General features: G+C 71.8%; 104 protein-coding genes and 1 pseudogene (2 of these 105 cut by a window edge). 57 read left to right on the top strand and 48 right to left on the bottom strand.

Annotated elements, in window-relative coordinates; genetic code table 11:
• The 12 genes and pseudogenes from ACQUQD_RS15755 to ACQUQD_RS15700 form a co-directional block, all read left to right on the top strand.
• A protein-coding gene (locus ACQUQD_RS15755) for an N-acetylneuraminate synthase family protein (RefSeq protein WP_428952709.1) crosses the window boundary here: on the top strand, positions 1-615 show its 3' portion. 354 nt of this gene lie to the left of the window's left edge; the window shows 615 of its 969 coding nt (coding positions 355-969); its start codon lies off the left edge, out of view; it ends in the stop codon at positions 613-615.
• A gap of 70 nt (positions 616-685) precedes the next feature.
• Positions 686-1714 (top strand): hypothetical protein, encoded by a 1029-nt coding sequence (locus ACQUQD_RS15750; RefSeq protein ID WP_428952708.1) that lies wholly within the window; start codon positions 686-688, stop codon positions 1712-1714.
• Positions 1715-2003: 289 nt separating this feature from the next.
• A complete protein-coding gene (locus tag ACQUQD_RS15745) occupies positions 2004-3167 on the top strand; it encodes a Cmx/CmrA family chloramphenicol efflux MFS transporter (RefSeq protein WP_428952707.1) in 1164 nt (387 codons plus the stop codon).
• A gap of 195 nt (positions 3168-3362) precedes the next feature.
• Positions 3363-4622, top strand: coding sequence for a M20 family metallopeptidase (locus ACQUQD_RS15740; protein WP_428952706.1), 1260 nt, complete (start codon positions 3363-3365; stop codon positions 4620-4622).
• Between the two features lie 192 nt (positions 4623-4814).
• Positions 4815-5867 (top strand): BMP family lipoprotein, encoded by a 1053-nt coding sequence (locus ACQUQD_RS15735; RefSeq protein WP_428952705.1) that lies wholly within the window; start codon positions 4815-4817, stop codon positions 5865-5867.
• Between the two features lie 264 nt (positions 5868-6131).
• Positions 6132-7175 carry a BMP family lipoprotein gene (locus ACQUQD_RS15730; protein ID WP_428952704.1) on the top strand — a complete coding sequence of 348 codons (1044 nt, stop codon included), beginning with the start codon at positions 6132-6134 and terminating at the stop codon, positions 7173-7175.
• A gap of 228 nt (positions 7176-7403) precedes the next feature.
• Positions 7404-8960 carry an ABC transporter ATP-binding protein gene (locus ACQUQD_RS15725; protein ID WP_428957569.1) on the top strand — a complete coding sequence of 519 codons (1557 nt, stop codon included), beginning with the start codon at positions 7404-7406 and terminating at the stop codon, positions 8958-8960.
• 2 nt (positions 8961-8962) lie between these two features.
• Positions 8963-10102, top strand: coding sequence for an ABC transporter permease (locus ACQUQD_RS15720; protein ID WP_428952703.1), 1140 nt, complete (start codon positions 8963-8965; stop codon positions 10100-10102).
• Positions 10102-11361, top strand: coding sequence for an ABC transporter permease (locus tag ACQUQD_RS15715; RefSeq protein WP_428952702.1), 1260 nt, complete (start codon positions 10102-10104; stop codon positions 11359-11361). The genes ACQUQD_RS15720 and ACQUQD_RS15715 overlap by 1 nt, the downstream gene beginning before the upstream one ends.
• The gene (locus ACQUQD_RS15710; RefSeq protein WP_428952701.1) at positions 11358-11747 is read left to right on the top strand and encodes a cytidine deaminase; all 390 of its coding nucleotides are present in this window, start codon (positions 11358-11360) and stop codon (positions 11745-11747) included. The genes ACQUQD_RS15715 and ACQUQD_RS15710 overlap by 4 nt, the downstream gene beginning before the upstream one ends.
• Positions 11748-11909: 162 nt before the next feature.
• A complete protein-coding gene (locus ACQUQD_RS15705) occupies positions 11910-13187 on the top strand; it encodes a thymidine phosphorylase (protein ID WP_428952700.1) in 1278 nt (425 codons plus the stop codon).
• A gap of 95 nt (positions 13188-13282) precedes the next feature.
• Positions 13283-13746, top strand: a pseudogene (locus tag ACQUQD_RS15700) (Uma2 family endonuclease).
• Between the two features lie 2 nt (positions 13747-13748).
• Here the strand turns inward: ACQUQD_RS15700 and ACQUQD_RS15695 are convergent.
• A complete protein-coding gene (locus ACQUQD_RS15695; protein WP_428952699.1) occupies positions 13749-14675 on the bottom strand; it encodes an AEC family transporter in 927 nt (308 codons plus the stop codon).
• 154 nt (positions 14676-14829) lie between these two features.
• On the opposite strand from ACQUQD_RS15695, the gene ACQUQD_RS15690 reads away from it, so the two are divergent.
• A complete protein-coding gene (locus tag ACQUQD_RS15690) occupies positions 14830-15192 on the top strand; it encodes an STAS domain-containing protein (RefSeq protein ID WP_428957568.1) in 363 nt (120 codons plus the stop codon).
• Here ACQUQD_RS15690 and ACQUQD_RS15685 read toward each other — a convergent pair.
• A complete protein-coding gene (locus ACQUQD_RS15685; RefSeq protein ID WP_428952698.1) occupies positions 15103-16080 on the bottom strand; it encodes a sigma-70 family RNA polymerase sigma factor in 978 nt (325 codons plus the stop codon). The genes ACQUQD_RS15690 and ACQUQD_RS15685 overlap by 90 nt on opposite strands.
• A gap of 184 nt (positions 16081-16264) precedes the next feature.
• Positions 16265-17560: an MFS transporter gene (locus ACQUQD_RS15680; RefSeq protein WP_428952697.1), complete on the bottom strand. Its 1296-nt coding sequence runs from the start codon at positions 17558-17560 to the stop codon at positions 16265-16267.
• Between the two features lie 62 nt (positions 17561-17622).
• Here ACQUQD_RS15680 and ACQUQD_RS15675 point away from each other — a divergent pair, with 62 nt between their 5' ends.
• Positions 17623-18603: a LysR family transcriptional regulator gene (locus tag ACQUQD_RS15675; RefSeq protein WP_428952696.1), complete on the top strand. Its 981-nt coding sequence runs from the start codon at positions 17623-17625 to the stop codon at positions 18601-18603.
• 9 nt (positions 18604-18612) lie between these two features.
• On the opposite strand, the gene ACQUQD_RS15670 is transcribed toward ACQUQD_RS15675, so the two are convergent.
• Positions 18613-19368: an alpha/beta hydrolase family protein gene (locus tag ACQUQD_RS15670; RefSeq protein WP_428952695.1), complete on the bottom strand. Its 756-nt coding sequence runs from the start codon at positions 19366-19368 to the stop codon at positions 18613-18615.
• A 113-nt stretch (positions 19369-19481) separates the two neighbouring features.
• Here ACQUQD_RS15670 and ACQUQD_RS15665 point away from each other — a divergent pair, with 113 nt between their 5' ends.
• Entirely contained in the window at positions 19482-20615 is a 1134-nt protein-coding gene (locus ACQUQD_RS15665) for an adenosine deaminase (protein ID WP_428952694.1), read from the top strand.
• A gap of 210 nt (positions 20616-20825) precedes the next feature.
• On the top strand, positions 20826-21167 hold the full coding sequence (locus ACQUQD_RS15660; protein WP_428952693.1) for an ATP-binding protein: 342 nt from the start codon (positions 20826-20828) through the stop codon (positions 21165-21167).
• A 90-nt stretch (positions 21168-21257) separates the two neighbouring features.
• Here ACQUQD_RS15660 and ACQUQD_RS15655 read toward each other — a convergent pair whose 3' ends face one another.
• The 5 genes from ACQUQD_RS15655 to afsQ1 form a co-directional block, all read right to left on the bottom strand.
• Positions 21258-21458 carry a PspC domain-containing protein gene (locus ACQUQD_RS15655; RefSeq protein ID WP_428952692.1) on the bottom strand — a complete coding sequence of 67 codons (201 nt, stop codon included), beginning with the start codon at positions 21456-21458 and terminating at the stop codon, positions 21258-21260.
• A gap of 79 nt (positions 21459-21537) precedes the next feature.
• Entirely contained in the window at positions 21538-22080 is a 543-nt protein-coding gene (locus ACQUQD_RS15650; protein ID WP_428952691.1) for a VanZ family protein, read from the bottom strand.
• A gap of 76 nt (positions 22081-22156) precedes the next feature.
• Positions 22157-22732 carry a hypothetical protein gene (locus tag ACQUQD_RS15645; protein WP_428957567.1) on the bottom strand — a complete coding sequence of 192 codons (576 nt, stop codon included), beginning with the start codon at positions 22730-22732 and terminating at the stop codon, positions 22157-22159.
• 23 nt (positions 22733-22755) lie between these two features.
• A complete protein-coding gene (locus tag ACQUQD_RS15640) occupies positions 22756-24333 on the bottom strand; it encodes an ATP-binding protein (RefSeq protein WP_428952690.1) in 1578 nt (525 codons plus the stop codon).
• Complete coding sequence (afsQ1, locus tag ACQUQD_RS15635; RefSeq protein WP_161300939.1) at positions 24330-25007, bottom strand: two-component system response regulator AfsQ1; 678 nt, start codon at positions 25005-25007, stop codon at positions 24330-24332. The genes ACQUQD_RS15640 and afsQ1 overlap by 4 nt, the downstream gene beginning before the upstream one ends.
• A 194-nt stretch (positions 25008-25201) precedes the next feature.
• On the opposite strand from afsQ1, the gene ACQUQD_RS15630 reads away from it, so the two are divergent.
• Positions 25202-25957 carry a SigE family RNA polymerase sigma factor gene (locus ACQUQD_RS15630; protein ID WP_428952689.1) on the top strand — a complete coding sequence of 252 codons (756 nt, stop codon included), beginning with the start codon at positions 25202-25204 and terminating at the stop codon, positions 25955-25957.
• A gap of 167 nt (positions 25958-26124) precedes the next feature.
• Here the strand turns inward: ACQUQD_RS15630 and ACQUQD_RS15625 are convergent, their stop codons facing one another.
• A complete protein-coding gene (locus tag ACQUQD_RS15625; RefSeq protein ID WP_428952688.1) occupies positions 26125-26760 on the bottom strand; it encodes an ATP-binding protein in 636 nt (211 codons plus the stop codon).
• Positions 26761-26887: 127 nt separating this feature from the next.
• Here ACQUQD_RS15625 and ACQUQD_RS15620 point away from each other — a divergent pair, with 127 nt between their 5' ends.
• Positions 26888-27289 (top strand): hypothetical protein, encoded by a 402-nt coding sequence (locus ACQUQD_RS15620; RefSeq protein ID WP_428952687.1) that lies wholly within the window; start codon positions 26888-26890, stop codon positions 27287-27289.
• Here the strand turns inward: ACQUQD_RS15620 and ACQUQD_RS15615 are convergent.
• Both ACQUQD_RS15615 and ACQUQD_RS15610 read right to left on the bottom strand, forming a co-directional pair.
• Positions 27236-28753: a DHA2 family efflux MFS transporter permease subunit gene (locus ACQUQD_RS15615; protein ID WP_428952686.1), complete on the bottom strand. Its 1518-nt coding sequence runs from the start codon at positions 28751-28753 to the stop codon at positions 27236-27238. The two genes, ACQUQD_RS15620 and ACQUQD_RS15615, sit on opposite strands and share 54 nt — an antisense overlap.
• 29 nt (positions 28754-28782) lie before the next feature.
• Positions 28783-29376, bottom strand: a complete 594-nt coding sequence (locus ACQUQD_RS15610) for an NADPH-dependent FMN reductase (protein WP_428952685.1) — start codon at positions 29374-29376, stop codon at positions 28783-28785.
• Between the two features lie 114 nt (positions 29377-29490).
• Between ACQUQD_RS15610 and ACQUQD_RS15605 the strand changes: the two genes are divergently transcribed.
• The gene (locus tag ACQUQD_RS15605) at positions 29491-30240 is read left to right on the top strand and encodes a TetR/AcrR family transcriptional regulator (protein WP_428952684.1); all 750 of its coding nucleotides are present in this window, start codon (positions 29491-29493) and stop codon (positions 30238-30240) included.
• Between the two features lie 72 nt (positions 30241-30312).
• Here the strand turns inward: ACQUQD_RS15605 and ACQUQD_RS15600 are convergent, their stop codons facing one another.
• Genes ACQUQD_RS15600 through deoC form a run of 3 tightly spaced genes read right to left on the bottom strand, consistent with a single transcriptional unit; the run spans position 30313 to position 33607 of the window.
• Positions 30313-31203, bottom strand: coding sequence for an aldehyde dehydrogenase family protein (locus tag ACQUQD_RS15600; protein ID WP_428952683.1), 891 nt, complete (start codon positions 31201-31203; stop codon positions 30313-30315).
• Positions 31196-32632: an aldehyde dehydrogenase family protein gene (locus ACQUQD_RS15595; protein WP_428952682.1), complete on the bottom strand. Its 1437-nt coding sequence runs from the start codon at positions 32630-32632 to the stop codon at positions 31196-31198. The genes ACQUQD_RS15600 and ACQUQD_RS15595 overlap by 8 nt, the downstream gene beginning before the upstream one ends.
• Before the next feature lie 6 nt (positions 32633-32638).
• Complete coding sequence (gene deoC / locus ACQUQD_RS15590; protein WP_428952681.1) at positions 32639-33607, bottom strand: deoxyribose-phosphate aldolase; 969 nt, start codon at positions 33605-33607, stop codon at positions 32639-32641.
• A gap of 264 nt (positions 33608-33871) precedes the next feature.
• Between deoC and ACQUQD_RS15585 the strand changes: the two genes are divergently transcribed.
• Positions 33872-34480, top strand: coding sequence for a PH domain-containing protein (locus ACQUQD_RS15585; protein ID WP_428952680.1), 609 nt, complete (start codon positions 33872-33874; stop codon positions 34478-34480).
• Between the two features lie 12 nt (positions 34481-34492).
• Here ACQUQD_RS15585 and ACQUQD_RS15580 read toward each other — a convergent pair whose 3' ends face one another.
• The 4 genes from ACQUQD_RS15580 to ACQUQD_RS15565 all read right to left on the bottom strand — a co-directional run bounded on the left by ACQUQD_RS15580 (position 34493) and on the right by ACQUQD_RS15565 (position 38902).
• Complete coding sequence (locus ACQUQD_RS15580; RefSeq protein WP_428952679.1) at positions 34493-35689, bottom strand: glycosyltransferase family 39 protein; 1197 nt, start codon at positions 35687-35689, stop codon at positions 34493-34495.
• A gap of 128 nt (positions 35690-35817) precedes the next feature.
• Positions 35818-37473, bottom strand: a complete 1656-nt coding sequence (locus ACQUQD_RS15575; RefSeq protein ID WP_428952678.1) for a phospho-sugar mutase — start codon at positions 37471-37473, stop codon at positions 35818-35820.
• A gap of 38 nt (positions 37474-37511) precedes the next feature.
• Positions 37512-38336, bottom strand: coding sequence for a purine-nucleoside phosphorylase (locus tag ACQUQD_RS15570; RefSeq protein ID WP_428952677.1), 825 nt, complete (start codon positions 38334-38336; stop codon positions 37512-37514).
• A gap of 128 nt (positions 38337-38464) precedes the next feature.
• Entirely contained in the window at positions 38465-38902 is a 438-nt protein-coding gene (locus ACQUQD_RS15565; RefSeq protein WP_428952676.1) for a gamma-glutamylcyclotransferase, read from the bottom strand.
• An 87-nt stretch (positions 38903-38989) separates the two neighbouring features.
• Between ACQUQD_RS15565 and ACQUQD_RS15560 the strand changes: the two genes are divergently transcribed.
• Both ACQUQD_RS15560 and ACQUQD_RS15555 read left to right on the top strand, forming a co-directional pair.
• Positions 38990-40438: an NAD(P)H-quinone dehydrogenase gene (locus ACQUQD_RS15560; protein WP_428952675.1), complete on the top strand. Its 1449-nt coding sequence runs from the start codon at positions 38990-38992 to the stop codon at positions 40436-40438.
• A 197-nt stretch (positions 40439-40635) separates the two neighbouring features.
• Positions 40636-41598: a DeoR/GlpR family DNA-binding transcription regulator gene (locus ACQUQD_RS15555; RefSeq protein WP_428952674.1), complete on the top strand. Its 963-nt coding sequence runs from the start codon at positions 40636-40638 to the stop codon at positions 41596-41598.
• 48 nt (positions 41599-41646) lie between these two features.
• Here ACQUQD_RS15555 and ACQUQD_RS15550 read toward each other — a convergent pair whose 3' ends face one another.
• Both ACQUQD_RS15550 and ACQUQD_RS15545 read right to left on the bottom strand, forming a co-directional pair.
• Complete coding sequence (locus tag ACQUQD_RS15550) at positions 41647-42279, bottom strand: TetR/AcrR family transcriptional regulator (RefSeq protein WP_428952673.1); 633 nt, start codon at positions 42277-42279, stop codon at positions 41647-41649.
• Between the two features lie 259 nt (positions 42280-42538).
• Entirely contained in the window at positions 42539-44311 is a 1773-nt protein-coding gene (locus tag ACQUQD_RS15545; RefSeq protein ID WP_428952672.1) for a biotin carboxylase N-terminal domain-containing protein, read from the bottom strand.
• Between the two features lie 352 nt (positions 44312-44663).
• Here ACQUQD_RS15545 and ACQUQD_RS15540 point away from each other — a divergent pair, with 352 nt between their 5' ends.
• Positions 44664-45146, top strand: coding sequence for a hypothetical protein (locus tag ACQUQD_RS15540; protein WP_428952671.1), 483 nt, complete (start codon positions 44664-44666; stop codon positions 45144-45146).
• On the opposite strand, the gene ACQUQD_RS15535 is transcribed toward ACQUQD_RS15540, so the two are convergent.
• Both ACQUQD_RS15535 and ACQUQD_RS15530 read right to left on the bottom strand, forming a co-directional pair.
• Positions 45118-45729 (bottom strand): Maf family protein, encoded by a 612-nt coding sequence (locus tag ACQUQD_RS15535; protein ID WP_428952670.1) that lies wholly within the window; start codon positions 45727-45729, stop codon positions 45118-45120. The two genes, ACQUQD_RS15540 and ACQUQD_RS15535, sit on opposite strands and share 29 nt — an antisense overlap.
• 58 nt (positions 45730-45787) lie before the next feature.
• Positions 45788-47377, bottom strand: a complete 1590-nt coding sequence (locus tag ACQUQD_RS15530; RefSeq protein ID WP_428952669.1) for an acyl-CoA carboxylase subunit beta — start codon at positions 47375-47377, stop codon at positions 45788-45790.
• Positions 47378-47605: 228 nt separating this feature from the next.
• Between ACQUQD_RS15530 and ACQUQD_RS15525 the strand changes: the two genes are divergently transcribed.
• The 4 genes from ACQUQD_RS15525 to hutH all read left to right on the top strand — a co-directional run bounded on the left by ACQUQD_RS15525 (position 47606) and on the right by hutH (position 52421).
• On the top strand, positions 47606-48736 hold the full coding sequence (locus ACQUQD_RS15525) for an adenylate/guanylate cyclase domain-containing protein (RefSeq protein ID WP_428952668.1): 1131 nt from the start codon (positions 47606-47608) through the stop codon (positions 48734-48736).
• Between the two features lie 41 nt (positions 48737-48777).
• Entirely contained in the window at positions 48778-49581 is an 804-nt protein-coding gene (locus tag ACQUQD_RS15520; protein WP_428952667.1) for an enoyl-CoA hydratase/isomerase family protein, read from the top strand.
• A gap of 76 nt (positions 49582-49657) precedes the next feature.
• Entirely contained in the window at positions 49658-50818 is a 1161-nt protein-coding gene (locus tag ACQUQD_RS15515) for a diguanylate cyclase domain-containing protein (RefSeq protein WP_428952666.1), read from the top strand.
• Positions 50819-50882: 64 nt separating this feature from the next.
• The gene (gene hutH / locus ACQUQD_RS15510; protein WP_428957566.1) at positions 50883-52421 is read left to right on the top strand and encodes a histidine ammonia-lyase; all 1539 of its coding nucleotides are present in this window, start codon (positions 50883-50885) and stop codon (positions 52419-52421) included.
• A 151-nt stretch (positions 52422-52572) separates the two neighbouring features.
• Here hutH and ACQUQD_RS15505 read toward each other — a convergent pair whose 3' ends face one another.
• Positions 52573-52860: a hypothetical protein gene (locus ACQUQD_RS15505; RefSeq protein WP_428952665.1), complete on the bottom strand. Its 288-nt coding sequence runs from the start codon at positions 52858-52860 to the stop codon at positions 52573-52575.
• Positions 52861-52969: 109 nt separating this feature from the next.
• Here ACQUQD_RS15505 and ACQUQD_RS15500 point away from each other — a divergent pair, with 109 nt between their 5' ends.
• From ACQUQD_RS15500 to ACQUQD_RS15465, 8 genes are all read left to right on the top strand, one after another.
• Positions 52970-53308, top strand: a complete 339-nt coding sequence (locus tag ACQUQD_RS15500; protein ID WP_428952664.1) for a hypothetical protein — start codon at positions 52970-52972, stop codon at positions 53306-53308.
• 284 nt (positions 53309-53592) lie between these two features.
• Positions 53593-54861 (top strand): L,D-transpeptidase, encoded by a 1269-nt coding sequence (locus tag ACQUQD_RS15495; RefSeq protein WP_428952663.1) that lies wholly within the window; start codon positions 53593-53595, stop codon positions 54859-54861.
• Positions 54862-54989: 128 nt separating this feature from the next.
• Complete coding sequence (locus ACQUQD_RS15490; RefSeq protein ID WP_428952662.1) at positions 54990-56471, top strand: ABC transporter permease; 1482 nt, start codon at positions 54990-54992, stop codon at positions 56469-56471.
• Between the two features lie 32 nt (positions 56472-56503).
• Complete coding sequence (locus ACQUQD_RS15485; RefSeq protein WP_428952661.1) at positions 56504-57187, top strand: ABC transporter ATP-binding protein; 684 nt, start codon at positions 56504-56506, stop codon at positions 57185-57187.
• Positions 57188-57350: 163 nt separating this feature from the next.
• The gene (locus ACQUQD_RS15480; RefSeq protein ID WP_428952660.1) at positions 57351-58841 is read left to right on the top strand and encodes an ABC transporter permease; all 1491 of its coding nucleotides are present in this window, start codon (positions 57351-57353) and stop codon (positions 58839-58841) included.
• Between the two features lie 52 nt (positions 58842-58893).
• Positions 58894-59580 (top strand): ABC transporter ATP-binding protein, encoded by a 687-nt coding sequence (locus ACQUQD_RS15475; protein ID WP_428952659.1) that lies wholly within the window; start codon positions 58894-58896, stop codon positions 59578-59580.
• A gap of 103 nt (positions 59581-59683) precedes the next feature.
• A complete protein-coding gene (locus ACQUQD_RS15470) occupies positions 59684-63010 on the top strand; it encodes a S8 family peptidase (RefSeq protein ID WP_428952658.1) in 3327 nt (1108 codons plus the stop codon).
• 111 nt (positions 63011-63121) lie between these two features.
• Positions 63122-63892, top strand: a complete 771-nt coding sequence (locus ACQUQD_RS15465) for a group II truncated hemoglobin (protein ID WP_428952657.1) — start codon at positions 63122-63124, stop codon at positions 63890-63892.
• 18 nt (positions 63893-63910) lie between these two features.
• On the opposite strand, the gene ACQUQD_RS15460 is transcribed toward ACQUQD_RS15465, so the two are convergent.
• Positions 63911-64810: a helix-turn-helix domain-containing protein gene (locus ACQUQD_RS15460; protein ID WP_428952656.1), complete on the bottom strand. Its 900-nt coding sequence runs from the start codon at positions 64808-64810 to the stop codon at positions 63911-63913.
• Between the two features lie 118 nt (positions 64811-64928).
• Here ACQUQD_RS15460 and ACQUQD_RS15455 point away from each other — a divergent pair, with 118 nt between their 5' ends.
• Entirely contained in the window at positions 64929-65972 is a 1044-nt protein-coding gene (locus ACQUQD_RS15455) for an NAD(P)-dependent alcohol dehydrogenase (protein ID WP_428952655.1), read from the top strand.
• 87 nt (positions 65973-66059) lie between these two features.
• On the top strand, positions 66060-66428 hold the full coding sequence (locus ACQUQD_RS15450) for a DUF1330 domain-containing protein (RefSeq protein WP_428952654.1): 369 nt from the start codon (positions 66060-66062) through the stop codon (positions 66426-66428).
• Positions 66429-66671: 243 nt separating this feature from the next.
• On the opposite strand, the gene ACQUQD_RS15445 is transcribed toward ACQUQD_RS15450, so the two are convergent.
• The 3 genes from ACQUQD_RS15445 to ACQUQD_RS15435 form a co-directional block, all read right to left on the bottom strand.
• Positions 66672-67784 carry a hypothetical protein gene (locus ACQUQD_RS15445; RefSeq protein ID WP_428952653.1) on the bottom strand — a complete coding sequence of 371 codons (1113 nt, stop codon included), beginning with the start codon at positions 67782-67784 and terminating at the stop codon, positions 66672-66674.
• A 58-nt stretch (positions 67785-67842) separates the two neighbouring features.
• On the bottom strand, positions 67843-69423 hold the full coding sequence (locus ACQUQD_RS15440) for a M48 family metalloprotease (RefSeq protein WP_428952652.1): 1581 nt from the start codon (positions 69421-69423) through the stop codon (positions 67843-67845).
• Between the two features lie 123 nt (positions 69424-69546).
• Positions 69547-70638, bottom strand: coding sequence for a hypothetical protein (locus tag ACQUQD_RS15435; RefSeq protein WP_428952651.1), 1092 nt, complete (start codon positions 70636-70638; stop codon positions 69547-69549).
• Positions 70639-70694: 56 nt separating this feature from the next.
• Here ACQUQD_RS15435 and ACQUQD_RS15430 point away from each other — a divergent pair, with 56 nt between their 5' ends.
• Positions 70695-71867 (top strand): cystathionine gamma-synthase, encoded by a 1173-nt coding sequence (locus tag ACQUQD_RS15430; protein ID WP_428952650.1) that lies wholly within the window; start codon positions 70695-70697, stop codon positions 71865-71867.
• Between the two features lie 14 nt (positions 71868-71881).
• On the opposite strand, the gene ACQUQD_RS15425 is transcribed toward ACQUQD_RS15430, so the two are convergent.
• From ACQUQD_RS15425 to ACQUQD_RS15415, 3 genes are all read right to left on the bottom strand, one after another.
• Entirely contained in the window at positions 71882-72136 is a 255-nt protein-coding gene (locus ACQUQD_RS15425) for a hypothetical protein (protein ID WP_428952649.1), read from the bottom strand.
• Positions 72133-72612: a sigma factor-like helix-turn-helix DNA-binding protein gene (locus ACQUQD_RS15420; RefSeq protein WP_428952648.1), complete on the bottom strand. Its 480-nt coding sequence runs from the start codon at positions 72610-72612 to the stop codon at positions 72133-72135. Before ACQUQD_RS15420 ends, ACQUQD_RS15425 begins: the two co-directional genes overlap by 4 nt.
• Positions 72613-72687: 75 nt before the next feature.
• Positions 72688-73176, bottom strand: a complete 489-nt coding sequence (locus ACQUQD_RS15415; protein WP_428957565.1) for a MarR family winged helix-turn-helix transcriptional regulator — start codon at positions 73174-73176, stop codon at positions 72688-72690.
• A 175-nt stretch (positions 73177-73351) separates the two neighbouring features.
• Between ACQUQD_RS15415 and ilvA the strand changes: the two genes are divergently transcribed.
• The 3 genes from ilvA to ACQUQD_RS15400 all read left to right on the top strand — a co-directional run bounded on the left by ilvA (position 73352) and on the right by ACQUQD_RS15400 (position 76656).
• Positions 73352-74593 carry a threonine ammonia-lyase gene (gene ilvA / locus ACQUQD_RS15410; protein ID WP_428952647.1) on the top strand — a complete coding sequence of 414 codons (1242 nt, stop codon included), beginning with the start codon at positions 73352-73354 and terminating at the stop codon, positions 74591-74593.
• A gap of 228 nt (positions 74594-74821) precedes the next feature.
• A complete protein-coding gene (locus tag ACQUQD_RS15405) occupies positions 74822-75802 on the top strand; it encodes an ATP-binding cassette domain-containing protein (protein WP_428952646.1) in 981 nt (326 codons plus the stop codon).
• Positions 75799-76656: an ABC transporter permease gene (locus tag ACQUQD_RS15400; RefSeq protein WP_428952645.1), complete on the top strand. Its 858-nt coding sequence runs from the start codon at positions 75799-75801 to the stop codon at positions 76654-76656. Before ACQUQD_RS15405 ends, ACQUQD_RS15400 begins: the two co-directional genes overlap by 4 nt.
• Positions 76657-76731: 75 nt before the next feature.
• On the opposite strand, the gene greA is transcribed toward ACQUQD_RS15400, so the two are convergent.
• Positions 76732-77229, bottom strand: a complete 498-nt coding sequence (greA, locus tag ACQUQD_RS15395) for a transcription elongation factor GreA (protein ID WP_428952644.1) — start codon at positions 77227-77229, stop codon at positions 76732-76734.
• Between the two features lie 178 nt (positions 77230-77407).
• On the bottom strand, positions 77408-77809 hold the full coding sequence (locus ACQUQD_RS15390) for a DUF4307 domain-containing protein (RefSeq protein ID WP_428952643.1): 402 nt from the start codon (positions 77807-77809) through the stop codon (positions 77408-77410).
• Between the two features lie 130 nt (positions 77810-77939).
• Between ACQUQD_RS15390 and mca the strand changes: the two genes are divergently transcribed.
• The 3 genes from mca (at position 77940) to ACQUQD_RS15375 (ending at position 79703) form a co-directional block, all read left to right on the top strand.
• A complete protein-coding gene (gene mca, locus ACQUQD_RS15385; RefSeq protein ID WP_428952642.1) occupies positions 77940-78821 on the top strand; it encodes a mycothiol conjugate amidase Mca in 882 nt (293 codons plus the stop codon).
• Between the two features lie 19 nt (positions 78822-78840).
• On the top strand, positions 78841-79053 hold the full coding sequence (locus ACQUQD_RS15380; RefSeq protein WP_428952641.1) for a hypothetical protein: 213 nt from the start codon (positions 78841-78843) through the stop codon (positions 79051-79053).
• Positions 79054-79118: 65 nt separating this feature from the next.
• Positions 79119-79703 (top strand): dihydrofolate reductase family protein, encoded by a 585-nt coding sequence (locus ACQUQD_RS15375; RefSeq protein WP_428952640.1) that lies wholly within the window; start codon positions 79119-79121, stop codon positions 79701-79703.
• Positions 79704-79742: 39 nt separating this feature from the next.
• Here the strand turns inward: ACQUQD_RS15375 and ACQUQD_RS15370 are convergent, their stop codons facing one another.
• Positions 79743-82952: a tetratricopeptide repeat protein gene (locus ACQUQD_RS15370; RefSeq protein ID WP_428952639.1), complete on the bottom strand. Its 3210-nt coding sequence runs from the start codon at positions 82950-82952 to the stop codon at positions 79743-79745.
• A gap of 118 nt (positions 82953-83070) precedes the next feature.
• Between ACQUQD_RS15370 and ACQUQD_RS15365 the strand changes: the two genes are divergently transcribed.
• Positions 83071-85101 (top strand): thioredoxin domain-containing protein, encoded by a 2031-nt coding sequence (locus ACQUQD_RS15365; protein ID WP_428952638.1) that lies wholly within the window; start codon positions 83071-83073, stop codon positions 85099-85101.
• 106 nt (positions 85102-85207) lie between these two features.
• The gene (locus tag ACQUQD_RS15360) at positions 85208-85507 is read left to right on the top strand and encodes a hypothetical protein (RefSeq protein WP_428952637.1); all 300 of its coding nucleotides are present in this window, start codon (positions 85208-85210) and stop codon (positions 85505-85507) included.
• A 1-nt stretch (position 85508) separates the two neighbouring features.
• On the opposite strand, the gene ACQUQD_RS15355 is transcribed toward ACQUQD_RS15360, so the two are convergent.
• From ACQUQD_RS15355 to trhA, 3 genes are all read right to left on the bottom strand, one after another.
• Positions 85509-86117, bottom strand: a complete 609-nt coding sequence (locus tag ACQUQD_RS15355; protein ID WP_428952636.1) for a TetR/AcrR family transcriptional regulator — start codon at positions 86115-86117, stop codon at positions 85509-85511.
• A gap of 11 nt (positions 86118-86128) precedes the next feature.
• Positions 86129-87688 carry an MFS transporter gene (locus ACQUQD_RS15350; RefSeq protein ID WP_428952635.1) on the bottom strand — a complete coding sequence of 520 codons (1560 nt, stop codon included), beginning with the start codon at positions 87686-87688 and terminating at the stop codon, positions 86129-86131.
• A gap of 109 nt (positions 87689-87797) precedes the next feature.
• Positions 87798-88481 carry a PAQR family membrane homeostasis protein TrhA gene (gene trhA / locus ACQUQD_RS15345; RefSeq protein ID WP_428952634.1) on the bottom strand — a complete coding sequence of 228 codons (684 nt, stop codon included), beginning with the start codon at positions 88479-88481 and terminating at the stop codon, positions 87798-87800.
• 286 nt (positions 88482-88767) lie between these two features.
• Between trhA and ACQUQD_RS15340 the strand changes: the two genes are divergently transcribed.
• On the top strand, positions 88768-90621 hold the full coding sequence (locus ACQUQD_RS15340) for a phosphoenolpyruvate carboxykinase (GTP) (RefSeq protein ID WP_428952633.1): 1854 nt from the start codon (positions 88768-88770) through the stop codon (positions 90619-90621).
• A 55-nt stretch (positions 90622-90676) separates the two neighbouring features.
• Here ACQUQD_RS15340 and ACQUQD_RS15335 read toward each other — a convergent pair whose 3' ends face one another.
• The 6 genes from ACQUQD_RS15335 to ACQUQD_RS15310 all read right to left on the bottom strand — a co-directional run bounded on the left by ACQUQD_RS15335 (position 90677) and on the right by ACQUQD_RS15310 (position 98506).
• A complete protein-coding gene (locus ACQUQD_RS15335; RefSeq protein ID WP_428957564.1) occupies positions 90677-91087 on the bottom strand; it encodes a hypothetical protein in 411 nt (136 codons plus the stop codon).
• Positions 91088-91184: 97 nt separating this feature from the next.
• Positions 91185-92396, bottom strand: a complete 1212-nt coding sequence (locus tag ACQUQD_RS15330) for a pyridoxal phosphate-dependent aminotransferase (RefSeq protein ID WP_428952632.1) — start codon at positions 92394-92396, stop codon at positions 91185-91187.
• Positions 92397-92847: 451 nt separating this feature from the next.
• Complete coding sequence (locus tag ACQUQD_RS15325) at positions 92848-94284, bottom strand: carboxylesterase/lipase family protein (RefSeq protein WP_428952631.1); 1437 nt, start codon at positions 94282-94284, stop codon at positions 92848-92850.
• On the bottom strand, positions 94281-95765 hold the full coding sequence (locus ACQUQD_RS15320) for a long-chain-fatty-acid--CoA ligase (protein WP_428952630.1): 1485 nt from the start codon (positions 95763-95765) through the stop codon (positions 94281-94283). Before ACQUQD_RS15320 ends, ACQUQD_RS15325 begins: the two co-directional genes overlap by 4 nt.
• A 130-nt stretch (positions 95766-95895) precedes the next feature.
• Positions 95896-97074, bottom strand: a complete 1179-nt coding sequence (locus ACQUQD_RS15315; RefSeq protein WP_428952629.1) for a PucR family transcriptional regulator — start codon at positions 97072-97074, stop codon at positions 95896-95898.
• A 106-nt stretch (positions 97075-97180) separates the two neighbouring features.
• On the bottom strand, positions 97181-98506 hold the full coding sequence (locus ACQUQD_RS15310) for an MFS transporter (protein WP_428952628.1): 1326 nt from the start codon (positions 98504-98506) through the stop codon (positions 97181-97183).
• Positions 98507-98753: 247 nt separating this feature from the next.
• Here ACQUQD_RS15310 and ACQUQD_RS15305 point away from each other — a divergent pair, with 247 nt between their 5' ends.
• Positions 98754-99371, top strand: coding sequence for an alpha-ketoglutarate-dependent dioxygenase AlkB (locus ACQUQD_RS15305; RefSeq protein WP_428952627.1), 618 nt, complete (start codon positions 98754-98756; stop codon positions 99369-99371).
• A 9-nt stretch (positions 99372-99380) separates the two neighbouring features.
• Here the strand turns inward: ACQUQD_RS15305 and ACQUQD_RS15300 are convergent, their stop codons facing one another.
• On the bottom strand, positions 99381-100979 hold the full coding sequence (locus tag ACQUQD_RS15300) for an N-acyl-D-amino-acid deacylase family protein (RefSeq protein ID WP_428952626.1): 1599 nt from the start codon (positions 100977-100979) through the stop codon (positions 99381-99383).
• A gap of 216 nt (positions 100980-101195) precedes the next feature.
• Positions 101196-102458 carry an amino acid deaminase gene (locus ACQUQD_RS15295; RefSeq protein WP_428957563.1) on the bottom strand — a complete coding sequence of 421 codons (1263 nt, stop codon included), beginning with the start codon at positions 102456-102458 and terminating at the stop codon, positions 101196-101198.
• A 180-nt stretch (positions 102459-102638) separates the two neighbouring features.
• On the opposite strand from ACQUQD_RS15295, the gene ACQUQD_RS15290 reads away from it, so the two are divergent.
• The 4 genes from ACQUQD_RS15290 (at position 102639) to ACQUQD_RS15275 (ending at position 106480) form a co-directional block, all read left to right on the top strand.
• Positions 102639-103703 (top strand): sugar kinase, encoded by a 1065-nt coding sequence (locus ACQUQD_RS15290; RefSeq protein ID WP_428952625.1) that lies wholly within the window; start codon positions 102639-102641, stop codon positions 103701-103703.
• Positions 103700-104479, top strand: a complete 780-nt coding sequence (locus tag ACQUQD_RS15285; RefSeq protein ID WP_428952624.1) for an IclR family transcriptional regulator — start codon at positions 103700-103702, stop codon at positions 104477-104479. Before ACQUQD_RS15290 ends, ACQUQD_RS15285 begins: the two co-directional genes overlap by 4 nt.
• Positions 104476-104886 (top strand): RidA family protein, encoded by a 411-nt coding sequence (locus ACQUQD_RS15280; protein WP_428952623.1) that lies wholly within the window; start codon positions 104476-104478, stop codon positions 104884-104886. The genes ACQUQD_RS15285 and ACQUQD_RS15280 overlap by 4 nt, the downstream gene beginning before the upstream one ends.
• A gap of 112 nt (positions 104887-104998) precedes the next feature.
• Positions 104999-106480, top strand: a complete 1482-nt coding sequence (locus ACQUQD_RS15275; protein ID WP_428952622.1) for a GntP family permease — start codon at positions 104999-105001, stop codon at positions 106478-106480.
• 36 nt (positions 106481-106516) lie between these two features.
• Here the strand turns inward: ACQUQD_RS15275 and ACQUQD_RS15270 are convergent, their stop codons facing one another.
• Positions 106517-106879, bottom strand: a complete 363-nt coding sequence (locus ACQUQD_RS15270) for a hypothetical protein (protein ID WP_428952621.1) — start codon at positions 106877-106879, stop codon at positions 106517-106519.
• A gap of 182 nt (positions 106880-107061) precedes the next feature.
• Between ACQUQD_RS15270 and ACQUQD_RS15265 the strand changes: the two genes are divergently transcribed.
• Together ACQUQD_RS15265 and ACQUQD_RS15260 are read left to right on the top strand one after the other, a co-directional pair.
• Positions 107062-107685 carry a hypothetical protein gene (locus tag ACQUQD_RS15265; RefSeq protein WP_428952620.1) on the top strand — a complete coding sequence of 208 codons (624 nt, stop codon included), beginning with the start codon at positions 107062-107064 and terminating at the stop codon, positions 107683-107685.
• 62 nt (positions 107686-107747) lie between these two features.
• Positions 107748-109076 carry an Nramp family divalent metal transporter gene (locus ACQUQD_RS15260; protein ID WP_428952619.1) on the top strand — a complete coding sequence of 443 codons (1329 nt, stop codon included), beginning with the start codon at positions 107748-107750 and terminating at the stop codon, positions 109074-109076.
• An 18-nt stretch (positions 109077-109094) separates the two neighbouring features.
• On the opposite strand, the gene ACQUQD_RS15255 is transcribed toward ACQUQD_RS15260, so the two are convergent.
• On the bottom strand, positions 109095-110357 hold the full coding sequence (locus ACQUQD_RS15255) for a DUF1266 domain-containing protein (RefSeq protein WP_428952618.1): 1263 nt from the start codon (positions 110355-110357) through the stop codon (positions 109095-109097).
• 90 nt (positions 110358-110447) lie between these two features.
• Positions 110448-111482: a chitinase gene (locus ACQUQD_RS15250; RefSeq protein ID WP_428952617.1), complete on the bottom strand. Its 1035-nt coding sequence runs from the start codon at positions 111480-111482 to the stop codon at positions 110448-110450.
• A 268-nt stretch (positions 111483-111750) separates the two neighbouring features.
• Between ACQUQD_RS15250 and ACQUQD_RS15245 the strand changes: the two genes are divergently transcribed.
• The 3 genes from ACQUQD_RS15245 to ACQUQD_RS15235 form a co-directional block, all read left to right on the top strand.
• The gene (locus tag ACQUQD_RS15245; RefSeq protein ID WP_428952616.1) at positions 111751-112689 is read left to right on the top strand and encodes a hypothetical protein; all 939 of its coding nucleotides are present in this window, start codon (positions 111751-111753) and stop codon (positions 112687-112689) included.
• Between the two features lie 55 nt (positions 112690-112744).
• Positions 112745-113464, top strand: a complete 720-nt coding sequence (cpaB, locus tag ACQUQD_RS15240; protein ID WP_428952615.1) for a Flp pilus assembly protein CpaB — start codon at positions 112745-112747, stop codon at positions 113462-113464.
• Positions 113465-113564: 100 nt separating this feature from the next.
• Positions 113565-113919: the start of an AAA family ATPase gene (locus ACQUQD_RS15235; protein ID WP_428952614.1), read on the top strand. 1235 nt of this gene lie beyond the right edge of the window; only the first 355 of its 1590 coding nucleotides appear in the window; it begins with the start codon at positions 113565-113567; its stop codon lies beyond the right edge, outside the window.

Here is a 113919-nt window from a genome sequence, read left to right as displayed (position 1 = left end):
GACTGGTTCGCCTCCCCGTGGGACACCGAGGCCGTCGCCTTCCTGGAGAAGTTCGACGTCCCCGCCCACAAGGTCGCCTCCGCCTCGCTCACCGACGACGAGCTGCTGCGCGCCCTGCGCGCCACCGGCCGCACCGTCATCCTCTCCACCGGCATGTCGACGCCGAAGCAGATCCGCCACGCGGTCGAGGTGCTCGGCTCGGACAACATCCTGATGTGCCACGCCACGTCGACCTACCCGGCGCAGGCCGAGGAGCTCAACCTCCGCGTCATCAACACCCTCCAGGCCGAGTACCCGAACGTCCCGATCGGCTACTCCGGCCACGAGACCGGCCTGCAGACCACGCTCGCCGCGGTCGCCCTCGGCGCCACGTTCGTCGAGCGCCACATCACCCTCGACCGCGCCATGTGGGGCTCCGACCAGGCCGCCTCGGTGGAGCCGCAGGGCCTGCAGCGCCTGGTCCGTGACATCCGCACCATCGAGCAGTCCCTCGGTGACGGCGTCAAGAAGGTCTACGAGTCCGAGCTCGGCCCGATGAAGAAGCTGCGCCGGGTCGCGGGCGTCGTCGCCGAGTCGGAGATCGCCGTCGCGGCCGGCGAGCCGGTCGGCGTCTGATCATCAACTCCCCGGCGGTCCGGCGCGGTCGAGCGCGCCGGACCGCCACGGCGTCCCCGGGGAGGGCCGCATGTCTGGCAATGGCAGTACGTTGTGCTTCGTCGAGAGCCCGGTACAGCTCCTCAACGTCCTGGAGTGGGCGCACCACGACCAGGTCACCGCGACCGTCGTGGTGCTCTCGCCCACCGACCCGATGACCCGCGGCCAACTGCGCCGCATGGCCGAACTCGCCCGCGGGGAAGGCCACTCGGTGCGCTGGGAGGAGGCGCGCGGCGGCGCGGGAGCCCCCTTCCGGACCGTCGGCGGTCTCGCCGGCGCGCTGCGCGGCGCCGACCGGATAGTGATCGGCGACCCGTTCTCCCGCTACGTGCAACTACTGCTGATGATCACCCGCGCCCGCGACCTGGTCGTCGTGGACGACGGCACGGCCACGATGGAGTTCATCTCCCAACTGGCCCGCGGCGAGAAGCTCGTGCGCTGGCACCGGCGCGGTGGCCGCCCCGGCCCCCGCGACCTGGTCTTCGGCCCCGTCTCCGCCGCCGCCCGCCGAAGACTCACCCCGCGCCCCGGCCGGCGCACCGTGTCCGTGTTCACCTCCATGCCGGTGGACGAGGTGCCCGACGGGGTGACGGTGACGGCGAACGACTACGCCTGGACCCGCGCCCGCTTCGGCCCGCCCCGCCTGACGCGCGGCGCCGACCTGGTCGGGACGTCCCTGGTGGAGACCGGGGTCGTCGACCTCGACCGCTACCTGGAGGCGGTCCGCGAACTCGCCGCGGCCCACGGCGCCACCCGCTACTTCGCCCACCGCCGTGAGGCCGCCGACAAACTCCACCGGCTCGCCACCGAGACCGGTCTGGAGGTCGTCCGCCCCGACCTGCCGCTCGAACTCATCGCCCGCCGCGGCCCCATAGGCCGTACGATCCTCAGCTTCCCCTCGACGGTCGTGCACACCCTGCCGATCGCCCTGGAGGGCACGGGGGTGAAGGTCGCGGTCTGCGAGATCGACCCCGCCTGGCTCAGCCAGGGAGTCTCGGACCACGCGCAGGGATTTCTCGCGGGGATCGCCGGGTCGGCGCGGGGGGTGCGGACCGTGTGAGTTCCGGGCGCGGTCGGCGGGCGGTCGCGTCGCGGTCCGGGGACCTTCGCCGGGCGGCCTGGGCCGACGCCCGTCCCGCCCGGGCGAAATCCGCTGGCCCTCCCTCGACCGCGCCCCCTACCCTGCCCTGCATGAGCAGCCCCGAGTCCGACAGACTCCGGCCACCGGCAGCCGTCCGGTGGCCTTCTTCCGCGCGGCGTTGAGACGGTCCCGTCTCCGCTGACGCCTGCCATCGCCCGGACTGCCGTACCGCGACCTCTCTCCTTCTCGCACGGTCACGGAGTTCGCTGTGCCCTTCCCGCTGTACCTGCTCGCCCTTGCCGTCTTCGCGCAAGGAACCTCCGAGTTCATGCTGTCCGGCCTCGTCCCGGACCTCGCCCATGACCTGGGCGTCTCCGTCCCCGCCGCCGGATCCCTCACCTCCGCCTTCGCCGTCGGCATGATCGTCGGCGCGCCCCTCGCCGCGGTGCTCGCCGCGCGGTGGTCGCGGCGCGCGGCCCTCTCCTGCTTCCTCGCGGTGTTCCTGCTGGCCCATGTGGCGGGAGCCCTGACCGGCAGCTACGGCGTCCTGCTCGGCACCCGCTGCGCGGCCGCGCTCGCCAACGCCGGGTTCCTCGCGGTGGCCCTCACCACCGCCGCGTCCCTGGTCGCCCCCGACGCCAAGGGGCGGGCCACCTCGGTCCTGCTCGGCGGCACCACCCTGGCCTGCGTCGCCGGTGTGCCCGGCGGGGCCTGGCTCGGCCAACTCCTCGGGTGGCGGGCCGCTTTCTGGGCGGTCGCGGCGCTCTGCCTGCCCGCGCTGGCGGCGGTGGCGCGCTGGGTGCCCGCACAGGCGCCGACCGGCGCGCGACCGGACGTACGCGCGGAGCTCCGGGCCCTGCGCGGCCCCCGGCTGCGCACCGTCCTGTTCCTCGGCGCCCTGGTGAACGCGGCGACCTTCTGCACGTTCACCTACCTCGCGCCCCTCGCCACCGAGGTGACCGGCATCGGCGCGGACCGGGTGCCCGCGCTCCTCGCCCTGTTCGGGCTCGGGGCGTTCGCCGGTGTGAGCGCGGCCGGGCGGCTCGCGGACACCCGGCCGGTGCCCCTGCTCGCCGGCGGCGGGGCGGCCCTGCTGCTGGGCTGGGTCCTGCTGGCGCTGACGGCGGGCAGCCCGGGGGCCGCCCTCGCCCTCGCCTTCGTCCAGGGCGCCCTGGCCTTCGCCGTCGGCTCGACCCTGATCGCACGGGCCCTGTACGCGGCGAGCGGCGCGCCCGCCCTCGCGGGCGGACTCGCCACGGCCGCCCTCAACGTCGGCGCCGCCCTCGGCCCCTGGGCCGGCGGCCGGGCGATCGGGGCGGGACTCGGGTACCGGGCCGTGCCCCTGGTGAGTGCGGGGCTCGTGGCGCTCGCCTGCGCGGTGGCGGCCGGCGTCGCGGTCCGCGCCCCGCGCCGCGGCCCCGTCTCCCGCTGACGCCCCACCGGCACCAGCCGTGACGCAGCGGCGGCCGGTGCCGGAACCCGCAGGTCGAAAGAGTTGTCTTACCCCCTCCGCGCGATCGACATGCGCACCAGCGCCAGATTTCTTACGTCAATCTGGCTGAACTTTTGTTGATCGAGGGTTAGTTGGCCCGTGCATCGCCCTACCCTTCAGAGGGTGAACCAGTTGATGTCCCGAGAGTCCGAGGCCGACCGGCCGGGGGAAGCCGTCCCCGGCGACGCGCTCCCCGGTGTCCTGCCCGAAGCGCTCCGTGCGGAACTCGTCGCCTTCCGACGCGACTTGCACATGCACCCCGAGCTGGGCAATCAGGAGTTCCGTACCACCGTCGCACTCAAGACCCGCCTGGAGAAGGCCGGGCTCGCGCCGCGCGTGCTCGGGATCGGTACCGGCCTCATCTGTGACATCGGTACCGAGACGGGCGAGTGGACCGGCGGGCCCGGCATGCTCGCGCTGCGCGCCGACATCGACGCGCTGCCCATCCCGGACACCAAGGCCGGCTGCGCGTACCGGTCCACCGTCCCGGACCGCGCGCACGCCTGCGGCCACGACGTGCACACCACGGTCGTGCTCGGCGCGGGCCTCGTCCTCGCCGAGCTGCACCGGCAGGGCCGGCTCCCGCGCCCCGTGCGGCTGATCTTCCAGCCCGCCGAGGAAGTGCTGCCCGGCGGCGCCCCCGACGCGATCGAGTGCGGCGTCCTCGACGGCGTACGCAAGATCGTCGGCGTGCACTGCGACCCGAAGGTGGACGCCGGGCGGATCGGACTGCGGCACGGCGCCATCACCTCCGCCTGCGACCGCCTGGAGGTCGCCCTCGACGGGCCCGGCGGCCACACCGCCCGCCCGCACCTGACCACCGACCTCGTCACGGCCGCCGCCAAGGTCGCCACCGAGGTCCCGGCGCTGGTCGCCCGCCGGATCGACGCCCGCTCCGGGCTCGCCGTCACCTGGGGCCGCATCGAGGCGGGCCACGCGTGCAACGTGATCCCGCAGCACGCCGAGCTCTCCGGCACCGTCCGCTGCCTGGACCTCGACGCGTGGCGGCAGGCGCCCGACCTGGTGCACGGCGCCATCCAGGAGATCGCCGAGCTGTACCGGGCCAAGCCCGTCGTGAACTACATCCGCGGCGTGCCGCCCGTCGTCAACGACCCCGCGGTCACCGACCTCCTCCGGGACGCGATGATCTCCCGGCTCGGCCCCGACGCCGTCGAGGACACCCAGCAGAGCCTGGGCGGCGAGGACTTCTCCTGGTACCTGGAGCACGTGCCCGGCGCGATGGCGCGCCTGGGCGTGAAGACCCCGGGGGACCGCACGTCGCGCGATCTGCACCAGGGCGACTTCGACGCGGACGAGTCGGCGATCCGGGTGGGCGTGGAGCTCTTCACGGCCACCGCGCTGCTGGACGCGGCCGAGGTCGTGCCGGGCGACTGACCGGTCGGTGCCGCGTCAGCCCCGGTGACCCGTTCGGTCCCCTTCGCCGGAGTGGTTCACCGGGGCGTAACCGACCAGCGGCACGAATCGGTAACGGCAGGCACCAAGGGCGTTCCTCGGCGTGTCTACGCGCGTTATCGTGCGCCGAACTGAGCGCCGTACAGGGCGTGTTGGACGAAGGGGAACTTCCTGATGCGTCGAATATCGCGGGTCACGCGTATCGCCGTCGCCGTCACCGGCCTGGCGCTCGCCGCCACCGCCTGCGGCGGCACCAGCAGTGAGAGCGACAAGGGGGGTTCGTCCGGCAAGGGCGACCTGGGTCTGGCCATCGCGTACGACGTCGGCGGCAAGGGTGACCAGTCGTTCAACGACTCCGCCTACGAGGGCCTGCAGAAGGCCCAGAAGGAGTTCGGCTACAAGACGGCCGACCAGGAGCCGAAGGACGGCGAGTCCGACGACGACAAGGCCCAGCGCCTGGTCCAGCTGGCGAAGGCCGGCTACAACCCGGTGATCGGCATCGGCTACGCCTACGGCCCGGCGATGGAGAAGGCGGCGAAGAAGTACCCGAAGACCACCTTCGGCATCGTCGACTCGGTCGTCGCGGGCAAGAACGTCACCTCCCTCGTCTTCGCCGAGAACGAGTCGTCGTACCTCGCCGGTGTCGCCGCCGCCAAGGCCACCAAGAGCAACCACGTCGGTTTCGTCGGCGGTGTCGACAACGAACTGATCAACAAGTTCCAGGCCGGCTTCGAGCAGGGCGTCAAGGACACCAAGAAGGGCGTCGAGGTCGAGGTCCAGTACCTCGACGAGGACCCGGCCAAGGGCTTCGCCAGCCCCGACCTCGGCGAGGCCGCCGCGGACAAGCAGCTGGAGGACGGCGCCGACGTGATCTACCACGCGGCCGGTCTCTCCGGGCAGGGCGTCATCAAGGCGGTCGCCGAGCAGAAGAAGTGGGTCATCGGCGTCGACTCCGACCAGTACAAGCAGGCGTCGCTGGCCAAGTACAAGAAGTACATCCTCACCTCCGCGCTCAAGGAGGTCGGCGGCGCCGTCTACGCGCTGGCCAAGTCGGTCAAGGACGACAAGCCGCTGACCGGCACGCAGACCTTCGACCTCAAGGTCGACGGCGTCGGCGCCGCCGAGTCCAACCCCGAGTTCACCAAGATCGACGGCCTGGCCGACGCGGTCGCCAAGGCCAAGCAGGGCATCGTCGACGGCTCGATCAAGGTGGCGACGAAGCCGTAGCGACCGACGGGCGTCGCACGGACGCGCAGTCGCCGCACCGTCGGGGACGTCATACGTACAACGCCAAGGGCGGGCACGGAACCTCTCCGGGCCCGCCCGTTGTTGCGTTCGGGAAGGGCGCCCGAGCGTGTGTCAAAGGTCCTGCATCGCCCCGATAACGAGATGGACAGAAGGGGTTTTATGTTTTGTCTACGCGCGTTACTCTGCGGCGAACTCAGCGTCGGACCCCTCCGTTTCGGCGCTTGTACGAAGGAGCACTTCCCCATGCGCCGGGTTTCCCGCATAGCGGTCGCAGGCACCGCCACCGCCTCTCTCGCCCTCGCACTCGCCGCCTGTGGCGGGACCTCGTCGGACAAGCAGTCCGACGGCGGCAAGGACAAGGGCCTCGCCATCGCCTACGACGTCGGCGGCAAGGGCGACCAGTCCTTCAACGACGCCGCCTACGAGGGCCTGCAGAAGGCCAAGTCCGAGTTCGGCTACGAGGTCGCGGACCAGGAGCCGAAGGACGGCGAGTCCGACGACGACAAGACCCAGCGCCTGGTGCAGCTGGCGAAGGCCGGCTACAACCCGGTCGTCGGCATCGGCTACGCCTACGCGCCCGCCGTGAAGGAAGCCGCGGCCAAGTACCCGGACACCACCTTCGGCATCGTCGACGACGCGACGGTCGACGCCAAGAACGTCGCGGACCTGGTCTTCCAGGAGAACGAGGTCTCCTACCTCGCCGGCGTCACCGCCGCCCTGAAGACCAAGACCGACCACGTCGGCTTCGTCGGCGGTGTGGACAACGCGCTGATCAACAAGTTCCGCGCCGGCTTCGAGCAGGGCGTCAAGGACACCAAGAAGAACGTCAAGGTCGACGTCCAGTTCCTCGACGAGGACCCGGCCAAGGGCTTCGCCTCGCCGGACCTGGGCAAGGCCGCCGCCGAGAAGCAGCTGGAGGACGGCGCCGACGTCGTCTACCACGCCGCCGGCCTTTCCGGCCAGGGCGTCATCGAGGCCGCTGCCACCGCGAAGAAGTACGCGATCGGTGTCGACTCCGACCAGTACAGCCAGAAGCCGCTGGCGAAGTACAAGCAGGCGATCATCACCTCCGCCACCAAGGGCGTCGCCGAGTCGATCTTCAAGCTGGCCAAGTCGGTCAAGGACGGCAAGCCGGAGACCGGTGTCATCACCGGCAACCTGAAGTCCGGCGAGGTCTCGCTCGCCGACTCCAACCCGGAGTTCAAGAACGACAGCAAGCTCCAGGCCGCGCTGAAGAAGGCCGAGGCGGGGATCGTGGACGGCACCATCAAGGTCGCCGCCAAGTAGGACCGCGAGCCGTGACGCCGTAGAGGCGACGGAGACGCCCGGACCGCGCGTGCGACGCGGTCCGGGCCGACCGGTCGGGAACCGGGTGCGGGGACGTTTTTCCCACCGAGGGACGCTTCTTCCCCGTAACACGTCCGTGGGATCCTGCTGGGACTCGAACTCACTTCTCGCACATCGCTGTTGGGGCGCTACGCGTGTAGGCGGCCCCCCTTCCCAGGAGAGTGCGCCATCGCCACGTCAAGCTCCCCGCCGACCGCCGTCGCCGTAGAACTCACAGGCATCACCAAGCGGTTCCCGGGCGTCGTCGCCAACCACGACATCTGCCTCACCGTCCGCAAGGGCACCGTGCACGCCCTGGTCGGCGAGAACGGGGCAGGCAAGTCCACGCTGATGAAGATCCTCTACGGCATGCAGAAGCCGGACGAGGGCACCATCACCATCCACGGGGAGCAGGTCTCCTACTCCTCGCCCGCCGACGCGATCGCCCGCGGCATCGGCATGGTCCACCAGCACTTCATGCTCGCGGACAACCTCACGGTCCTGGAGAACGTCGTCCTCGGCAGCGAGAAGCTGTACGGGATCGGCGGCAGGGCCCGCCGCAAGATCCTCGAGATATCCGAGCGGTACGGGCTCGGTGTCCGCCCGGACGTGCTGGTCGAGGACCTCGGTGTCGCCGACCGCCAGCGGGTGGAGATCCTCAAGGTCCTGTACCGCGGCGCCACCACCCTGATCCTGGACGAGCCGACCGCCGTGCTCGTCCCGCAGGAGGTCGACGCGCTCTTCGACAACCTGCGGGGACTCAAGGCCGAGGGCCTGGCCGTCATCTTCATCTCGCACAAGCTCGGCGAGGTCCTGTCCGTCGCCGACGAGATCACCGTCATCCGGCGCGGCACCACCGTCGGCACCGCCGTACCCGCGGAGACGACCTCGAAGCAGCTGGCCGAGCTGATGGTCGGCAGCGAACTGCCGACGCCCGAGACCGCCGAGTCCACGGTCACCGACCGTCCGGTGATCGAGGTCGAGGACCTGCGGCTCGCCGCCCCCGGGGGCGGCAAGCCGCTCCTCGACGGCATCACCTTCACCATCCACGCCGGTGAGGTCCTTGGCCTCGCGGGCGTCGAGGGCAACGGCCAGACCGAGCTGATCGAGGCCCTGATCGGCCTGGAGCACGCGGACAGCGGCGCGATCAGGATGCTCGGCGAGGACATCACCGGCCTCGCGACCCGCAGACGCCGCGAGGGCGGCGTCGGCTACATCCCCGAGGACCGCCACCGCCACGGCCTGCTCCTCGACGCCCCGCTGTGGGAGAACCGCATCCTCGGCCACGTCACCGAGAAGCCGAACAGCAGGGGCTTCTGGCTCGACCCGAAGGCCGCGCAGGCCGACACCGAGCGGATCGTCAAGGAGTACGACGTCCGCACCCCCGGCATCGACGTCACCGCCGCGTCCCTGTCCGGCGGCAACCAGCAGAAGCTGATCGTCGGCCGCGAGATGTCGCACAGCCCGAAGTTCCTGATCGCCGCCCACCCCACCCGCGGTGTGGACGTCGGCGCGCAGGCGCAGATCTGGGACCAGATCCGCGAGGCCCGCCGCGAGGGCCTGGCCGTGCTGCTCATCTCGGCCGACCTCGACGAGCTGATCGGACTCTCCGACACCCTCCGGGTCATCTACGACGGCCGCCTGGTCGCCGACGCCGACCCGGCCGCCATCACCCCGGAAGAGCTGGGATCCGCCATGACCGGTGCCGCCTCGGGCCACCTGGAGCACACGGAAGACGGTGCCTGACCATGAACATCCTCAAGCGCTGGGATTCCGAGCGGGTCCTTCTCGCGGCGGCCGGACCGGTCATCGCCCTGGTCGTGGCCTTCGGACTGACCTCGATCGTGCTGCTCGCCTCCGGCGAGAACCCGGTCGAGCCGTTCTCCATCATGTTCGAGCAGGCGACGTTCTCCGACGTCCAGGTGCTGATCATCAATGACGCGGCCGGCCTCTACATCGGCGCGCTCGCGGTCGCCGTCGGCTTCCGCATGAACCTCTTCAACATCGGTGTCGAGGGCCAGTACCGGCTCGCCGCCTGTGTCGCCGCGATCGTCGGCGCGCACATCGCGTTCCCGGCCTTCCTCCAGATCCCGATCCTCATCCTCTCGGCCGCCCTGGCCGGTGCGATCTGGTCCGGCATCGCCGGTCTGCTCAAGGTGACCCGCGGCGTCAGCGAGGTCGTCTCCACGATCATGCTCAACTCGATCGCGGCGTCGGTCATCTCGTACCTGACCCTGGAGGACGCCTTCGGCGTCGCCGTCGGCAACAACCGCACCACCGGCGAGATGGACAAGGCCGGCTGGTTCCCCGGCATCGACATGGGCGACCAGGTGGGCACGATCTACGGCTTCGTGGTCGTCGCCGTCGTCCTCGGCGTCGTCTACTGGGTGATGCTCAACCGCACCCGCTTCGGCTTCGACCTGCGCGCCTCCGGCGCCTCCGAGACCGCGGCCGCCGCGTCCGGTGTCTCCGCCAAGAAGATGGTGCTCACCGCGATGCTCCTGTCCGGCGCCATCGCCGGCATGGCGGGTCTGCCGACCCTGCTCGGCTCCACGCACACCTTCTCCGACTCCTTCCCGGCCTCGCTCGGCTTCAACGCCATCACGGTGGCGCTGCTCGGCCGCAACAGCCCGGCGGGCATGGCGCTCGCCTCGCTCCTGCTGTCCTGGCTCTTCAACGCGGCCGACCCGCTCGACCTTCAGGGCTACAGCTCCGAGATCGCCACGATCATGCAGGGCCTGATCGTGATCGCCGTGGTCGTCTCCTACGAGTCCGTGCGCGTCTGGGGCACCCGCCGCCAGCAGCAGCGCGTCGGCGCCGAACTCGCCGCGGGCCACGTCCTCGGCACCACCGACCCCACCGAGAAGAAGCAGGAGGTGGCCGCCTGATGAGTACGGCTCCCGTTCTCGACAAGCCGGCCGCCGCCCCCGCGGCCCGGCGCAAGCTCAGCCTCCCCGTCCTGCTCCTGGCCGTCGCCGGACTGCTCTGTCTGGTCTCCGCGGTCCGCCTGATCACCGACGCGAACGGCCTGACCTCGGTCAGCCAGATGTCCACCGCCCTGCGGCTCGCCGTCCCGATCGGCCTGGCCGGTCTCGGCGGCCTGTGGGCCGAGCGGGCCGGCGTGGTCAACATCGGCCTCGAGGGCATGCTGATCCTCGGCACCTGGTTCGGTGCCTGGGCCGGCTACCAGTGGGGCCCCTGGGTCGGGGTGCTCGCGGCCCTGATCGGCGGCGCGATCGGCGGCCTGGTGCACGCCGTCTGCACCGTCACCTTCAACGTCAACCACATCGTCTCCGGCGTGGCCATCAACATCCTGGCCCTGGGCGCCACGCGCTACCTCTCCGTCCTGATGTACGACGGCATGGAGGGCGCCACCTCCCGCCAGTCCCCGGCGGTCCCGAACCTCGGCGAGTTCACCGTCCCCGGCCTCGCGGACGCGCTCTCCGACCTCAACAAGCAGGGCTACTTCCTGATCTCCGACATCGCCGGACTGCTCGGCGGCGTCATGACGGGCGTGTCCTGGCTGACCCTGATCGCGGTCGTGCTCGTGCCGTTCTCGTGGTGGGTGCTGTGGCGCACCAGCTTCGGTCTGCGGCTGCGCTCCTGCGGCGAGAACCCGGTCGCGGCCGAGTCCCTCGGCGTCAACGTCTACAAGTACAAGTACATCGCCGTGATCATCTCGGGCGGTCTGGCCGGCCTCGGCGGTGCCTTCCTCTCGATGGTCTCCTCCAACTACTACCTGGAGGGCCAGACCGGCGGCCGCGGCTACATCGGCCTCGCCGCGATGATCTTCGGCAACTGGATGCCGGGCGGACTCGCCCTGGGCGCCGGCCTGTTCGGGTACAGCGACACCCTCAAGGTCCGCGGCGGCACCGAGAACACCCACGCGCTGCTCCTGCTGGTCGCGATCCTCGCGCTGCTCGCCGTGGCCTGGCTGATCTGGAAGAAGAAGTACGTCGGCGGCGTCGTCACGCTCGCCGTCTCCGTCCTCCTCTTCTTCTGGTACGCCTCCACCGACTCGGTCCCGAGCCAGGTCGCCACGGCCATGCCGTACGTGCTGACGATGATCGTCCTCGCCCTCTCGGCCCAGCGCCTGCGCATGCCGAAGGCGGACGGGCAGCCGTACCGGAAGGGGCAGGGCACGTGACCGACGCCGACTGGGAGGGGCTGCGCGCGGCCGCGCGCGAGGCCATGTCCCGTGCGTACGCCCCCTATTCGGGCTTCCCGGTCGGGGCCGCGGCCCTCGTCGACGACGGCCGTACCGTCACCGGCTGCAATGTCGAGAACGCCTCGTACGGACTCGGCCTGTGCGCCGAGTGCGGCCTGGTCTCGCAGCTGCAGGCCGGCGGGGGCGGCCGCCTGACCCACTTCACGTGCGTGGACGGCAAGGGCGAGATCCTGATGCCGTGCGGGCGGTGCCGTCAGCTCCTGTACGAGTTCGGGGGCCGGGAACTGCTCCTGGAGACGCCGTCGGGGGTGCGGACGCTGGGGGAGATGCTGCCCGACGCGTTCGGGCCGGAGCATGTGAACTGACCTGTTCCGCAGATGACTCGAGGGCCGTTCCTCCCCGGGGAGGAACGGCCCTCGGCCGTGTCGGACCGGTGGCCGCCGCCGGATCACCCGGACGCCTTCACGTCCGGCATCTATGCGCGTAGAGTCAACGGGCGCACGCAAGCCGGAGCTGGAAGGAATGCCATGGACGTCATCTCCGTCATCCGTACGAAGCGGGACCGGGGCCGTCTCACCGACGCGCAGATCGACTGGGTCGTCGACGCGTACACCCGCGGCGAGGTCGCCGACGAGCAGATGTCGGCGCTGGCCATGGCGATCTTCCTGAACGGGATGGACCGCGCGGAGATCGCCCGGTGGACGGCCGCGATGATCAACTCCGGTGAGCGGATGGACTTCTCGGTGCTGGCCCGGCCCGCCGCCGACAAGCACTCCACGGGCGGCGTCGGCGACAAGATCACGCTGCCGCTCGCCCCGCTCGTCGCGGCCTGCGGCGCCGCGGTGCCACAGCTGTCGGGCCGGGGCCTCGGCCACACCGGCGGCACGCTCGACAAGCTGGAGTCGATCCCGGGCTGGCGCGCGAGCATCTCCAACGACGAGATGATGCGCACGCTGGAGGACGTCGGCGCGGTCATCTGCGCGCCCGGCAGCGGTCTCGCCCCCGCCGACAAGAAGCTCTACGCGCTGCGCGACGTCACGGCCACCGTCGACTGCATCCCGCTGATCGCCTCCTCGATCATGTCGAAGAAGATCGCGGAGGGGACGGGTTCCCTGGTCCTGGACGTGAAGGTGGGCACCGGTGCCTTCATGCGGGAGCTGGACCAGGCGCGTGAACTCGCCCGCACGATGGTGGGGTTGGGCGCGGACCACGGACTGCCGACCGTCGCGCTGGTGACGGACATGAACACCCCGCTGGGCCTGACGGCGGGCAATGCGCTCGAGGTCCGGGAATCCGTCGAGGTGCTGGCGGGCGGCGGCCCCGCCGACGTCGTCGAGCTGACCCTCGCCCTGGCCCGCGAGATGCTCGACGCGGCGGGCCTGCACCACGCCGACCCCGCGAAGGCCCTCGCCGACGGCTCGGCGATGGACGCGTGGCGCCGGATGATCGCGGCGCAGGGCGGCGATCCGGACGCGGCGCTGCCCACGGCCCGCGAGACGCACGCCGTCACGGCGCCGGAGTCCGGGGTGCTGACCCGCCTCGACGCGATGGGCGTCGGCCTCGCCGCCTGGCGCCTGGGCGCGGGCCGCTCCCGCAAGGAGGACCCGGTGCAGGCCGCCGCCGGCGTCGAACTGCACGCCAAGCCCGGCGACTCGGTCTTCGCGGGCCAGACCCTGATGACGTTGCACACGGACACGCCCGAGCGGTTCGACTACGCGCTGGAGGCGCTGACCGGCGCCTACGACATCGCGCCTGCCGGCACGGACTTCACGGCGGGCCCGATCGTGCTGGAACGTATCGCCTGACCTGGCATTTCCTCGTTCGGGTGAAGGGGATCGGTGGACTGCCACCGGTCCCGTTCGGCATGCTGGACCCGGTGACGAGCGAGAGGATCACCGCCATGAGCGCACTCGCCGTCGGGCCCGGGCCGTCCGCCGGCTCGGACTGGGACGCGACCGTCCGCCTCTGGGAGGAAACGGACGCCCCCGAGGGCTGCAAGGTGGAGATCATCGCGGGGATCGTCACCTTGGCACCGCCGCCTTCCGAAGAGCACAACGACGCCGCTGAACTGGTCACCGAGATTCTCTGGCCAGCAGGTCCCAAGGACTGTGGGACCTACCAGACGCTGGGTCTGGTCGCGGCCGACGCCGGGTGAAGAAGGCGCACGGCTACGCGAAGGCGGGCGTGCCCCTCTCCCTGCTGCTGGAGCCCTGGCACTCAGGGCGCCCGACGGCGACCCTCTACGGGGAGCCCGCCAACGGCACCAACCGAGTGCTCGCTTCCGTGGAGTACGGCGAGGAGCTGACGCTGCCCGCGCCCTTCGACGTCACCCTCGACACGAACGTGCTCCCCCTCCGGGACTGACGTCACCCGAGCAACGCCGCCACGACCACCAGCACCGGCACCGAAGCCATCGTCGACAGCAGGATCGACTCCCGGGCCAGGCGCTCGCCCACCCGGTACCGGCTCGCGTACGTGAACAGGTTCTGGGCCGCGGGGAGGGCCGAGGTCACCACGACGTCCAGCAGCCGGGCCCCGGTCAGGCCGAAGACGTACGACGCCAGCGCCCAGGCCGCCACCGGCTGGCCCACCGCCTTCAGGGCCGTCGACAGCAGCACCGGCACCCGGTCGGCACCGCGTCCGCCGGGCCAGGAACTCCCGCACAGGGAGATGCCGAACGCGATCAGGATCGCCGGCACCGACATGTTCCCGATCAGTTCCAGGGGATCGAAGACGGGGGACGGGACGGTCCAGCCCGTCGCCGACACCAGCACCCCGGAGAGCGCGCCGATCGCGATCGGATTGCGGAACGGGGTCAGCAGCCGCTGCGGCCACGTCTGCCGGGTCCCGGACGCCTCCGCCAGATCGAGGATCGTCAGCGCGACCGGCGTCACGACGATCTGCTGGAACAGCAGCACCGGCGCCACCAGCGAGGCATCGCCGAGGACGTACACCGCGATCGGGATGCCGAGGTTCCCCGCGTTCACGTACGAGGAGCACAGCGCGCCGATCGTGGTGCGGCCGACTCCCCAGCGGCGTACGACGGCCACCGTCACGAAGACGCCCGCCATGGCCACCGTGGACAGCGCGGTGACCAGCAGGCTCGGCGACAGGATCAGGGACAGGTCCGCCTTGGCGAGCATCGTGAACAGGAGCGCGGGGGTGGCCACATGGAAGGCCAGCTTGGTGAGCACCTCGCGGCCGCCGTCGCCGAGGTAGCCGCGGCGGCCGATGACGTAGCCGACCGCGATGACGATCGCGATGACCGCGAACCCGTTGAGTACCCCCTGCACGTACTCCAGCCTCGGCCGGGACCGAACCGCAGGTCAACCTTGATCGTTATCAACGTGATCGAGCACACGCCCCGCATCCGGACGGCACCGATGAGTTCCCGTCGGCCGCCCGGTCCCCCTCTACGTGGCTGCTTCCTCGTCTCCTCCTGTCGTGATGGTCGCCGGGCCGATCCGCCCCGGCGACGCACCCCAGTGGTGCGACCGCGTCCGCGCCGCCGCCGAGGCCCACGGGCCGCCCGGCGGAGCGACCGTGATCTGTGATGTCGCCGGGGTCACGACCACCGATCTCGCCACCGTCGACGCGCTCGCCCGGATGCAGCTCGCGGCCCGCCGGGCCGGGGGCCGGATCCGGCTGCGCGATCCGTCCCCGAAGCTCGCCCTGCTCATCCAGCTCGCCGGACTGGCCGGTGCGCTGGGCGCGGACGACTCAGGCGTCGAGGTGGTCCGGGACGCCGAACAGCGGGAACCACCGCTTCGTGTCCAGGAAGCAGTGGAAGCCCGCGATCCGCCCCTCTGAGATCTCCAGGACCTGGATCGCCCAGGGCGTGAACCCGCCGTTGTCCGGGTCCGGCTTGTAGTGGGCGAACGCCGGCGTCCCGTTCGACACCACCGGCAGGAGCCGGGAGTCCGCACATGACGCGCCCATCGTCGTCATGAATCCGGTGATGTCCGGCGTGCCCCGCAGCCACAGGTCGAACGGCGGCATCGTCATGACGGCGTCCTCGGCGAGCAGCTCGGTCAGCGCCTTCATGTCATAGCCCTCGAAGGCCGCGACATAGCGCTCCAGGAGCTTCTGCTGCTCCTCGTCGAGGGGGTCCGCCGTCGCCGAGTCGGCGGGCGGCGCGTCCGCGAGCGTCGCCCGGGCCCGCTGCAGCGCGCTGTTCACCGACGCCACCGACGTGCCGAGCAGCTCGGCGACCTCACTGGCCTTCCACGCGAGGACCTCACGGAGGATCAGCACCGCCCGCTGCTTGGCGGGCAGCTGCTGCAGGGCGGCGACGAAGGCCAGGCGCACCGACTCCCGCGCCACCGCCGCCTCCGCCGGGTCATGGAGCGTCGGCAGTACGCGGGCGTCCGGCATCGGCTCCAGCCACACATGGTCGGGGCGCGGGTTCAACGCGGCCTGGGCGAGCGGGGCCGCGGCCGTCAGGTCCATCGGACGGGCCCGCTTGTTCCCCGCGGTCAGCAGGTCCAGGCACACGTTCGTCGCGATGCGGTAGAGCCAGGAGCGCAGGCTGGAGCGGCCCTCGAACTTGTCGAAGCTGCGCCAGGCCCGCACCATCGTGTCCTGCACGGCGTCCTCGGCCTCGAACGCCGAGCCCAGCATCCGATAGCAGTACCCGGTCAGCTCGACCCGGTGTTTCTCCAGGTCTTCGAGTCCGGCCTTCGTCGCAGTGTCGCTCATGGTCCAACGCCCCCATCGCCGCTGTGAGTCCCAGCACTTCGCAAGCTACCGCAGCCCACTGACAACGGCCCCCGGACCAGGGAAAACCGCAGGTCCAGGGGCCGATGTGGAAACGAACGGGACGGGTGTGCCGATATCAGTGCTGTCGCTGTCGCTGTCGCTGTCAGCTGTCAGCTGTCAGCTGTCAGTGCGCGGCGACCGCCGTCGCGGCCGTCCGGTGCCGCTGCGCGCGGGCCGCGTAGGTGCCCCACACCGTCAGCGAGACCACGCCGAACACGGCGACGAGACCGAGGCCGACCGTGCCGCCCCAGCCCGCCGCGTGGAAGGCCACGGCGCCGACCGCCGAGCCGACGCTCGACCCGATGTAGTAGGCGGACTGGTACAGCGCGGACGCCTGCGCCCGGCCGTGCGTGGCGGTGTGGCTGACCGACGAGGAGGCCGTCGCGTGCCCCGCGAAGAAGCCCGCCGTGATCAGCACGAGGCCGAGCAGGACGACGAGGATGTTCGGGACGAGCGCGAGCAGCAGGCCCGCGGCCGTCGTGCCGGCGCCCAGGTAGAGCGTGCCCCGCCGGCCGAGCCGCGCGACCAGCTTGCCGGCCGCCGCCGACGAGACCGTACCGACGAGGTACACCAGGAAGATCGAGCCGACGATGCCCTGCGGCAGGGAGAACGGCGCCGCGGTGAGCCGGTAGCCGATCACCGTGTAGACCGCGCCGAACACCATCATGAACAGCGCGCCGATCAGGTACAGGCGGCGCAGCAGCGGATTGGCGAGGTGGCTGCCGACCGTGCGGGCCAGGGCCCGGGGCCGCAGCGAGCCCGGCGTGAAGTGGCGCGGCGCCGGCAGCAGCAGCCGGAAGGCGAGGGCGCAGACGACGGCGAGCACGCCGATCGTGCCGACGGCCGCCCGCCAGCCCCACTCCTGCGCGATCCAGCCGCCGATGACCCGGCCGCTCATGCCGCCGATCGAGTTGCCCGCGACGAACAGGCCGATCGCCGTGACCAGCGCCTTCGGCCGCACTTCCTCCGCCAGGTACGCCATCGCGGAGGCGGGCAGACCGGCGAGGGCCGCGCCCTGCAGGACGCGCAGCGCGATCAGGACACCGAGGTTCGGCGCGAAGGGGACGAGCAGACCGACCGTGACGGCCACGGTCAGCGAGGCGGTCATCACCGTGCGCCGCCCGAACCGCTCGGACAGGGCGCTCAGCGGCAGCACGCACAGCGCGAGCGCGCCGGTCGCCCCGGAGACCGTCCAGCTCGCCGCGCTCGCGCTCGCGCCGAAGCCGGCGGAGACGAGGGGGAGCAGGGCCTGCGTCGAGTAGAGGAGGGCGAAGGTGGCGACACCGGCGAGGAACAGGGCGAAGCTCATACGGCGGTAACCGGGCCCGCCCGGGCTCATGCGCGTATCGGCCACGTCGTCGACGGAACGGGGGACGGCGACCGCGTCGGTGGAGGCGGCCGCCCGGCTACTGGCAGGCATACGAAGAACGTAGGACTCCATGATTCATGCGTCCAATGCATGAACGCCCCATAATCGTTCCCATGGAGCATCAGCACAGGTCACGCTCGCCACTGGTGCGGAACAGTGACACACAAGACAGGCCGAGCGACGAGATCGTGCGGCTGCTCGCCCCGCGGCTCGCCTACTTCGCCGGGGTCGCCCGCACCGAGCACGTCACCCGCGCCGCCCAGGAGATGTCGGTGCCGCAGTCGACGCTGTCGCGCGCCATGGTCCGGCTCGAACACGACCTGGGCGTCGACCTGTTCGCCCGCCACGGCCGCACCGTCTCCCTCACCCCCGCGGGCCGCACCTTCCTCGCCTCGGTGGAGCGGGCGCTCGGCGAGGTGGAGAAGGCCGCCGAGTCCGTACGCGCCGACGCCGACCCGGAGTCCGGCAAGGTCGCCTTCGGCTTTCTGCACACCATGGGCACGGAGACCGTCCCCGGCCTGATCCGCGCCTTCCGCGCCGACCACCCCCGCATCCGCTTCAGCCTCGTCCAGAACTACGGCGAGGCGATGCTGGAGCGGCTGCGCGCCGGCGAGCTCGACCTGTGCCTCACCTCGCCCGTGCCGGACGCGCCCGACCTGGTGGCCCGGCGCCTCGACGAGCAGCGGCTCCGGCTGGTCGTCCCCGAGGACCACCGGCTGGCGTCCCGCAAGCGGATCCGGCTCGCCGAGGCGGCCGACGAGGTCTTCGTGACGCTCGAACCCGGCTACGGGCTGCGCCGCATCGCCGACGACCTGTGCGCGGAGGCGGGCTTCACGCCCCGGATCGCCTTCGAGGGCGAGGAGGCGGAGACGCTGCGCGGCCTCGTCGCGGCGGGCCTCGGCGTCGCCCTGCTGCCGCCACCGGCCGTGCCGCGCCCGGGAGTCGTGGAGCTGACGGTCACCGGACAGCGCGCCGTCCGCGAGATCGGCGTGGCCTGGCTGGACGGACACCCGGACACCCCTCCCGTGGCGGCGTTCAAGAAGTTCCTGCTGTCGCGGCGCGGGCGACTGCTGCCGGAGCACGCGGGGCTGTGACCCCCCGGCCTACCGGAGCGACTGTCCGAACCCCGACGCCAGCGGCATCCGCAGACCGATCGGCGGCGGCGCCGCGAGGGCGTCCTGCAGTGGGCGCGAGAACGGGCGGCCGAACAGCGTGCCCAGCATGAAGTCGACGGCCAGCGCGGTGACTTCGGCGCGGTGCTGCGACAGGCGGTGCCCGTCGGAGTGCACCTCGAAGCGGCACACGTCACGGTTCGCCTTCTTCGCGCGCCCGGCGAGCCGGAACGACAACTCCGGGTCGGTGCGCCGGTCGTCGGTGCCGTGCACGAGCAGCACCCGTCGCCCCGCGAGCTGTTTCACCGGTTCGGGGGGCGAGGCGACGTCGTCCTCGGGCAGCCAAGGGGCAAGGGCGAGAACGGAGTTGACGGCCGTGTGGCCGGCCGCGTGCAGTGCCGCGCGGCCGCCCATGTCGATCCCGGCGAGACAGATCGGCACGTCGCCGTAGCGGCGCACCACCTCGTCCGCGGCCCACTCGGCGTCCCGCGCCGCCTCGGCCTGGGCCCCGTTCCATCCGCGGTAGCGGTAGTGCACGACATGCGTGACCAGGCCCTCGTCCCGGCCCGCCCGCGCGAGGCCGCGGGCGAGCGGCCGCAGGGCCACGGCCGCGAGCGGCGAGGGTCTGCGCACGGACGTCTCCTCGCCCGCGGGCAGCAGCAGCACCACGCCACCGACCGCCCCGGGCACGGGCCCGACCGCCTTGCCGAGCCTGGCCTCACGGGCCGGCGTCGCTTCCTGCTGCATGACAGAACAGTGTCAGAAGCGCTGGTGTACGCCACCCGTCCGCAGGGTCACCGTTGCGTATCGACAGATCACTTCCGGGCGAGATCTACGCGCGTAGGAGTTAGAGTGCCGAAATGACGAGCCAGACCACCGCGCACCCCGACAGCCCCCAGGCTCCGACCGCGGACCAGATCCGCCGCGCGCCCAAGGTGCTCCTGCACGACCACCTCGACGGCGGCCTGCGCCCCGGCACCGTCGTCGACCTGGCCCGCGAGCAGGGCTACGACAACCTGCCGGAGACCGACGCCGACAAGCTCGGCCTCTGGTTCCGCGAAGCGGCCGACTCCGGTTCCCTGGAGCGGTACTTGGAGACGTTCGCCCACACCTGCGCCGTCATGCAGACCAAGGAGGCCCTCTTCCGGGTCGCCGCCGAGTGCGCCGAGGACCTCGCCGAGGACGGCGTCGTCTACGCCGAGATCCGCTACGCGCCCGAGCAGCACCTGGAGCGGGGCCTCACCCTCGAAGAGGTCGTCGAGGCGGTCAACGACGGCTTCCGCGAGGGCGAGCGCCGCGCGAAGGAGAACGGCCACCGCATCCGCGTGGGCGCCCTCCTCACGGCGATGCGGCACGCCGCCCGCGCCCTGGAGATCGCCGAACTCGCCAACCGCTACCGGGACCTCGGCGTCGTCGGCTTCGACATCGCGGGCGCCGAGGCGGGCTTCCCGCCCACCCGCCACCTCGACGCGTTCGAGTACCTCAAGCGCGAGAACAACCACTTCACGATCCACGCCGGCGAGGCCTTCGGGCTCCCCTCCATCTGGCAGGCCCTGCAGTGGTGCGGCGCCGACCGCCTCGGCCACGGCGTGCGCATCATCGACGACATCCAGGTCGCCGACGACGGCACCGTGAAGCTCGGCCGCCTCGCGAGCTACGTGCGCGACAAGCGCATCCCGCTGGAGATGTGCCCGACCTCCAACCTGCAGACGGGAGCGGCCAGTTCGTACGCCGAGCACCCCATCGGGCTGCTGCGCAAGCTGCGGTTCAGGGTCACCGTCAACACGGACAACCGCCTCATGTCCGGTACGTCGATGAGCCGCGAGTTCGAGCACCTGGCCGACGCGTTCGGCTACACGCTGACGGACTTCGAGTGGTTCACCGTGAACGCGCTGAAGTCGGCCTTCGTCCCGTTCGACGAGCGCCTGGCGATGATCAACGACGTCGTCAAGCCGCGCTATGCCGAGCTGCGCTCCGAGTGGCTCTTCCGTTAGAGGCTGCGGTCAACATGGGGTTGACGGTGATCGGAGGATCGCCGTCCGGCCTCCATCGGGGCCGCCATGCCCTTCTGACCTGCGGTTCAGTCCTCCGGGCCGAGGCCGGTCCGGACGGGGTGGGCGAGGGTCGGCAGTAACTCCTGAGGGATGCGGCGTGTTTGCCGGGCACGGAACCGCATCCCCCAGGAACAAGGAACAAAGGACCCCATGAAGCAGTCTGCTGCCAAGACCCTCGGTGTTGCCGCTCTCGGTGTCGCCTTCGCCGCCGCCGGTGCCGGTGCCGCGAACGCCGCCCCGGCCGTGCCGGACGCCGCGGGAGCCCTCGGCTCCGTGACCTCGGGCCTGCCCGTCGAGCAGGCGGCGAGCGCGCTGCCCGCCGGCGGCCCCGAGGCCGTGAGCGCCGCGCAGAACGCTCTGGGCAGCGGCCTGACCGCCGCCAAGCCCGTCGTCGAGAAGGCCACCGACGGTGGTGACCCGGTCTCCGGGCTGCTCGGCGGCCTGCCCACCCAGGGCCTGCCCGTCGGCGGCGGCCTGCCGGCCCTCGGCTGACCCCGAGCACGACGAAGGGGCGCACCCGCGATTCGCGGGTGCGCCCCTTTTTCCGTACCGGCTTCCGGGTCTTTTGTACCGGCGCCCGGGTCACCAGGCCTGGCGGGCCTTGTTCTCACTCGGGAACAGCACCCACAGCGCGATGTAGAGCAGGAACTGCGGGCCGGGCAGCAGGCACGACAGCAGGAAGATCACGCGCATCGTGGTCGCGGAGGTGCCGAAGCGCCGTGCCAGCGCTGCGCACACTCCGCCGATCATCCGTCCGTCGGTGGGGCGGGTAAGGGCGGTCATGGTGGGCTCCTTCGCGAACCTTCGCCGTGTGGTGCTTACGTATTCGAAGGTACGGCCGCACAGCGGGCGAAGCGTCAGCTCACGGGGCGATGCCGACCCTGGTAATCGTCGGGGTAGGACCCTGAGACGGCTCCTGCCGGGGGAGGGGGGCGGCCTCGGCCCTGCGGCGGAGCCGGGCCCGCAGCGCGGGCACCACGGCGAGATGGGCGAAGGCCACGCCCACGGTGTTCAGCAGCAGCGAGTCGACGTCCACGACCTGCCCGGGCACCCCGGTCTGCAGCAGTTCGATGCCGAGCGAGATCAGCGCGCCCGCCGCGACCGTGCGCAGCAGCGAACCGCACACGGACACGTCCAGGCGGCCGCCCGCGAGGGGCAGCAGCACACCGAGCGGGGCGAGCAGGACCAGCCCCTCGCCGATGCGCGCGGCGCCCTCCTGCCAGCCGAGCGCCAGGTCGGCCCGGATACCGGCCAGGGGATGCAGGTTCGGCGCACTGACCCAGGGCACGTCGAGGGGACGCAGGGTGACCCACGCGACGAGGAAGAGGTGCACGGCGAGGAGAACGAGCCCTGCCGTACGGAAGCGGATGGCGGCCCCGTGGCCGCCCGAGCTGTGGCGCTGCACGACCCCCTAGACGCCGGTGGCGGGACGATCGGTTCCGGGGGGCCGACGATGACGTGGGTCACGCCGTCGGCGCCGGCTAGCTCACCGTCTCGGCGGGGGCGGGCGCGATACCGGGCCGGGCCTTGACCGCGTCCGAGCACTCGTAGCTGCGCAGCGGATCGTCGCCGGGGCCGCCGAGCACCACGTGCCCGCCGTCGTCCGCCGCGACCTTGCTGTTCGCGAACGTGCAGACCACCTGCGCCAAGGCGTACGGGGACAGGTCGTCCGGCGGGGTGTTCAGGCGCAGCGCGTCGACCGGGTCGCCCTTGAGCGGGCCCGAGACCTTCGTGCCGCGGCCGACGTCCGTGCTGTATCCGGCTTCCTTCTCCTCCGCGGTGAGCGGCTTGGCCAGCTGCCCGAGGAGCTCCTGGGCGACGCCGACCCGGTCGGAGTTCTGGTCGCGCTCCAGGGTGACGGTCCGGTCGACCGTCACCAGCTGCGACGTGCAGACGAGGAAGACCTGCACGGCGAACTCGCCGGCCGCGCGCGCCGCCACGTCGTTCGAGCCGGACAGGGAGCAGCCCACCCGCGTGGGCGCGGGCCCGAAGTCGGTGGGCACCTCCGTGGAACGGATCCCGCAGCCGGTCAGCAGCACGGCCGCGAGTCCGAGCAGCACCGACAGCCTTGTACGAGGCCTCACTTGACGACACCGCCTTCCTGGGGGTCCTCGGGGTCCTTGGCCTCGTCGTCGGCGTTCCGGGTCAGCGGCGAGGCGTCGACCGGCAGCCGCAGGGTGAACACGGCGCCGCCCTCGGGGGAGTTGGCGGCGGTGATCTCGCCGCCGTGCACATGCGCGTTCTCCAGGGCGATGGACAGCCCCAGGCCGCTGCCCTCCGACCGCGGCCGCGAGGCGCTGGCCTTGTAGAACCGGTCGAAGACGTGCGGCAGGACGTCCTCGGGGATGCCGGGCCCGTGGTCGCGTACGGCGATGACCAGCTCCTCGCCCTCCGTCCGCACCGAGACCCGCACCGGGGAACCGCCGTGCTTGAGGGCGTTGCCGATCAGGTTGGCGAGGATCACGTCGAGGCGGCGCGGGTCGAGACGCACCATGTTGCCGCGCTCGGCGTCGAGCTCGACGGCGTCCAGCCAGGCGCGGGCGTCGATGCAGGCGGTGATCTGGTCGGCGATGTCGACCGTGTCGACGACGAGCCGGGCGGTGCCCGCGTCGAAGCGGGTGACCTCCATGAGGTTCTCCACCAGGTCGTTCAGCCGCCGGGTCTCGCTGACCACGAGCCGGACCGCGGGCTCGATCATGGGGTCGACCGACCCGGTCTCGGCGTCGAGCTCCTCCTCCAGCACCTCGGTGACCGCGGTGATCGCGGTCAGCGGCGTACGGAGTTCGTGCGACATGTCGGCGACGAACCGGCGCGAGGCCTCGTCGCGCGCACTCATGTCGGCGACCTGCTTCTCCAGGTTCTCGGCGGTCTTGTTGAACGTCCGCGACAGCTCGGCCAGCTCGTCGGTGCCGGAGACCCGCAGCCGGGTGTCGAGCTTGCCCTCGCCGAGCCGGCGGGCGGCCACGCCGAGCCGGTGCACCGGCTTGAGCACGGTCGTCGCGGCGGCCTGCGCGAGCAGCGCCGAGCCGATCAGTGCCAGCCCGGTGGCGATGCCCAGCGACCAGGCCAGCGAGTTGAGGTCCTTGGCCTCCGGCTCCAGCGACTTCAGCATGTAGCCGGTCGGCCCGCCGTCCACCTTCGCGCCGCCCACCAGGAACGGTGTGTCGTCCTGCGTGGTGCGCTGCCAGTACAGGTGGTACGGGTGCTTGTTGTTGTCGTTGACCGGCTGCTTCCGGTTCACCGCGTCCTGCAGCGACCGCGGTACGTCGGCGACCGTGAAGGCGTCGAGATCGGAATTGCCCACGACCTTGCGGCCGTTCTCGTCCGTGCCGATGAGCAGCACGCTGAAGTGCTGGCTGCTGTCGGCCATCAGGTTCGCCGCGTGCTGGAGCTCGCCCTGCGTGGGGTGCTCGGGCAGTACGGCCGCCCGGTTCTGCATCTCCTGCTGGAAGTCGCTGAGGGTCGAGTCCTGGGTCCGGGTCAGCACGGCCTCGCGGTTGAGCCAGTACGCGATCCCGGACGCGGACACCGCGGCCGTCAGGGCGACGAGCGCGAACACCACGACGAGACGCAGCCGCAGGCTGGTGAAGCGCAGGCCCGCCAGTATCGCCTTCTTGGCCGCGGCCCAGCCACGGAGCTTGTCGTGCGGTTTGGTCACTGAGGAGAGTCCAGCCGGTAGCCCACGCCGCGCACGGTACGGATCAGCGTCGGTGACGACGGCACGTCCTCCACCTTCGCGCGCAGCCGCTGTACGCAGGCGTCGACGAGCCGCGAGTCACCGAGGTAGTCGTGCTCCCACACCAGGCGCAGCAGCTGCTGCCGGGACAGGGCCTGTCCGGGCCGGCGGCTCAGCTCCAGGAGCAACCGCAGCTCGGTGGGCGTCAGTTGGAGGTCCTCGCCGTTCTTGGTGACGGTCATCGCGGCGCGGTCGATGACCAGGGAGCCGAACGACGCCGCGTCGTTGGCCTCGCGCTCGCCGCGGCGCAGCACGGCACGGATCCGGGCGTCGAGGACCCGGCCCTGCACCGGCTTGACCACGTAGTCGTCGGCGCCGGACTCCAGCCCCACGACCACGTCGATGTCGTCGCTGCGCGCGGTGAGCAGGATGATCGGCAGCTGGTCCGTGCGCCGGATGCGGCGGCACACCTCGAACCCGTCGATGCCGGGCAGCATCACATCGAGGACGATCAGATCCGGCCGTTGCTCGCGCAGCAGCTTCAGACCGTCCTCGCCGGTGGCAGCGGTGGCCACCCGGTGACCCTGGCGCGTCAGAGACAGCTCCAGTGCCGTGCGGATGGCGTCGTCGTCCTCGATCAGCAACAGGGAAGGCACAAGCGCCATTCTGGCCCATCAGAGGCCTTTAGTTCGACCGCCGGAGCGCTCCCACACGCGACCCGCACAGCCGAAGCCGCTGTGACAGGCCTGTGACAGTCGACGGACACCGTCATGAAGTCCCCCGGGCAAGCTTTTGGACATCGCAAGGAACGACCACACGGAACACCGGACTCCACGACGGGGGGCGCGAGATGAACACGCTGCACAGCACCACCTCAAGCGCAGTTGTCACGCGTCTGCACGACGTCGTCACGGTCCGGTCCGAGAAGTCCGGTGCCGTGAGCGGGCGGGGGTGCGCTCGCGGCACCGGGCGTCAGCACGCCGCGTACATGACGGTGGTTGACGCGCACCAGGCGGCGCCCGAGGGTGCCGCTCACGGGGGAACCGCGTACAGGGAGGAATCGGGGGAGCAGCGTACGTCCCTGTCGGAGGCCGAGTTCACGGCCTACGTCCAGGAACGCCGCGCCTCCCTGTACGCGACCGCCTACCACCTGACCGGTGACCGGTTCGAGGCCGAGGACCTGCTGCAGAGCGCACTGTTCTCGACCTACCGCGCCTGGGACCGGATCAGCGACAAGGCGGCGGTCGGGGGCTATCTGCGCCGCACCATGACCAATCTGCACATCAGCGCGTGGCGCCGCCGCAAGCTGAACGAGTACCCGACCGAGGAGCTGCCGGAGACGGCCGGCGACACGGACGCGATGCGCGGCACGGAGCTGCGCGCGGTGCTCTGGCAGGCGCTTGCCCGCCTTCCCGAACTGCAGCGCACGATGCTCGTGCTCCGCTACTACGAGGGCCGTACGGACCCCGAGATCGCGGAGATCCTCGACATCAGCGTCGGCACGGTGAAGTCGAGCATCTGGCGGTCGCTGCGGCGACTGCGCGAGGACGAGGTCCTGAGCTTCGGCCGGGACCAGGAGGAGTGCTTCGGGGAGCTTGTCGCCTAGGCACTACGGAGGGGGAAACGGGGGGCCCTGCTCGGGGGAGCGGGGTGGTCACGGGGGAGCGGTAACCGGGGGGATCACGGGGGATCGCCGCGGGGGGAACGAGCGGGACCAGGAGGCCGGGGGGTCTTTCTGGTCCCGCTTCGTCGTGTGCGCCTGCGCGCCGCCCCTTACGGCGTGGCCCGCGCCTTCACGCAGCGGCCCGCGGCGGCCGCGGCCAGGCGGCCCAGTGCCTCGTCCTTGCCGCACGGGTGCGCGCCGAGCGCCGCCTGGCGGGCCACGATGGCACGCTCCGCGCGCATCAGGCGCCAGCCGCGGCGCAGCAGGAACGGGACCGACTTGCGGCCCTCCCTCAGATCGCGGAGCAGCCGGCGGCGGAACGTCGTCGAGGGGCGGCCGCGCAGGCACAGCGCGTCGGCCAGCACGCCGAGCTCCCGGCAGCGCTCCACGATGTCCGCCGCGAAGATGCCCTCCGCGATGAACAGGGGCGTGCGCTCGATGTCGAGCGCCTCCTCGCCCACCCGTGCGCTGATGGAGATGTCGTAGACCGGGACGTTGGTACGCCCCTGCTCGCACAGCGCGACGATCGCGGCGCACGCCGCGTCCGCGTCCCAGGACACCGGTGAGTCCCAGTCGATGTCCGAACTCCCCGGCACCAGCGGCAGGGTCGGGTCGTCGGCCTCCTTGTAGAAGTCGTCGAGGCACAGCACGGGAAGCCCGGAGCGGGCGGCGAACGACGATTTCCCGGAGCCGGAGGGCCCTGTCAGCAGGACGACCCGGGTCGGTATCGGAGGATGCGAACTCACGAGAGACCAGTGTGCGGCATGGACGCCGCGACGCCGACCCCGCGTGGTGACGTTGTGGCGCGCACCACGTCAACTACGCTGTGTGGTTCTGTCGTTACCCGATCCGAAAGGCTCAGGCGCAAAGATCATGGCTCGACACGCAGCCCGCAAGAACCCGATGCCCGCGTCCGGGACCCGCCGCGCCCTGCTGCGCGCGGGCCTGACCGTGACCGCCGCCGGTGCGGCCGTCGCCGCGGGCGCCGTGACCGCGAGCGCCGCGCCGGCCGAAGGCGTGGACACGTCGGGTCCCGTCCAGACGCTGACCCAGGCGGTGAACGCCTCGACCACGTACGGGCTCGGCCCCGCCAAGGACCTGCAGCTCGACCCGCTGGCCGGGACCGGCGTCGACCCCCTCGACAACGTCGTGGGCACCCAGGTCGCGGACTTCAAGCCGGTGGACACCGGAATGGTCACCGACCCGCTGACGTCGGGGAGTTCACTGTCCGAGCTGCCGGTCGTCGGCCCCGCGACGGGCGTCCTGCCGGGCTGAACCGGCCGGCCGGTCGCCGGACGACGGCGCGGGGCGGGTCCGCAGCGGCACCTCGCGCACGGCCCACGCCGCGGCGAACGCCACCGCGCACAGTGCGGCCGTGCCCAGCGCGACCCCGTGCACCCCGTCGACGACGCTCGCCCGGAACACCGCGGGACGTGCGCCGTCCCGCACCCGCTGCGCGAACACCGACCCGAGCACCGCGACCCCGAGCGAGCCGCCGACCGTGCGCAGCAGCGTCTGGGTGCCGTTCGCCGCCCCGAGGTCCCGTGGCGCGGCGCTGTTCATGGTGAGCAACATCGCGGGCTGCAGCAGGCATCCCAGGCCCGCGCCGAGCAGCAGGGTCAGGGCGGAGGCCGCCCACAGCGCCGTGTCCGTGCCGAGCAGGAGCAGGGCGAGCGCGCCCCCGGTCGCCAGCGCGCCGCCCACGATCGGATAGCGGCGGTAGCGCCCGCCCGCGCCGACCCGGCGGCCGATCGCCAGTTGGGCGGCCATCATGCCGAGCATCAGCGGGAGCAGCAGCAGCCCGCTCGCTGTCGCCGACATGCCGCGTGCGCGCTGCAGGTACTGCGGCAGGTAGCTGGCCGCCGCGAGCATGGCCGCCCCGGCCGTGAAGCTCAGGACCTGCGCGACCGTGAAGTTCCGGTCGCGGAACAGGCGGGGCGGGATCACCGGCTCGGCCGCGCGCCGCTCCACCCGCACGAATCCGGCGAGGGCCGCCGCCGAGACGAGCGCGAGGCCCAGGATCTGCGGTGACGTCCACGCGTACGTCGGGCCCGCCCAGCTCGCCAGCAGCGTCAGGGTGAGGGTCGCCGTGGTGAGCAGGGCCGCACCCGCGAGGTCGGCGCGGGCGCGGATGCGTGCCGTACGGACCCGGACGCCGACGGCGATGATCGCGAGGGCGACGATGCCGACGGGGACGTTGACGTAGAAGGCCCAGCGCCAGTTCAGCTGGTCGGTGAGGAAGCCGCCGAGCAGCGGGCCGCCGATCATGGCGGCGGGCAGCAGGACGCCGATGAGCGACTGGGAGCGGCCGGCCTCCGCCGGGGTCAGCAGCGTCCCGAGGAGCGAGAGCGCGCCGACGAACAGGCCGCCAGCGCCGAGCCCCTGCACGGCCCGGAACGCGATCAACTGCCCCATGTCCTGGGCGAGTCCGCACAGGACGGAGCCGGCGAGGAAGACGGTGATGGAGGCGAGGTAGCTGCCCTTGCGGCCGTAGAGGTCGCCGATCTTTCCCCACAGCGGTGTGGCGACGGCGGTGGTCAGCAGGTACGCCGTCACCACCCACGACAGATGGGCGAGGCCGCCCAGGTCGTCGACGATCACGGGCAGCGCCGTGCCGATGATGGTCCCGTCGAGCGTGGCGAGCACGATGCCGAGCAGCAGGCCGAGGATCACCGGGCGGGACGGCGTCGCGGCGGCTCCCTCCTCGCCGGTCCCGGTGGTCTCCGTGTGCGTGATCATGGTTCCCCCTCGGGCGATGCGACGGTCCGTCAGGCGGCGTACGGGCGGACCGACTTCGCGTCCCGCAGGGCGTGGGCCCACCAGGTGAGCTGGTCGAGCATCGCCTTCGCCGCGGTGTCCACGGCCGGGTCGTCGACGCGGCCGTCCGCCGCGAAGGCGCCGTAGGCGTTGTGGAAGCTGACCGTGTTGCGGATGGTCGTGGCGTTCAACTCGGCCATCACGACGCGGAGTTGCTCGACCGCCCGCAGGCCGCCGGACAGGCCCCCGTACGACACGAACGCGATCGGCTTGCCGTGCCACTGCTCGTTGTGCCAGTCGATCGCGTTCTTCAGGGCCGCCGGGAAGCTGTGGTTGTACTCGGGCGTGACGAAGACGAACGCGTCGGCGGCCGCGAGGCGCGGGGTCACCCGGGACAGGGCCTCCTCGGTGCCGGGCGGCGGCGCCTGGCCGAAGGCCGGCAGGACGGTGGGCAGCGGCGTCTCGGTGAGGTCGACGACATCGGCGCGCAGATCGTCGCGCTGTCCGAGGAGGCCGGTGAGCCACCTGACGACCGCGGGCGCGAAGCGGCCCTCGCGGGTGGAGCCGACGAGGACGGCGACGCGGAGCGGAGCGGTGCTGGACACGGTGAACCCCCTGATTGTGTACGACGTATCCGTTGGCGTACAACGTACACATCAATGTGTACAGCGTCTACTGGGGATACGCTGTACACGACATCGAGCGAGAGGAGCCGGGCCGTGGCGGCACGGAAGGACGACGGCGGTACGGGCGAGAGCCGGCTGGTCGAGCCCTCCCTCTGGGAGCGCCTGGAGCGGCCCGCGCCCACCCGGCGCGCCTCGCTCACGCTGGAGGGCATCGCCGCGGCCGCCGTGGAGCTGGCCGACGAGGAAGGGGCGGGCGCCGTCACCATGCGACGGCTCGCCACGAAGCTCGGGGTCGCGCCGATGGCCGCGTACCGGCACGTCTCGGGCAAGGGTGATCTGTGGGCGCTCATGTTCGACCGGGTCTCGGCCGAACTCGCGGTGCCGGACGAGGTGACCGAGTGGCGTGCGGTGCTGCGCTCCTTCGCCGTGCAGACCCGCGACCTGATGCTGCGGCACCCGTGGCTCGGACGGGCGCCGCTGCCGACGATCTCGCTCACCCCGGCCCGGATGGCGCTCGCCGAACGGCAGTTGAGGTCGCTGGCCGCCCATGACCTGGACGCCGACTCGATGATGGCCGCGTTCCGTGCGGTCAGCGCCTATGTGCACGGCTCGACGCAGGCCGAGATCGCGCTGCGCGAGTACAAGGAGGAGCAGGGCTGGAAGAGCGGCGACGAGACCCGGCAGGCGCTCGCGCCGCAGATGAACTACCTGATGGGGACCGGCCGTTACCCCACCTACCGGAAGTACGGCCTCTCCGCGACGCGCAAGGACGATCCCGCCTGGGAGTTCGAGCTCGGCCTCGACTGCGTGCTCGACGGGATCGCGCAGCGCCTCGGCATCTGAGGACCCGGGAACGGGCGAGGCCCCGGCCCCTCCCGGACGGAGGAGGGGCCGGGGCCTCGGGCTCGGGCGGCCCTAGTACGAGGAGCCGGACGCGCCCAGCGAACCCGTCGGGTGCCAGACGGTCTTGGTCTCCAGGAACGTCGTCAGCCGGTCCGTGCCCGGGTCCGCGGTGAAGTCCTCCCCGGACCGGCGACGGCGCACCCGCTTCAGATTGTCGGCCGCGGCGATCTCCAGCTCCTTCGCGAGGTCCGCGTCGGCGCCGGTGAGATCGATGCCGTTCACGTCCTGGTGCGCGGCGAGCGACGGGGCGATCTCCGACGCCTTGCCGGACAGGATGTTGACCACGCCGCCGGGCAGGTCGGAGGTGGCGAGCACCTCGCCGAGCGACAGCGCGGGCAGCGGGGACTTCTCCGACGCGATCACGACGACCGTGTTGCCGCTCGCGATGACCGGGGCGATCACCGAGACGAGGCCCAGGAACGACGACTCCTGCGGCGCGACGACGGCGACGACACCCGTCGGCTCGGGCGTGGAGAGGTTGAAGAACGGCCCGGCGACCGGGTTCGCCCCGCCCACGACCTGGCCGATCTTGTCGGTCCAGCCCGAGTACCAGACCCAGCGGTCGATCGCGGCGTCCACCACGGCGGCCGCCTTCGACTTGCTCAGGCCCTCCGCCGCGGCGACCTCACGGTCGTACTGCTCGCGGCGGCCCTCCAGCATCTCGGCGACGCGGTAGAGGATCTGCCCGCGGTTGTACGCGGTCGCGCCCGACCAGGCGCCGAACGCCTTGCGCGCGGCGACCACGGCGTCCCGGCCGTCCTTGCGGGACGACAGCGGCGCGTTCGCGAGCCACGTGCTGCCCTTGGAGTCGGTCACTTCGTACACCCGGCCGCTCTCGGAACGCGGGAACTTCCCGCCCACGTACAGCTTGTAGGTCTTGAGGACACTCAAACGGTCAGACACTGAGGTACGCCTCCAGGCCGTGGCGGCCGCCCTCGCGGCCGAAGCCCGACTCCTTGTAGCCGCCGAAGGGCGAGGTCGGGTCGAACTTGTTGAACGTGTTGGCCCAGACGACGCCCGCACGGAGCTTGTTCGCGACCGCGAGGATGCGCGAGCCCTTCTCCGTCCAGATGCCGGCCGAGAGCCCGTACTGGGTGTTGTTGGCCTTCGCCACCGCCTCTTCCGGGGTGCGGAAGGAGAGCACGGACAGGACCGGGCCGAAGATCTCGTCGCGGGCGACGGTGTGCGCCTGCGTCACGTTCGTGAAGAGCGTCGGGGCGAACCAGTAACCGGAGGAGGGCAGTTCGCACGGCGCCGACCAGCGCTCGGCGCCCTCGGCCTCGCCGGTCTCGGCGAGCGCCGTGATCCGGGCCAGCTGCTCGGCGGAGTTGATCGCGCCGATGTCGGTGTTCTTGTCGAGCGGGTCGCCGAGCCGGAGCGTCGACAGGCGCCGCTTGAGCGAGTCGAGCAGCTCGTCCTGGACCGACTCCTGCACGAGGAGGCGCGAGCCCGCGCAGCAGACCTGCCCCTGGTTGAAGAAGATGCCGGTGACGATGCCCTCGACGGCCTGGTCGATCGGGGCGTCGTCGAAGACGATGTTGGCGCCCTTGCCGCCGAGTTCGAGCGTGAGCTTCTTGTCCGTGCCCGCGACCGTGCGGGCGATCTCCTTGCCCACGGCCGTGGAGCCGGTGAAGGCCACCTTGTTCACATCGGGGTGCGCGACCAGCGCGGCGCCCGCGTCGCCGTATCCCGGAAGGATGTTGACGACGCCCTTGGGGAGCCCGGCCTGGCGGCAGATGTCCGCGAAGAACAGGGCGGACAGCGGGGTCGTCTCGGCGGGCTTGAGGACGACCGTGTTGCCCGTGGCGAGCGCCGGGGCGATCTTCCACGCGAGCATCAGCAGCGGGAAGTTCCACGGGATGACCTGGCCCGCGACGCCCAGCGCCTTCGGGTCCGGGCCGAAGCCCGCGTGGCCGAGCTTGTCGGCCCAGCCCGCGTAGTAGAAGAAGTGCGCGGCGACGAGGGGCAGGTCGGCGTCCCGCGTCTCCTTGATGGGCTTGCCGTTGTCGAGCGTCTCCAGGACGGCCAGCTCGCGGCTGCGCTCCTGGATGATCCGCGCGATACGGAACAGGTACTTGCCGCGCTCGGCGCCCGGCAGCGCCGACCACTTCTCGAAGGCCTTGCGGGCGGCCTTCACGGCCCGCTCCACATCGGCCGCACCGGCCTGCGCGACCTCGGAGAGGACCTCCTCGGTGGACGGGGAGACGGTCTTGAAGACCTTGCCGTCGGCCGCGTCGGTGAACTCGCCGTCGATGAACAGCCCGTAGCTGGGGGCGATGTCGACGACCGAGCGGGACTCGGGCGCCGGGGCGTACTCAAATGCGTTTGCCATGGGTGATCAGTCCACCGTCACGTAGTCGGGACCGGAGTAGCGTCCTGTGGCCAGCTTCTGGCGCTGCATCAGCAGGTCGTTGAGCAGGCTGGAGGCGCCGAACCGGAACCAGTGGTTGTCGAGCCAGTCCTCGCCCACCGTCTCGTTCACGATCACGAGGAACTTGACGGCGTCCTTCGAGGTGCGGATGCCGCCGGCGGGCTTCACGCCGACCTGCACGCCGGTGGCGGCGCGGAAGTCGCGGACGGCCTCCAGCATCAGCAGCGTGTTCGCGGGGGTGGCGTTGACACCGACCTTGCCCGTCGAGGTCTTGATGAAATCGGCCCCGGCCAGCATGCCGATCCAGCTCGCGCGCCGGATGTTGTCGTACGTCGACAGCTCGCCGGTCTCGAAGATGACCTTGAGCCGGGCGGCCCCGGAGGCCTCCTTCACGGCGCGGATCTCCTCGTAGACCTTCAGGTACTTCCCGGCGAGGAAGGCGCCGCGGTCGATGACCATGTCGATCTCGTCGGCGCCCGCCGCGACGGCCTCGCGGACGTCCCCGAGCTTGACGTCGAGGGCGGCGCGGCCGGCCGGGAACGCGGTGGCGACGGACGCGACCTTGACGTCGGTGCCCGCGACGGCGGCCTTCGCGGTGGCCACCATGTCCGGGTACACACAGACGGCGGCGGTGCGCGGGGTGGTCCGGTCGGTCGGGTCGGGGTGGACGGCCTTGGCGCCGAGGGCCCGGACCTTGCCCGGGGTGTCGGCGCCCTCCAGGGTCGTCAGGTCGATCATCGAGATGGCCAGGTCGATGGCGTACGCCTTCGCCGTGGTCTTGATGGAACGGGTCCCGAGCGCGGCGGCGCGGCCCTCCAGGCCCACCGCGTCGACGCCAGGCAGGCCCTGGAGGAATCGGCGCAGGGTGGCCTCGGAAGCGGTGGCGTCGGCCAGCGCGTGTTCGTTGGCTGGTGCGGGTGCAGTGGGCATGGTCACGAGGGGAGCATATCTACGCGCGTAGCGGCTGTACAGAGGAGCTCCGCTCGGGAGCGGGGGTACTGGGGAGCTGGGCGAGGAGCCATGACGAATCGGCACCCGGGGACGGTCCCCGGGCCTCGGGGCTCTGCCCCGGACCCCGCTCCTCAATCGCCGGAGGGGCTTGAGGGGGCGGAGGGGCTTGAGGGGGCGGAGGGGCTTGAGGGAGCGGAAGGGCTTGGTGTGCCGGACGGGTTCAGCGGCGCGTCAGGCAGAATCGACCTCATGACGAGCGAAACCACGTCCCCGGACCGCATCTACCGGTCGCCCGCCGGCATCGCGGGCGGCGTCGTGCTGCTCGCGCTCGGCGCCTGGCTCGGTGCCGACGCGGTGATCGGCGGTACCGGCCGCACCCCGTGGCTGGCGCTCGCCGGGCTGCTCTTCGCGGTGCCGCTCGTCGTCGCCTTCACGATCCGCCCCGCCGTCTACGGCAACGACGACCGGCTGCGCGTGCGCAACCCGTTCCGCGTCATCACCCTGCCCTGGGCGGCCGTGGCGAGCTTCCGCTCCGGGTACTCCAACGAGGTGTTCGACGAAGCGGGCAACAAGTACCAGCTCTGGTCCATCCCGGTCTCGCTGCGCGCCCGCCGCAAGGTCCAGCGCCGCCATCTGCGGGCCCAGTCCGCCGCCCGCGGCCAGCAGGACGCGACGGCGCCCCTGGCCGAGCAGCGCGCCCCCGCCGACAAGTCCATGGACGAGCTGCGCGAGCTGTGCGAGGCGCGGGCCGTGGCGAGGACGTCGCAGGGCGAGCCGAGCGTCCGCTGGGCGTACGAGATCATCGCCCCGGCCGTGGCCGGCGCCGTCCTGCTCGCCCTCCTCATCGCGCTGGGCTGAGCGGCCCGGACCTCACGGCGCGCTGGGCCACACCAGGATCATGTACCCGCCGCAGTACGCCGCGCCGAGCACCGCCCCCGTCACCCCGAGCACCAGGAACCGGCGCGACGCCCGCGCCATCACCAGCGCGAGCGGCAGCAGCAGCGGGAAGGCGGGGAGCAGGAAGCGGGCCCGGGAGAAGTAGACGCCGCCGCTGCCGAGCGTGATCACCAGCAGGACCCCGGTGAAGACCAGCAGCGGCAGCGGCTGACGGTCCCGGAGCGAGAGCGCGTACAGGACGACACAGGCGAGCAGCGTCGCCGTCACCATCACCAGGAACAGCTCGGGAGTCGAGTCGTAGGCCAGCAGCTCCCGGATGCGGCGCAGCGTCTCGACGCCGCCGTCCAGCTCGTTGTGCCACAGCCGCTGCACGGCGAAGTAGCCGTCCCAGCGGCCCAGGCGCAGCCCGACCCAGCCCACGTACGCGAGCCAGCCCAGCGGGGCCAGCAGCACGCCGGTCAGCACCCGCCACGAGAAGCGGCGGCGCAGCGTCAGCAGGCCGCACACGACGAGGGCCGCGGCGAGCGCGACGCCGGTCGGCCGGGTCAGCCCGGACAGCGCCGCGAGGGCGCCCGCCCACACCCACCGGCCGGTCAGCACCGCGTACAGGGACCACGCCACGAACGCCGTGAACAGCGACTCGGTGTAGCCCATCCACTGGACGATCCCGACGGGGAAGCACGCCCACAGAAAGGTGAGCAGGACGCCGACGCGGCGGCCGTGCAGCCGGTCGCCGACCGCGAAGATCCCCCAGGCGGCGGGCAGCGAGCAGACGGCGGCCAGGATCAGCCCGACGCTCGCCCGCGAGCCCGGTGTCACGACGGCGATCGCCTTCACCAGGTACGGATAGAGCGGGAAGAACGCGAGGTTGTTGGCGTCGTACTCGGTGCCGAGCGTGCGCTCGTAGCCGTGGTCGGCGATGCCCAGATACCACTTGGAGTCCCAGTCCGCGGCGAGCGCGGGCCAGATGCCGTGGCCCTCCTTGTGGGCCCAGACGGCGAAGACGAGGAGGGCGAACGTGCGGACGGCCGCGTACGCGAACAGGGCGGGCGCCGCGCGTCGCAGGGAGCGCGCGGCGCGGGAACGCAGTCCGTCGGCCGAGGCCGACGCGGTGGCGCGGCCGCGCCGTGCCGGAGGGAGGAGCGGAGCCTCGGTGGCGGTCGGGGGCACGTCGGCGGCTCCTGGGAGTCGGGGCGGAACAGGCGGGGGCAACGTTCCCGTCGCACCCCGCTGTTGTCGCCCCGCGTTCCGTCAACCGAACCGCATAAATCACCCGTCCGAGTGGCGCGGTGGCCCCGTCAGATGCCCGCGGCCGCCGACAGGTCCCGCTTGATCGCGGCGAGCAGCCCGGCGGCCGTCTCCCGCGCCGCGGGCAGCGCCGCCCGGTCGGTCACCGGCACCACGACCTCCAGGTAGCACTTCAGCTTGGGCTCCGTGCCGGACGGGCGGACGATGACCCGCGCGCCGTCCAGCGTGTAGCGCAGGCCGTCCGTGGGCGGCAGCCCGCCCGCGCCCGCGGACAGGTCCTCGGCCCGGACCACCCGGAGCCCGGCCAGCTCCGCCGGGGGCTGCTCGCGCAGCCGGCGCATGGCGTCCGCGATCACGGAGAGGTCCTCGACCCGCACGCTCAACTGGTCCGTGGCGTGCAGCCCGTGGGCGAGCGCCAGGTCGTCGAGCGCGTCCAGGAGGGTGCGGCCCCGCTCCTTCAGCCCGCTCGCCAGCTCGGCCACCAGCAGCGCCGCCGTGATGCCGTCCTTGTCGCGCACGCCCTCGGGGTCGACGCAGTAGCCGAGCGCCTCCTCGTAGCCGTAGCGCAGGCCCTCGACGCGGGCGATCCACTTGAAGCCGGTCAGCGTCTCCTCGTACGGGAGGCCGGCCGACCGGGCGATCCGGCCCAGCAGCGACGACGAGACGATCGACTCCGCGAGGACGCCGCTCACGCCCCGGGCCACCAGGTGCGCGGCGAGCAGCGCCCCGACCTCGTCGCCGCGCAGCATGCGCCAGCCGCCCGCCGAGGAACCGTCCGGCACCGCCACCGCGCAGCGGTCCGCGTCCGGGTCGTTGGCGATGATCAGGTCGGGGGCCTCGGACTGCGCGCGGGCCGTCGCGAAGGACAGGTCCATCGCGCCCGGCTCCTCCGGGTTCGGGAACGCGACCGTGGGGAAGTCCGGGTCGGGCTCGGCTTGTTCGGGCACGAGGACCGGCTCGGGGAAGCCCGCGCGGGCGAAGGCGGCCAGCAGGGTGTCCTTGCCGACGCCGTGCATCGCCGTGTAGACGGCGCGGGCCGACCGGGCGGACCCGGCGGCGAGGACCGCGTCCGTACGCGCCAGGTAGGCCTCCAGGACCTCCTCGCCGAGCGTGTGCCAGCCGGACTCCGGGCGCGGCACGTCGTGCAGCGAGGCCACCGCGTCGATCTCGGCGGCGATCTCCGCGTCCGCCGGCGGCACGATCTGCGAACCGTCGCCGAGGTACACCTTGTAGCCGTTGTCCCGGGGCGGGTTGTGGGAGGCGGTGACCTCCACCCCCGCCACCGCGCCCAGGTGCCGTATGGCGAAGGCGAGCACGGGCGTCGGCAGCGGGCGGGGGAGCAGCGCCGCGCGCAGCCCGGCACCCGCCATCACCGCCGCCGTGTCCCGCGCGAAGTCCGCCGACTTGTGGCGCGCGTCGTACCCGATGACGACGACGCCGCCCGTCTGCCCCGTGGCCTTCAGATACGCGGCCAGGCCCGCGGCCGCGCGGATGACCACCGCGCGGTTCATCCGCATCGGGCCCGCGCCCAGCTCGCCGCGCAGCCCGGCCGTGCCGAACTGCAGCGTCCCGGCGAAGCGCTCGCCGAGCGCCTGGAGATCCCCGGCCTCGATGAGCTTGCCGAGCTCCTCACGCGTCTCCTGGTCGGGGTCCTCCGCGAGCCAGGTCCTCGCCCGGTCGAGCAGTTCGCTGCCAGATACGGTCACGGTTCGATTCCTTCAGACGTCGGGCGTACGGGAACGGCTCAGATCTTGGCGAGGACCTTGGTCAGCAGCTCGCCCATGCGGGCGGCGGAGTCCCGGCCGGCCTGGAGGACCTCCTCGTGGTTCAGCGGCTCGCCGGACAGGCCCGCGGCGAGGTTGGTGACCAGGGAGATGCCGAGCACCTCCGCGCCCGCCTCACGGGCCGCGATGGCCTCCAGGACGGTGGACATGCCGACCAGGTCGGCGCCGAGGATGCCGGCCATCCGGACCTCGGCCGGGGTCTCGTAGTGCGGGCCGGGGAACTGGGCGTAGACGCCCTCCTCCAGCGTGGGGTCGATCTCCTGGCACAGCGTGCGCAGGCGCGGCGAGTACAGGTCGGTGAGGTCGACGAAGTTGGCGCCGACGATCGGCGACGTCGCCGTCAGGTTGATGTGGTCGGAGATGAGGACCGGCTGGCCCGGACGCATGCCCTCGCGCAGGCCCCCGCAGCCGTTGGTCAGCACGATGGTCTTGCAGCCCGCGGCGGCGGCGGTGCGCACCCCGTGCGCGACGGACGCGACACCACGGCCCTCGTAGTAGTGGGTGCGGCCCAGGAAGACCAGGGCGCGCTTCTCACCGACCTGGTACGAGCGGACCTTGCCGCCGTGCCCGGCCACGGCGGCACCGGTGAACCCGGGCAGCTCGGTGAAGGGGAACTCGGCGGCCGGTGCGCCCAGCACCTCGGCGGCCGGCGCCCAGCCGGAGCCCATCACGAGGGCGACGTCGTGGGTCTCGGCACCGGTGAGCTCGCGCAGGCGCGCGGCGGCGGCGTCGGCGGCGGCGTAGGGGTCGCCCTGGAGGTTGTCCGGAGTAACAGATGCGTTCACGCGCTTGAGGGTAGCCGCTCAAGTCCTACGCGCGTAGATGATGAGCCGCACGGTCTTGCGATCGTTGTCTTGTCGTTTCCGACGAACCTCGGTCCGCGCGCCGTGTCCGGGCCCGTTCCCGCGCCCGGCTAGCAGGGCCGTTTGCGCAGCTCCATCACGTAGTCGTGGGGGGCGCCGGCCGACTCGGCCGCGTCGCCGATCTCGCCCAGGTAGCGCGCGGAGGGGAGGCCGCCCTCATATCCGTTCAGGACGTACAGCCAGGCGGGTTCCCCGCCCTCCAGGGTGTCCACGCGCACCCGCATCCGCCGGTAGATGTCGAGGCCGACACCCTCCCAGCGGTCCATCGACTCCTCGTCCATGGGGGCGATGTCGTACAGCGCGACGAAGACCTGTGAGCGGGGCGCCTCCACGATCGTGGCCAGGGCGCCCTCCCAGCCCATGTGCTCGCCCCCGAACGTCAGCCGCCAGCCGTTGAGCCAGCCCGTCGCGCGCAGCGGCGAGTGGGGGGCGCGGCGCGTCATGAGCCGCGGGTCGAGATTGCCGGCGTACGCGGCGTAGAGCGACATGGGATCGAGGGTACGGCAGTCGGCTCGCGTGCTTGGAGCGAAGCGCACCGCACCCCGCCAGGGCGCCCTCTTGAACGGTGCGGGACAATGGCGTACGTGACTCGGATCGTGATCATCGGTGGCGGACCTGGCGGATACGAAGCGGCCCTGGTGGCGGCCTCGCTCGGCGCGGAGGTGACCGTCGTCGACTGCGACGGTCTCGGCGGCGCGTCGGTGCTGACCGACTGCGTGCCGTCGAAGACCCTGATCGCCACCGCCGAGGTGATGACGACGTTCGACTCCTCGTACGAGGAGCTGGGCATCATCGTCGAGGACGACACCCCCGACCCGGACAGCCCGGCCCGTGTCGTCGGCGTCGACCTCGGCAAGGTCAACCGCCGGGTGAAGCGCCTCGCGCTCGCCCAGTCCCACGACATCACCGCCTCCGTCACGCGCGCGGGCGCCCGTGTACTGCGCGGCCGGGGCCGTCTGGAGGGCCAGCAGGACCTCGACGGCTCCCGCAAGGTCGTCGTCACCGCCGCCGACGGCACCGAGGAGACCCTCACCGCCGACGCCGTGCTCATCGCGACCGGCGGCCACCCGCGCGAGGTCCCGGACGCCCAGCCCGACGGCGAGCGGATCCTCAACTGGACGCAGGTGTACGACCTGGAGGAGCTCCCCGAGGAGCTCATCGTGGTCGGTTCCGGTGTCACCGGCGCCGAGTTCGCCGGTGCCTACAAGGCGCTCGGCTCCAAGGTCACCCTCGTCTCGTCCCGCGACCGCGTGCTGCCCGGCGAGGACCCGGACGCCGCCGCCGTCCTGGAGGACGTCTTCCGGCGCCGCGGCATGAACGTCATGGCCCGCTCCCGCGCCGCCTCCGCCAAGCGCGTCGGCGACCGGGTCGAGGTCACCCTGGCCGACGGCCGGGTCATCTCCGGCACGCACTGCCTGATGGCGGTCGGCGCCATCCCGAACAGCAGCGGGATGGGCCTGGAGGAGGCCGGGGTCAAGCTCAAGGAGTCGGGCCACATCTGGACCGACAAGGTGTCGCGCACGACCGCTCCCGGTGTGTACGCGGCCGGCGACGTGACCGGAATCTTCGCCCTCGCGTCGGTGGCGGCCATGCAGGGCCGCATCGCGATGTACCACTTCCTGGGCGACGCGGTCACGCCGCTGAACCTGAAGACGGTCTCCTCGAACGTCTTCACCGACCCGGAGATCGCGACGGTCGGTTACTCGCAGGCCGATGTCGACGCCGGGAAGATCGACGCCCGTGTCGTGAAGCTGCCGCTGCTGCGCAACCCGCGCGCCAAGATGCAGGGCATCCGCGACGGCTTCGTCAAGATCTTCTGCCGCCCGGGCACGGGCATCGTGGTGGGCGGTGTGGTCGTGGCGCCCCGCGCCTCGGAACTGATCCACCCCATCTCGATCGCGGTCGACAACAATCTGACGGTCGAACAGATCGCGAACGCGTTCACCGTGTACCCCTCTCTTTCGGGCTCGATCGCCGAAGTGGCGCGGCAGCTGCACACGCGGAAGATCGCCGAGGAGGGCTGAGCCCGGACCGGGGCCGTTCCCTGGTGCATTCAACTAGCCGCAGGTCACGGTGAGTTGCGGCCCATGCGGTTGGCATAGGCGCGACGGGTAGGCATCCGGTCGCGCCTATACCACTTCCAGGGAAGTTGTGCGAACAGAACCTGTAATTCGGCGCAAACAGCTGAAAGCAGACGGTCGTTGGGGTTACTGTCAGTTTCGTGTTCGCTGCAGAACGTCGTCAATTGATCCTCGAAATGGTGCGCGCCAACGGGGCGGTATCGCTCCGTGAGCTCGCCCGCGTCGTCCAGACCTCCGAAGTGACCGTACGGCGGGACGTGCGCGCACTGGAGGCAGAAGGACTCCTCGACCGCCGGCATGGCGGTGCGGTATTGCCGGGCGGATTCACGCGGGAGTCCGGTTTTCCGCAAAAATCACATCTCGCGACCGCAGAGAAAACGGCCATCGCCGATCTCGCCGCGGGTCTCGTCGAAGAGGGCGAAGCCATCGTGGTGGGCGCGGGGACGACCACGCAGGAGCTGGCCCGCCGGCTCGCGCGTGTGCCGGGACTGACCGTGGTCACCAACTCCCTTCTGGTGGCCCAGGCGCTGGCACATGCCAACCGCGTCGAGGTCGTCATGACCGGTGGCACACTGCGGGGTTCCAACTATGCGCTGGTGGGCAGCGGGGCGGAGCAGTCCCTCCAAGGGCTGAGAGTGTCCCGGGCCTTCCTGAGCGGCAGCGGCCTGACGGCCGAGCGCGGGCTCTCCACGTCCAACATGCTCTCGGCGTCGGTGGACCGGGCCCTCGTGCAGGCCGCGGCGGAGGTCGTCGTGCTCGCCGACCACTCCAAGCTCGGCACCGACACGATGTTCCAGACGGTGCCGACGGACGTGATCACGCGGCTGGTGACCGACGAGCCGCCCGCGCACGACGACCGGGCCGCCACGGAGCTCCAGGCGCTGGCCGACCAGGGCGTGCAGATCGCCGTCGCCGGGTCGGGTCCCGCGTCGTCGTCGGGGGGCGGTGATTCCGTTCCGGCACGACAGCAGCGCCGGGATGTGCCGCTGCCGGGGCAGCGCCGGGGGCAACTCCCCGGCGGGAGCCATCCGTTGCGCAGCGCGGCCGCGCTCGACCCCGGTCCTGAACGGTCCGCCCGGGTCGCGGATCTGCGGCGCCGCTGAGGGGCGGGGAACCGAGACCCGGGGCGCTCCGCCCCGGACCCCCGCTCCTCAGGCATCCCCCGGACGTCGTCCGGGGGCGCCCCCAGCGGAGTTCGCGTTGGCCGCCGTGATCCCCCGGAGGGTGAGGCGGAGCAGGCGGTCCGCCAGATCCGGGTCCGACGGAGTCTCCTCCGCGGCCAGCGCGATCGCGTTGGTGAGCTGGAGCAGGTCCGTGATGGAGACGTCCTGGCGCACCGCGCCGGCCCGCTGGGCCCGGGTCAGCAGCGCCTGCCCCGCCTCCCGCATCGGCGTACTGCACCGTGCGAGCGCCGAACTCGCCTCCCGGGAGGCCGACATGAGCGCCCCGGACAGACCCCGGTACTCGCTCGCGTGCGTGATGACCTCGCGCAGCCATGTCACGAGCGCCGCACACGGCTGCGGTGCGTCGAGCAGGGCCCGGGAGCGGGCGAGCAGATCGCTCACCGCCTCCTCGAACACGGCGCTCACCAGGGCGTACCGGTTCGGGAAGTGCCGGTACAGCGTGCCGATGCCGACCCCGGCGCCGCGGGCCACGTCCTCCAGGGACGCCCCCGTGCCGTGCTCGGCGAACGCCTTGCGGGCCTGGGTGAGCAGCCGCTCGTAGTTGCGGCGCGCGTCCGCGCGCATGGGGCGGGCGCGCTCGTACTCCGTGCCGGACGTCATCGGGCCTCCCTGGGCGTGCGCGGGGCCTTCAAGGATGCCTGATCATTCCGCGGCGCCGACGCGGAGGGCGGGCCACCGCGGGGACGTCCGGCAAGAAACGTCCTGGAGCATGCCATGGACATCGGCGACCGGCACGTACGGGCTGCGCCCGGCGTCGTACGGGAGCCGTGACGGCACGCGGCCGGGCGGGGGAGAGCGCCGAAGCGCCCGCCGGTCCGCAGTACGGTCCGACGGGCGCTTCGCGCGGGCTGGTGGTGCGTCAGTCCTTGATCTCGCAGATCGCGGCGCCCGAGGTGAGGGAGGCGCCGATCTCGGCGGACAGACCCTTGACGGTGCCCGACTTGTGGGCGTTGAGGGGCTGTTCCATCTTCATGGCCTCCAGGACGACGATCAGGTCGCCCTCCTTGACCTCCTGGCCCTCCTCGACGGCCACCTTGACGATGGTGCCCTGCATCGGGGAGGCGAGGGTGTCACCGGAGGCGGCCGGGCCGGACTTCTTGGCCGCGCGCCGCTTCGGCTTCGCGCCGGCCGCCAGACCGGTGCGGGCCAGCGACATGCCGAGCGACGACGGGAGGGAGACCTCCAGGCGCTTGCCGCCGACCTCGACCACGATCGTCTCGCGGTCGCCGTCCTCGTCCTCGGCGTCCGCGCCCGCCGGGGCGAACGGCGGGATGTCGTTGACGAACTCGGTCTCGATCCACCGGGTGAAGATGGTGAACGGGTCCTGCGAGCCGGTCAGTTCGGGCGCGAACGCCGGGTCGACCACGACCTTGCGGTGGAACGGGATGGCGGTGGCCATGCCCTCGACCTCGAACTCGGCCAGCGCGCGGGCGGCCCGCTGCAGGGCCTCCTTGCGGGTGCGGCCGGTCACGATCAGCTTGGCCAGCAGCGAGTCCCAGGCCGGGCCGATCACCGAGCCGGACTCGACGCCCGCATCCAGGCGGACACCCGGGCCGGCCGGGCCCTCGAACCTGGTGACGGTGCCCGGCGCGGGCAGGAAGTTGCGGCCCGGGTCCTCGCCGTTGATGCGGAACTCGAAGGAATGACCGCGCAGTTCGGGGTCGCCGTAGCCGAGCTCCTCGCCGTCGGCGATCCGGAACATCTCGCGCACCAGGTCGATGCCCGCGACCTCCTCGGTCACCGGGTGCTCGACCTGCAGACGGGTGTTGACCTCCAGGAAGGAGATCGTGCCGTCCGCGCCGACCAGGAACTCCACGGTGCCCGCGCCGACATAGCCGGCCTCCTTCAGGATCGCCTTCGAGGAGGAGTACAGCTCCTCCAGCTGGGCGTCCGAGAGGAACGGGGCCGGGGCCTCCTCCACCAGCTTCTGGTGGCGGCGCTGCAGCGAGCAGTCACGGGTGGACACGACCACCACATTGCCGTGGCTGTCGGCCAGGCACTGGGTCTCCACGTGCCGCGGCTTGTCCAGGTAACGCTCCACGAAGCACTCACCGCGGCCGAACGCGGCCACCGCCTCGCGCACCGCGGAGTCGTACAGCTCCGGCACCTCCTCGAGCGTGCGGGCGACCTTCAGGCCGCGGCCGCCGCCGCCGAAGGCGGCCTTGATCGCGATCGGCAGGCCGTGCTCCTCGGCGAACGCCACCACCTCGTCCGCACCCGAGACCGGGTCCGGGGTGCCGGCGACCAGCGGGGCACCGGCGCGCTGCGCGATGTGCCGGGCGGCGACCTTGTCGCCCAGGTCCCGGATGGCGTGCGGCGGCGGGCCGATCCAGATCAGCTCCGCGTCCAGCACGGCCTGGGCGAACTCCGCGTTCTCCGACAGGAATCCGTAGCCCGGGTGGATCGCGTCCGCGCCGGAGTCCTTCGCCGCCTGCAGCACCTTCTGGATGTCCAGGTAGCTGGTCGCGGGGGTGTCACCACCCAGCGCGAAGGCCTCGTCGGCCGCGCGGACATGCAGAGCGTCCCGGTCCGGTTCGGCGTAGACGGCAACGCTCGCGATCCCGGCGTCCCGGCACGCCCGGGCCACGCGGACAGCGATTTCGCCACGGTTGGCGATGAGCACCTTGCGCACGATGGCTCCCTCCTTGAAACAAGCCGAGTTTAGGGACTGCCGACACGGGCTTACGACCCGTCCCCAATGGTGAGCTTGCCCACACGGAGTGTGACTCGAGGCTCGCTCGGTCCGCGAAATCCCTTGTCTCGCCTGGCTGTGCGGGATCCCTCGGTGGAACCCTAACCCTCGGATGTGGTCAAGGTCTCTGTGAGACCGCGCTGCGGCCCGTCGGCATTCTTTGTGGAGTCCCTACGAATGGCCCAACGATTCTTTGCGTTCGGCAGAACCCTTGTACGGAGGTTTACCCGTTAGTAGCGTTCGCGATGTCTCGAACGTACTCGGGGTAACCGACAGTCGTACGCGGAAGTGGGTGGGACCGGTGGCGCGCAGACCGGTGGCGTGGGTGGCCGCGATCGTGTTGTTCGTGGAGGCGATCGGGATCGTGCTCCTGAACGGATTCCTGGGGCTGGTCGTCGACCGGCAGGACATGTCGCTGGCCGGGCTCGACCCGCGGGCGATGTCCGTGGGGGCCTGGGTGGCGGGCGCGGTGTTCGGGCTCTACCTGGTGCTGTGCGCGTTCGTCCTGGCACGGGCGGCGGCCACCGACCGGTCGCCGGGCGGCTTCGGGCGGATCCTGCTGATCAGCGCGGCCGTGGTGCACGGCCTGCTCGGCGCGTTCTCCATCGGCCTGGTGGGCTGGCTCGCCTTCGTGGCGATGATGGTCGTGCTCGCGCTGATCGTGCTGACGCTGGTGGCGTACGACCGCCGGGACAGCACCCCGGAGGGCGACGACAAGGGCGCCGCCGCTCCGCCGGCTCCGCCCGCTAGTTCACCGGAGCCCACAACTCCGTGATGCCGACGCCCAGTTCGGCCAGCAGCCGGCGGAGCGTGGGCAGCGACAGGCCGATGACATTGCCGTGGTCGCCCTCGATGCCGTCGATGAACGGCGCCGAGCGGCCGTCGAGCGTGAACGCGCCCGCGACGTAGAGGGGTTCACCGGTCGCCACGTACGCGGCGATCTCCTCGTCGCTCGGCTCGCCGAACCGCACGACCGTGGACGCGGTGGCCGAGGCGTACCGGCCGGACGCGGTGTCGTAGACGCAGTGGCCGGTCTGCAGGGTGCCGACGCGGCCGCGCATCGCCTTCCAGCGGGCCGTGGCGTCCTCGGCGTCGGCGGGCTTGCCCAGCGCCTCGCCGTCCAGGTCGAGGACCGAGTCGCAGCCGATGACGATCGCGCCGTGCGCGTCGGGCCGGGCGGCCACGACGGACGCCTTGGCCTCGGCGAGGGCGAGGGCCAGCTCGGCCGGGGTGGGCGCCGTCACCGCGTCCTCGTCGACACCGCTGACGATCACCTCCGGCGCGAAGCCGGACTGACGCAGCAGGCCCAGACGGGCGGGGGACTGGGAGGCGAGGATGAGGCGGCGCGCGGCTGTCATGCGGGCCAGCGTAGGGGAACCGCCCTCCCTCAAAGAACGCCGAGTCCGCCGGGCGCGGTCACAGGGGGATGTTGCCCCGGTGCGTCCGCGGCGCCGGGGCCGCCTCGTTGCGCAGTGCGCGCAGCGCCTTGGCGATGTGCGCCCGCGTGGACGAGGGGGTGATGACCGCGTCGATGAAGCCGAGCTCGGCCGCCGCGTACGGCGTGCAGTAGCGGTCCTGGTACTCCTGCTCCAGCTGGGCCCGGACCGCCTCGATGTCGCCGCCCTCGGCCTGCACCTGCGCCAGCCGGCGGCGGTGCACGATGCTCGTCGCACCCTGCGCCCCCATGATCGCGATCTCCGCGCTGGGCCAGGCCAGGTTGACGTCGGCGCCGAGGTGCTTGGACCCCAGCACGTCGTACCCGGCGCCGTACGCCTTGCGCGTGATCACGGTGACCATGGGGACCGTCGCCTCCGCGTAGGCGTAGATCAGCTTCGCGCCGCGCCGGATGATCCCGCTCCACTCCTGGGCGGTGCCGGGCAGGAAGCCGGGCACGTCCACGAACGTCAGGATCGGCACGTTGAACGCGTTGCAGGTCCGCACGAAGCGCGCCGCCTTCTCGGCGGCGTCGATGTCCAGGCAGCCGGCGAAGTGCAGAGGCTGGTTGGCGACGACGCCGACGCTGCGGCCCTCGACGCGGGCGAAGCCCACCAGGATGTTGCGCGCGAACAGCTCCTGGACCTCCAGGAACTCGCCGTCGTCGACCACTCCCTCGATCGCCTCGTGCATGTCGTACGGCTCGGTCGGCGAGTCGGGGACCAGCGAGTTCAGCTTCTTCTCGCGGTCCAGCGGGGCGCGGTCGACCAGCGGCCTGCCCGTCCAGTCCAGGGCGTCGAAGACCGGGGCCTCGCCGGCGTTGTTGTCGGGCAGGTGCGACAGCAGCACCCTGACGTAGGACAGGGCGTCCTCCTCGTCGGCGCCCAGGTAGTGCACGTTTCCCGACTTCGTGCTGTGCGTCCTGCCGCCGCCCAGGTCCTCGAAGCCGACGTCCTCGCCGGTGACCGTCTTCACCACGTCGGGGCCCGTGATGAACATGTGCGAGGTCTGGTCGACCATGACCACGAAGTCGGTGAGCGCGGGGGAGTAGGAGGCGCCGCCCGCGCAGTACCCCATGATCAGCGAGATCTGCGGGATCTGGCCCGACGCCTGCACGTTGCGCTGGAAGATCTCCCCGTACATCGCCTGGGACTCCACCCCCTCCTGGATGCGGGCGCCGCCCCCGTCGTTGATGCCGATGAGCGGCCGGCCCGCCTTCATCGCCAGTTCCATGATCTTGAGGATCCGGCGGCCGTGGACCTTGCCGAGCGAGCCGCCCTTGTAGCTGGCGTCCTGGCTGAAGACGCAGACGGTGCGGCCGTCGATCTCCCCGTATCCGGTGATCACTCCGTCGCCGTACTCGCCGCCGGCGTCCGCCTCCGACTCGGGGCGGGCGAACGTGTCGAGCTCGACGAAGGACCCGGGGTCCAGCAGGAGATCGATGCGTTCCTGGGCGGTCAGCCGGCCCTTCGGATGCTGCTTCTCGGGGTCGCCGTGGACGCGGACGGGCGGCTCGTCATCGCGGGGCCGTCGGGTGTACGCGAGCCCGTGGGCGCAGGCGACATCGTCCATCTGCGGCCTTTGTAGGGGCGCGGGGAACCGCGCGAGAAGCCCCGCCGGACCCGCACTCGCCGACGCCACCACAAGAGGCACCCCCGGACAGCGCCACGACCCGGCGCACCCATGTCAAGCGGCGCCCGGGAAACACCCGCCCCGAACGGAGTGACCTGGCGCACAGGTGCTGCCGTAGAGTTGAGCCCGGTCGATACCTGACCGCGGCAGATCGGAAGGGCAGCAGGCGTGACCGTCGACGACTCGGGCTCCGGCACGGGCTCCCCACCCGACCCCGAGAAGCCGGAGGGGGATGACAAGGACGCAGCGGACGCGGCGGATCCCCTCGCGCTGCGGCTCGAACAGCTGATCCTCGGGGCCGAGCGCCGCTACACCCCGTTCCAGGCGGCCCGCAGCGCGGGCGTCTCCATGGAGCTGGCCTCCCGGTTCTGGCGGGCCATGGGCTTCGCCGACATCGGGCAGGCCAAGGCGCTGACCGAGGCCGACGTACTGGCCCTGCGCCGACTGGCCGGTCTCGTCGAGGCGGGGCTGCTCAGCGAGGCGATGGCCGTGCAGGTCGCCCGGTCGACGGGGCAGACCACCGCGCGGCTCGCCGAGTGGCAGATCGACTCCTTCCTGGAGGGCCTGACCGAGCCCCCGGAGCCGGGCATGACCCGCACCGAGGTCACGTATCCGCTGATAGAGCTGCTGCTGCCCGAGCTGGAGGAGTTCCTCGTCTATGTGTGGCGGCGTCAGCTCGCCGCGGCCACCGGGCGCGTGGTGCAGGCCGGGGACGACGAGGAGATGGTGGACCGGCGGCTCGCGGTCGGGTTCGCGGACCTCGTGGGGTTCACCCGGCTGACGCGGCGCATGGAGGAGGAGGAACTCGGCGAGCTCGTCGAGGCCTTCGAGACCACCGCGGCCGATCTCGTCGCCGCGCACGGCGGACGCCTCATCAAGACGCTCGGCGACGAGGTGCTGTTCGCCGCCGACGACGCGGGCACGGCCGGGGAGATCGCGCTGCGGCTCATCGAGACGATGAGCAACGACGAGACGATGCCGGAGCTGCGGGTCGGCATGGCGTTCGGCACCGTCACGACGCGGATGGGCGACGTGTTCGGCACCACCGTGAATCTGGCGAGCCGGCTCACGTCGATAGCGCCCCGGGACAACGTGCTGGTCGACGGCGCCTTCGCCGAGGAGCTGATCCGCACCGCCGAGGCGCCGGCCTCCGAGGCCGAGGCGGCGGCCGCCGCGGAGAAGGCGGCGGAGCAGGGCGAGGAACCGCCCGCGTACCGGTTCGCGCTGCAGCCCATGTGGCAGCGGCCCGTCCGCGGTCTCGGCGTCGTGGAGCCCTGGACGCTGACCCGGCGCACCTGACACCCTTGACGGTTAACTGGCGTTAACCGGAAGGGTGAGTCATGGGTGATGAGCAGCGGTTCGGGGAGTTCGTGGCCGTACGGCGGCACGAGAGCGGGACCGTCGCCGAGTTGGTGCTCGACCGGCCCAAGGCCATGAACGCCGTGTCCAGCGACATGGCGCGCTCCCTCGGTGCCGCCTGCGAGGCGCTGGGCGGCGACCGCGCCGTGCGGGTCGTCGTCGTCACGTCCAGCAACGAGCGGGCCTTCTGTGTCGGCGCCGACCTGAAGGAGCGCAACTCCTTCTCGGACGCCGAGCTGGTGCGCCAGCGGCCCGTCGCCCGGGCCGCGTACACGGGCGTGCTGGAGCTGCCGATGCCGACGATCGCCGCCGTGCACGGCTTCGCGCTCGGCGGCGGCTTCGAGCTGGCGCTCGCCTGCGATCTGATCGTGGCCGACGCGAGCGCGGTCGTGGGCCTGCCCGAGGTGTCGGTCGGCGTGATCCCCGGGGGCGGCGGTACGCAGCTGCTGCCGCGCCGGGTCGGAGCCGCCCGGGCCGCCGAACTGATCTTCTCGGCGCGCCGCGTGGAGGCCGTCGAGGCGGGTGAACTCGGGCTCGTCGACCAGGTGGTGGCGGCGGGGCAGGACCGGGCGGAGGCGCTGGCGCTGGCCGCGCGGATCGCCGCCAACTCGCCGGTCGGGCTGCGCGCCGCCAAGCGTGCGCTGCGGCTCGGGCACGGGCTCGACCTGCGGGCCGGTCTGGAGGTGGAGGACGCGGCCTGGCGGTCGGTGGCCTTCTCCGGGGACCGGGCCGAGGGCGTCGCCGCGTTCAACGAGAAGCGCAAGCCGCAGTGGCCGGGCGAGTGACCCCGGGGCCCGGGCGGCCCCCGGGACGGGCGTACTGAATTCACCGAAATGCCGGAAACCTTCCTAACCTGAGTCAATGGGTGAGGACGTCCGGCTGCGCGCCGTGGTGACGCTCGCGCAGGGCATGGCCGCTGCGCAGAGCCCGCGCGAGTCCTGGCGGGCGGCCGCCGTCGGCGCCTGCCGTGCGCTGGCCGGGAACTTCGCCGCCCTGTCCGTGTGGGAGCGCGAGCGCGGCCGGCTCCGGGTCCTGGTGAACGTGGGGGAGCGGGCCGAGGGGGAGGAGCGCTTCCCGGAGGACGAGACGTATCCGGTCCACGAGTTCCCGGAGATCACCGAGTTCCTGCACGAGCGGTGGGCCGGGGGCGGCGAGCCGAACGCCTGGGTCGAGACGGCCGACGGCCCGGTCGACCGGGCCGGCTACTGCCACCAGCGGGTCGCGGCGCTGCGCCGGCGCCGGCGCGGCTGCTGTGTCGTCGCGCCGATCGTGCTGCACGGGCGGGCCTGGGGCGAGCTGTATGTCGCGCGGCAGACGGGCATGCCGGTGTTCGGGCCGGAGGACGCCGACTTCGCGACCGTCCTGGCGTCCGTGGTCGCGGCCGGGATCGCCCAGACCGAGCGCCTGGAGGAGGCGCGCCGGCTCGCCTTCACCGACGCCCTGACCGGCCTCGCCAACCGCCGGGCCGTCGACATACGGCTCGACGAGGCGGTGGAGCGGCACGTCGCCGAGGGCGCTGTCGTCAGCCTCGTCGTCTGCGATCTGAACGGGCTCAAGCGGGTCAACGACACCCTCGGGCACGCCGTCGGCGACCGCCTCCTGGAGCGGTTCGGCTCGGTGCTCTCGCTGTGCGGGGCGATGCTGCCCGGGGCGCTCGCGGCGCGGCTCGGCGGCGACGAGTTCTGCCTGCTGGCCGTGGGGCCCTCCGCCGACGAGGTCGTCCGGGTCGGCGAGGAGGTCTGCGCCCGCGCCGCGGGGCTGGAGCTGGGCGACGGGGTGGCGGTCGGGATCGCCTCGACCGGCGATCCGATCGGGGAGGTGCGCAGCGCCCGCCGGCTGTTCCGGCTCGCGGACGCCGCGCAGTACCGGGCGAAGGCGTTGCGCGCCGCGAAGCCGGTCGTGGCGGGCCGGGACGGGGGTCTGGCCGACCCCGTGGTGCGGCTGGCGGACTCGCCCCCGCCGGTGACCGGGGACGGCGAGCGGCGGCGGATCCGGGGCCGGGACGGCGATACGCGGGGGTAAGGGGCGCCGCCGGAACTCGGTCGTGACATCTTGAGATTCACTGCGTACGCTCCTGAATATGGATATGCACACTGTGGTGGTGGGGACGGCCGGGGTCACCGCGGCCGATGTCGTCGCCGTGGCGCGCCGAGGCGCCCGGATCGAACTCTCCGAAGAGGCCGTGGCCGCGCTCACCGCGGCCCGCGAGATCGTCGACGCGCTCGCCGCGAAGCCGGAGCCCGTCTACGGGGTCTCCACCGGGTTCGGCGCGCTCGCCACCCGGCACATCAGCCCCGAGCTGCGCGCCCAGCTCCAGCGCAACATCGTGCGCTCGCACGCGGCCGGGATGGGCCCGCGCGTCGAGCGCGAGGTCGTGCGCGCGCTGATGTTCCTGCGCCTGAAGACCGTCTGCTCCGGGCACACCGGGGTCCGCCCCGAGGTCGCGCAGACCATGGCGGACGTGCTCAACGCCGGGATCACCCCGGTCGTGCACGAGTACGGCTCGCTGGGCTGCTCCGGCGACCTCGCGCCGCTCAGCCACTGCGCGCTGACGCTCATGGGCGAGGGCGACGCCGAGGGCCCCGACGGGGTCGTACGGCCCGCCGGCGACCTCCTCGCCGAGCACGGCATCGCGCCGGTCGAGCTGCGCGAGAAGGAGGGCCTCGCGCTGCTCAACGGCACGGACGGCATGCTCGGCATGCTCGTCATGGCCCTCGACGACCTGGACAACCTCTACAAGGCCGCGGACGTGACGGCCGCGCTGTCCCTGGAGGCGCTGCTCGGCACCGACAAGGTCCTCGCGCCCGAGCTGCACGCCATCCGCCCGCACCCCGGGCAGGCGGCCAGCGCCGCCAACATGCTGGCCGTGCTGGCCGGTTCGGGCCTGACCGGGCACCATCAGGACGACGCGCCGCGGGTGCAGGACGCGTACTCCGTGCGCTGCGCCCCGCAGGTCGCCGGGGCCGGCCGGGACACCATGGCGCACGCGCGGCTCGTGGCCGAGCGGGAGCTGGCGTCCGCCGTCGACAACCCCGTCGTGCTGCCCGACGGCCGCGTCGAGTCCAACGGCAACTTCCACGGCGCGCCGGTCGCCTACGTGCTCGACTTCCTCGCGATCGCGGCGGCCGACCTCGGCTCGATCTCCGAGCGCCGCACCGACCGCCTCCTCGACAAGAACCGCTCGCACGGCCTGCCGCCGTTCCTCGCGGACGACGCCGGGGTCGACTCGGGCCTGATGATCGCCCAGTACACGCAGGCGGCGCTGGTCAGCGAGATGAAGCGGCTCGCCGTGCCGGCGTCCGCGGACTCGATCCCGTCGTCCGCGATGCAGGAGGACCACGTCTCGATGGGCTGGTCGGCCGCGCGCAAGCTGCGGACCGCCGTCGACAACCTCGCGCGGATCGTCGCCGTGGAGCTGTACGCGGCCACGCGGGGCATCGAGCTGCGGGAGGGTCTGGAGGCCGCGCCGGCGTCGCGGGCGGTCATCGCCGCGGCGCGCTCCGCGGGCGTCCAGGGACCCGGGCCCGACCGTTTCCTCGCGCCTGATCTCGCTGCGGCGGATGCGTTCGTGCGGAGCGGGGGGCTGGTGGCCGCCGTCGAAGGGGTGACGGGGGCGCTGGCGTAGCGCCTGGGCGCCGTCGGGGGCGGGGATTCTGTGCGAGTGCCGCTTCAGTGTGGTTGCTCGCGCAGTTCCTCGCGCCCCTTCGCGCCGTGGGTGCCGAGGGGCGTGCGCGAGGGCGGCCCGGTGGGGGTGGCTCGCGCAGTTCCCCGCGCCCCTAAAGGGCGCCTTCCAACGTACGGCCCCTGCGGACGGAGTACGTCACGAAGCCGACGCCCAGGCCCAGGAAGACCGAGCCGCCGACCACGTACGGCGTCGTGTCGACGGTGCCCGTGTCGGCCAGCCGGAGCTGCTGGTCGGACTGGGTGTCGACCGCGGTGGCCGTCTGGGCCTGGTCGGTGCCGGTGTGCTCGGGTGTGGCGGTGGCGTTGGGGACGAACCACAGGGCAGCCAGGAGCGTCCCGGCGGCGGTGGCGGTGAACAACGATCGACGTGCGGCGGACACGGAAGCGATCCCCCTTGTGGCGCTGGCGAATTGGCCGTGTGAGCCGATGTTAGTGAAAGGTGCGGGTCACGGGAAAGTCACGAGTGGAACGGGTCGTACGCTCCGGCGTATGAGCACTGATGAGACGTCACGTTTTGTTCGTCTGAAGGTGGAATTGGTCCTGGAGGTCGCCGACGTCGAGGCGCTGACCGGGGCCGCGCTGCAGCGCGTCGCCGAGGACGAGGCGATGCCCGTCGAGGAGCGCGCGCACGCCGAGAGCGCCGTCCAGGAGGACGAGGCGGAGGCCGTCGCGTACCTCGTGGACCCGTTCGACCTGGTCGGCGATGTGCCGGGGGCCGAACTCGTCCAGGCCTCGTGGTCCAGCGAACAGGTCGACTACGACCCCGATTCGCCGGATTGGGACCTGGACGAGGATGATGACGGGGAGGGCGCCGGGGAGCGCGGGTAGCGGCTGACGGAACGGGACACCCCGGGCGGCAACCGCCGCCCGGGGTTTTGTCGTCCCGCAGGGGGAGAGACGAAAGTGGAGTGAGGGGATCACGGGGGCGCCGTTACCACCGGTGCATCAGTGGTCACGGCCTTCAACGACGTGGCGTCGCCCACATCGGGGCGTTTTCGGGAACGGGGCGAACCGGTCACCGCGTTGTGTACGTGCAAGGGGAACCTCTGTGTTCTCCGTGACCGGACTCGGGGCGGTCGGCAATGTTCGGGGAAGTCGGGAAATCGGCGACTATGGAGAAGCGTGTGATGACGGACGGTAAGCGGCGCAAGGGCCTGATGGCCGCGTCCGCTGTGCTCGGTGGCGTGCTGGTGCTCTCTGCGTGCAGCGGGAGCGACGGCGACTCGGGCAGCTCGTCGAGCGGCAAGAAGGAGTCGCAGGCGCAGGCGGACGAGGCCGCGGCGAAGAAGACCTCGCAGGCCGAGATCAAGATCGCCCCGAAGGACGGCTCCGACAACGCGAGCATCAACAACGCGGCGAAGGTCACCGTGAGCAAGGGCACGCTCACCGACGTCACCATGACCACGGCCGACGGCACGGCGGTCGCCGGCCAGATATCGGCCGACAAGAAGAGCTGGAAGCCCACGAACCAGCTCGAGCGCGCGACGACGTACAAGATCGCCGCGACGGCGAACGACGCGGACAACCGTGCCGCGCACGAGAACGCGTCGTTCACCACGGTCTCCCCGGACAACAGCTTCATCGGCAACTTCACGCCGGAGGACGGCTCGACCGTCGGCGTCGGCATGCCCGTGTCGATCAACTTCGACAAGGCGATCACCAACAAGTCGGACGTGCAGTCCCACATCACGGTGTCGTCGAGCAGCGGCCAGGAGGTCGTCGGCCACTGGTTCAACGCCAACCGGCTGGACTTCCGCCCCGAGGACTACTGGAAGGGCGGCTCCACGGTCACCCTGAAGCTGGACCTCGACGGGGTCGAGGGCGCGGACGGCGTGACCGGTGTCCAGCAGAAGACCGTCACGTTCAAGATCGGGCGCAACCAGGTCTCCACGGTCGACGCCAAGACCAAGCAGATGACCGTCACCCAGGACGGGAAGACGATCAAGACCATCCCGATCTCCGCCGGTTCGCCCGACAACAAGACCTACGAAGGCCAGATGGTGATCTCCGAGAAGTTCAAGGAGACCCGGATGAACGGCGCGACGGTCGGCTTCACCGACGACGACGGCAAGGGCGAGTACGACATCAAGGACGTGCCGCACGCGATGCGTCTGTCGAACTCCGGCACGTTCATCCACGGCAACTACTGGGGCGCCAAGTCGATCTTCGGCTCGGTGAACACCAGCCACGGCTGTGTCGGTCTGTCGGACGCCAAGGGCGCCAACGACTCCAGCACGCCCGGCGCCTGGTTCTACGACCACTCCATGGTCGGCGACGTCGTCGTCGTGAAGAACACCGGCGACAAGACGGTCCAGCCGGACAACGGCCTGAACGGCTGGAACCTGAGCTGGGCGCAGTGGAAGGCCGGCTCCGCCGCCTGACCCGCCCCGTCCCCGACGAGCCCCGGTACGCCGCGCGTACCGGGGCTCACGGCGTCGGCGCCCGGCACTTATGAAGACCGCATGCAGCACACAGCTCAGTGCCAAGCAGTGTCCCTACTGTCCGCGTCATGTTCCTCACCTACCTCAGGCGTGAATGGAGACGGCGCCGGAAGGCCGCCCTCGTCGTCGCCTCCGGGCTCGCGCTCGGCATCGCGCTGGTCATCACGGTCACCTCGGTCTCGGCCGGGATGAAGCAGGCCCAGAGCAAGGTCCTCGCATCCCTCTACGGCCTGGGCACCGACATGACCGTCACCAAGGCCGCCGAGGCGCCGTCGAAGAGCGGCCAGGGCGACCGGCCGAACTTCACGTTCGACGCCAACAGCGAGGACAGCGACAAGGAGCAGTCCACCGACCGCGTCATGACGGCCGGCGGCCAGACCCTCAAGTCGTCGCTGATCGCCGACGTCGCCGGCCGGCAGGGCGTCGGCTCCGCGACCGGCGCGCTCCAGCTCAGCGTCATGAAGGTCTCCGGTTCCTTCACCCAGGGCAAGGCCACCACCGGCGACTCGGGCTCCGGGTCCGCCGGGAGCGGCCGGCCCGGCGGCACGGGCGGCGCAGGCGGTCAGGGCGGTGTGCAGGGCGGCGGCGCGAACTTCGACGTCAACTCGTACTCCGTGTACGGCATCGACGTCGCGCACCAGGGCCTCGGCCCGCTCTCCACCATGGAGATCACCAAGGGACGCACCTTCAAGTCATCCGAGGCGAACGCCAAGGTGGCGGTCCTGTCGACGTCGTACGCCAAGGAGAACTCCAAGGCCGTCGGCGACACCCTCACCGTCAACAAGGTGAAGTACGAGGTCGTGGGCATCGCGCAGGCGAGCAGCAGCGACTCGACCGGCGACGTCTATCTGCCGCTGAAGCAGGCGCAGACGCTCGCCGACGCCAAGAACAAGGTCTCCACGATCTACGTCCAGGCGACCGACTCGAAGCAGATCGACAGCGTCAAGGCGGCCATCCAGAAGAACATCCCGGGGACCACGGTCACCACCTCCTCGGACCTCGCCGACTCGGTGTCCGGCTCCCTGTCCACCGCCTCCGACCTGGCGGCCGGCGTCGGCAAGTGGTTGTCCGTGGTCGTGCTCGCCGCGGCCGTCCTGGTCGCCGCGCTGCTCACGTCGTCGGCCGTCTCGCGCCGCGTGCGGGAGTTCGGCACGCTCAAGGCGCTCGGCTGGAAGTCGGGGCGCGTGACCCGGCAGGTCGCCGGTGAGGCGTTCGTCAACGGCCTCATCGGCGGTGTCCTCGGCATCGCGCTCGGCCTCGTCGCCGCGTACGCCGTCACGGCGTTCAGCCCGACCCTCACCGCCCAACTCGGCAGCTCAGGCGGCCAGATGAGCGGCGGACCCGGCGGTGGCGGCATGGGCGGCGGACCCGGCGGCGGCGGCCGGAGCGCCGCGCGCACCGTCGACGTCGCCCTGTCCGCGCCGGTCAGCCTCTCCACCATCGCGCTCGCCGCGCTGCTCGCCATCGGGGGCGGGCTGATCGCCGGGGCGTACGGCGGCTGGCGGGCCTCGCGACTGCGCCCGGCGGACGCGCTGCGCCGCGTCGAATAGCCCGACCGCCCCTTTCCGAACAGGAGTTACCCATGTACGAACTGCGCGGCGTGACCAAGCAGTACCGGCGCGGCAAGGACACCGTCGACGCCCTGCGCGGCGTCGACCTGACCGTGGCGGACGGCGGCCGCCTCGTCATCCAAGGTCCCACCGGCGGCGGCAAGTCGACGCTGCTGCAGATGCTCGGCGGCCTCGACCGGCCCACCGTGGGCAGCGTCGAACTCGACGGCGTCGACCTCGCGACCCTGTCCGAGACCAGGCTGACCCGGGTGCGCAGCGAGAAGATCGGCATCATCTTCCAGTCCTTCAACCTGATCCCGACGCTGACCGCGCAGGAGAACGTGGAGACGGCGCTCGTGCCGCTCGGCCTGAAGGGCGGCGACCGGCGGGAGCGGGCCGCCGAGGCGCTGAAGTCGGTGGGTCTGGGGGAGCGGCTCGCGCATCTGCCCTCGGAGATGTCGGGCGGCCAGCAGCAGCGCGTCGCCATCGCGCGGGCGCTGGTGAAGAACCCGAAGGTGCTCCTCGCCGACGAGCCGACCGGCAACCTCGACGAGTCCATGCGCGACGAGATCATGGACGTACTCGAAGCGCAGTGGAAGGAGCACGGGCTGACGTTCATCATGGTCACCCACGACTCGGCGATCGCGAAGAAGGCCCCGCGCCTCGCCACGATCCGCAAGGGCCGCATCACCGTGACGGAGAAGGCGGCCGCCTGACGGCCCGACGGGTCTCATCCCGTTCTCATCCTGGCCTCACGGAACCCTTACAGCGTCCCCATACGGTTTCGCCGCAGCGGGAGCCGCAGCGACACAGATCGCCGCTGCTCCCGCTGATTCCTGTCAGCGCCCCGTGCCGGGGCCGTTCATCGGCGAGGCTTCGATGTTCTTCACCTACCTCAGGCGTGAGTTGCGCCGCCGCAGAAAAGCGGCGCTCGTCGTCGCCTCCGGGCTCGCACTCGGGATCGCGCTCGTCATCGTGGTCAACTCCGTCTCCTCCGGCATGAGCCAGGCACAGGACAAGGTCCTGCAGTCCCTGTACGGCCTGGGCACGGACATGACCGTCACCAAGGCCGCCGCCGCGCCGAAGGAGGGCGAGACCGGCCGCCCGCGCTTCAACTTCGACGCCAAGGACAGCGACGCCGACGACGCCGACAAGGAGCAGAGCACGGACCGGGTGATGGTGCAGGGGTTCCAGACCCTCGCCTCCTCCACCGTCACGAAGGTCGCGCGGCAGAAGGGCGTCGACGACACCGTGGGCGGTCTGAGCCTGCAGGTGATGAAGGTCAGCGGCCAGTTCACCCGCGGCCAGTTCAAGCAGGACCCGCAGAGCGGCGGCGCCCAGCGCGGCGGCCCCGGCGGCGGCAGCGGCCAGCCGCAGGGCCGGGTCGAGGGCGGCGGCGCCGACTTCGACGTCAACTCCTACTCCGTGTTCGGCACCGACGTCACCAAGCAGGACCTCGGCCCGCTGACCTCCTCGAAGATCACCGAGGGGCGGACCTTCAAGACGTCCGAGACGGACGCCAAGGTCGTCGTCGCCGACGCCTCCTACGCCAAGGAGAAGAAGCTCGCCCTCGACGACAACGTCACCGTCAAGGGCACGAAGTACAAGGTCATCGGCATCGCGACGCCCGACAGCGGGGACGCCGCCGCCAATCTGTACCTCCCGCTGAAGCAGGCCCAGACGCTCGCCGACACCAAGAACAAGGTGACGACGGTGTACGTCAAGGCGACGGACTCGCAGCAGATCGACGCCGTCAAGTCGACCATCCAGAAGAACATCTCGGGCACGACGGTCACCACGTCGGCCGACCTCGCGGACACCGTCTCCGGGTCCCTGTCCACCGCCTCCGACCTCGCCTCGAACGTCGGCAAGTGGCTGTCGATCGCGGTGCTCGTGGCCGCTTTCCTCGTCGCCGGTCTGCTCACCTCGTCGGCCGTCTCGCGCCGTGTGCGGGAGTTCGGCACGCTCAAGGCGCTCGGCTGGAAGTCGGGCCGGGTCACCCGTCAGGTCATCGGCGAGGCCGTCGTCAACGGGCTCATCGGCGGCGTCCTCGGCATCGCCGTCGGCCTCGCGGGCGCCTACGCCGTCACCGCCATCAGCCCCACCCTCTCCGCCCAGCTCGGCAACAGCGCGGGCGGCGGCGCAGGCATGGGCGGCGGTCCCGGCGGGGGCGGCGGCTTCGGCGGCGGCATGATGCGCCAGGCCGGCGGCGGCAAGACCCTCGACATCGCGCTCAGCGCCCCGGTCTCCGCCGCCACCATCGCCCTCGCGGTCGGCCTCGCCGTCGCGGGCGGCCTGATCGCCGGCGCGTTCGGCGGCTGGCGGGCCTCGCGACTGCGCCCGGCCGACGCGCTGCGCCGCGTCGAGTAGCAGCAGCCCTGCACGGGCATCCAACCCCCTTTCGTACCGCAGGAGTTGCACCATGTATCAGCTCAGAGGCGTCACCAAGCAGTACCGGCGCGCCAAAGACACCGTCGACGCGCTGGCCGGTATCGACCTGACCATCGGCGACGGCGACCGGCTCGTCATCCAGGGCCCCACGGGCGGCGGCAAGTCGACGCTGCTGCAGATGCTCGGCGGTCTCGACCGGCCCACCGCGGGCAGCGTCGAGCTCGACGGCACCGATCTGGCGAAGCTGCCCGAGGCCCGGCTCACCAAGGTCCGCGCCGAGTCCATCGGGTTCGTGTTCCAGTCCTTCAACCTGATCCCGACGCTGACCGCGCAGGAGAACGTGGAGACGGCGCTCGTGCCGCTCGGCCTCAAGGGCGGCGACCGGCGGGAGCGGGCCGCCGAGGCGCTGAAGTCGGTGGGTCTGGGGGAGCGGCTCGCGCATCTGCCCTCGGAGATGTCGGGCGGCCAGCAGCAGCGCGTCGCCATCGCGCGGGCGCTGGTGAAGAACCCGAAGGTGCTCCTCGCCGACGAGCCGACCGGCAACCTCGACGAGTCCATGCGCGACGAGATCATGGACGTACTCGAAGCGCAGTGGAAGGAGCACGGGCTGACGTTCATCATGGTCACCCACGACTCGGCGATCGCGAAGAAGGCCCCGCGCCTCGCGACGATCCGCAAGGGCCGCATCACCGTGACCGAGAACAGCCCCGCCCGCTGACGGATTCGCGTTCCGATGCAACCTGTGGCCCCCCTGTGTGCTCTCTACGCAGGGGGGCCGATCGCGGTCCTCCGTCGGTGAACCACCTTCACCAGGGGGAAAGTTGCACAGACAGGGACATTCCCGTACACGTCGCGGCGCGGCTCTCGTCGCAGCGGCCGCCGCCGTCGCGCTGGCCGCCGGGCTGACCGTCCCGTCGGCCGCGGCGCCCGCGTCCGCCGCGGCGCGCCCCGGCCAGGACCTGAAGCCCAGGACACACGTCACGCTCATCACCGGCGACCGCGTCGCGCTCGACGCGAAGGGCAAGCCGGTCGGGCTGCAGCGGGCCGAGGGGCGGGAGCGCATACCCGTGCAGACCCGCAGGACCGGCGGGCACACGTACGTCGTGCCGGCCGACGCGCGGCGGCTGATCGCCGACGGCCGGCTCGACCGGCGGCTGTTCGACGTCACCGAACTGTCCAAGCCCGCGTACACCGAGGCGCGGCGCGGCAGCCTCAAGGTCATCGTCGGCTACCGGGGAGCGGCGACGGCCGCCCGGGCCGAGGTGCGCGACGCCGGTGACACCACCGTCCGGCACCGCCTGACGACGCTCAACGCCGACGCGGTCAGCACGCCCCAGGACGACGCGGGCAAGCTGTGGGACGCGGTGACGAACGGCAAGGGCGCCGCCGCCTCCGGCGTCAGCCGCATCTGGCTCGACGGCGTGCGCCGGGCGAGCCTCGACAAGTCCGTGCCGCAGATCGGCGCCCCCACGGCGTGGGCCGCCGGGTACGACGGCAAGGGCGTGAAGATCGCCGTCCTGGACACGGGTGTCGACGCGACCCACCCCGACCTCAAGGACCAGGTCCTCGAGGCGAGGAACTTCACCGCCGCCGCCGACGCGACCGACCACTTCGGGCACGGCACCCACGTCGCGTCCATCGCGGCCGGCACGGGCGCCAAGTCGGGCGGGACGTACAAGGGTGTCGCCCCCGGCGCCAAGCTGATCAGCGGCAAGGTCCTCGACGACGACGGGTTCGGCGAGGACTCCGGCATCCTCGCGGGCATGGAGTGGGCCGCGGCGCAGGGCGCCGACGTCGTCAACCTCAGCCTCGGCGGCGGCGACACCCCGGAGATCGACCCGCTGGAGGCCGAGGTCAACAAGCTCTCGGAGCAGAAGGGCATCCTCTTCGCCATCGCCGCCGGCAACGCGGGGCCGCAGTCCATCGGCTCGCCCGGCAGCGCGGACGCCGCGCTCACCGTCGGCGCCGTCGACGACAAGGACAAGCTGGCCGACTTCTCGTCCACCGGGCCGCGCGTCGGTGACGGCGCGATCAAGCCGGACGTGACGGCGCCGGGCGTCGACATCACGGCCGCCGCCGCTCCCGGCAGCGTCATCGCCAAGGAGGTCGGCGAGAAGCCCGCCGGGTATCTCACGATCTCCGGTACGTCGATGGCGACGCCGCACGTCGCCGGTGCCGCCGCGATCCTCAAGCAGGAGCACCCGGACTGGACGTACCAGGAGCTGAAGAGCGCGCTCGTCGGGTCGGCCAAGGGCACCGCCGGGCTCACCCCGTTCCAGCAGGGCAGCGGCCGCATCCAGGTCGACCGGGCCATCAAGCAGAGCGTGTTCGCCCAGGACGCCTCGGTGGGCTTCGGTGTCGCGCAGTGGCCGCACACCGACGACCCGGCGCTCACCAAGAAGGTCACGTACAAGAACACCGGCACCGCGGACGTCACCCTCGACCTCGCGGTGTCCGCCACCGGCCCCAAGGGGCAGGCCGCCCCCGCGGGCTTCTTCACCCTCGGCGCCCCGAAGGTCACCGTGCCGGCCGGCGGCACCGCCTCCGTCGACCTGACCGCGAACACCCGGCTCGGCGGCACGCTCGACGGCGCGTACTCCGCGTACGTGACGGCGACGGGCGGCGGCCAGTCGGTGCGCACGGGCGCCGCCGTGCAGCGCGAGATCGAGTCGTACGACGTGACGCTGAAGCACCTCGGGCGGGACGGAAAGCCCCAGTCGACCTATCTCACCGACCTGTTCGGGTACGAGGGTCTCGGCAAGGACGCGGTGTTCTCCGCGCCGCCCAGCGACTCCGGCGCGGTGACCCTGCGCATGCCCAAGGGCACCTACCTCCTGGACGGACTGCTGGCGAAGGACCTGGAGAAGTTCGAGGGCGGTGTCGACTGGATCGTGCAGCCGAAGCTCAGCGTCACCAAGAACCTGTCGCTGACGCTGGACGCCCGGACGGCCAAGGCGGCCGACATCACGGTGCCGGACGCCGCGGCCGTGCCGCTGAGCGCGATGGTCGACTACTCCTACGACCCGGCCATGACCGGACTCTCCGTGATGCTCGGCTCGTTCGCCGACATCCGCGTGGCCCCGCTCGGCGGCGACGTGCCCGGCGGCCTCACGCAGAACTGGTTCGGACAGTGGACCAAGGCGAACGGCACCGAGTACGACGTCGCGACCAGCGCCAAGGTCCCGCAGCTCCAGGGCGCCAAGGTCAAGCACTTCAAGGCGTCCGAACTCGCCACGGTGAAGAACGAGTTGGGCGCTCCGGCGCCCGGCAAGACCGGTGCGCTCGGCGTCACCGGAGTGCTCCCCGGCGACGCCGTCTTCGGTGTGCCCGTGGAGCAGAAGCTGCCCGCCACGCGCACGCTGCACCTGTCGACCGGGAACGGGATCCAGTGGGGCCTGGACTTCGTGCAGTACGCGGGCAAGGACGCGGAGGGCTTCCCGATCGAGGAGTCCTTCTACACGCTGGGCGCCCCGCAGACGTTCAAGGCGGGCAGCAGCTACACGAAGACGTTCAACACCGCCGTGTTCGGGCCCCGGATCGGCGGCGAGTACGGCCTGTTCCGCGACGGGAACGCCGTCTACGGCTCGCTGCCGCTGTTCGCCGACGGCAAGACGCACGCGGGTTCCTCCACGTTCTCCTCGGTCGTGACGTCGCTCTACCGCAACGGCACGAAGATCGCCACGAACGACGACCCGCTCTTCGGGTACGAGGAGTTCAAGGTCCCGTCGGGCGACGCCGCGTACAAGCTGACGACCTCGGTCAAGCGCAGCGCGAAGGTGGGGACCACCACCAAGGTCAACGCCAGCTGGTCGTTCCGCTCGAAGAAGACGGCGGACCTCACCAAGCTCCCGGCCTCCGGCATCCGCTTCGCCGCGGCCGTCGGCCTGGACAGCAGGGTGCCCGCCGGAAAGACCCAGTCCGTCCCGGTCACGGTGCAGGGTGCGGCCGCGGGCGGCAACCTCAAGTCCCTTTCCGTGTACGTCTCCTACGACTACGGACAGACCTGGAAGAAGGTGACCGTCAAGAACGGGAAGATCTCCGTCAGGAATCCCGCCAAGGACAAGGCGGTCTCCTTCCACGCCAAGATCACCGACAAGAAGGGCAACCTGTCGACGATCTCGGTCTACAACGCCTACTACGGCAAGTAGGCGCGAAGAGGCAGTAGTTGACGCGCGAGGGCGTTACGCCCAGCGCTGATATCGCGAGCGGCCCGCCCCGGTCCATGGCCGGGGCGGGCCGCCCGTGTTCTTCTGGCTGCCATGACGACTCGCACGGTCGAATACATCCGGTACCGCATCGCCGAGGACCGCTCGGCCGCGTTCCTCGCCGCCTACACGCGCGCCGCCCGGCAGCTCGCCGCGTCACCGTACTGCGTCACCTACGAACTCACGCGCTGCGAGGAGGACTTCGAGCACTTCGTGCTGCGCATCGTGTGGACGTCGGCCAAGGACCACGTCGAAGGCTTCCGGACGTCGGAGCTGTTCCCGGACTTCCTCGCCGAGATCCGCCCGTACGTGGGCGACATCGACGAGATGCGCCACTACACACCGACCTCGGTGCGCGGCCGGGGCGCCGCCGAGCCCACCCTCTTCGCCTGGGCGGGCGGCGCCGAGGCGTTCGACCGGCTCACGTCCGTCTTCTACGCCAAGGTGCGAAGGGACGACCTGCTCGGCCCGCTCTTCGCCGGCCTGCCGGCCGAGCACGCCGAACACGTCGCGCTCTGGCTCGGCGAGGTCTTCGGCGGTCCGGCCGCCTACACGGAACAGCACGGCGGACACAGCCACATGGTCGCCAAGCACATCGGCAAGGGCATCACGGAGCGGCAGCGCCGCCGCTGGGTCAACCTCATCCACGACGCGGCGGACGAGGCGGACCTGCCCGCGGACGCCGAGTTCCGCTCCGCGTTCAGCGCCTACGTCGAGTGGGGCACCCGGCTCGCCGTCACCTTCTCCGGCCCGGACGCGAGCCGCCCGGCCGAGCAGCCGGTGCCGCGCTGGCACTGGGGCGCGGCGCCGCCGTACCAGCCGTGACAGGTACCGGGGGCGGCGTCAGGGGCGGGGCGTCCCGGTGTCCTGGGGCACCGCGTCCGTGCCCCAGCTCGCCAGCAGGCGCAGCGCCTCCGCGGCCGGGGAGCCCGGCTCCGCGTGGTACACGCACAGATACTGCTCGTCGTCGTCCGGCAGGTGCAGCGTCTCGTACGACAGGGTCAGCTCGCCGACCAGCGGATGCCGCATCCGCTTCACGCCGTGGCCCTTCTCCTTCACGTCGTGGGTGGCCCACAGCCGCCTGAACTCCTCACTCTTGACGGAGAGTTCACCCACCAGCGCCGACAGGTCCGGGTCGTCCGGGTGCTGGCCCGCGTACAGCCGCAGATAGCTGACCATGTCCGACGCCTTGGAGTCCCAGTCGCGGAACAGGTCCCGGTAGCCCGGGTCGAGGAACGTGAGCCGCGCCCAGTTCCGCTCCGCCGGCGGCAGCGCGCCCCAGTCGCCGAACAGCGCCGCCGCCATCCGGTTCCACGCGAGGATCTCGGAGCGCGCCCCGGCCACGTACGCGGGCACGCCCTCCAACGAGTCGAGCAGCTGCCGCAGCCCCGGCCGCACCGTCTGCCGCCGGGGCGGCCGCGCCCTGCGGCGCTGCTGCTTCGGCTTGGCCAGCCGGGTCAGATGCGCCTGCTCGGCATCGCTCAGCCGCAGGGCGCGCGCGATGGCGTCCAGCACCTCCGCCGACACATTGCGCCCGTTGCCCTGCTCCAGACGGGTGTAGTACGCCACCGAGACCCCGGCCAGCTGCGCCAGCTCCTCGCGCCGCAGCCCCGGCACCCGCCGGTGCCGCCCCATCGAGGCGATCCCCACGTCCTCCGGCTTGAGCCGGGCCCGCCGGGTGCGCAGGAACTCGCTGAGCTCGGCCCGCTGGTCGAGGCTGTCGGGAGCGGGGTTGTGGTCCATGCACTCAAGTATTCCCGGTCGTACGCCCCTGAGCCTGACCCCGTCAGTAGTAGGACCACTGGACGTACGCAAAGCGGTGACCTGGGTGAACAGGCTCGTGTCCGGCACGCTGGACACCATGACCACGACTGTTGCCGCATACGCCGCGCCCAGCGCCAAGGCTCCGCTGGAGCGCACCACCATCGAGCGCCGCACGGTCGGCGAGCACGACGTACTGATCGACATCGAATTCGCCGGAATCTGCCACTCCGACATCCACCAGGCCCGTGAGGGCTGGGGCGAGGCCATCTTCCCGATGGTCCCCGGGCACGAGATCGCCGGTGTCGTCTCCGAGGTCGGCCCCGGCGTCACCAAGTTCAAGGTCGGCGACCGCGTCGGCGTCGGCTGCATGGTCGACTCCTGCCGCGCGTGCGAGCCCTGCCTGGCCGGGCAGGAGCAGCACTGCGTCCGCGGGAACGTCGGCACGTACAACGCCGTCGGCAAGGACGGCGAGCCCACCTACGGCGGCTACTCCCAGAAGGTCGTCGTCGACGAGGCCTTCACCGTCCGCATCCCCGACGGCCTCTCCCTCGACGTGGCCGCGCCGCTGCTCTGCGCCGGCATCACCACGTACTCCCCGCTGAAGCACTGGGGCGCCGGCCCCGGCAAGAAGGTCGCCGTGGTCGGTCTCGGCGGCCTCGGCCACATGGCCGTCAAGATCGCGCACGCCCTCGGCGCGGAGGTGACGGTCCTGTCCCAGTCGCTGCGCAAGAAGGACGACGGCCTGAAGCTGGGCGCCGACCACTACTACGCGACCAGCGACGAGCAGACCTTCAAGGACCTGGCGGGCACGTTCGACGTGATCCTCTCCACGGTCTCCGCGCCCCTCGACTTCGGCGCGTACCTGAGCCTGCTGAAGACGGGCGGCGCCCTGGTGAACGTCGGCGCCCCCGAGGAGCCCATCGCCCTCAATCTGTTCTCCCTCATCGGCGGGAACAAGACCCTCGCCGGTTCGATGATCGGCGGCATCGCCGAGACCCAGGAAATGCTCGACTTCTGCGCCGAGCACGGCCTGGGCGCCGAGATCGAACTGATCGAGGCGAGCCAGATCAACGAGGCGTACGAGCGGGTCCTCGCCTCCGACGTGCGCTACCGCTTCGTGATCGACGCGGCGACCATCTGAGCGCCTTACCCCGCGAGTAATCGACGCCCTCCCCGGGCTCCGACAGGATCGAACCCGTATCCACCGGAACCCGAGGAGGGCTCGCTCATGACCGCCTACGCCATCGCAGTGCTGCGTCCCACGCCCCCGGTGCACCCCGACGTCCTGGAGTACATCGAGCGGGTCCAGTCCACCTTCGAGCCCTACGGCGGCCGCTTCCTGTCGCACGGCAAGCAGGGCGAATGGCTGGAGGGACGCAGCCTCGGAGACCTGGTCATCGTCGAGTTCCCCGATCTCCCGCAGGCCCACGCCTGGTACGCGTCCCCCGCCTACCAGGAGATCCTCCCGCTGCGCACCGCCCACATCCCCGGCGAGCTGGTCTTCCTGGAGGGCGTGCCGGGCGACTACGACGCGGGGCGGACGGCGGGGGCGATGCGCGAGGCGTCGAGCCGTCCGGATGTGGCGCCTGCCGTGTGACAGCGCGCCCAGCGGTGCGCGTGCGCCGAGCTGGACGGATGGGCGAGCGGCGGGTCCCCGCGCCGTACCTGCAACGACCGGTACGGCAACGGCGCCAGCCGCAGATCGCGCTCGGGGTCCCACTGCACCCGGCGGGTGCCTGCTTCAGCTCCCGCTTCCGGGAGGCCTGATCGGTGTGCACGCCGCGCTCCCGCTTCCACACCGCCGGGAAACGGCCGGCAGGCCCGTGGCCGCCTCGGCCCCTCAGGACCCGGTGCCGGCCCGCGCCACCTGCGCCGCGCAATAGTCCCGCACCTTCACGTACCGCGTCGCCGGATCCCCGTAGTACGACCACGGGGTCGTGCCCGCGTAGCCGTCGGCGAGGCGGAACTGGGCCAGGGCCTCCTCGTAGCGGTTCTGCCAGTACAGGAAGCTGCCGAGCAGGTGGCGGGCCGGAGCGACGGCCGGGTCGTGGGGGTTCGCGGCGTGTGCCGCCGCCACGTCGGCGAGGGCCGCGTCCGTCGCCGCGACGATCTCCGGGCGCCGGTAGTACTCGCCGGGGTTGAGGTCGTCGTGCGCGATCTCGTACTCGAAGTAGGCGTCGAGGACGATCGTGGACAGGAGCTGACCGGGGGCGCCCTTCGCCGCGGCCGCCCTGCCGAACGCCTCCGCCTCCTCGTGCGAGCCCCGCCACTTCGCGCACCAGTACTGCAGCGCGGAACGGTGCGCGGCCAGGTGGTACGGGTCCCGCTTCTCGATCTCGGCCCAGATCGCGGCGAACGCCTCGTGCGGGTAGCCGAGGCCCATCGCCAGCGGCAGCTCCGCGACGAACGGGCACGGGTCGTCGCCGGCCGCGTCCTGCGCCGCGCCGAACGCCTCCTTCGCCTGCGCGAGCACCCGGTGGAAGCCGTCGAACTGCTCGCGCGTCGTGCTCCTCGCCTGCGCGCTGCCGCGGATCTCCCAGGCCAGATAGACCAGGGAACGGGCGTGGACCAGCGCCGCGCCCGGGTCCCGCGGCCGCGCCGCGCGCCACGCGGTCAGCCACGCGTCGTCCTTCACGGCCTCCTCGGCGAGCAGGACGGAGCGCCGGTCGCGCTCCTGCCAGTCCGTGCCCGCGCCCTCCAGGTACTGCGCGCCGGACTCCCAGTTCCCCGCGCCGAGAGCCGACGTGACGTGCTCGGCCGCCGGGTCGGGGGCGGTCGCCCGCTCGCCGTCGACCTGTGCGACGGGCACCAGGCCGAGCCGGGCCCCCGCCTCGGCGATCTGGGCGTCGGAGAACCTGCCGACGTCCCGGTGGTGCCGGCGCCGGATCCCGACGGTACGGACGATGACGATCACGGCGGCGACGACGGCCACGATCAGGGCGATGCGGTTCACTTGGTCCTGCTCTCCCGGAAGTTCTGAAGAAGGTGGGTGGCTGAGGGCTGTCCGGGGCTCACGCCGCCGGGGCGAGGAGCTGCCGCAGGACCGCCGTGTCCGGCACGTCCGCCACCGCCGCGTCCAGCGCCCGCGTCAGCCACTCCTGGTCGGCGCCGGACAGCCGCAGCGTCGCCGGGCCCGACCAGGACAGCTCGAAGTGCGCCGCGCCGCGCGCGATCAGGTCGACGGCCGTCAGGTCGGAGAGCAGGCGGCGCAGCCGGGGCCGGGCGAACTCGCGCGCCGCGCGGCCCGTCGCGGCCGCCGCCTCCTGCGACTTGGGCAGCCGGTCGGCGACCTGCCACATCCCGCCCGCGTCGATGGCCGAGAGGACCGACTCCAACGAGCCGTCGCCGCCGGTCACCTCACGCGCCGCCTGCCGCAACGGCTCCGCCGACCTGTCGACGTACGTGGTCATCGACTCGTGCACGAGCTGCGTCCAGTCCGCGCTGCGGCGCAGGCCGAGCGCGGCGGGGGACAGGGCGGCCTGCTCCAGGGCCGCGAACATGGCCGCCGGATCGGCGAGGAGACCGAGCGCGGGGCCCGCCGCCCGCGACCGGCGCCCGTCGTCGGGGAGCTGCTCGATACGGGCCACGCGGTCGGCCATCGGCGGGTGCGTGTCGTAGGCGGAGCGCTCCTCCTGCGGCAACTCGGCGCGCATCTCGTCGAGTTCACCCGAGCGGGCGGCCAGCAGATGACGCAGACCGCCGAACACCTCGCCCTGCGGCGGCAGCAGCCCCGCGCCGGTGCCGAGCGTCGCGTACGAGTCGAAGTAGAAGTCGAACGCGGCGCTCAGGGCCGGGATCTCGCGCAGCGCCGACGCCGTCGCGTCCCGGCCCGCGATCCGGGCGGCCGTGAGGTCGGCGGCGTACTCCTGGCGGCGCATGGTGCCCCGCATGGCCCGCACGTAGAACGTCCCGTACCAGATGAAGGGCTTGGCGGCGATGCGGTAAGTGACGCCCGCGTAGCCGGTGTCGACCTCGCGTGCCGCCTTGCCCTTCGCGACTCGCCGGGCCTCCTTCGCCTCCGCCTTCTCGCGCTCCTGGGACCGCTTGGCGGCGGAGCGCTCCAGGAGCGTGGAGACGGTGCGGGAGATCTGCTCGAAGCCGCGCCGGTTGATCGCGCCGAGCCGGGTGTCGGCGTTGGAGTAGTGGCCGAACTCGTGGGCCAGCACACCGATCAGCTGCGCCTCGTCGAGGCCGCTGAGCAGCGGGGCGCCGATCCGCAGCACGCGACGCCCGGAGCGCAGGCCCAGCAGGCGCGACTCCTCGTGGACGGCGGCGTTCACCTCGGGCACCAGATAGATCTCGTCCGGGGCCCGGGTGCCGGCCCGCTCGGCGAGATCGCGCACCACGGCCCACAGCCGGGGCTCCTGCCGCTCGTCGACGCGCAGACCGTCGGCCGGCGGCTCGAACTTCGGGCTGCGCACGGCGAACATGCCCTGCACGACCGGGATCGCGACGACGACGCTGAGGAAGACCAGTTTGAGGGCGCCGCCGCCGTGACCACCGGAGATGATCGACCAGTCGAGCGCGCCGAGCAGACCGAGCAGCACGAAGCCGACCAGATAGAAACCGAGCAGCAGAACGAGAGCGCGCACGGCGCGCAGAGTGGAGCCCATCGGGCAATTCCCCCCACGGGAACAAAAAAATGCAGGTGAACATACATGTGGGGGGAACGGGAGTATGGCACAGCCGCCGGGGCACCGGCGACCGGACTTCCCTCAGTGCCGCAGCGTGGCCGGGCTCCCGCCGTTCGCCTCGTAGCCGGCCACCGCGAGCGCGCGGTACACGGCGTACGAAGACGCCGGGTCCTCCTCCGCGGTCCAGGGGATCGCGCCCACGTGCCCGTCCACGCGCACCAGTTGCTGCATGGCCTCGGACCACCGCTCGCCGCGCACGAGGAAGAACACCAGCAAGTGGCGTACGTGGGCGAGCATCGGGTCGTCGGGCCGGGCGGCGTTCACCGCGAACAGGGCGCCGTGCAGCGCCTTGGTCACGACCTCGCTCTCGTAGAAGCCGCGCACGAAGTTCACGTCGGGCAGGTGCTCGTACAGCGCGAAGAGGGGCAGCGCGGCCAGCAGCGAGCCGCGCGGGGCACGCGCCGCGGCGGCCTCGGCGAACGCGAAGGCCTGCTCGCGCGAACCGTGCCACTTCTCGGTCCAGTAGCGCAGACCGGCCAGATGGGCCCCCATGTGCCCGGGCGCCGTGTCCAGGATCTTCAGCCACAGCTGCTCGAACTCGGACTGCGAGTACCCGAGTCCGCGCGCGATCGCCAGCTGCGTGATGTGCGGGACCGGGTCGCCCGGCGCGAGCAGCGCGGCCTGCTCACAGGCGCCCCGCGCCTCCTCCAGGATGATCCGCTGCTCGTCCGGCGTGCCACCGCCCCGCCAGGCCTGCTGCACCAGGAACTCTGCGAAGACCTGCGCCCCGCCCGCGTCCTTGGGCTGCTGCGCCCGCCACGCGTGCAGCCACCCGGCGCCGACGCGCGGCGTCTGCTGCAGCTCCAGCGCGGCGGCCCCGGCGATCGCCTGCACCCGCTCCCAGCGGGCTTCGGTCTCCTTGCCGGTCCCGGCGAGCAGTTGCGAAGCCGCCGTGAAATCCTGATTGCGCTGCACGACGGCCATCACGTCGAGCAGATCCTGGTCGGGGCCCGGCAGCCGGACGTCGAGGTCCTCCTGCCGTACGAAGCCGTAGTCGGCCGGATCGGCGGCGTCCGGCGACCCCGGGGCGACCTGACGGATACCGCCGCGCCGCCGCAGCATCACCACCCAGGCGATCATCAGCACGGCCATCAGGACCCAGAGAATTCCCATACCTCCAAAGCTAACCGAGGCGGAGCCGGCGCCGAGGAGCACTACTCTCGGGGCACATGAGCGACACGCACAGCCACAGCGGAGCCCCCCGAGGCTTCGAGACGACCGCCATCCACGCCGGGAACACGGCCGACCCCGTCACCGGCGCCGTCGTCCCGCCGATCTACCAGGTCTCCACGTACAAGCAGGACGGCGTCGGCGGCCTGCGCGGCGGCTACGAGTACAGCCGCAGCGCCAACCCGACGCGGACCGCCCTGGAGGAGAACCTCGCCGCGCTGGAGGGCGGCCGGCGCGGCCTCGCCTTCGCCTCCGGCCTGGCCGCCGAGGACTGCCTGCTGCGGACCCTGCTGAGCCCGGGCGACCACGTGGTCATCCCGAACGACGCCTACGGCGGCACGTTCCGGCTGTTCGCCAAGGTCGTCTCGCGCTGGGGCGTGGAATGGTCGGTCGCCGACACCAGCGACGTCGCCTCGGTGCGCGCCGCCCTCACCCCGAAGACCAAGGCGGTCTGGGTCGAGACGCCCTCGAACCCGCTGCTCGGCATCACGGACATCGCCGCCGTCGCCCAGGTGGCCCGCGAGGCCGGCGCCCGGCTCGTCGTCGACAACACCTTCGCCAGCCCCTACCTCCAGCAGCCGCTCGCGCTCGGCGCGGACGTCGTCGTCCACTCGATGACGAAGTACATGGGCGGTCACTCGGACGTGGTCGGCGGCGCCCTCGTCGTCAACGACCAGGCCCTGGCCGACGACTTGGCGTACCACCAGAACGCGATGGGCGCGGTGGCCGGGCCGTTCGACTCCTGGCTCGTGCTGCGCGGCATCAAGACGCTGCCCGTGCGCATGGACCGGCACAGCGAGAACGCGGGCCGGGTCGCCGAGATGCTCACCCGCCACCCGCGCGTCACCAAGGTCCTCTACCCGGGGCTGTCCGAGCACCCGGGCCACGAGATCGCCGCCAAGCAGATGAGGGCGTTCGGCGGCATGGTGTCGTTCCAGGTCGAGGGCGGCGAGGAGGCGGCCGTCGAGGTCTGCAACCGTGCGCAGCTCTTCACGCTCGGCGAGTCCCTCGGCGGCGTCGAGTCGCTGATCGAGCACCCGGGCCGCATGACGCACGCGTCCGTCGCGGGCTCGGCCCTCGAAGTGCCCGCCGACCTCGTCCGCCTCTCCGTGGGCATCGAGTCGGCCGACGACCTGCTGGCCGATCTCCAGCAGGCGCTCGGCACGAAGTAGCGGTCAGCGGACCGTCACCAGCCGGTCAGCGGTGGAGTCGTCTCGGAGGGCGGCTCCACCCACGGGCGCGCCAGCGTCGCCCACACCAGGAACGCCACCACCGCGGTGCACAGCACGCACCACGCCAGCCGCCGGGCGATCCGCCGGCGCCGCAGCACCCGGCCGCCCCTGCGCATCGCCTCCGCGCACAGCTCGCCCGGCACCACCGGGGGCGGCGCGGCATCGAGCACCGCGCGCACCGTCGCCTCCTTGCGCTCCTGAAGGCTCATACCGGAGCCGTCCCGTGCAGGGCGGTGGGCGCGGGGTCGCGCGGCGGGTGCAGGACGAGGGCCATCGCGCGGTGGTGCAGGGCCCGTACGCGCTCCGCGGGCAGCCCGAGCAGCGCCGCCACCTGTTCCTCGCCGATGCCCTCGAACAGCCGCAGCACGAGGACCAGACGCTCCTGGGGCGTCAGATGCCCCAGTACGCCGCCGTGTCCACGGTGCCGGCGCCAGGTCCCGCGCGCGAAGCGGACGCCTAGTTCCTTGCGGGCGCAGTCGTAGGGATCCTCACCCCGAAGACGGTCCCAGGAGGCATACGTACGCGTGAGGGCGGCCGTGAGCAGCTTTCGCGCGCGCGGGTTGTCGTCGTGCGGTTCGGCGGTGAGCAGCGTGGCGGCATGCAGCAGCCGCCCTGCCGCGCCCGCGACGAACGCCTCGAACTCCCGGGCCCGGCGGGCGTTCCTGGACGCCTGCCGTTCGCGCACGCTTCATATGAGGCCCGCCGCGGCCCCCTGGTCAAGAGGCGGGAGCCGCGGCGGTGCGCAGGAGGGCCAGGAGCCTCAGGAGTCGGCAGCGGGCGCCGGCTGGCCCGACTGGCGTGCGGACAGGGCGGTGTTGAAGCGCGTCAGGAGCGCGCAGAACTGCTCGCGCTCCTCCGGGGCCCAGTCCTGCGTCAACTGGGCCATCAGCTCTCGCCTCGACGAGCGGACCTCGTCGAGGCGGGACAGACCGCGCGGCGACAGCTGGAGCACCACGGCGCGGCCGTCCTCCGGATGGGAGGTGCGCTTGACGAGGCCCGTGTCGACGAGCGGGGCGACCTGACGGGTCACCGTCGAGGAATCGATCCCCATGCTCGACGCGAGCGCCTTGACGCCCATCGGTCCCTCTTTGTCGAGGCGGTTGAGCAGCAGGTACGCGGCTCGGTCCATCGAGTTGCGCACCTGCCCGACCCCGCCGAGCCGGGTCTGTTCGGCGCGACGGGCGAAGACCGCCACCTCGTGCTGCAGCGTTTCGAGGAGGCCGGTGTCGCCGGCGGTCGTCATGTCCATCGTTTCCTGTGGTGTGGGCATGGCCGGGGGCTCACTTCATGCGTGGGTGGTGGATTGCACTGGATTGGGGCACAGGGTACGCGGCGAAAGCGCTGGCCGTACCTGCGCTGCGCAATCCGGTCTCGGAGCGTGAACATCCCGAGAGACGTACGCCGTGAGCTGCGAGACTTCGGTCATGAGCTACAGCGCCTCTGACTCCTTGCCGCACTCTCTGCCCGCCGTCACTCTCGACGACGTGCGCGGCGCTCAGAAGATGCTCTCCGGGGTGGCGCGGGTGACGGCCATGGCGCACAGCCACCACCTCTCCCAGCTGCTCGGCACCCCCGTCCACCTCAAGTGCGAGAACCTCCAGCGGACCGGATCATTCAAGCTGCGGGGCGCCTACGTGCGCATCGCGGGGCTGCTGCCGGAGGAGCGCGCCGCCGGGGTCGTCGCCGCGAGCGCGGGCAACCACGCGCAGGGCGTGGCCCTCGCCTCCTCGCTCCTGGGCGTGCGCTCCACGGTGTTCATGCCGGTCGGCGCGCCCCTGCCGAAGGTCGCCGCGACCCGTGACTACGGCGCCGAGGTGCGGCTGCACGGACAGGTGGTGGACGAGACGCTGGCGGCGGCGCAGGAGTACGCGCGCGAGACCGGCGCCGTCTTCATCCACCCCTTCGACCACCCGGACGTCGTCGCGGGCCAGGGCACGCTCGGCCTGGAGATCCTGGAGCAGTGCCCGGAGGTGCGCACGATCGTCGTGGGCATCGGCGGCGGCGGTCTCGCGGCGGGCATCGCCGTCGCGGTGAAGGCGGTGCGGCCCGACGTGCGGGTGATCGGCGTCCAGGCGGAGGGCGCGGCCGCGTACCCGCCCTCGCTGGCGGCCGGGCACCCCGTCCCGGTCGCGCACCCGGCGACCATGGCCGACGGCATCAAGGTGGGGCGGCCCGGCGACATCCCCTTCGAGCTCGTGCGGAACCTGGTCGACGAGGTCCGCACGGTGTCGGAGGACGCCCTGTCCAGCGCCCTGCTGCTCTGTCTGGAGCGGGCCAAGCTGGTCGTCGAACCGGCCGGCGCGAGCCCCGTGGCGGCGTTGCTCAGCGAACCCGGGGCGTTCGAGGGGCCGGTGGTCGCGCTGCTCTCCGGCGGCAATGTCGACCCGCTCCTGATGCAGCGCATCCTCACCCACGGCATGGCCGCGGCGGGCCGCTACCTCTCGCTGCGCCTGCGGCTCACCGACCGCCCCGGCGCTCTGGCCACGCTCCTCGGGGTGTTGTCAGTGGCGGATGCCAATGTTCTCGACGTGAGCCACGTCCGCACCGATCCGCGTCTCGGGCTCACGGAGGCGGAGGTGGAGCTGCACCTGGAGACCAAGGGACCCGCGCACTGCGCCGAGGTCGAGGCAGCCCTGCGGTCGGCGGGCTACACGGTCATCGACTGACCTCCGCGCGGCGATCCGCCGGGTCTCGGGAAAATCCCTTGAGGAGACGCGATACATCGCGATACTGTGTGTGCCGCATCACTCTTCACCGGGCATTCACAAGCGGGCAAATCTAGAATTTCTCCACGCAAGGTCCGCAAGGCCACACAGCACGCATTCGCATTGAGTACGGCACGCATCGAGCACAGCACGCATTGAGCTGAATCACCCACACACTGGGGGAACCACATGCCAGGCGCCATCTACGCCGAAGGTCTGGTCAAGACCTTCGGCGATGTAAGGGCCCTGGACGGCGTCGATCTGGATGTACCAGAAGGCACCGTCCTCGGGCTGCTCGGGCCCAACGGAGCGGGCAAGACCACGGCCGTGCGCTGCCTGACGACCCTGCTCACGCCGGACAGCGGCAAGGCGGTCGTCGCGGGCATCGACGTCCTGAAGCATCCGAACGAGGTACGGCGCTCGATCGGCCTGTCCGGCCAGTTCGCCGCGGTCGACGAGTACCTGACGGGCCGCGAGAACCTGCAGATGGTCGGCCAGCTCTACCAGATGAAGGCCAAGCAGGCGAAGGCCCGGGCGGGCGAGTTGCTGGAGCGGTTCAACCTCGCGGACGCCGCCGACCGCCCCTCCAAGACGTACTCCGGCGGCATGCGCCGCCGCCTCGACCTCGCGGCCGCGCTCGTCGTCTCCCCGCCCGTCATGTTCATGGACGAGCCGACCACCGGCCTCGACCCGCGCAACCGGCAGCAACTGTGGGAGGTCATCCAGGAGCTGGTCGCCGGCGGTACGACGCTGCTGCTGACCACGCAGTACCTGGAGGAGGCCGACCACCTGGCGCACGACATCTGCGTCGTCGACCACGGCCGCGTCATCGCCCGCGGCACCTCCGACCAGCTCAAGGCGCAGACCGGCGGCGAGCGCGTCGAGGTCGTCGTGCACGAGCGCGAGCACATCGACACCGCCCGCCAGGTCCTGGCCGGCTTCGGCAAGGGCGAGGCCACCGTCGACCAGCACACCCGCAAGCTCACCGTCCCGGTCACCGGCGGCGCGAAGCTCCTCGCGGAGGTGATCCGGGAGCTGGACGCCCGGGGCATCGAGATCGACGACATCGGGCTGCGCCGCCCGACCCTGGACGACGTGTTCATCTCGCTGACCGGCCACCTGGCGGAGGAGTCGCAGGACGCGGAGCAGGACGAGGAGGCACGTAAATGAGCGCCGTCACCGACACCGCGCGCACACCGCGCGCGGCGGGCGGCATCGGCCGGTCCGTCCGGGACTCGCTGGTGGTCGCCAAGCGCAATCTGATCCGGATGACGCGGATCCCCGAGATGATCCTCTTCGGGATCATCCAGCCGGTGATGTTCGTGGTGCTGTTCACGTACGTCTTCGGCGGCTCCATGAGCGTCGGGGGATCCACCGACCCGGACGTCTACAAGAACTTCCTGATGGCCGGCATCTTCGCCCAGACCGTCACCTTCGCCACGGCGGGATCCGCCGCGGGGATCGCCGACGACATGCAGAAGGGGCTCGTCGACCGCTTCCGCTCGCTCCCCATGGCCCGCGGCGCGGTCCTCACCGGCCGCACGGTCGCCGACCTCGTGCAGACCTCCATCACCCTGCTCGTCCTCGCGATCGTGGCGCTGCTCGTGGGCTGGCGCACCGGCTCGGACGAGCCGACGAACGCCGGAAGGGTGCTGGGCGGCTTCGCCCTGCTGCTCCTCCTCGGCTACGCGTTCACCTGGATCGGCGCGCTGATCGGCCTGTCCGTCCGGACCCCGGAGGCGGCGACCTCGGGAGGGATCATCTGGCTGTTCCCGGTGACGTTCATCTCGAACGCGTTCGTGGACACCAGCATGATGACGCCCTGGCTGCGGCACGTCGCCGACTGGAACCCCTTCAGCGCCACCGTGCAGGCGTGCCGGGTGCTCTTCGGCAACCCCGGGGTCTCGCCGTCCTCGGCCTGGCCCATGCAGCACCCGGTGTGGGCGTCGCTGATCTGGTCCGTCGTGATCATCGTGGTCTTCCGCACCCTCGCGGTCCGCAAGTACCGCAACGCGACGGCCTGACCGGCCCCCGGTCACCGCACGACGAGGCCCCCGGAGCAGCCGCTCCGGGGGCCTCGTCGCATGGCACAGGCGGCGTCAGCCGTTGTACGGCTCCGCCGTGAGGACCTTCACCGAGGCGAACTTGCCGTTCGGCAGCTCGTACTCGGCGTCCTCACCGACCTTCTTGCCGTTCACGCCGGTGCCCAGGGGCGACTGCGGCGAGTACGTCTCGATATCGGCGCTCGCGTACTCGCGGGAGGCGAGCAGGAAGCTCAGGGTGTCGCTCTCGTCACCGTCGAAAGCGATCGTGACGACCATGCCGGGCGCGACGACACCGGTGGCGGCCGGGGCCTCGCCGACCTTCGCCTTCTCCAGGAGCTGGGTCAGCTGGCGGATGCGGAGCTCCTGCTTGCCCTGCTCCTCCTTGGCCGCGTGGTACCCGCCGTTCTCGCGCAGGTCCCCCTCCTCGCGCGCAGCCGCGATCTTCTGCGTGACTTCCTCGCGCGCGGGACCAGACAGGTACGCCAGCTCGTCCTTGAGCTTGGTGTACGCCTCCTGCGTCAGCCAGGTGACGTCTTCGCTGGTCTGGGTCACAGGTCGCTCCTCGTAGGTACTGGGAATACAAAGCATCGCCCTACCCAGAAGGATGTTCCCTTACGGGTGGGCGAAACCACGAGCCTAACAATTCAGCGGTCGAAGGGGGAGGACATAAGGCATCAGTTTTACGTCAACGCAGGTCAGCGACGATCAGCCGCAACAGAAGTGACACACGTCAGTCGGCGTGGCAGCCGATCAGCTCCGCCGTCGTTCCCTTGCCCGCCGTACGCAGCGTGACGACCTTGTCGATCCGGTCCGTGCGCTGGTCGAAGCGGAAGTCGGCGCGGCCCACCTCGGCCTGGTCCGCGTCCTGCGAGCGGATCGTGCAGTAGCCGCTCGCGCCGGTGTCCTTGCGGATCTCCAGATGCACCTGGACATGGTCGTCGTACGGCTGGAAGGCGATGACCTCGCCGCTGAACGTGTTGCCGACGACGTAGTACCAGCCGAACCAGCCCACCAGTGCGGCGAAGAGCGTGCCCAGCACGATCGCGGCGATCCGGAGCTTCCGGTCGGCGCGGGCGTCGGCCGCGCGCGAGGATCCGTAGCGGCCCTCGGGCAGCTGCTGCACGGCGCTCATCGGCCAGTTCCTCTCGCCTCGCCCGTCAACATACGGGCGCCGGAATTTTCCGCCCCCCGGTTCGGTCACTATAGAAGCGCCCATTGCGCCGAATCACACCAGGGCGCCTTAATTCACCGAGGATCTTGTCTTGACTGAGCAGCTGCGACTGATGGCCGTTCATGCCCACCCCGACGACGAGTCGTCGAAGGGCGCGGCCACCATGGCCAAGTACGTGTCCGAGGGGGTGGACGTGCATGTCGTCACCTGCACGGGAGGCGAGCGCGGCTCCATCCTCAACCCGAAGCTCCAGGGGGACAAGTACATCGAGGAGCACATCCACGAGGTGCGCCGCAAGGAGATGGAGGAGGCCCGCGAGATCCTCGGCGTCAAGCAGGACTGGCTGGGCTTCGTCGACTCCGGCCTGCCCGAGGGCGACCCGCTGCCGCCGCTGCCCGAGGGCTGCTTCGCCCTGGAGGACGTCGACTACGCGGCCGGCCGGCTGGTGCGCCAGATCCGCTCCTTCCGTCCCCAGGTCATCACGACCTACGACGAGAACGGCGGCTACCCGCACCCCGACCACATCATGACCCACAAGATCTCGATGGTGGCCTTCGACGGAGCGGCCGACGCCGAGAAGTACCCGGAGGCCGAGTTCGGCCCGGTCTTCCAGCCGAGCAAGCTCTACTACAACCAGGGCTTCAACCGGCCGCGCACCGAGGCGCTGCACCACGCCATGATCGAGCGGGGCCTGGAATCGCCGTACGCGGACTGGCTCAAGCGCTGGGACGAGTTCGAGCGGGTCGAGCGCACGCTGACCACGCACGTCCCGTGCGCCGACTTCTATGAGATCCGTGACAAGGCGCTGATCGCGCACGCCACGCAGATCGACCCCGACGGCGGCTGGTTCCGCGTCCCGATGGAGATCCAGAAGGCCGTCTGGCCCACCGAGGAGTACGAGCTCGCGAAGTCGCTCGTCGATACCTCCCTCCCCGAGGACGACCTCTTCGCGGGCGTCCGTCACAATGCCTGATGTGACATCGAATCTGGCAATGACCCATCTCGTCCCCCTCGCCGCGCAAGAGGTCGACGAGAACAAGGTGACTCCGGGCGTGCTCGGCTTCATCGTCTTCGCGGTGATGGCTCTCGCCGTCTGGGGCCTGATGAAGTCGATGAACCGGCACATGGGCAAGGTCGACTTCAAGGAGAAGGCACCGGCCGAGCCGGTCGGCGCCGACACCGGCAAGCCGGCCGAGCGCTCCTAGCCTCCCGGGGCGACCTCCCGGGCGTGCCCGCGATGAGTTTCGCGGGCGCGCCGGGTCGTACAGGTATGAGCCCTGTACTGATGCACGCGGTCGTCTCCGTCGACGGATACATCGCCGACGCCGAGGACGGCGTCGGCCCGCTGTTCGACTGGTACGGCAACGGCGACACGCCGCTCGGCGACGCCGGCCGTTTCCGGATCTCCAAAGCGTCCGCCGACTACACCCGGCCCCTGTGGGACAGCCTCGGCGTGACCGTCATGGGCCGGCACCTCTTCGACCTCACCGACGGGTGGGACGCGAAGCCGCCGGCCGGCGAGCACGTCGTCGTGGTCTCGCACCGGCCCCGGCCCGAGAGCTGGCACCCCGAGGCGTCCCACTACCACTTCGTCGACGACGTGGCCGAGGGCATCGCCCGCGCCAAGGACCTCGCGGGCGACCGGAGCGTGGCCCTCACCGCCGGCGACGTCGGCGGCCAGGCCTTCGCGCTCGGCCTCGTCGACGTCGTGGCCATGGACGTCGCCCCGGTCTTCTTCGGCTCGGGCAAGCGCTTCTTCGGCTCCGCCGACGCCCAGCAGCTCCTCGAGGACCCGCACGTGGTGATCCAGGGCGACCGGGTACTGCACCTGCAGTACCGCACCCGCCGCCCCTAGAACCTGCCCGGCCCGGACCTGCCCGGCCCGGATCCGGCCTCAGGCCGAGTCCGCGCCGACCACCACCCCCATCACGTCCCGCGCGTGGCGGTTCGGCACCATCCCGAGCCGCCACGCCTGCCAGCCCGCGTCCAGCTCCACACCCCGCTCCAGCAGCAGCAGATACGCCGCCACGAAGTCGTCGAGCTTGCCGTCGCGGGTCGGGTTGGAGGTGCGGGCCAGCTGGGACAGCTCCTCCTGGGCGACCGCCGTGCCGACCTCCGAGCCGCCGGGCGAGGCGTACGGCAGAAGCGTGCAGCGCAGGAACGTCGCCCAGTCCTCACCGCGCCGGTCGCCGTACGAGGCGAAGAGGGCCGCCGCGTCCTCGCAGAGCGCCATCGCCTGCTGGAGCCGGGCGTTGCCCGCGTCGACGACCGCCAGTTCCAGGCACGTCCACGCCTCGCCGTGCGCGACGCCGATGCGCTGGAAGTCGGCCCGCGCGTCCACCAGGAGCTGGCGGGCGAAACCGGAGTTGCGCAGCGAGCCCGTCTGCGCCGCCCGCTGGTCGCGGGTCACCCGCGCCGAGTGGTGCCGGGCGCACGCGAGCCCGTAGACGTCACGCATCCGGGAGAACATCGTCCGGGACTTCTCCAGCTCCCGCACCGCCTGGTCCAGGTTGCCGGTCTCCTCCAGGGCCTGGCCCAGGTAGTAGTACGTCCAGGCCTCGCCGCGCGCGTCCTCGTTGTCGCGGTGCCGGGACGCCGCCTGGCGCAGGCCGTCGACCGCCGCCGACGCGTCACCGTCGACCAGGCGGGCGCGGGCCAGCTGGGTCATCGCCCAGGCCTCACCGCGGGCGTCGCGGGTGCGGCCGTACAGGTCGAGGGCCGAGCGGAGCTCCTCGTCGGCGCGCGGGACGTCCCCCATGCGCAGACACAGCTGGCCCAGCTGGAAGTGCGCCCAGGCCTCGCCGTGCAGCGACTCGTTCTCCCGGTGCAGGACGAGCGCGTCCGTGAGCAGGCCCAGGGACTCGCGGACGTGGGCCCGGTCCCGCTCGACGGCCGCGAGCGCGTGCAGCGTCCAGCCACGGTCGCCCCTGGTCTCCGGCGTCGTCTGGAGATCGAGCGCCTCCCGCAACTTCGCGGTCGCGTCCGCGAGTTGACCCTGGTGGTGCAGCGTGATGCCGAGCGAGCACAGCGCGCGGGCCTCGCCCGCCTGATGGTGTGCCTCGCGATACAGGTCGACCACCGACGACAGCGTCGTGCGCGCCTTGTCGAGCTCGCCGAGCTGACGGGCCGCGATACCCGTGCGCCACTGGACCGAGCGCACGAGCAGTCCCTGGTCGATGGCCTGCGTCAACTCGCTGATCTCACCGAGCCGGTACAGGTCGCCCCGCAGGAGGCAGTAGTCGCACAGCGCGCCCAGCAGGCCGAGCACCGCGTCCTGGTTGACGCCCTCCGCGTGCCGCAGCGCCGCCGTGATGAAACTCGACTCGTCGTCCAGCCAGCGCAGCGCCGCGTCCAGCGACGTGAAGCCGTGCGGGCCCGGCTGCCCGGCACGCGTCGACATGTTGCCGTCGACCAGGCGGATCACCGAGTCGGCGAGCTCCGCGTAGTTCTGGATGAGGCGCTCCTGCGCCGCCGTGCGCTCCGCGGGCTCCTCCTCGTCCGCGAGACGGGCCTGCGCGAACGAGCGGACCAGGTCGTGCAGCCGGTACCGGCTGCCGCGGACGTGGTCGATGAGGCCCGCGCGGGACAGCGCCGTCAGATGGCGGACGGCCTCCTGCTCACCGGTGGCGAGCAGCGCCGCAGCCGCGGCCGAGCCGAGCGAGGCCCGCCCGGCGAGCGCGAGGCGGCGCAGCAGCCGGCGGGCCGCGTCGGACTGGTCGGTGTAGCGCAGCCACAGCACGCGCTCCACCGGCTCCACGGGCCCGTACGCGCTCAGGTCCGTCGCCAGCTGCCGCGTCGTGCGCGGACCGATCGCCGAGCCCGCGATGCGCAGCGCGAGCGGCAGACCGCCGCACAACTCCCTTACCTCATCGGTGGATTCGGCGTCGTACGGACCGCTCGCGTCCTCCGCGGCATCCCGCAGCAGCTCCTCCGCGCCCGCCGCGTCCAGCGCCTCCACCGGCAGCTGGTGCACCCAGGCCGGCGTCTCCCCGTCGAGGGCGAGCGGCTTGCGGGAGGTGACGACGACGAGGCTGTCGGAGCGCTCGGGAATGAGCGTGCGCACCTGGCCGGCGTCCTCGGCGTCGTCCAGCACGATCGTCACCGGCAGCCCGGTCAGATGCTGGTGGTACAGCTCGCTCAGCCGCTTGACCTGCTGGTCCTGCGACGAACGCTCCCGGAACAGCAGCTGCTCGCGCGGCGCGCCCAGCCGGTTCAGCAGATGCAGCAGCGCGTCCCGCGTCGTCAGCGGCGGCGCGTCCGCCCGGTCCCCGCGCAGGTCCACCACACACGCCCCGCGGAACTGGTCCCGCAGCTCGTGCGCGGCCCGCACCGCCAGCGTCGTACGCCCCGAACCCGGCGCCCCGTGCAGCACCACCACCGTCGGCCGGGTCTCCGTGCTGGCCCGCGCCGCGTGCACCCACTGCGCGATCCGTGACACGGCGGCCCGACGGCCCGCGAACGGCCCCTCCGGCTCAGGGAGTTGACCGAACGACTGCTCCAGAACACTCCTGCGCCGCGCGGCCGCGCTCTTGTCGGTGCGCCGCAGCTGGGGCGAGGCCGACTTCTTCGTGGTGCCGGTGCTGGCCGCCAGCACCCGCTGCTGGTCCAGGAACGGCCGGATGCCCCGCACCTCCAGCGCCGTCAGCCACTGGAGCCTCAGCTGCTCGGGCCCGCCCGGCTGGTTCAGGGCGCCCGCGCTGCGGCTCGCCGCCGGCAGGTGCGACGCGGTCACCTTGGCGACGGTGGCGGCGGCGCCGAGCACGGCGACCGCGGCACCGGCCCCCACGGCGACCCCGGTGCCCGCCCCGAGCGCCAGGTCGGCCACGACCGCGGTGACGGCCCCGACCCCCGCCACCATCAGGGGAGTCGACCCGCCCTCCTTGGCGAACCGGTCCCCGAACGACATCTGCCCCGCCGCCGCCTCGTCCAGGGCCCGGGTGTACGCCGCGTACTCCTCGGCGGCGGTCTGCCCCATGGCGTCGAGCGCCGCCTTGGCCCGCGACAGGAGCACGCCCCCGTCGGTACGGCCGCCGGAGCGCCTGACCTCCTCCTCCACGGCCCGGGCCAACAGCCGCTCGGCCTCCGCCCGATGGCTGTCTCGCATCTTCGGTCCCCCTCCGGTGGTGACAGTTCCGGGTCAAGTGTCCTGCGTATGGGGTGAAGGCGCGAGGGTCCCTGCGATCAAAGACAGGACGGTGACCACGATGGGCGAGGATGGGGGCATGCCGAACCGACTGGCCCAAGAGACGTCCCCCTACCTCCTCCAGCACGCCGACAACCCGGTGGACTGGTGGCCCTGGTCGGCCGAGGCCTTTGACGAGGCGCGGCGGCGGGGGGTGCCGGTGCTGCTCAGCGTCGGGTATTCCAGCTGCCACTGGTGTCATGTGATGGCGCACGAGTCCTTCGAGGACGACGCCACCGCCGCGGTCATCAACGAGCACTTCGTCAGTGTCAAGGTCGACCGCGAGGAGCGCCCCGACGTCGACGCCGTCTACATGGAGGCCGTCCAGGCCGCCACCGGCCAGGGCGGCTGGCCCATGACCGTGTTCCTCACCCCGGACGCCGAGCCCTTCTACTTCGGTACGTACTTCCCGCCGGAGCCCCGCCACGGCATGCCGTCCTTCACCCAGGTCCTTCAGGGCGTGCGGGACGCGTGGACGGACCGGCGCGGCGAGGTCAGTGAGGTCGCCGCGAAGATCACCGCCGATCTCGCGGGGCGTGAACTGCCCTACGGGGACGCGCAGGTGCCCGGCGAGGGCGAGCTGGCGCAGGCGCTGCTCGGGCTGACGCGGGAGTACGACACGACGTACGGCGGGTTCGGCGGCGCGCCCAAGTTCCCGCCGTCCATGGTCGTCGAGTTCCTGCTGCGCCACCACGCGAGGACCGGTGCCGAGGGCGCGCTGCAGATGGCCGTCGACACCTGCGAGCGGATGGCGCGCGGCGGGATCTACGACCAGCTGGGCGGCGGGTTCGCGCGGTACTCCGTGGACCGCGAGTTCACCGTGCCGCACTTCGAGAAGATGCTCTACGACAATGCGCTGCTGTGCCGGGCCTACGCCCACCTGTGGCGCTCGACGGGCTCGGAGCTCGCCCGGCGTATCGCTCTGGAGACCGCCGACTTCATGGTGGGTGAACTGCGCACGAACGAGGGCGGGTTCGCCTCCGCGCTGGACGCCGACAGCGAGGATCCGGCGAGCGGCGAGCACGTCGAGGGCGCCTACTACGTCTGGACGCCGCAGCAGTTGACCGAGGTGCTCGGCGCCGAGGACGGCGCGGTCGCCGCCCGCTACTTCGGCGTCACGCAGGAGGGGACCTTCGAGGAGGGCGCCTCGGTTCTCCAACTGCCGCAGGACGAAGCGGTGTTCGACGGTGAGCAGATCGCCGGTATCCGGCAGCGGCTGCTGGCCGCGCGCGCGGAGCGGCCCGCGCCCGGCCGGGACGACAAGGTCGTCGCCGCCTGGAACGGGCTCGCGGTCGCCGCCCTCGCCGAGACCGGCGCGTACTTCGGGCGACAGGACCTGGTGGACGCCGCCGTGTGCGCGGGGGACCTGCTCGTGCGGCTGCACATGGACCCGCTGGCCCGGCTCTCGCGCACCAGCAAGGACGGTCGAGCCGGCCAGAACAGCGGGGTGTTGGAGGACTACGCGGATGTCGCCGAGGGGTTCCTCGCGCTCGCGTCGGTGACCGGGGAGGGGGTGTGGCTGGAGTTCGCCGGGTTCCTGCTCGACCACGTCCTCGACCGCTTCGTGGACCGTGAGAGCGGTGCCCTGTACGACACGGCCGTCGACGCCGAGCAGTTGATCCGGCGGCCGCAGGACCCCACCGACAACGCGACGCCCTCCGGCTGGACCGCCGCCGCCGGGGCTCTGCTCTCGTACGCCGCGCACACCGGCTCCGAACCCCACCGGGCCGCCGCAGAAAAGGCGTTGGGCGTGGTCAGGGCGCTCGGCCCGCGGGCGCCGCGGTTCATCGGCAACGGGCTCGCGGTCGCCGAGGCGCTGCTCGACGGGCCGCGCGAGATCGCCGTCGTGGGGGAGGTGGGCGGCCGGATGCACCACGCCGCGCTCACCGGCATCGCGCCCGGCGCCGTCGTCGCCGCGGGACCCGAGGGCAGCGGCGAACTTCCGCTGCTCGCGGACCGGCCGCGGGTCGACGGGCAGGAAACCGCGTACGTCTGCCGTCATTTCGTGTGCGATGCGCCGGTGACGGATGTCGACCGGCTGGGCGTGATCCTGACGCAGACGCAGCAGTAGCGCGTCCCCGTCCGCGGTCTCGGACCGGCCGGGCCGGCAGAAGGAACAGGAGCGGCAGGCGGGGCGCCCGGGTTTTGGGTGTCCCGCCTGCTGACATACGTACGACATGAACCGTGCTCTCGTCGCGGCGGCGCTGACCGGCGCCTTACTGACCGCGCTCCCCGCCGCCGACACCGTCCACCGCGGCACCACCGGGTGCTTCACCTGGTCCTGGAAGGACGGCGGCGTCCTGACCACGACCGTCTACTACCGGAACCGGTGCGCCGCCGCCCACACCTTCCGCATCCACTGGTCGTCGGCCGCGTCCGGCACCGAGGACATCCGGGTCAAGGGCGGTGAGAAGGGCTCCACCTGGAGCTTCCACTCGCTGAAACCGACCGGGTTCAGCGATCTGGGACCCGCGTGAGCTACAGCCCGTGCTGCACGGTGTCCAGGGCGCGCAGCGTGAGGTCGCGCAGATCGCTCTCGTGGTCGTGCTCGGCCCAGTACATCGTGGCCTCCATCAGGGCGCCGACCAGGGCCATCGCGTAGACCCTGACCTCCAGGTCGCCCGCGTCGCGGCCGGTGCGCTCGGCCAGGACGCGGCACATCATCTGGCCGGTGACCGACATCGACTCCATCATCCGCGAGCGCACCGCGGGCACCTCGGCCTGCAGGCGGGTGCGCAGCCGGGCCACCTCGGGCGGCTCGCTGTGCAGCGCGAGCTGCAGGCTGCGGTCGATGACGTGCCGCAGTGACTCCACGATGGGCTCGTCCGCGGGCCGGGCCCGCAGTTCGCGCTCCAGGATCGGGTCGAACTCGTCCGTGAGGACGATGTCCTCCTTGGTCGGGAAGTACCGGAAGACGGTGGAGGGCGACACCTCGGCGGCCTCGGCGATCTGCTCGACGGTCGTCGCGTCGTACCCCTGCTCCAGGATCAGACGGTAGGTCGCCTCGCGGATCGCCAGGCGGGTCTTGAGCTTCTTGCGTTCGCGGAGCCCGAGCTTGGGTTCCGAGGTCTGTGCTGAGGCGGCCATGGCCCTCATTCTCAGGCATCCGTGCTGACGGGGGCCACCTCCGTGTCGGACGCGGCCCGCGGCGCGGGGTCCGTGGGGCCGGGCATGAGGGCGGCCGTGAGGACCGCGGCGGCCAGCGCCGTGATGCCGATGACGACCAGGGCGAGGTTCATGCCGTGGACGTACGCGGCGTCGGCGGAGGCCGCGAGGTCCCGGTCGCCGAGCCGGGCCGCGACGACGTGGGCGCCGATCACCGAGTCGCTCGCGGTGTCGGCCGCGGCGCCGGGCAGCCCGGTCGTGCTCAGCCGGGCGGTGTACGCACCGGCGATGAGGGCGCCGAGCAGGGCGACACCGAGGGCGCTGCCGGTCTGCCGCACCGTGCTCAGGAGTCCGGAGCCGCGGCCGGCCTGGTCCTTGGGCAGGGTGGCGAGGGCGCCGCCCATCGCCGGGATCATGGCGAAGGCGAAGCCGGCCCCGGCGACGGTCAGCCACAGGGCCGTGAACCCGTACCCGGAGTCGACGGTGGTGCGCGCCCCGAGGAACCCGGCGAACGCGAGGACGACCAGGGCGACGCAGATCACCGACCGCGCCCCGAACCGGGCGACGAGCGGCTGCGCGAACCTGGCGGCGGCCAGCATCCCGGCCATCAGCGGGAGCATCCGCAGTCCGGTGCCGAGCGAGTCGGTGCCGAGGACGGCCTGCAGGTACTGCGGCAGCACGAACAGCAGGCCCGAGAACACGAACATGCCGAGCGTCGCCGCGACCGTGTTGGTGAGGAAGCCGCGGTGGGTGAGGAGCGTGAGGTCGAGCATCGGGCGCGGGCTGCGGCGTTCGCGCAGGACGAGCGTGCCGAGCAGGACGACGGCGGCCGCGAAGCCACCGAGGACGACCGGGTCGGTCCAGCCCTTTCCGGGGCCCTCGATGATCGCGTAGATCAGGGTGCCGAGGCCGAGCGCGGTGAGCACGGTCGAGACGATGTCGACCTCGGGGGCGGCCGGGTCGCGGGTCTCGGGCAGCAGGAACAGGCAGGCGGTGATGCCGATCGCGACCATCGGCACGTTGATCACGAAGACCGAGCCCCACCAGAAGTGGCCCAGCAGCCAGCCGCCGAGGACCGGCCCGAGCGGCATGCCGATCGCGGACGCCGCCGAGATCATGCCGATGGCCTTGGTCTGCTCCTCGCGCGGGAACAGCGAGGGCAGCACGGAGAAGGCGAGCGGCATCACGAACGCGCCGCCGACGCCCATCAGGGCGCGGGCCGCGATCACCCAGGTCACGTCGGAGGCGAGGGCGCCCACGACGGACGCCACGAGGAAGATGCCGAGCCCGGCGACCAGGATCCGGCGCCGTCCGAAGCGGTCGCCGAGCAGTCCGGCCGGGAGCATCAGCGCCGCGAAGACCACGACGTACGCGTCCGCCATCCACTGCTGCTGGCCGGTGGTGGCGCCCAGCTCCTCGGCGATCGTCGGCAGCGCCACGTTCAGGATCGTCAGGTCGAAACCGAGCACGAGCATGCTCGCGACCAGGGCCCCGAGGGCCCACCAGCGCCGGGGGTCCGGGCGCGACTCCACTTGTTCAATGACAGTGGCCATGAAATGAGAGTAACTCTTATTTTCGAGCGTCTGTCAATCGTGAGTCTCTCTCGGGAACGCAAAAATGGCCGCGGCTCGGGAGCCGCGGCCATGAGGGGGAGGGGGAGCGTCAGGCGTGCTGGTAGGCCACCAGCGAGATGCCGACGTAGTGCACGACGAACGCCGCCAGGGTGAGGGAGTGGAACACCTCGTGGAAGCCGAACCAGCGCGGCGAGGGGTTCGGGCGCTTGATGCCGTAGATGACACCGCCCGCGCTGTAGAGCAGCCCGCCCACGACGACCAGGACGAGTACCGCGATGCCGCCGGTCCGCATGAAGTCGGGCAGGAAGAAGACCGCCGCCCAGCCCATCGCGATGTAGCAGGGGGTGTAGAGCCAGCGCGGGGCGCCGACCCAGAAGACGCGGAAGGCGATGCCCGCGCCGGCCGCCGCCCAGATGCCCCACATCAGGGCGTCGCCCTTGGCGCCGGGCAGCAGCAGCATGGTCAGCGGCGTGTAGGTGCCCGCGATGATCAGGAAGATGTTCGCGTGGTCGAGCCGGCGCAGGATGCCGTCCGCGCGCGGCCCCCAGTTGCCCCGGTGGTAGAGCGCGCTCACGCCGAACAGCAGGCAGGCCGTGAGGATGTAGATGCCGCAGGCGATGCGGCCGCGCGTCGAGTCGGCCAGCGCCGTGAGGAAGAGGCCGGCGATCAGCACGGCCGGGAACATGCCCGCGTGCAGCCATCCGCGGAGTCTCGGCTTCAACAAGGAAGGCTCTGCGATGGGGACTTCGGGCTGCTCCGCGGCGACGCTCATGCCCGGCATCGTACCTACGCGACCGTAGGTGGCAGATATGGAGAGCGTCAGTTCTCACCGGGGGTTAACCCGAAGCCCTGATCCCTAGCCCTCGAAACCGAGTGGTGATGCTCACGTCGCTCAGGTGTGAGGCCCCCTGGACAGATGGGCGAAACGGTCGGATGATCAAATGAGTGCGGTCGGCACCGGATGAGCGCTCACTGACTTTCAGTGGACGGGAGGCGCAGCGTCCGGGTCGCAGCCCCCACGGGGCATACCAACTCAACACCCTCATTTAGGAGCGATCGTGGCGCGCGACATCGCGGCTCCCCCCTCCCGGAACGCAGCTCAGGACACCCTCCCGACCACCCACCAGGAACTGATCTCGTGGGTCAACGAGATCGCCGAACTGACGCAGCCGGACAGCGTGGTCTGGTGCGACGGCTCCGAGGCCGAGTACGAGCGGCTCGCCGAGGAGCTCGTCGTCAAGGGAACGTTCAGGAAGCTCGACCCCATCAAGCGCCCGAACTCGTACTACGCGGCCTCCGACCCGACCGATGTCGCGCGGGTCGAGGACCGTACGTTCATCTGCTCCGAGGACGAGGCCGACGCCGGCCCCACCAACCACTGGAAGGCCCCCGCCGAGATGCGGGAGATCTTCCGGGGCAACGAGGGGAACGGGGGCATCTTCCGCGGTTCGATGCGGGGCCGGACGATGTACGTCGTCCCGTTCTGCATGGGCCCGCTCGGCTCCCCGCTGTCCGCGATCGGCGTCGAGATCACCGATTCGGCCTATGTCGCCGTCTCCATGCGCACGATGACCCGGATGGGCCAGCCGGTCCTCGACGAGCTCGGCTCCGACGGCTTCTTCGTCAAGGCCGTCCACACGCTGGGCGCTCCGCTGGAGCCGGACCAGGCGGACGTCGCGTGGCCGTGCAACTCCACGAAGTACATCTCGCACTTCCCGGAGACCCGCGAGATCTGGTCGTACGGCTCCGGCTACGGCGGCAACGCCCTGCTGGGCAAGAAGTGCTACGCCCTGCGCATCGCCTCGGTCATGGCGCGCGACGAGGGCTGGCTCGCCGAGCACATGCTGATCCTCAAGCTGACGCCGCCGCAGGGCGAGTCGAAGTACGTCGCCGCCGCGTTCCCGTCGGCCTGCGGCAAGACCAACCTCGCCATGCTGGAGCCCACGATCTCCGGCTGGACCGTCGAGACGATCGGCGACGACATCGCCTGGATGCGGTTCGGCGAGGACGGGCAGCTCTACGCGATCAACCCCGAGGCCGGTTTCTTCGGCGTCGCGCCCGGCACCGGCGAGCACACCAACGCCAACGCCATGAAGACGCTGTGGGGCAACTCCGTCTTCACGAACGTCGCGCTGACCGACGACAACGACATCTGGTGGGAGGGCATGACGGAGGAGACTCCGGCCCACCTCACGGACTGGAAGGGCAACGACTGGACCCCGGAGTCGGGCGTTCCGGCCGCGCACCCCAACGCCCGCTTCACCACTCCGGCGGCGCAGTGCCCGATCATCGCGCCCGAGTGGGAGGACCCGCGGGGCGTGCCGATCTCGGCGATCCTGTTCGGCGGCCGCCGCGCGTCCGCGGTGCCGCTGGTCACCGAGTCCTTCGACTGGAACCACGGCGTCTTCCTCGGCGCGAACGTGGCCTCCGAGAAGACCGCCGCGGCCGAGGGCAAGGTCGGCGAGCTGCGCCGCGACCCGTTCGCGATGCTGCCGTTCTGCGGCTACAACATGGGCGACTACATGGCCCACTGGGTGAAGGTCGGGGCCGACAAGGACCAGGCCAGGCTCCCGAAGATCTACTACGTCAACTGGTTCCGCAAGGACGCGAACGGGCGCTTCGTGTGGCCCGGGTTCGGTGAGAACGCGCGCGTCCTCAAGTGGATCGTCGACCGCCTCGACGGCCGGGCGGAGGGTGTCGAGACCCCGATCGGCATTCTTCCGACCAAGGAGTCCCTGGACACGGACGGCCTCGCGATGGCCGACGCGGATCTGGACTTCCTGCTCACCGTCGACAAGGAGGTCTGGCGGGAGGAGGCCGCACTGGTGCCCGAGCACCTCAACACCTTCGGCGATCACACGCCGAAGGAGCTGTGGGACGAGTACCGCAAGCTGGTGCAGCGCCTCGGCTAGCCGCCGGACCTGACAAAGCCCCCGCACAACGGAGTGCGGGGGCTCTGTCGCGCCCTTACGCGGCGATCAGCTCACTGGAGGCCGCGTGGAACTCCATGCGCTGGGCGGCGAGGATCGCCGCCGACGTGTCCGCCCGGGACGCCGCGACGACCAGCGCCCGCCCGGCGAGCGCATGCGCGCGCTGGTGCAGCGCGGCGGTGTGCGGCTCGTGGATCGCGGCGGCGACGGCCGAGCGGACCGGCGGGTGACCCCCGCGCAGCCGGGTGACCTGTGCGGCGAGATCCGCCGCGGCCGCGTCGAGCTCCGGGTCCCCGCCGGCCAGCCGGAGCTCGTCGGTCACCGCGAGCAGCGCGGACAGGTGTCCGGCGAGCTGGATGTCCAGCTCCTCCTCGCGGGAGCGGTGCGGGAAATCGACGTGGTCGGCCGCCATCGTGTGGACCGACTTGGAGCGGATCGGCTCGTACATGGAGGCCTCCAGGCAGCAAGGGGTGCGTGGCTTGGTCTCCATCGTACCTTAGAAGCTGTCTAAGGTAGAACTTGTCCAAAGTTAGCCGCGGGCCGTGTCACGGCTGGCTGTAGCCGTCCAGGAAGTTCCCGATCCGGGTGACCGCCTCCGTCAGCTGGCGGGTCGAGGGCAGGGTCACGACACGGAAGTGGTCCGGCTCCGGCCAGTTGAAGCCGGTGCCCTGGACGACCATGATCTTCTCGGCCCGCAGCAGGTCGAGCACCATCTGCCGGTCGTCCTTGACCTTGTAGACCTTGGGGTCCAGGCGCGGGAAGAGATACAGGGCGCCCTTGGGCTTCACGCACGTCACGCCCGGGATCTGCGTCAGCAGGTCGTGCGCCACGTCCCGCTGCTCCTTGAGGCGGCCGCCGGGCAGCACCAGGTCGTTGATCGTCTGGCGTCCGCTGAGCGCCGCGACGACGCCGTGCTGGCCCGGCATGTTCGCGCACAGGCGCATGTTCGCCAGGATCGTCAGGCCCTCGATGTACGACTCCGCGTGCGCGCGCGGACCGGAGATCGCCATCCAGCCGACGCGGTAGCCGGCCACCCGGTACGCCTTCGACATGCCGTTGAAGGTGAGGGTGAGCAGGTCCGGGGCGATGGCCGCGGTCGGGGTGTGCGTCGCGTCGTCGTAGAGGATCTTGTCGTAGATCTCGTCGGAGCAGACGAGGAGGTTGTGGCGGCGCGCGATGTCGGTGAGGCCGCGCAGCATCTCGTCGCTGTACACGGCGCCGGTGGGGTTGTTCGGGTTGATGATGACGATGGCCTTGGTGCGGTCGGTGACCTTCCGCTCCACGTCCGCGAGGTCGGGCATCCAGTCCGACTGCTCGTCGCAGCGGTAGTGCACCGCCGTGCCGCCGGAGAGCGAGACGGCCGCCGTCCACAGCGGGTAGTCGGGCGCCGGGACGAGGACCTCGTCGCCGTCGTCGAGCAGCCCCTGCATCGCCATCACGATCAGCTCGGATACGCCGTTGCCGATGAAGACGTGCTCGACGTCGGTCTCCACGCCGAGCGTCTGGTAGTGCATCATCACCGCGCGGCGGGCGGCGAGAAGGCCCTTGGCGTCGCCGTAGCCGTGCGCGTCGCCGAGGTTGCGGAGCATGTCCTCGAGGATCTCCGGAGGACACTCGAAGCCGAACGCCGCCGGGTTCCCCGTGTTCAGCTTCAGGATGCGATGGCCTGCCGCTTCCAGCCGCATCGCCTCCTCGAGAACCGGGCCCCGGATCTCGTAGCAGACGTTGGCGAGCTTGGTCGACTGGATGAGCTGCATGGTCGCACTTTACGGCCGTGTTTCGGGGCGGCGCGCGCTGTTTGCGAGCCGATGGGCGTCGCGGCCGGTGCCGGTCTGGGATGCGCGGGGCACCGGCTGCCGGTTGCCTCCAAAATGCGGGGTGCGCGCCGGGCCGCGGCTTCGAAGCGCGGCCCGGCGGCGCGGGTGAGATGGGCCACTCGGCGGCCCCCGGCGCGATGCGACGGGCCCGGTCAGCCTCGTCCCGCGGCGTGGACGGCGGCGGCCAGGGCCGTACCGACGGCCCGCGAGCCCGCGGCGTCGGGGCGGCTCCGGCAGCAGGTTCACGCAGCCGACGGCGACGCCGACCATGCTCACGTCGTTGCCGCCGATCGTGATGCCGACGACGTCGGTGCTCCGCGACAGCGCGTCGTACTGTCGGGGTGCCAGTGGCACAGAGGTGTGGCTGACGGACGGGCCGGTCTCGCGGGGGTCACTCCCACAGGCGGCGCTCCCGCTCACGGGGCGCCCGCACCACCGCCGAGCCGTCCGCGGCGCCGAACGTCATGACCGGTCGCTCGGTGCTCCACGGCGCCCATCCGGGGTCCCCGGCGGCGGCGAAGGCCACCCAGGCGGCGTGCATGGCGCGGGCCAGTTCCCGCGGGGCGTCCGGGCCCGTGAGGGCGCGGGTGTCCGCGGAGTCGAGGGTGTCGAAGACGAAGCCGAGCTCCAGGGCGTGGCAGGCGCCGAGCCCGAGCACCGGGGACGGCCAGGCGAACTCGTAGAGGAAGGTGCGGCCGGGGCGCCCTGCGCGCGCGTCGGCGAGCCGGTTCAGCGGGATCCGCAGCAGCTTGTCGGTGGCGATGGCGCCGAGGACCTCGCCCGGCGACGCGCCGGGCCGGGCGGCGCGGTAGACCCGGGCGGCCCGCCACGGCGCGCGCTGCTTCAGCAGGACCAGCCGCAGCGCCACGGCGTTGATCCGGTCGACGAGCCCGCTGGGCACGAACCACAGCCGGTACTCGTCGGTGGTGCTGCCCATCAGCAGGTCGATGCCGTCGGCGGCGCCGTCCGCGAGCGCGGCGGCCGGGTCGCGGGGCAGCACGTCGCCGTCGACGACGAGGTGGAAGCCCGTCGTGCCGGTGAGCGGGTTGCCGCCGTGGGTGACCGCGGTCTGCGCGGCCAGCAGTTCGGCCCGGCCGACCCGGGCCAGCGCCTCGGCGGTGGCGGCGACGCCGAGGCGCTCGGCGATGGCGGTCGTCGTGGGCCGGGCGGTGTCCGGGGCGACCGCGGCGGGCGCGCCGCTCTGGAGCACGGCCCGCCGGAACAGGCCCTTCGCATGCGGGCTCGTGAGCAGCGCGGCGATGCTGATGGCACCGGCGGACTCGCCGAAGACGGTGACGTTCCCGGGATCGCCGCCGAAGGCGCGGATGTTGTCCCGGACCCAGCCGAGCGCGGCGATCTGGTCGCGCAGGCCCAGGTTGGCCGGGGCGTCGGGGAACACCCCGAACCCCTCGATGCCCAGGCGGTAGTTGACCGAGACGAGGACGACGCCGTCCCGGGCGAAGGCGCGGCCGTCGTAGGTCGGCACGGCCGAGGAGCCGTTGCGCAGGGAACCGCCGTGGATCCACACCATGACGGGCAGCGGCCCGCCGCCGGGGTCCGGCGTCCACACGTTGAGGTTGAGGCAGGCGTCGCCGGGGACGTCCGGGTCGGGGAGCAGCTCGTCCAGGGGCGCGGGGTAGGGGGTCTTCGGCGCGGTAGGGCCGAAGGCGGTGGCGTCCAGCACCCCGTCCCAGGCGGCGGGCGGCTCCGGAGGCCGGAACCGGAGCGGGCCGACGGGCGCGGCCGCGTACGGAATGCCGCGGAAGACGGTGATGCCGTCCTCCTCCGTGCCGCTGAGCCGGCCGTGCCCGGTCGTGACGACGGTCATGCGCACACCTCCTGGAGCTCTCGCTTGAGGATCTTCCCGCTCGGGCCGAGCGGCAGCTCGGGAAGCAGCCGGACGACCCGCGGGTACTTGTGCTTCCCGAGCCGCTCGCGCGCCCACGCGACGATCTCCTGCGGCGCGTCCGTAGCCCCCGGGAGCAGCACGACGGCGGCGCAGATCTCCTCGCCCCGCTCCTCGTCGGGCAGGCCCACGACGGAGACCTGCGCGACCGACGGGTGCCGGGCGAGGACCTCCTCGACCTCGCGCGGGTAGACGTTGAAGCCGCCGCGGATGATGAGGTCCTTCTTGCGGTCGACGATGCTCAGGAACCCGTCCGCGTCCCGCACCCCCAGGTCACCGGTGCGGAACCAGCCGTCGACGACGGCCGCGGCGGTGGCCTCCGGGTCGTCGAGGTAGCCCGCGAAGACGTTGTGCCCGCGCAGCACGACCTCGCCGACCTCGCCGTCGTCGAGCAGCACGACGCGGCGCTCGGTGCCCGGGTCCGCGATGCCCGCCTCGACGCCCCAGATCGGGTGGCCGACCGTGCCGGGGCGGCGGCCGGTGCCGAGCTGGTTGAAGGTCGCGGCCGGCGCGGTCTCGGTGAGCCCGTACCCCTCCAGGACGACGGTGTCGAAGACGGCCTCGAAGCGTTCGAGGAGCGCGCCGGGCAGGGCCGCCCCGCCGGACACGGCCATGCGCAGCGCGGCGGCGGGGCGCCCGTCGCGGGCCGCGGCCTCGACGAGCGCGTGGTACATCGTGGGCACCCCCATGAAGACCGTCACGCCCTCCTCGATCAGCAGGTCGAGCGCGCCGGGCCCGGTGAAGCGTCCGGACAGCACGAGCGTGGCCCCGGCCCGCAGCGCGGCGTTCATCGCGCAGGACTGGCCGAAGCTGTGGAAGAGCGGCAGACAGCCGAGCACCACGTCGTCGGGGGTGAGGCCGAACAGGTCCTGGGCGCAGACGGCCGCGTTCATCACCAGGTTGAGGTGGGTGAGCAGGGCGCCCTTGGGCCGTCCCGTGGTGCCGCTGGTGTAGAGGATCACGGCGGTGTCGTCGGGCCGGCGCGGCTCGGCCGCCGCGAGCGGCTCCCGCCCGGTGGTCACCTGCAGCACCTCGATGCCGGTCCTCGCCGCGGCCTCCTCGGCCACCGGGCGCAGGGCGCCACCGCTGACGACGGCGCGGCAGCCGCTGTGCCGCAGCACGTACGCCACCTCGTCGGCGACCATCAGGGCGTGCACCGGGACGACCGTGCCGCCGGCCGCCAGGACGGCGTAGTACGCGCGCGGGAAGTCGGCGGAGTTCGGCAGCAGCAGCGCCACCCGGTCGCCCGGCCGCACGCCGCGGGCCCGCAGCTCGGCGGCGAACCGCAGGGCCTCGTCCCACAGTGTGCGGTAGCTGATGCGGACACCGTCGTCGACCACCGCGATCCGGTCGGGACGGCGGGCGGCGGAGTCCTTCAGGACGGTGGCGACGCTCAGCTGCATGGCGGCTCCCCTGCGCTGTGTACGGGTGGTGGACGGCTGCCTCAGCTTCCGGCACCCCCACGGCCGCGGACCATGGGCAACCGCCCAGTGTCGGCGCCCGGACCCTGGGCAACGGCCGTCACGCCCGGGGTCAGCGGGCCAGGTCCAGCACCCGCAGCGCCAGCGCCCAGCCGAGCCGGGCCTCGCCCGACTCCGCGGGCCAGCCGGTCAGCTCGGCCACCCGGCCGATGCGGTTGAGCACCGTGTTGCGATGGCAGAAGAGCTGCGTGGCGGTGCGCGAGGCGGAGCAGCCGGTGTCGAGCCACACCCGCAGCGTCTCCAGGAGTTCCGGGCGCTCGGCGCCGCTGCGCAGCACGCCGTCGAGATAGCGCAGCACCGTCCGGTCCGCGATCTCCGGTTCCGCGCCGAACACGGCGTGCACCAGCCGCTCGTCGAGCTCGGCGACCTCGCCGCTGCCCGGCGCGAGCGTGGCCAGGGCGCGCTTCGCGAGCCGCAGTCCCCGGTCGGCGAGGGCCAGTTCGTCGAACGGCGGCGAGATCCCGGCCGTGCAGCCGACCTGCCCGCGCAGCGTCTCGGTCAGCAGCCACGGGTCGGCGGAGCCCAGCCGCACCAGGCCGGCCACGCTCTGCGCGCGGGGCCGCCAGAACGACCACAGGCCGGCCGCCTCCAGCGCGGGCGCCGGGTCGGGCGGCGCCGCCGGATCCTGGGCGGCGACGACCACCACGTAGTGGCCGAGCTGCGGGACGCCGAGCGCCTCGGCCGCGGCGGCGGCCACGGCCGGGTCACCGGCCCGCCCGTCGAGCAGTGCCTCGAAGAGGGCGCCGCGGCGGGAGGCCTCCCGGTGCTCCAGCTCCAGCGTCGTGAGGCGGTAGGCGTCCGCCATCGCGGACGAGAAGCGGTCGATGGTCTCCCAGACCGCGCCCGCCATGTCGCCCACCATGCGCTGCTGGGCGGGCGACCGGTCACGCATCCAGTCCGCCATGGCCTGCCAGAACACGCGCCCGCCGCGGCGGTAGGCCTTCAGCACCGTGGAGAGCGGCATGCCCTGCTCGGCGCGGAGCCGCCCGTTCTCGGCGGCCACCGTCTCGAAGCCGCGGGCGCCGGACGACGGCAGCCCGCCGAACTCGTGCAGGGCCAGTTCGATGTTGCCGCGGCAGGTGACGTGCAGGTCCTCGATCGAGACCGGCCGGCCGCTGGCGTAGCTCGCGCTGTGGGCGCAGATGTCGGCGACGAGGTCGTCGATGAGCCGGTCGATGTCGTCGAGCAGCGTCGTGGCCAGCTCGCGGCGCAACATCAGCTCCTCCTCCATGGCGGCAGGATAGGCACCCGCATCGATTCGGTGGAAGGGACGCGGGCCCCTGACCAGGAGCGGGCCCCGCCCGTCGGGCATCCGGACACGAGCGGCCGGGCCGGGCTCAGTCGGCGACCGCGGGGACCGCGGCGGGGGCGCCCGGGTCCGTGCGGCGGACGGTCCGGCGCAGGGCGACGGCCAGCGCCGTCCCGAGGAGTCCCGCGGCGACGACGAAGACGAACGGCGCCCGTGCGCTGCCCGCGCGGTCCTCGATGACACCGAAGAGGACCGGGCCGAAGAAGCCGCCCATGAGGCCGATCATGTTGATGAACGCCAGCCCGACGGCGGCCATGAGGCCCGACATGCGGGACATCGCGACCGACCAGAACAGCGGGAGCGTCCCCATCAGGAAGAAGTTGGCGAGGAACAGCACCGCGAACTGCGCGGCCGCGCCCGTGACGGCCAGGTACCCGCCCATGCAGAGGGTCCCCGCCGCGGCGCACAGCACGATCAGGCCCGTGTCGTCGCCGGTCCGCCCGTGCAGCCAGGGGAAGAACAGGACGCCGCCGAGGACGGCCAGGCCGGTGCTGCCGGTGACGAGTCCGATGAGGAAGGGGTCCGTGACGCCGAGCCCCTCGACGATCGACGGCAGGTTGAAGCCGACCGCGGAGGAGACGAGCTGGTTCAGGAAGTAGGTGCCGGCGAGCACCAGGACGACGGGGCGGCCGAAGGCCAGGGCGAGATGGCCGCGCAGCCGCTCCGGAGACGGGTGGGCCTCGGCGGCGGCACGCTCGGACAGGGCGGTGGCCTCGTCGGCCGACAGCCACCGGGCGTCCTCCGGGCGGCTGGGCAGGGCGGACCAGACGAGCACCCCGATGGCGACGGTCAGCAGCCCCTCGCACAGGAACATCCACTGCCAGCCCTGGAGTCCGGCCAGCCCGTCGAGGCGCATGAGCCCGCCGCCGGCCGGCGCGCCGAGGACGACCGCGGCCGCGGGCGCCGTGTAGACGAGCCCGACGACGGTCACCCGGTGCCGCTGGGCGAACCAGAGCGTGACCGTGTACATCAGGGCCGGGTACAGCCCCGCCTCGGCGGCGCCGAGCACGAAGCGCAGCACGTAGAAGGAGAGCTCGCCCTGGACGAACATCATGGCCGCCGAGACCAGGCCCCAGCTCACGGCGATGCGGGCGATCCAGGCCCGCGCGCCCACGCGGTGGAGCACCATGTTGCTCGGCACTTCCAGGAGCGCGTAGCTGAGGAAGAAGACGCCCGCGCCGAGCCCGTACGCGGCGGCGCCGATGCCGATGTCGGCCTCGAGCTGCGTCTTGGCCAGCGCGATGTTCGTCCGGTCGACGTACGACATGAAGTACGCGATCCCGAGGAGCGGCAGCAGCCGCCGCATCGCCTTCCGGGTCGCGGTGGCGTGCACCGCGTCGGAGTGAGTGAACATCGAAGCCTCCTGGTCCTTCCCGCCGGTGAGCGGGCGCGGGGCAGGGGTGTGCTCCAGTGGAAGCCGCCCGGGCGCCGCCGTTCTCGTGGCAGCCGGGTGGGGCGCCGGCTGTGGGTGTTCAGCATCGATTGCGGCTGGTGGGCCGGGCCATGTGCAGACGCCCACCGTGTGCGGCGCCCGACTGGGCGCAGGCCCGCGAGCGCGCTTTCTTCGAGCGTTTGTTCTATTCCTTCGGTAGGCTGGCGCCATGCTTCAGGGATCGCTGTTCGACCAGGCCGAGGAGACCGCGCCCGGCACCCTCGCCGGGATGGCGCGCACCGAGTTGGGGGCCGGAGCCTGGATCGACGTCCTGCCCGGCTGGTTGCGCGGGGCCGACACGCTGTTCGAGCACCTCGCCGCGGACGTCCCGTGGAAGGCGGAGCGGCGGCAGATGTACGAGCGCGTCGTGGACGTGCCGCGACTGCTCAAGTTCTACGGCGAGGGGGAGCGCCTGCCGCACCCCGCTCTCGACACGGCGCGCGACGCCCTCTGCGCGCACTACGCCGATGAGCTGCGCGAGCCCTTCACCACGGCCGGGCTGTGCTTCTACCGGGACGGCCGGGACAGCGTCGCCTGGCACGGGGACCGGATCGGGCGCGGGGCCCGCGAGGACACCATGGTCGCCATCGTCTCCGTCGGGGCGCCCCGCGATCTGCTGCTGCGCCCGGTCGGCGGCGGCCCGGCCGTGCGCCGGTCGCTCGGACACGGCGACCTCATCGTGATGGGCGGCTCCTGCCAGCGGACCTGGGAGCACGCGATCCCCAAGTCGACCCGCGCGACCGGACCCCGGATCAGCGTCCAGTTCCGGCCGCGCGGGGTGCGCTGAGCGAGCGGTTCAGGCCCGGCGGCGTACGGACCGGCCCGCGAGCACGTCCGTGCGCCGGCCGTCCTCGATCACGAAGCGGCCGTCGACCAGGACGTGCGGGATGCCCACGGGCAGCGTCCGCGGCGCCTCGAACGACGAGCCCGCCGCCACCGTCTCCGGGTCGAACAGGACCAGGTCGGCGCGGTAGCCCTCACGGACCAGACCGCGGTCGGGCAGGCGCAGCCGGGCGGCCGGGCGGGACGTGAGGTGCGCGACGGTCTCCTCCAGCGACATGACGCCGAGGTCCCGGGCGTAGTGGCCGAGGTAGTGCGGGAACGTGCCGTAGGCGCGCGGGTGCGGCTTGAAGCCCTGCAGGATGCCGTCGCTGCCGCCGGTGTGCACCGGGTGCTGCATGATCGCCCGGACGTTGTCCTCGTGGCCGACGTGCTGGAGGATCGTCGAGCCGAGGTTGTCGGCGATGAGCAGCCGGCGGGCCGTGATCCAGGGGGCCTCGCCGCGCTCGGCGGCGGCCTGCGCGACGGTCTTGCCGACGCAGGAGGCCAGGCCCGGGTCGGAGACACCGGAGATCTCGATCGTGTCCCACTCCATGGGCACGCCGTGACAGCCGTCGGAGCCGATCTCCTCGACGTGGTGGCGGATCCGCTCGGCGGTCTCCTCGTCCTTCAGCCGGGCCAGGGTCGCGTCCGGGCCGCCCTCGTTGGCCCAACTGGGCAGCATCGCCACGAGAGTGGTCGCGCCCGGGGTGTACGGGTACGTGTCCAGGCTGATGTCGGCGCCGCCCGCGATCGCGTCGTCGAGGAGCGCGAGCAGGTCGACGCCCTTGCCCTTGTTCACGCCGAAGTTCATCGTCGCGTGCGCCAGGTGCAGGGCGCAGTCAGCGGTCCGGGTGAGGTCGACCATCTCCCGGTACGCGTCCAGCGCGCCGGCCCCGTAACTGCGGTGGTGGGGGCAGTAGTAGCCGTCGTACGCGGCCACCACCCGGCACAGCTCGGTGAGTTCGGCGTCCTTGGCGTACATGCCGGGCGTGTAGGTCAGGCCCGACGACATGCCGACGGCGCCCTGCTCCATGCCCTCCGCGACGAGGCGCTTCATGTGGTCGAGCTCGGCGGGGGTGGCGTCGCGGTCGTCCCAGCCGACCGCGTACATGCGGACCGTGCCCTGGGGGATGAGGTAGGCGGCGTTCACGGCGATGCCCTGGTCGAGGCGGTCCAGGTACTCGCCGACCGTGCGCCAGCTGAAGTCGATGTCGGAGCCGTCGCCGTTCCAGCCGGTGATGGCCCGGCGGACCTCGGCGAGGGTGCGGTCGTCGACGGGGGCGTACGAGAGGCCGTCCTGGCCGAGGACCTCGAGGGTGACGCCCTGGGCGGCCTTCGCGCTGTGGTCCGGGTCGCGGAGTACGGCGAGGTCGCTGTGGGCGTGCATGTCGATGAAACCGGGGGAGAGGGCGAGGCCGTCGGCCTCGACGGTCCTGGCCCCTGTCGGGCGGGGCCCGGCGTCCCCGTCCCGGTGGATCTGCGTGATGCGGCCGTCCGTGACCGCCACGTCGGCGCGGTAGGAGGCGCCGCCGGTGCCGTCGATCACTCGGGTGTTCTTGATGACCAGGTCCACGGAAGGCTCTCCTGTTCGGGGTGGTTTCTGTGACGGGGCGGGTGCGGGTGCGTGGGGGCTGGTCGCGCAGTTCCCCGCGCCCCTGAGATGCCCGCCCTCCGGGCGGCATCTCCCTCGGGGAAGCTGCGCGCGGCGCATGCTTCAGGGGCGCGGGGAACTGCGCGACCAGCCACGCACAACCCCCGGACAGGCCATCGCCCCGCGGAGCTACGGCGCCTAGAAGAACGTGCGGACGTAGTCCACGACCGTGCCGTCCGCCTCCACCACCGGAATCAACTGCCACTTGTCGAACGACGTGCAGGGATGCGACAGCCCCATCCCGACCCAGTCGCCCACCTCCAGCGCGGCCCCGGCCTCGGTCCGTACCCAGCCGTGCTGGTCCGACAGGCCCGTCACCGCGATCCCGTCCGCGTCCCGGACCGCCCCCGTACGGGCGTCCCGTACGACCTGGACCTCGGGCAGGTCCAGGTCGTAGGCGGCATCCCGCTTGCCCGCGTTCGTGAACGCCTGCTCCGGCGCCGGACGCGACACCACCTGCGCCCACAGCCGGAACGCGGGGTGCAGCGCGCCCTCCTCCGGGACCCGGTTGAACGGCGTCAGGTGCCGGTAGTGACCGTCGTCGTGCGAGACGTACGCGCCGGAGCGGAGCAACTTCAGTACGGGCGAGCTCAGTTCGGGGATCTCCGCGAAGACGTCCGCCACCGCGTCGAACCAGGCGCTGCCGCCCGCGCTCACCACGATCTCGTCGAGCCCGGCGAACCGCCCGGCCTTGTCGAAGTCCACGGCGAGCGTGACCAGGCGGCGCAGCCAGGCGCGGACCCGGTCGCCGTCGGCCTGCGGGACCTCGCCCTCGTACCCCGCGACACCCGCGAGCCGCAGGGTCGGCGCGGCGGCCACCGCGTCCGCGACCGCCGCGCACTCCGTCTCCGTCCGCACACCCGTGCGCGCGCCCTCGCCCGCGCCCAGCTCCACCACGACGTCGACGGGGCGGGCGGCGCCGGCCGCACGCAGGGCGGCGTCCATCAGCTCCACGCCGCGGACCGAGTCGACGTAGCAGGCGAAGCGGAAGGAGGCGTCCCGGTCCAGCTCGGACGCGAGCCAGCGCAGCGCCGCCGCGTCGACCAGTTCGTTGGCCAGGAAGATCCGCTCGATCCCGAACTCCCGTGCCACGCGCACCTGGTGGGGCACGGCGAGGGTGATGCCCCACGCGCCGTGCTCGATCTGCCGCTGGAAGAGCTGCGGGGCCATCGACGTCTTGCCGTGCGGCGCGAACGCGAGCCCGTGCCGGGTGGCGTAGGTCTCCATCAGCGCGAGGTTGTGCTCCAGGCGCTCCGCCGAGAGGGCGAGGACCGGGGTGGTGAAGCCGTCCGTGAAGAGGTTCAGGCGGCGCTCCGACAGTTCGGCGACCGTCAGGCCGTCGGCCTGGGGCGGCAGACCCTTGAACCGGAAGTCCACCCGCTCGTCGGCGAGCCCCTTCAGGCGTTCCTTCCGGCGCTCGACGGCGGTGTCGGCGTTCTGGGCGGTCACGGCGCCTCCTCCAGGCAGACAGTTGCAATATGTGCAACGGTCATTGCGTATGTCGCTTACTGCTGTCTAACATCCGAGCCAACGCCGGGTCAACGGAGCCGTTGGCCCCCAGCCGTGAGGAGACCGACCCCCGTGACCGTCACCGGACCCGCAGCCCCGCACAGCGCACCCGACGTCGTCGCGCTCGGCGAGTCCATGGTCACGTTCGTTCCCTCCGTACCCGGGCGCCTCGCCGACGTGCCGTCCTTCGAGCGCGGCATCGGCGGCGCCGAGTCCAACCTGGCCTGCGTGCTCGCCGCCGGCGGACACCACGCCCGCTGGGTCTCCCGGGTCGGCGCCGACGGCTTCGGCGACCACCTGGTCGAGGCCATCGGCGCGTACGGCGTCGACGTCTCGGGCGTCCGCCGCGACCCCGCCCGCCCCACCGGCATCTACTTCCGCACCGCGGGCGACCGGGCCACCGACGCCCACGAGGTCGCCTACTACCGCGCCGGGTCCGCCGCCTCCGCCATGTCCGCCGCGAACATGGACCTCGGCGTGCTGCGCGCCGGCCGCGTCCTGCACCTGTCCGGCATCACCGCCGCCCTGTCCGCCGACTGCCTCGGGCTGCTCGGCGCGCTCCTGGAGCGGCCCGGCACGCCCGGCGGCCCGCTCCTCTCCTTCGACGTCAACCACCGCCCCGGCCTGTGGGCCGACCCGGCGGACGCCCGCGTGCTGCTCGACCTCGCCCGCCGCGCCGACCTCGTCTTCGTCGGCGAGGACGAGGCCGAGGACGCGTTCGGCGTCACCGGCGGGCCCGACGCCGTCCGCGCCGCGCTGCCCGAGCCCGACCTGCTCGTGGTCAAGCGGGGCGCCGACGGCGCGATCGCCTACGACCGCGACGGCGGCCGCCACTTCGAACCCGCCCCGCGCGTCGACGTCGTCGCCGCCGTCGGCGCGGGCGACGCCTTCGCCGCCGGGTTCCTCTCCGCCACCCTGCGCGGCCTGCCCGCCGCCGCCCGGCTGCGCCACGGCCACCTGTGGGCCGCCGCCGCGCTCACCGTCCCCGGCGACCTCGCCGCGCCGCCGAGCCGCGCCCACGCGGACCGGCTGGTCGCCCTGGACACCGCCGCGTGGGAGACACTGCACCTCGGCCCCGGGTGGACCGTCACCGATGCCGCCGACGAGAGGGCCGCCGAGGAGGTACGCACGCCATGAGCCAGACCGTCGACCGCGCGCTCAGCATCCTGCCGCTGCTCGCCGAGGGACCCGCCGACCTGGGCCAGGTCGCCGACCGGCTCGGCGTGCACAAGTCCACGGCACTGCGCCTGCTGCGCACCCTGCACGAACACGGCCTGGTCCACCGCCAGTCCGACCAGCGCTACCGGCTCGGCGCCCGCCTCTTCGCGCTCGCCCAGGAAGCCGTCGAGAACCTCGACGTCCGCGAGATCGCCCACCCCCACCTCGTCGAACTCAACGAGAAGTGCGGCCACACGGTCCACCTCGCCGTCTACGAGGAGCACGAGGTCCTCTACATCGACAAGGTCGAGAGCCGCTACCCGGTGCGCATGTACTCGCGCATCGGCAAGCCGGTCGCCATCACCGTGGCCGCCGTCGCCAAACTGCTGCTCGCCGACCTGTCCCCGGCCGAGCGCCGCGCCCTCGCGGACCGGCTCGACTACCCCATGTACACGTCCCGTTCGACCCCCAACGCCCCCGCCTTCCTGCGGGAACTGGAGAAGGTGGGCGAACAGGGCTGGGCCACCGACCTCGGTGGCCACGAGGAGTCCATCAACTGCGTCGGGGCGCCGATCCGCGGCGCGGACGGACGCGTCGTCGCCGCCATGTCGGTCTCCGCACCGAACGTCGTCGTCACCGCCGAGGAACTCCTCACCCTGCTCCCGCTGGTGCGCCGCACGGCGGAAGCCATCAGCCGGGACTACTCAGGCACCGGACCCGGCAACACCCCTCACAAGGAAGCAAGTTCATCATGACCGAGAAGATCGCCCTCACCCCCGCCACGCACACCACCCCGCCCGCGAAGTTCTCGCACGGCGTCAAGAAGGGCAACATCCTCCAGGTCGCCGGCCAGGTCGGCTTCCTGCCCGCCGAGGAGGGCAAGGCCCCCACCCCGGCCGGCCCGACCCTGCGCGAGCAGACCCTCCAGACCTTCGCCAACGTCAAGGCGATCCTCGAAGAGGGCGGCGCCACCTGGGACGACGTCATGATGATGCGCGTCTACCTCACGGACGTGGACCACTTCGCCGAGATGAACAAGATCTACAACGAGTACTTCGAGGAGCAGGGCCTGAAGGCCCCGGCCTCCGCCCGCACGACCGTCTACGTCGGTCTCCCCAAGGGCCTGCTCATCGAGATCGACGCGCTCGCCGTCCTGAGCTGAGCCCGCCGCACCACCCGCACGCCGTACGTCGTCACGGCGCGGCGCATCACCACGATGCGCCGCGCCGCGATCCCCCCTGCCCAGAAACCCCCATGCTCTTACGAGGTCAACGATGTCCCCGTTCGCTCCGCTCGCGGCCGCCGCCCCTGAGACCCCACCTCACACCGGCGGCATCCTCACGCTCATCGACGGCACCGCCGGTCTGCTGACCGTCGCCGCCCTCGGCATCGTCCTGCTGCTCTTCCTGATCATCAAGGCGCGCATCCAGCCCTTCGTGGCCCTGCTCGCGGTCTCCATAGCCGTCGGCCTCGGCGCCGGCCTCTCGGTCACCGAACTCTTCGGCACCGTCCAGAAGTCCGACGCCGTCTCCACCATCGAGTCCGGCATGGGCGGCACCCTCGGACACGTCGCGATCATCATCGGCCTGGGCACCATGCTCGGCGCGGTCCTCGAGGTCTCCGGCGGCGCCGAGGTCCTCGCCTCCCGCCTCCTCAACCTCTTCGGCGAGAAGCGCGCCCCCCTCGCGATGGGCCTCACCGGCCTCATCTTCGGCATCCCCGTCTTCTTCGACGTCGGCATCTTCGTCCTCGCGCCGATCGTCTACGCGGCCGCCAAGCGCGGCGGCAAGTCGATCATCCTCTACTGCATGCCGCTGCTCGCCGGCCTGTCGATGACGCACGCCTTCCTGCCGCCGCACCCCGGCCCGGTGGCCGCGGCCGGACTGCTGAAGGTCGACCTCGGCTGGGTCATCCTCATGGGCATCGTCTGCGGCATCCCGGCCGTGCTCGCCGCCTGGGGCTGGGCCGCCTGGATCGGCAAGCGGATCTTCGTGCCCGTCCCGCAGGACATGGTCGAGGCCGCCGACGAGGCCAAGGCCGCGCTGGAGGCCGAGCAGCGTGAAGCGGGTGTCACCCCGACCGAGAAGCCGGTCGCGCTGGGCGTCGTCTTCGCCATCATCGGCACCCCGCTGGTGCTGATCCTCCTCGCCACCTTCTCCTCGATCGCCTTCGACCCCTCCACGGGCCGCTCGGTCATCGAGTTCTTCGGCCACCCCTTCGTGGCCCTCACGATCGCCCTGCTCCTCGCGTACTACCTGCTGGGCATCCGCCGCGGCTGGTCCCGCAAGTCCCTGGAGACGGTGTCCACCGCGTCCCTGAAGCCGGTCGGCAACATCCTCCTGGTCGTCGGCGCCGGCGGTGTCTTCGGCGCCGTCCTCAAGGCGAGCGGCATCGCGCAGGCCCTCTCCGACACGTTCAACGACGTCGGCCTGCCGGTCATCGTCCTGGCCTACCTGATCTCGCTCGTCCTGCGCGTCGCCCAGGGCTCGGCGACGGTCGCCATCGTCACCACGGCCGGCATCGTGGCCCCCCTGCTCTCCGAGGGCAACTACTCGCAGGCCTTCACCGCCCTCGTCATCATGGCGATCTCCGCGGGCTCCATCTTCGCCTCGCACGTCAACGACGGCGGCTTCTGGATGGTCGCCAAGTACTTCGGCATCTCCGAGCGCGACACCCTGCGCACCTGGACGGTCCTGGAGTCGGTGCTCTCGCTCGCCGGGTTCGCGGTGGCGGCGGTGGTCAGCCTCTTCGTCTAGCGCGTTTGACGCGGACCGCTTCGGGCCTGTCCCTCGTCATCCGGTGACGAGGGACAGGCCCGAGCAGCCGGTGCCGCCGGCCGGATCGGGCGCGTACACCCAGTGCAGCGCGAAGATCTGGACGAACAGCAACAGGGCGGCCACGCACACGACCACCGCGCGACCGCCGCCGAAGCGCCGGGTACGACGGCAGGCGAGCACCAGCGCGGCCACGCTGCACAGGGGCGCCGCCCACGCGGTGACGTACATCCGTGTCGACGGTCCCAGGTAGGCGCAGTGCCGGAACCCGTCGCCGTCGAAGAAGAGGTGCGCGGCCAGCAGCACGGCCGAGACGACGGTCAGGACGAGAGCGGCCGCGAGGGGGCCGGCGCGGCCGCGGAGCGGAGTCGTGGTGTTCATCGCGGCCATCGTTATCGGCCGGGACGCAGGCTAAGGTAATGCGCACGTCAAGGATGAGCGCGGGTGTCCGGTCGCCCGGGAGGATCACGGTCCCGACGCCGGAGCGCCGTCGTCCGTCCGGCACAGGGAGCCCGAGGCCCCGGGGGAGGCGCCGCACAGGCTCGTCCGCCATACTTCCGCCCGTGGAGCAGCGCATGGAGAGCCAGAAGGTCACGCCCGTCACCGGTGCCGGTTTCGACCCGGCGTACGTCCCCGGCCTGACGTCTCCCCGACCGGAGACGGCTGTCGAGGACGCGGTCACGGAATCCGACGAGGTGGCGGAGGAGGTGACGCAGAGCGCGCCCGAGAAGCCCGTACGCGAGAAGGCCGTCCTGGACAAGAACGACGAACCCGAGGACGAACCCGAGGCCGATTCCGGGCCGGAGGCCGAGGACGCCACGGCCGAAGCGGCCGACGCCGACGCGGACTCCGATTCTGATTCCGAGTCCGCTTCCGCTTCCGCTTCCGAGTCCGCTTCCGAGTCCGGCAAGGGCGACGGCCCCGCCATGGAGGCGAGGGACCGCCGGGGTTCCATCACCGTCGACGCGACCGGGGTGCGCTACACGCTCGACGACCAGGAGGCCGACTTCACCTGGGACGAGATCAGCGCGGTCGAGTACGGCACGTCCCGCAAGCGCCTCACGGTGACGGTCCACACGCCCAACAGCCGCTGGTACCCGAACGACGTCGAGGCCCCCGACAAGGCCCGCCTCGCCGAGTGGACCGAGCAGATCGACAAGGCGCTGGACGCGTACTTCGAGGACTGACGAGGCAACGGTTCCGGTCGGCCCTCTTGCCGACCGGGGTTCTTTACGCTCCCTTGATAGTCATGGCGGACACCACGGGAACCCCAGGAACCGGCACCTCCACCACCACCCCCGACCATCCCCGCTCGTCCAGCTGGAAGTACATCGGTCCCGGCATCGTCGTCGCCGCGACCGGTGTCGGCGCCGGCGACCTCGTCGCGACGCTCGTGGCGGGCAGCAACTTCGGCTACACCCTGCTGTGGGCCGCGGTCGTCGGCTGCCTCGTCAAGATCAGCCTCGCCGAGGCGGCGGGCCGCTGGCACCTGGCCACCGGCCGCACCCTCTTCGACGGCTGGGCGAGCCTGGGCCGCTGGACGACCTGGTTCTTCGTCGTCTACGTCGTGATCTGGGGCTTCGTCTACGGCGCGGCCGCGATGTCGTCGAGCGCGCTGCCGCTCCAGGCGCTCTTCCCCGACGTGTTCCCGGCGGACTGGTCCATCAAGCCGTGGGCGATCCTGTGCGGCCTGGTCGGTCTGGTCTTCGTCTGGTTCAACAAGTACGCGGTCTTCGAGAAGGTCATGACGGTCCTGGTGGGCGTCATGTTCGTGGTCACGGTGTATCTGGCGGTCCGGGTCACGCCGAACCTCGGTGACGCCTTCGCCGGGCTGCTGCCCGTCCTGCCCGACGAGAAGGACTCGGTCCTGAACACGCTCGGCCTGATCGGCGGCGTCGGCGGCACCATCACCCTTGCCGCGTACGGGTACTGGGTCAACGCCAAGGGCTGGACCAACACGTCCTGGATGAAGGTGATGCGCCTCGACAACCGCGTCGCCTACATCACCACCGGCATCTTCGTCGTGGCGATGCTCTTCGTCGGGGCGGAGCTGCTGCACGCCTCCCACACCTCGATCGCCGCCGGGGACAAGGGACTTCTGGACCTGACGAAGATCCTCGAGACCGAGTACGGCACGGCGACCGCCAAGCTGTTCCTGGTCGGCTTCTTCGCCACGTCCTTCACGTCGCTGATCGGCGTCTGGCACGGCGTGAGCCTGATGTTCGCCGACTTCGTCGAGCGCTACCGCGGCGCCCGGGCCACCGCCGCGGACGTGGCGCGCGGCACCCGCGAGAAGGGCTGGGCGTTCCGCGGATACCTGCTCTGGCTGACCTTCCCCCCGATCGTCCTGCTCTTCCAGGGCCAGCCGTTCCGCCTGGTGATCCTGTACGGGGTCCTGGGCGCGGCCTTCATGCCGTTCCTGGCCCTGACCCTGATCTGGCTCCTCAACTCCAGCCGTACCCCGGCCCGTTGGCGCAACGGCCGGCTGAGCAACGGCATGCTGGCCGTCGCGGGCCTGCTGTTCGTGGTGCTGTGCGTGAAGCAGATCTGGGACCAGCCGTGGTCGGACTTCTTCTGACCCGGGCCGTGTGCCGCCCTACGTGAACGGGATGTTGAGCCAGGGGCTCCCCGGGTCCTCCGTCAGGATCCGGTGGGCCGAGACCATCTCCTCGTACCACCTGCCGAACTCCTCGTCGTCGAAGTGCAGGCACCGGCCGAGGGCGTAGGCGGCGGAGAAGTCCTGCCAGGAGCGGTAGGAGCGGACGGCCGACGCGCTCGCCGCGCGGACCGCGGACTCGGCCTCTTCGAGGGTTCCGTAGCGGGAGGCGAGGCCCCAGCGGGCCATGTTCGGGGCGCGGCCGAGATCCCAGGCGTCGACCGAGGTGACGTAACGGCCCTCGGCGAGCAGCCCGTCGGCGCGCATCCGGGCCTCGTAGCGGGTGATCCGGCCGATGAGCCGGTGCACGCCCTCGATCTGCGCGGAGGTCTCGTCGGCGGGGCGCGGCTCCGTGGTGGTCACGCCGTCCTCGGTGAGCACGGTGCGGGCCTCGCCGCGGGCCCGCAGCACCTTGGCGACGGCCTGCTTCCAGTAGCCCGTCTCGACGCGGCCGCCGAAGTCGCGGGCGATGCTGTGCCGCAGGCCGAGCGCGAACTCCCACACCCCGCTGTGGTTGTCGGCGGACAGCAGGAGGTGCACCTGCTCCCGCCACTCCTGGCGGCTGGTCACGCCCCACCATTCGCGCAGCCGTTGGCGCTCGGTCTGGTAGCCCTCGCCGTGGTGGGCCATGGTGTTCCAGAACTCGCCGTTGGTGACCGAGAGCAGCGCGCCCAGGGCCAGGCCGTGCGCGACGGGGCCGTGCAGCGCGCCGCCCACGTGCAGGGCGCGCAGGCACATCTTGTAGCGGGGCGTCCCGGCGCGGGCGGCCGCCCGCATCCAGGCCGCGTTGTGCGGGGGCAGCGGCGGGAGGACCGCCTCGCAGGGGGTGCCCGGATTGACGACGAGGGTCGGGGGGTTGGGGCCTGTGGCCCAGTTCGCGGTGGCGAACCAGTCGAGGGACTGCCACTCGAAGAGGCGGTGCGGGTCGGGAGCGGGCAGCATCCCGATGGTGCGCAGCTCCAGCCACTCGCCGCCGGTGCGGGGATCCCGGTGGAACAGCGGATACGTGGACTCGAAGACGTCGGCCTTGTCGGGGCGCAGCTCCATGTACAGCTCGACCGAGGCCAGCGTCTCGTAGTACGCCGCCCAGTCGCCCCGGCCCTTCGCCTCGTACAGCGCCCGCTCGGTGGGCGAGGGCGCCGCCCAGGCGGGCTGCGGGGACGCGGGGCCGTCGAAGTCGGCGGGCGGTGGGCCGAAGGTCATGGCCGGAAGCCTAAGCAGAGGGGACGTGGGCAGCGCCGCCGGGGGAGCGGCGGCGCTGCCCGTTCATAGGGGGACCGGCCCGCGGTCAGGTCACAGGCCGTGGACGTGCGGGCCCACCGCCGAGGACCAGGCGTTGTTGGACGTGGCGTCCCAGTTCGTGGACCAGGTCATCGCGCCGCGCACCCCGGGGTACGTCTTCGACGGCTTGAAGGAGCCGCAGTTCGTGCCCTTGGCGAGGCAGTCCAGGGCGTCGTTCACGACCGACGGGGCCACATAGCCGCTGCCCGCCGCGCTCGTCGACGCCGGAGTGCCGATGCCGACCTGCGACGGGTCGAGGCCGCCCTCCAGCTGGATGCAGGCGAGCGCCGTGAGGAAGTCGACGGAGCCCTGGCTGTAGACCTTGCCGTCGCAGCCGAGCATCGAACCGCTGTTGTAGTACTGCATGTTGACGACGGTGAGGATGTCCTTCACCGCGAGCGCCGTCTTGAAGTACTCCGCCGACGTCGACTGCATGTCGATGGTCTGCGGCGCCATCGTCAGCACGAAGCCACTGCCCGCCTTTGCCGCGAGCGACTTCAACGCCTGGGACATGTAGGTGGAGTTGACGCCGTTCTCCAGGTCGATGTCGACGCCGTCGAAGCCGTACTCCTGCATCAGCGCGTAGACGGAGTCCGCGAAGTTCGTCGCCGAGGCGGAGTCGCTGACCGACACCGTGCCGTTCTGGCCGCCGATCGAGATGACGACCGACTTGCCCGCCGCCTGCTTCGCCTTGATGTCGGCCTTGAAGGCGTCGTCCGTGTAGCCGCCGAGGCCCGCCGAGTCGAGGGTGAAGTCGACCGCGCCCGGTGTCGTGGTCGCGTCGGCGAAGGCGACCGCGATGATGTCGTAGTCGTCGGGGACGTCGCTCAGCTTCTGGACGCTGGCGCCGTTGTCGAAGTTCTGCCAGTAGCCGGTGACCGCGTGGGCGGGCACCGCGGCGGCGGCCCGGCTCGTCGTGGGCGCCGCGGAGGCTCCCTCGGTCGTCGCGACCAGCCCGGTCACGGCCAGTGCGGCGGCCGTGAACGTGCCGATGAGAGCGCCGAGTCGGGAACGTCGTCGGCGGCTGTGCGCGGGGGCGTGCGTCATTTCTGCCTCCATGTGGGGGGAGGGCTCCCACCACATCAGTGGGGGAGTTGGGGAAGCAGCTGCTGGGCGTACAAACTGGTCCAGACCAATAGGGATGTCAAGGGTTTGCGCCGACGCTTCCTCGCCAACCCGCGCCCACCGCTTCGTGAACAGTGCGAAGTTGGGTGTTGCCGGGCGCTCGCGTGGATATGGTGCTCAGGCAGGAACACTGACGTGTCCTGAACGAAGCAGTGTCACAAGGAGCGCAGAGCGACCGGGGGGTTCACGCGTGCCGACCGCCATAGCCGTGACCGACCCCGACCTGGTGCTCAACTCGCCCGACCGGCACACTCCGACCGCCTCCGTGCTGCCCGTGGGCGAGGCGCCGGACGCGTATCCGCTGGACCGCGCGATCGTCGACGTACACACACTGATCGAACAGCACGGGTATGTGATCGTGCTCTGTCCGCAGTCCGTACCGGACGCGGTCGTCCATCGGCTGTACTCGATCCGGTCCGTGCTCGAAAGCGACCGGATCGCCATTCTGCGCCCCGAGCTGCCGCCGCTCGGCCTCGCCGTGCTCGCGCTGCAACTGCGCCAGCTGTCGATCTGCGACTTCAGCCCGGGCGTCCTGGCGTCCGCGGGCCGGCTGCTCGCCCACTACGTCCACGCGGGCGCCCTCCTCGGCTCGGTCGCCAAGCTCGACCGCGTCCCCGTCACCCTCAAGGCGCACGCCAAGTCGTGGTCCCCGGGCGCCCAGTTCGCGGTCGTCGCCTCACCGCAGCCGCAACTGCTGAAGGTCACCGGGACCGAGACGCCGAGCGGCCCCTCCTTCGGTACGCGGATGTTCTACGCCGCCGGGCAGCAGACCACCGACTGGGTCACCGGCGCGCTCGCCCGGGCCTGGCGGGTGCAGGGCGCGACCGAGACGCGGCTGCCCGCCGAGTCGCCGCGCTGGTGGGCGACCGGCAAGGGCGGCCACCCCGGCCGGATCGTCGAGTTCGCGGCCGCCATCCCCGACATCTCCGTCCTCTACCAGCTCGTGTCGTCCGTACGGCGCGAGGAATGCCACTGGTGCGGGCTCGAACTCATCGGTGACCGCTGCGGGTTCTGCTCCGCGCCGCTGGCCGCCGACGCACCGCCCGAGCGCGCGGGCGGCACCCGGACCTCGCTCGCCCCGGCCGTCGGGGCGGGCCGGGCCGCGCTGCCCCGCGCCCCGCACCATTGACCGCCACCCGCACCCCGAACCCACCCGCCCGTCTATCCACGAGGTTGTCCGGTCCATGAACTCACGTCAGCGCCGCGGCGTCATCCTGCTGGTCGTCTCGGCCCTGTGCGCCGTCGGCGCGTTCGCCGGAGTGCTGTCCGTGATCCACGACGTGGACTCCAAGGTGGGGCCGGAAGTCACCGCGTACCGGCTGAAGTCGGACGTCGCGCCCTACAAGGAGCTGACGGACGACCAGTTCGAGAAGGTGCGGATGCCCGAGCGGTGGCTGTCGGACACCGCCGTCACCAGACTCGCCCAGGTCCGCGGCAAGATCGCCGTCACCCAGCTCAAGAAGGGCTCCCTGCTGCAGACCGACATGATCGTCGATCGGCCCGAACTCCGGGCGGGGCAGCAGGAGATCGCCATCATGATCGACGCCGAGACGGGCGTCGCCGGAAAGATCGACCCCGGCTCGAAGGTGAACATCTACGCCACCTTCAAGGCCGAGAACGACAAGCAGCGCGACCAGTCCAAGGTCATCGTGGAGAACGCCGAGGTCATCGACGTCGGCAAGCTCACCCCGATCGACCAGCAAGGCGCGAACTCCTCCGGGAACAGCACCCGGCGCCAGGGCGAGGCCGTGCCGATCACGTTCGCGCTCTCCGCGGCGGACGCGCAACGGGTCGCCTACGCCGAGTCGTTCGCGACGCACGTACGCCTCGCGCTCGTCGCGCCGGGGGACGACGCGGCGATCGCGCCCGGCGACCGCTCGTACACGCTGGACGAGGACAAGTGATGGGGACCCGGACCCAGGCAGCCCCGCCGGCGACCGCGGAGCGGCGTCCGGGGCGGACCGACGCGACCTGTGCGTCCGCGCCCCTGAAGGGACACCGCCGATGACCACGAGGATCCTCCCCGCAGCGGGCGACCCGGAGGCGGCCCGCGCCCTGGTCACCCTCCTCTCCCAGCTCCCCGACACCGAACCGGCCCCGCCCGTCGCGGACTCCACCGCCCTGCTCGACACCCTCGCGCGGCTCGCCGCCGAGTCCCTCGACGAACTGCCCGAGGTCGTCCTCGTCCACGAGCGGATCGGGCCCGTGCCCGCGCTGGACCTCATCCGCGACCTCGTCCTGCGCTTCCCGGCCGTCGGCGTCGTCCTCGCCACCGCCGACACCAGCCCCGCCCTGCTCACCGCCGCGATGGACAGCGGAGCGCGCGGCATCGTCGCGTTCCCGCTCGGCTACGACGCCC

Source organism: Streptomyces sp. cg35, assembly GCF_050410835.1.
Classification (GTDB): Bacteria; Actinomycetota; Actinomycetes; order Streptomycetales; family Streptomycetaceae; genus Streptomyces.
The sequence above is the reverse complement of the archived record's forward strand: the minus strand, read 5'-3'. Positions and strand labels throughout refer to the sequence as shown.

Bases quoted from the DNA above. Each gene is read 5' to 3' on its own strand.
- ACQUQD_RS15750 (WP_428952708.1), top strand. From the start codon at position 686: ATGTCTGGCAATGGCAGTACGTTGTGCTTCGTCGAGAGCCCGGTACAG.
- ACQUQD_RS15740 (WP_428952706.1), top strand. From the start codon at position 3,363: ATGTCCCGAGAGTCCGAGGCCGACCGGCCGGGGGAAGCCGTCCCCGGC.
- ACQUQD_RS15735 (WP_428952705.1), top strand. From the start codon at position 4,815: ATGCGTCGAATATCGCGGGTCACGCGTATCGCCGTCGCCGTCACCGGC.
- ACQUQD_RS15730 (WP_428952704.1), top strand. From the start codon at position 6,132: ATGCGCCGGGTTTCCCGCATAGCGGTCGCAGGCACCGCCACCGCCTCT.
- ACQUQD_RS15720 (WP_428952703.1), top strand. From the start codon at position 8,963: ATGAACATCCTCAAGCGCTGGGATTCCGAGCGGGTCCTTCTCGCGGCG.
- ACQUQD_RS15715 (WP_428952702.1), top strand. From the start codon at position 10,102: ATGAGTACGGCTCCCGTTCTCGACAAGCCGGCCGCCGCCCCCGCGGCC.
- ACQUQD_RS15705 (WP_428952700.1), top strand. From the start codon at position 11,910: ATGGACGTCATCTCCGTCATCCGTACGAAGCGGGACCGGGGCCGTCTC.
- ACQUQD_RS15690 (WP_428957568.1), top strand. From the start codon at position 14,830: ATGGTCGCCGGGCCGATCCGCCCCGGCGACGCACCCCAGTGGTGCGAC.
- ACQUQD_RS15685 (WP_428952698.1), bottom strand. From the start codon at position 16,080: ATGAGCGACACTGCGACGAAGGCCGGACTCGAAGACCTGGAGAAACAC.
- ACQUQD_RS15680 (WP_428952697.1), bottom strand. From the start codon at position 17,560: ATGCCTGCCAGTAGCCGGGCGGCCGCCTCCACCGACGCGGTCGCCGTC.
- ACQUQD_RS15675 (WP_428952696.1), top strand. From the start codon at position 17,623: ATGGAGCATCAGCACAGGTCACGCTCGCCACTGGTGCGGAACAGTGAC.
- ACQUQD_RS15670 (WP_428952695.1), bottom strand. From the start codon at position 19,368: ATGCAGCAGGAAGCGACGCCGGCCCGTGAGGCCAGGCTCGGCAAGGCG.
- ACQUQD_RS15665 (WP_428952694.1), top strand. From the start codon at position 19,482: ATGACGAGCCAGACCACCGCGCACCCCGACAGCCCCCAGGCTCCGACC.
- ACQUQD_RS15660 (WP_428952693.1), top strand. From the start codon at position 20,826: ATGAAGCAGTCTGCTGCCAAGACCCTCGGTGTTGCCGCTCTCGGTGTC.
- ACQUQD_RS15655 (WP_428952692.1), bottom strand. From the start codon at position 21,458: ATGACCGCCCTTACCCGCCCCACCGACGGACGGATGATCGGCGGAGTG.
- ACQUQD_RS15630 (WP_428952689.1), top strand. From the start codon at position 25,202: ATGAACACGCTGCACAGCACCACCTCAAGCGCAGTTGTCACGCGTCTG.
- ACQUQD_RS15620 (WP_428952687.1), top strand. From the start codon at position 26,888: ATGGCTCGACACGCAGCCCGCAAGAACCCGATGCCCGCGTCCGGGACC.
- ACQUQD_RS15615 (WP_428952686.1), bottom strand. From the start codon at position 28,753: ATGATCACGCACACGGAGACCACCGGGACCGGCGAGGAGGGAGCCGCC.
- ACQUQD_RS15595 (WP_428952682.1), bottom strand. From the start codon at position 32,632: ATGGCAAACGCATTTGAGTACGCCCCGGCGCCCGAGTCCCGCTCGGTC.
- ACQUQD_RS15585 (WP_428952680.1), top strand. From the start codon at position 33,872: ATGACGAGCGAAACCACGTCCCCGGACCGCATCTACCGGTCGCCCGCC.
- ACQUQD_RS15565 (WP_428952676.1), bottom strand. From the start codon at position 38,902: ATGTCGCTCTACGCCGCGTACGCCGGCAATCTCGACCCGCGGCTCATG.
- ACQUQD_RS15560 (WP_428952675.1), top strand. From the start codon at position 38,990: ATGGCGTACGTGACTCGGATCGTGATCATCGGTGGCGGACCTGGCGGA.
- ACQUQD_RS15550 (WP_428952673.1), bottom strand. From the start codon at position 42,279: ATGACGTCCGGCACGGAGTACGAGCGCGCCCGCCCCATGCGCGCGGAC.
- ACQUQD_RS15535 (WP_428952670.1), bottom strand. From the start codon at position 45,729: ATGACAGCCGCGCGCCGCCTCATCCTCGCCTCCCAGTCCCCCGCCCGT.
- ACQUQD_RS15530 (WP_428952669.1), bottom strand. From the start codon at position 47,377: ATGGACGATGTCGCCTGCGCCCACGGGCTCGCGTACACCCGACGGCCC.
- ACQUQD_RS15520 (WP_428952667.1), top strand. From the start codon at position 48,778: ATGGGTGATGAGCAGCGGTTCGGGGAGTTCGTGGCCGTACGGCGGCAC.
- ACQUQD_RS15515 (WP_428952666.1), top strand. From the start codon at position 49,658: ATGGGTGAGGACGTCCGGCTGCGCGCCGTGGTGACGCTCGCGCAGGGC.
- hutH (WP_428957566.1), top strand. From the start codon at position 50,883: ATGCACACTGTGGTGGTGGGGACGGCCGGGGTCACCGCGGCCGATGTC.
- ACQUQD_RS15500 (WP_428952664.1), top strand. From the start codon at position 52,970: ATGAGCACTGATGAGACGTCACGTTTTGTTCGTCTGAAGGTGGAATTG.
- ACQUQD_RS15495 (WP_428952663.1), top strand. From the start codon at position 53,593: ATGGAGAAGCGTGTGATGACGGACGGTAAGCGGCGCAAGGGCCTGATG.
- ACQUQD_RS15490 (WP_428952662.1), top strand. From the start codon at position 54,990: ATGTTCCTCACCTACCTCAGGCGTGAATGGAGACGGCGCCGGAAGGCC.
- ACQUQD_RS15485 (WP_428952661.1), top strand. From the start codon at position 56,504: ATGTACGAACTGCGCGGCGTGACCAAGCAGTACCGGCGCGGCAAGGAC.
- ACQUQD_RS15480 (WP_428952660.1), top strand. From the start codon at position 57,351: ATGTTCTTCACCTACCTCAGGCGTGAGTTGCGCCGCCGCAGAAAAGCG.
- ACQUQD_RS15475 (WP_428952659.1), top strand. From the start codon at position 58,894: ATGTATCAGCTCAGAGGCGTCACCAAGCAGTACCGGCGCGCCAAAGAC.
- ACQUQD_RS15465 (WP_428952657.1), top strand. From the start codon at position 63,122: ATGACGACTCGCACGGTCGAATACATCCGGTACCGCATCGCCGAGGAC.
- ACQUQD_RS15460 (WP_428952656.1), bottom strand. From the start codon at position 64,810: ATGGACCACAACCCCGCTCCCGACAGCCTCGACCAGCGGGCCGAGCTC.
- ACQUQD_RS15455 (WP_428952655.1), top strand. From the start codon at position 64,929: ATGACCACGACTGTTGCCGCATACGCCGCGCCCAGCGCCAAGGCTCCG.
- ACQUQD_RS15450 (WP_428952654.1), top strand. From the start codon at position 66,060: ATGACCGCCTACGCCATCGCAGTGCTGCGTCCCACGCCCCCGGTGCAC.
- ACQUQD_RS15435 (WP_428952651.1), bottom strand. From the start codon at position 70,638: ATGGGAATTCTCTGGGTCCTGATGGCCGTGCTGATGATCGCCTGGGTG.
- ACQUQD_RS15430 (WP_428952650.1), top strand. From the start codon at position 70,695: ATGAGCGACACGCACAGCCACAGCGGAGCCCCCCGAGGCTTCGAGACG.
- ACQUQD_RS15425 (WP_428952649.1), bottom strand. From the start codon at position 72,136: ATGAGCCTTCAGGAGCGCAAGGAGGCGACGGTGCGCGCGGTGCTCGAT.
- ACQUQD_RS15415 (WP_428957565.1), bottom strand. From the start codon at position 73,176: ATGGACATGACGACCGCCGGCGACACCGGCCTCCTCGAAACGCTGCAG.
- ilvA (WP_428952647.1), top strand. From the start codon at position 73,352: ATGAGCTACAGCGCCTCTGACTCCTTGCCGCACTCTCTGCCCGCCGTC.
- ACQUQD_RS15405 (WP_428952646.1), top strand. From the start codon at position 74,822: ATGCCAGGCGCCATCTACGCCGAAGGTCTGGTCAAGACCTTCGGCGAT.
- ACQUQD_RS15400 (WP_428952645.1), top strand. From the start codon at position 75,799: ATGAGCGCCGTCACCGACACCGCGCGCACACCGCGCGCGGCGGGCGGC.
- ACQUQD_RS15390 (WP_428952643.1), bottom strand. From the start codon at position 77,809: ATGAGCGCCGTGCAGCAGCTGCCCGAGGGCCGCTACGGATCCTCGCGC.
- ACQUQD_RS15380 (WP_428952641.1), top strand. From the start codon at position 78,841: ATGACCCATCTCGTCCCCCTCGCCGCGCAAGAGGTCGACGAGAACAAG.
- ACQUQD_RS15375 (WP_428952640.1), top strand. From the start codon at position 79,119: ATGAGCCCTGTACTGATGCACGCGGTCGTCTCCGTCGACGGATACATC.
- ACQUQD_RS15370 (WP_428952639.1), bottom strand. From the start codon at position 82,952: ATGCGAGACAGCCATCGGGCGGAGGCCGAGCGGCTGTTGGCCCGGGCC.
- ACQUQD_RS15365 (WP_428952638.1), top strand. From the start codon at position 83,071: ATGCCGAACCGACTGGCCCAAGAGACGTCCCCCTACCTCCTCCAGCAC.
- ACQUQD_RS15360 (WP_428952637.1), top strand. From the start codon at position 85,208: ATGAACCGTGCTCTCGTCGCGGCGGCGCTGACCGGCGCCTTACTGACC.
- ACQUQD_RS15355 (WP_428952636.1), bottom strand. From the start codon at position 86,117: ATGGCCGCCTCAGCACAGACCTCGGAACCCAAGCTCGGGCTCCGCGAA.
- ACQUQD_RS15350 (WP_428952635.1), bottom strand. From the start codon at position 87,688: ATGGCCACTGTCATTGAACAAGTGGAGTCGCGCCCGGACCCCCGGCGC.
- trhA (WP_428952634.1), bottom strand. From the start codon at position 88,481: ATGAGCGTCGCCGCGGAGCAGCCCGAAGTCCCCATCGCAGAGCCTTCC.
- ACQUQD_RS15335 (WP_428957564.1), bottom strand. From the start codon at position 91,087: ATGTACGAGCCGATCCGCTCCAAGTCGGTCCACACGATGGCGGCCGAC.
- ACQUQD_RS15330 (WP_428952632.1), bottom strand. From the start codon at position 92,396: ATGCAGCTCATCCAGTCGACCAAGCTCGCCAACGTCTGCTACGAGATC.
- ACQUQD_RS15325 (WP_428952631.1), bottom strand. From the start codon at position 94,284: ATGACCGTCGTCACGACCGGGCACGGCCGGCTCAGCGGCACGGAGGAG.
- ACQUQD_RS15320 (WP_428952630.1), bottom strand. From the start codon at position 95,765: ATGCAGCTGAGCGTCGCCACCGTCCTGAAGGACTCCGCCGCCCGCCGT.
- ACQUQD_RS15315 (WP_428952629.1), bottom strand. From the start codon at position 97,074: ATGGAGGAGGAGCTGATGTTGCGCCGCGAGCTGGCCACGACGCTGCTC.
- ACQUQD_RS15310 (WP_428952628.1), bottom strand. From the start codon at position 98,506: ATGTTCACTCACTCCGACGCGGTGCACGCCACCGCGACCCGGAAGGCG.
- ACQUQD_RS15305 (WP_428952627.1), top strand. From the start codon at position 98,754: ATGCTTCAGGGATCGCTGTTCGACCAGGCCGAGGAGACCGCGCCCGGC.
- ACQUQD_RS15285 (WP_428952624.1), top strand. From the start codon at position 103,700: ATGAGCCAGACCGTCGACCGCGCGCTCAGCATCCTGCCGCTGCTCGCC.
- ACQUQD_RS15280 (WP_428952623.1), top strand. From the start codon at position 104,476: ATGACCGAGAAGATCGCCCTCACCCCCGCCACGCACACCACCCCGCCC.
- ACQUQD_RS15275 (WP_428952622.1), top strand. From the start codon at position 104,999: ATGTCCCCGTTCGCTCCGCTCGCGGCCGCCGCCCCTGAGACCCCACCT.
- ACQUQD_RS15270 (WP_428952621.1), bottom strand. From the start codon at position 106,879: ATGAACACCACGACTCCGCTCCGCGGCCGCGCCGGCCCCCTCGCGGCC.
- ACQUQD_RS15260 (WP_428952619.1), top strand. From the start codon at position 107,748: ATGGCGGACACCACGGGAACCCCAGGAACCGGCACCTCCACCACCACC.
- ACQUQD_RS15255 (WP_428952618.1), bottom strand. From the start codon at position 110,357: ATGACCTTCGGCCCACCGCCCGCCGACTTCGACGGCCCCGCGTCCCCG.
- ACQUQD_RS15250 (WP_428952617.1), bottom strand. From the start codon at position 111,482: ATGACGCACGCCCCCGCGCACAGCCGCCGACGACGTTCCCGACTCGGC.
- cpaB (WP_428952615.1), top strand. From the start codon at position 112,745: ATGAACTCACGTCAGCGCCGCGGCGTCATCCTGCTGGTCGTCTCGGCC.